106 protein-coding genes (1 of these 106 cut by a window edge) are annotated in these 112,945 nt (G+C 61.3%); 56 read left to right on the top strand and 50 right to left on the bottom strand.

Translation table 11 applies throughout. The features are described 5' to 3' along the window. Positions 1-1,573: OmpA family protein (locus tag EGN72_RS08735; RefSeq protein ID WP_148114248.1), on the top strand; the 1,573-nt coding region annotated here is incomplete at its 5' end. Between the two features lie 231 nt (positions 1,574-1,804). Then, positions 1,805-5,125 carry a DUF2126 domain-containing protein gene (locus tag EGN72_RS08740; protein ID WP_127046637.1) on the top strand — a complete coding sequence of 1,107 codons (3,321 nt, stop codon included), beginning with the start codon at positions 1,805-1,807 and terminating at the stop codon, positions 5,123-5,125. Between the two features lie 9 nt (positions 5,126-5,134). On the opposite strand, the gene EGN72_RS08745 is transcribed toward EGN72_RS08740, so the two are convergent. Then, entirely contained in the window at positions 5,135-6,214 is a 1,080-nt protein-coding gene (locus tag EGN72_RS08745) for a putative zinc-binding metallopeptidase (protein ID WP_127046639.1), read from the bottom strand. After that, positions 6,214-6,936: a ribonuclease activity regulator RraA gene (locus EGN72_RS08750; RefSeq protein WP_127046641.1), complete on the bottom strand. Its 723-nt coding sequence runs from the start codon at positions 6,934-6,936 to the stop codon at positions 6,214-6,216. Before EGN72_RS08750 ends, EGN72_RS08745 begins: the two co-directional genes overlap by 1 nt. Before the next feature lie 115 nt (positions 6,937-7,051). Here EGN72_RS08750 and EGN72_RS08755 point away from each other — a divergent pair, with 115 nt between their 5' ends. The 14 genes from EGN72_RS08755 to EGN72_RS08820 all read left to right on the top strand — a co-directional run bounded on the left by EGN72_RS08755 (position 7,052) and on the right by EGN72_RS08820 (position 22,509). Next, complete coding sequence (locus EGN72_RS08755) at positions 7,052-7,957, top strand: LysR family transcriptional regulator (RefSeq protein WP_127046643.1); 906 nt, start codon at positions 7,052-7,054, stop codon at positions 7,955-7,957. Positions 7,958-8,084: 127 nt separating this feature from the next. Further along, a complete protein-coding gene (locus EGN72_RS08760) occupies positions 8,085-10,169 on the top strand; it encodes a hydantoinase/oxoprolinase family protein (RefSeq protein ID WP_127046645.1) in 2,085 nt (694 codons plus the stop codon). Positions 10,170-10,172: 3 nt separating this feature from the next. Then, positions 10,173-11,882 carry a hydantoinase B/oxoprolinase family protein gene (locus tag EGN72_RS08765; protein WP_127046647.1) on the top strand — a complete coding sequence of 570 codons (1,710 nt, stop codon included), beginning with the start codon at positions 10,173-10,175 and terminating at the stop codon, positions 11,880-11,882. Then, positions 11,882-13,099, top strand: a complete 1,218-nt coding sequence (locus EGN72_RS08770) for an FAD-binding oxidoreductase (protein ID WP_127046651.1) — start codon at positions 11,882-11,884, stop codon at positions 13,097-13,099. Before EGN72_RS08765 ends, EGN72_RS08770 begins: the two co-directional genes overlap by 1 nt. Then, positions 13,099-13,872 carry an HpcH/HpaI aldolase/citrate lyase family protein gene (locus EGN72_RS08775; RefSeq protein ID WP_127046652.1) on the top strand — a complete coding sequence of 258 codons (774 nt, stop codon included), beginning with the start codon at positions 13,099-13,101 and terminating at the stop codon, positions 13,870-13,872. The genes EGN72_RS08770 and EGN72_RS08775 overlap by 1 nt, the downstream gene beginning before the upstream one ends. Next, complete coding sequence (locus tag EGN72_RS08780; protein WP_127046654.1) at positions 13,869-15,083, top strand: pyridoxal phosphate-dependent aminotransferase; 1,215 nt, start codon at positions 13,869-13,871, stop codon at positions 15,081-15,083. Before EGN72_RS08775 ends, EGN72_RS08780 begins: the two co-directional genes overlap by 4 nt. 43 nt (positions 15,084-15,126) lie before the next feature. Beyond that, entirely contained in the window at positions 15,127-15,966 is an 840-nt protein-coding gene (locus tag EGN72_RS08785) for an NAD(P)-dependent oxidoreductase (RefSeq protein WP_127046656.1), read from the top strand. Between the two features lie 3 nt (positions 15,967-15,969). Beyond that, on the top strand, positions 15,970-16,671 hold the full coding sequence (locus tag EGN72_RS08790) for an SDR family oxidoreductase (RefSeq protein ID WP_127046658.1): 702 nt from the start codon (positions 15,970-15,972) through the stop codon (positions 16,669-16,671). 45 nt (positions 16,672-16,716) lie between these two features. Beyond that, positions 16,717-17,700, top strand: a complete 984-nt coding sequence (locus tag EGN72_RS08795) for a TRAP transporter substrate-binding protein (RefSeq protein WP_127046660.1) — start codon at positions 16,717-16,719, stop codon at positions 17,698-17,700. 60 nt (positions 17,701-17,760) lie between these two features. Continuing rightward, the gene (locus EGN72_RS08800; RefSeq protein ID WP_127046662.1) at positions 17,761-18,270 is read left to right on the top strand and encodes a TRAP transporter small permease; all 510 of its coding nucleotides are present in this window, start codon (positions 17,761-17,763) and stop codon (positions 18,268-18,270) included. Positions 18,271-18,273: 3 nt separating this feature from the next. Beyond that, positions 18,274-19,578 carry a TRAP transporter large permease gene (locus EGN72_RS08805; RefSeq protein ID WP_127046664.1) on the top strand — a complete coding sequence of 435 codons (1,305 nt, stop codon included), beginning with the start codon at positions 18,274-18,276 and terminating at the stop codon, positions 19,576-19,578. Positions 19,579-19,629: 51 nt separating this feature from the next. Further along, positions 19,630-20,682 carry a peptide chain release factor 1 gene (prfA, locus tag EGN72_RS08810; protein ID WP_127046666.1) on the top strand — a complete coding sequence of 351 codons (1,053 nt, stop codon included), beginning with the start codon at positions 19,630-19,632 and terminating at the stop codon, positions 20,680-20,682. Then, positions 20,679-21,512 carry a peptide chain release factor N(5)-glutamine methyltransferase gene (prmC, locus tag EGN72_RS08815; RefSeq protein WP_127046668.1) on the top strand — a complete coding sequence of 278 codons (834 nt, stop codon included), beginning with the start codon at positions 20,679-20,681 and terminating at the stop codon, positions 21,510-21,512. The genes prfA and prmC overlap by 4 nt, the downstream gene beginning before the upstream one ends. Before the next feature lie 250 nt (positions 21,513-21,762). Next, complete coding sequence (locus EGN72_RS08820; protein WP_127046670.1) at positions 21,763-22,509, top strand: DUF4167 domain-containing protein; 747 nt, start codon at positions 21,763-21,765, stop codon at positions 22,507-22,509. A 54-nt stretch (positions 22,510-22,563) separates the two neighbouring features. On the opposite strand, the gene rsmA is transcribed toward EGN72_RS08820, so the two are convergent. From rsmA to lptF, 6 genes are all read right to left on the bottom strand, one after another. Beyond that, the gene (gene rsmA / locus EGN72_RS08825) at positions 22,564-23,400 is read right to left on the bottom strand and encodes a 16S rRNA (adenine(1518)-N(6)/adenine(1519)-N(6))-dimethyltransferase RsmA (RefSeq protein ID WP_127046672.1); all 837 of its coding nucleotides are present in this window, start codon (positions 23,398-23,400) and stop codon (positions 22,564-22,566) included. Continuing rightward, positions 23,387-24,442, bottom strand: coding sequence for a 4-hydroxythreonine-4-phosphate dehydrogenase PdxA (gene pdxA / locus EGN72_RS08830; protein WP_127046674.1), 1,056 nt, complete (start codon positions 24,440-24,442; stop codon positions 23,387-23,389). The genes rsmA and pdxA overlap by 14 nt, the downstream gene beginning before the upstream one ends. A gap of 15 nt (positions 24,443-24,457) precedes the next feature. Further along, on the bottom strand, positions 24,458-25,669 hold the full coding sequence (locus tag EGN72_RS08835) for a peptidylprolyl isomerase (protein WP_127046995.1): 1,212 nt from the start codon (positions 25,667-25,669) through the stop codon (positions 24,458-24,460). Positions 25,670-25,759: 90 nt separating this feature from the next. Continuing rightward, a complete protein-coding gene (locus EGN72_RS08840; protein WP_127046676.1) occupies positions 25,760-27,901 on the bottom strand; it encodes an LPS-assembly protein LptD in 2,142 nt (713 codons plus the stop codon). Continuing rightward, positions 27,898-28,992 (bottom strand): LPS export ABC transporter permease LptG, encoded by a 1,095-nt coding sequence (gene lptG / locus EGN72_RS08845; RefSeq protein WP_127046678.1) that lies wholly within the window; start codon positions 28,990-28,992, stop codon positions 27,898-27,900. Before lptG ends, EGN72_RS08840 begins: the two co-directional genes overlap by 4 nt. Continuing rightward, positions 28,989-30,134, bottom strand: coding sequence for an LPS export ABC transporter permease LptF (lptF, locus tag EGN72_RS08850; protein ID WP_127046680.1), 1,146 nt, complete (start codon positions 30,132-30,134; stop codon positions 28,989-28,991). Before lptF ends, lptG begins: the two co-directional genes overlap by 4 nt. 214 nt (positions 30,135-30,348) lie before the next feature. Here lptF and EGN72_RS08855 point away from each other — a divergent pair, with 214 nt between their 5' ends. Further along, positions 30,349-31,821 carry a leucyl aminopeptidase gene (locus EGN72_RS08855; RefSeq protein WP_127046682.1) on the top strand — a complete coding sequence of 491 codons (1,473 nt, stop codon included), beginning with the start codon at positions 30,349-30,351 and terminating at the stop codon, positions 31,819-31,821. A 4-nt stretch (positions 31,822-31,825) separates the two neighbouring features. Continuing rightward, positions 31,826-32,278 carry a DNA polymerase III subunit chi gene (locus tag EGN72_RS08860; RefSeq protein WP_127046684.1) on the top strand — a complete coding sequence of 151 codons (453 nt, stop codon included), beginning with the start codon at positions 31,826-31,828 and terminating at the stop codon, positions 32,276-32,278. A gap of 38 nt (positions 32,279-32,316) precedes the next feature. On the opposite strand, the gene EGN72_RS08865 is transcribed toward EGN72_RS08860, so the two are convergent. From EGN72_RS08865 to EGN72_RS08885, 5 genes are all read right to left on the bottom strand, one after another. Then, complete coding sequence (locus EGN72_RS08865; protein WP_127046686.1) at positions 32,317-32,820, bottom strand: urease accessory protein UreE; 504 nt, start codon at positions 32,818-32,820, stop codon at positions 32,317-32,319. Between the two features lie 69 nt (positions 32,821-32,889). Next, the gene (locus tag EGN72_RS08870; RefSeq protein WP_127046688.1) at positions 32,890-33,123 is read right to left on the bottom strand and encodes a hypothetical protein; all 234 of its coding nucleotides are present in this window, start codon (positions 33,121-33,123) and stop codon (positions 32,890-32,892) included. A gap of 222 nt (positions 33,124-33,345) precedes the next feature. Beyond that, on the bottom strand, positions 33,346-34,977 hold the full coding sequence (locus EGN72_RS08875) for a capsule biosynthesis protein (protein WP_127046690.1): 1,632 nt from the start codon (positions 34,975-34,977) through the stop codon (positions 33,346-33,348). Next, on the bottom strand, positions 34,955-35,614 hold the full coding sequence (locus tag EGN72_RS08880; RefSeq protein WP_127046692.1) for an ABC transporter ATP-binding protein: 660 nt from the start codon (positions 35,612-35,614) through the stop codon (positions 34,955-34,957). The genes EGN72_RS08875 and EGN72_RS08880 overlap by 23 nt, the downstream gene beginning before the upstream one ends. Before the next feature lie 156 nt (positions 35,615-35,770). Beyond that, complete coding sequence (locus tag EGN72_RS08885) at positions 35,771-37,018, bottom strand: Na+/H+ antiporter NhaA (RefSeq protein ID WP_158623163.1); 1,248 nt, start codon at positions 37,016-37,018, stop codon at positions 35,771-35,773. A gap of 173 nt (positions 37,019-37,191) precedes the next feature. Between EGN72_RS08885 and EGN72_RS08890 the strand changes: the two genes are divergently transcribed. The 3 genes from EGN72_RS08890 to rpsI all read left to right on the top strand — a co-directional run bounded on the left by EGN72_RS08890 (position 37,192) and on the right by rpsI (position 39,108). Continuing rightward, the gene (locus EGN72_RS08890; protein WP_127046696.1) at positions 37,192-37,998 is read left to right on the top strand and encodes an SseB family protein; all 807 of its coding nucleotides are present in this window, start codon (positions 37,192-37,194) and stop codon (positions 37,996-37,998) included. A 151-nt stretch (positions 37,999-38,149) separates the two neighbouring features. Continuing rightward, entirely contained in the window at positions 38,150-38,614 is a 465-nt protein-coding gene (gene rplM / locus EGN72_RS08895; protein ID WP_127046697.1) for a 50S ribosomal protein L13, read from the top strand. A 2-nt stretch (positions 38,615-38,616) separates the two neighbouring features. Then, positions 38,617-39,108, top strand: coding sequence for a 30S ribosomal protein S9 (rpsI, locus tag EGN72_RS08900; RefSeq protein WP_127046699.1), 492 nt, complete (start codon positions 38,617-38,619; stop codon positions 39,106-39,108). Positions 39,109-39,208: 100 nt separating this feature from the next. Here rpsI and EGN72_RS08905 read toward each other — a convergent pair whose 3' ends face one another. Next, positions 39,209-39,424, bottom strand: a complete 216-nt coding sequence (locus EGN72_RS08905; protein WP_127046701.1) for a DUF1127 domain-containing protein — start codon at positions 39,422-39,424, stop codon at positions 39,209-39,211. 87 nt (positions 39,425-39,511) lie between these two features. On the opposite strand from EGN72_RS08905, the gene EGN72_RS08910 reads away from it, so the two are divergent. The 6 genes from EGN72_RS08910 (at position 39,512) to EGN72_RS08935 (ending at position 44,896) form a co-directional block, all read left to right on the top strand. Further along, positions 39,512-40,915 carry a PLP-dependent aminotransferase family protein gene (locus EGN72_RS08910; RefSeq protein ID WP_127046703.1) on the top strand — a complete coding sequence of 468 codons (1,404 nt, stop codon included), beginning with the start codon at positions 39,512-39,514 and terminating at the stop codon, positions 40,913-40,915. Between the two features lie 131 nt (positions 40,916-41,046). Continuing rightward, positions 41,047-41,307, top strand: a complete 261-nt coding sequence (locus tag EGN72_RS08915) for a hypothetical protein (RefSeq protein ID WP_127046705.1) — start codon at positions 41,047-41,049, stop codon at positions 41,305-41,307. A 106-nt stretch (positions 41,308-41,413) separates the two neighbouring features. Further along, positions 41,414-42,301: an ABC transporter permease gene (locus EGN72_RS08920; protein ID WP_127046707.1), complete on the top strand. Its 888-nt coding sequence runs from the start codon at positions 41,414-41,416 to the stop codon at positions 42,299-42,301. Continuing rightward, the gene (locus EGN72_RS08925) at positions 42,301-43,107 is read left to right on the top strand and encodes an ABC transporter permease (RefSeq protein ID WP_127046999.1); all 807 of its coding nucleotides are present in this window, start codon (positions 42,301-42,303) and stop codon (positions 43,105-43,107) included. Before EGN72_RS08920 ends, EGN72_RS08925 begins: the two co-directional genes overlap by 1 nt. A 14-nt stretch (positions 43,108-43,121) precedes the next feature. Continuing rightward, the gene (locus EGN72_RS08930; protein WP_127046997.1) at positions 43,122-44,198 is read left to right on the top strand and encodes an ABC transporter ATP-binding protein; all 1,077 of its coding nucleotides are present in this window, start codon (positions 43,122-43,124) and stop codon (positions 44,196-44,198) included. Positions 44,199-44,494: 296 nt separating this feature from the next. Then, on the top strand, positions 44,495-44,896 hold the full coding sequence (locus EGN72_RS08935; protein ID WP_127046709.1) for a Rap1a/Tai family immunity protein: 402 nt from the start codon (positions 44,495-44,497) through the stop codon (positions 44,894-44,896). 77 nt (positions 44,897-44,973) lie between these two features. On the opposite strand, the gene EGN72_RS08940 is transcribed toward EGN72_RS08935, so the two are convergent. The 10 genes from EGN72_RS08940 to EGN72_RS08985 form a co-directional block, all read right to left on the bottom strand. After that, positions 44,974-45,591, bottom strand: coding sequence for a TetR/AcrR family transcriptional regulator (locus tag EGN72_RS08940; protein ID WP_127046711.1), 618 nt, complete (start codon positions 45,589-45,591; stop codon positions 44,974-44,976). After that, entirely contained in the window at positions 45,584-46,453 is an 870-nt protein-coding gene (gene ppk2, locus EGN72_RS08945; protein ID WP_127046713.1) for a polyphosphate kinase 2, read from the bottom strand. The genes EGN72_RS08940 and ppk2 overlap by 8 nt, the downstream gene beginning before the upstream one ends. Before the next feature lie 57 nt (positions 46,454-46,510). Beyond that, entirely contained in the window at positions 46,511-47,458 is a 948-nt protein-coding gene (locus EGN72_RS08950; protein ID WP_127046714.1) for an alpha/beta fold hydrolase, read from the bottom strand. Next, the gene (gene metA / locus EGN72_RS08955; RefSeq protein WP_127046716.1) at positions 47,433-48,350 is read right to left on the bottom strand and encodes a homoserine O-succinyltransferase; all 918 of its coding nucleotides are present in this window, start codon (positions 48,348-48,350) and stop codon (positions 47,433-47,435) included. Before metA ends, EGN72_RS08950 begins: the two co-directional genes overlap by 26 nt. Before the next feature lie 29 nt (positions 48,351-48,379). Beyond that, on the bottom strand, positions 48,380-49,249 hold the full coding sequence (locus EGN72_RS08960; protein ID WP_127046718.1) for an ATPase: 870 nt from the start codon (positions 49,247-49,249) through the stop codon (positions 48,380-48,382). A gap of 127 nt (positions 49,250-49,376) precedes the next feature. Further along, positions 49,377-50,456, bottom strand: coding sequence for an OmpP1/FadL family transporter (locus tag EGN72_RS08965; RefSeq protein ID WP_127046720.1), 1,080 nt, complete (start codon positions 50,454-50,456; stop codon positions 49,377-49,379). 96 nt (positions 50,457-50,552) lie between these two features. Next, on the bottom strand, positions 50,553-51,476 hold the full coding sequence (locus tag EGN72_RS08970; protein ID WP_127046721.1) for a DMT family transporter: 924 nt from the start codon (positions 51,474-51,476) through the stop codon (positions 50,553-50,555). A gap of 105 nt (positions 51,477-51,581) precedes the next feature. Continuing rightward, on the bottom strand, positions 51,582-52,562 hold the full coding sequence (locus EGN72_RS08975; protein ID WP_127046723.1) for a methyltetrahydrofolate cobalamin methyltransferase: 981 nt from the start codon (positions 52,560-52,562) through the stop codon (positions 51,582-51,584). Positions 52,563-52,577: 15 nt separating this feature from the next. Beyond that, a complete protein-coding gene (locus EGN72_RS08980) occupies positions 52,578-53,504 on the bottom strand; it encodes a methylenetetrahydrofolate reductase (protein WP_127047001.1) in 927 nt (308 codons plus the stop codon). 48 nt (positions 53,505-53,552) lie between these two features. Further along, positions 53,553-53,849, bottom strand: a complete 297-nt coding sequence (locus tag EGN72_RS08985) for a virulence factor (RefSeq protein WP_127046725.1) — start codon at positions 53,847-53,849, stop codon at positions 53,553-53,555. 270 nt (positions 53,850-54,119) lie between these two features. Between EGN72_RS08985 and EGN72_RS08990 the strand changes: the two genes are divergently transcribed. After that, complete coding sequence (locus tag EGN72_RS08990; protein ID WP_127046727.1) at positions 54,120-55,262, top strand: Ppx/GppA phosphatase family protein; 1,143 nt, start codon at positions 54,120-54,122, stop codon at positions 55,260-55,262. A 12-nt stretch (positions 55,263-55,274) separates the two neighbouring features. After that, positions 55,275-56,021: an RlmE family RNA methyltransferase gene (locus tag EGN72_RS08995; RefSeq protein ID WP_127046729.1), complete on the top strand. Its 747-nt coding sequence runs from the start codon at positions 55,275-55,277 to the stop codon at positions 56,019-56,021. 71 nt (positions 56,022-56,092) lie between these two features. Here the strand turns inward: EGN72_RS08995 and EGN72_RS09000 are convergent, their stop codons facing one another. Then, complete coding sequence (locus EGN72_RS09000; protein ID WP_127046731.1) at positions 56,093-56,659, bottom strand: DUF882 domain-containing protein; 567 nt, start codon at positions 56,657-56,659, stop codon at positions 56,093-56,095. 307 nt (positions 56,660-56,966) lie between these two features. Here EGN72_RS09000 and EGN72_RS09005 point away from each other — a divergent pair, with 307 nt between their 5' ends. Genes EGN72_RS09005 through EGN72_RS09020 form a run of 4 tightly spaced genes read left to right on the top strand, consistent with a single transcriptional unit; the run spans position 56,967 to position 61,225 of the window. Continuing rightward, positions 56,967-58,610: a murein L,D-transpeptidase gene (locus EGN72_RS09005; RefSeq protein WP_127046733.1), complete on the top strand. Its 1,644-nt coding sequence runs from the start codon at positions 56,967-56,969 to the stop codon at positions 58,608-58,610. A gap of 45 nt (positions 58,611-58,655) precedes the next feature. Next, positions 58,656-59,726 carry a UDP-3-O-(3-hydroxymyristoyl)glucosamine N-acyltransferase gene (locus tag EGN72_RS09010; RefSeq protein WP_127046735.1) on the top strand — a complete coding sequence of 357 codons (1,071 nt, stop codon included), beginning with the start codon at positions 58,656-58,658 and terminating at the stop codon, positions 59,724-59,726. 27 nt (positions 59,727-59,753) lie between these two features. Further along, positions 59,754-60,020, top strand: a complete 267-nt coding sequence (locus EGN72_RS09015; protein ID WP_127046737.1) for an acyl carrier protein — start codon at positions 59,754-59,756, stop codon at positions 60,018-60,020. Further along, positions 60,017-61,225, top strand: coding sequence for a beta-ketoacyl synthase (locus EGN72_RS09020; RefSeq protein ID WP_127046739.1), 1,209 nt, complete (start codon positions 60,017-60,019; stop codon positions 61,223-61,225). The genes EGN72_RS09015 and EGN72_RS09020 overlap by 4 nt, the downstream gene beginning before the upstream one ends. A gap of 133 nt (positions 61,226-61,358) precedes the next feature. On the opposite strand, the gene EGN72_RS09025 is transcribed toward EGN72_RS09020, so the two are convergent. Then, positions 61,359-61,997 carry an invasion associated locus B family protein gene (locus EGN72_RS09025; protein ID WP_127046741.1) on the bottom strand — a complete coding sequence of 213 codons (639 nt, stop codon included), beginning with the start codon at positions 61,995-61,997 and terminating at the stop codon, positions 61,359-61,361. Positions 61,998-62,461: 464 nt separating this feature from the next. Here EGN72_RS09025 and EGN72_RS09030 point away from each other — a divergent pair, with 464 nt between their 5' ends. Next, entirely contained in the window at positions 62,462-64,027 is a 1,566-nt protein-coding gene (locus tag EGN72_RS09030; protein WP_127046743.1) for a helicase HerA-like domain-containing protein, read from the top strand. Between the two features lie 90 nt (positions 64,028-64,117). Here EGN72_RS09030 and guaA read toward each other — a convergent pair whose 3' ends face one another. Then, positions 64,118-65,674, bottom strand: coding sequence for a glutamine-hydrolyzing GMP synthase (gene guaA / locus EGN72_RS09035; protein WP_127046745.1), 1,557 nt, complete (start codon positions 65,672-65,674; stop codon positions 64,118-64,120). Positions 65,675-65,952: 278 nt separating this feature from the next. On the opposite strand from guaA, the gene EGN72_RS09040 reads away from it, so the two are divergent. Further along, complete coding sequence (locus EGN72_RS09040) at positions 65,953-67,494, top strand: trimethylamine methyltransferase family protein (protein WP_127046747.1); 1,542 nt, start codon at positions 65,953-65,955, stop codon at positions 67,492-67,494. A gap of 60 nt (positions 67,495-67,554) precedes the next feature. Here EGN72_RS09040 and EGN72_RS09045 read toward each other — a convergent pair whose 3' ends face one another. Then, positions 67,555-67,845 (bottom strand): DUF6477 family protein, encoded by a 291-nt coding sequence (locus EGN72_RS09045; protein WP_127046749.1) that lies wholly within the window; start codon positions 67,843-67,845, stop codon positions 67,555-67,557. 219 nt (positions 67,846-68,064) lie between these two features. Here EGN72_RS09045 and EGN72_RS09050 point away from each other — a divergent pair, with 219 nt between their 5' ends. Together EGN72_RS09050 and lipA are read left to right on the top strand one after the other, a co-directional pair. Continuing rightward, the gene (locus tag EGN72_RS09050) at positions 68,065-69,177 is read left to right on the top strand and encodes a DUF6456 domain-containing protein (protein WP_127046751.1); all 1,113 of its coding nucleotides are present in this window, start codon (positions 68,065-68,067) and stop codon (positions 69,175-69,177) included. Positions 69,178-69,457: 280 nt separating this feature from the next. Further along, positions 69,458-70,408: a lipoyl synthase gene (gene lipA, locus EGN72_RS09055; RefSeq protein ID WP_127046753.1), complete on the top strand. Its 951-nt coding sequence runs from the start codon at positions 69,458-69,460 to the stop codon at positions 70,406-70,408. Positions 70,409-70,542: 134 nt separating this feature from the next. Here the strand turns inward: lipA and EGN72_RS09060 are convergent, their stop codons facing one another. The 4 genes from EGN72_RS09060 to hpt all read right to left on the bottom strand — a co-directional run bounded on the left by EGN72_RS09060 (position 70,543) and on the right by hpt (position 72,764). Then, positions 70,543-71,436, bottom strand: coding sequence for a cytochrome c (locus EGN72_RS09060; protein WP_127046755.1), 894 nt, complete (start codon positions 71,434-71,436; stop codon positions 70,543-70,545). 106 nt (positions 71,437-71,542) lie between these two features. Further along, positions 71,543-71,731, bottom strand: a complete 189-nt coding sequence (locus EGN72_RS09065) for a hypothetical protein (protein ID WP_127046757.1) — start codon at positions 71,729-71,731, stop codon at positions 71,543-71,545. Then, entirely contained in the window at positions 71,728-72,219 is a 492-nt protein-coding gene (locus EGN72_RS09070) for a mismatch-specific DNA-glycosylase (RefSeq protein WP_127046759.1), read from the bottom strand. The genes EGN72_RS09065 and EGN72_RS09070 overlap by 4 nt, the downstream gene beginning before the upstream one ends. After that, positions 72,219-72,764 carry a hypoxanthine phosphoribosyltransferase gene (gene hpt, locus EGN72_RS09075; RefSeq protein WP_127046761.1) on the bottom strand — a complete coding sequence of 182 codons (546 nt, stop codon included), beginning with the start codon at positions 72,762-72,764 and terminating at the stop codon, positions 72,219-72,221. Before hpt ends, EGN72_RS09070 begins: the two co-directional genes overlap by 1 nt. Positions 72,765-72,843: 79 nt before the next feature. Here hpt and EGN72_RS09080 point away from each other — a divergent pair, with 79 nt between their 5' ends. Beyond that, on the top strand, positions 72,844-73,296 hold the full coding sequence (locus EGN72_RS09080) for a type II toxin-antitoxin system RatA family toxin (protein ID WP_127046763.1): 453 nt from the start codon (positions 72,844-72,846) through the stop codon (positions 73,294-73,296). Positions 73,297-73,341: 45 nt separating this feature from the next. On the opposite strand, the gene EGN72_RS09085 is transcribed toward EGN72_RS09080, so the two are convergent. The 4 genes from EGN72_RS09085 to EGN72_RS09100 form a co-directional block, all read right to left on the bottom strand. Beyond that, positions 73,342-74,520: an ammonium transporter gene (locus EGN72_RS09085; RefSeq protein ID WP_127046765.1), complete on the bottom strand. Its 1,179-nt coding sequence runs from the start codon at positions 74,518-74,520 to the stop codon at positions 73,342-73,344. 167 nt (positions 74,521-74,687) lie between these two features. After that, entirely contained in the window at positions 74,688-75,155 is a 468-nt protein-coding gene (locus EGN72_RS09090) for a CinA family protein (RefSeq protein WP_127046767.1), read from the bottom strand. A 9-nt stretch (positions 75,156-75,164) separates the two neighbouring features. Beyond that, positions 75,165-75,662, bottom strand: coding sequence for a phosphatidylglycerophosphatase A (locus EGN72_RS09095; RefSeq protein ID WP_127046769.1), 498 nt, complete (start codon positions 75,660-75,662; stop codon positions 75,165-75,167). Beyond that, a complete protein-coding gene (locus tag EGN72_RS09100; protein WP_127046771.1) occupies positions 75,659-76,810 on the bottom strand; it encodes a bifunctional 2-C-methyl-D-erythritol 4-phosphate cytidylyltransferase/2-C-methyl-D-erythritol 2,4-cyclodiphosphate synthase in 1,152 nt (383 codons plus the stop codon). Before EGN72_RS09100 ends, EGN72_RS09095 begins: the two co-directional genes overlap by 4 nt. A gap of 175 nt (positions 76,811-76,985) precedes the next feature. Here EGN72_RS09100 and dusB point away from each other — a divergent pair, with 175 nt between their 5' ends. The 9 genes from dusB to hflX all read left to right on the top strand — a co-directional run bounded on the left by dusB (position 76,986) and on the right by hflX (position 88,925). Continuing rightward, complete coding sequence (gene dusB, locus EGN72_RS09105; RefSeq protein WP_233587093.1) at positions 76,986-77,984, top strand: tRNA dihydrouridine synthase DusB; 999 nt, start codon at positions 76,986-76,988, stop codon at positions 77,982-77,984. Further along, entirely contained in the window at positions 77,981-79,078 is a 1,098-nt protein-coding gene (locus EGN72_RS09110) for a nitrogen regulation protein NR(II) (RefSeq protein ID WP_127046773.1), read from the top strand. Before dusB ends, EGN72_RS09110 begins: the two co-directional genes overlap by 4 nt. Positions 79,079-79,081: 3 nt before the next feature. Continuing rightward, positions 79,082-80,449, top strand: coding sequence for a response regulator (locus tag EGN72_RS09115; RefSeq protein WP_127046774.1), 1,368 nt, complete (start codon positions 79,082-79,084; stop codon positions 80,447-80,449). Positions 80,450-80,561: 112 nt separating this feature from the next. Beyond that, a complete protein-coding gene (locus EGN72_RS09120) occupies positions 80,562-82,805 on the top strand; it encodes a PAS domain-containing sensor histidine kinase (protein WP_199743728.1) in 2,244 nt (747 codons plus the stop codon). Next, on the top strand, positions 82,802-84,220 hold the full coding sequence (locus EGN72_RS09125) for a sigma-54 dependent transcriptional regulator (RefSeq protein ID WP_127046778.1): 1,419 nt from the start codon (positions 82,802-82,804) through the stop codon (positions 84,218-84,220). The genes EGN72_RS09120 and EGN72_RS09125 overlap by 4 nt, the downstream gene beginning before the upstream one ends. 88 nt (positions 84,221-84,308) lie before the next feature. After that, positions 84,309-85,685: a Trk system potassium transporter TrkA gene (trkA, locus tag EGN72_RS09130; RefSeq protein ID WP_127046780.1), complete on the top strand. Its 1,377-nt coding sequence runs from the start codon at positions 84,309-84,311 to the stop codon at positions 85,683-85,685. Positions 85,686-85,696: 11 nt separating this feature from the next. Next, a complete protein-coding gene (locus EGN72_RS09135) occupies positions 85,697-87,214 on the top strand; it encodes a TrkH family potassium uptake protein (protein ID WP_127046782.1) in 1,518 nt (505 codons plus the stop codon). Between the two features lie 140 nt (positions 87,215-87,354). Further along, positions 87,355-87,588 (top strand): RNA chaperone Hfq, encoded by a 234-nt coding sequence (gene hfq / locus EGN72_RS09140; protein ID WP_022704857.1) that lies wholly within the window; start codon positions 87,355-87,357, stop codon positions 87,586-87,588. Positions 87,589-87,641: 53 nt separating this feature from the next. Continuing rightward, the gene (gene hflX / locus EGN72_RS09145) at positions 87,642-88,925 is read left to right on the top strand and encodes a GTPase HflX (protein WP_233587098.1); all 1,284 of its coding nucleotides are present in this window, start codon (positions 87,642-87,644) and stop codon (positions 88,923-88,925) included. Positions 88,926-89,036: 111 nt separating this feature from the next. Here the strand turns inward: hflX and EGN72_RS09150 are convergent, their stop codons facing one another. Continuing rightward, the gene (locus EGN72_RS09150; RefSeq protein WP_127046784.1) at positions 89,037-90,485 is read right to left on the bottom strand and encodes a peptidoglycan-binding domain-containing protein; all 1,449 of its coding nucleotides are present in this window, start codon (positions 90,483-90,485) and stop codon (positions 89,037-89,039) included. Between the two features lie 105 nt (positions 90,486-90,590). After that, a complete protein-coding gene (locus EGN72_RS09155) occupies positions 90,591-93,050 on the bottom strand; it encodes a penicillin acylase family protein (RefSeq protein ID WP_127046786.1) in 2,460 nt (819 codons plus the stop codon). Positions 93,051-93,131: 81 nt separating this feature from the next. Between EGN72_RS09155 and EGN72_RS09160 the strand changes: the two genes are divergently transcribed. Then, a complete protein-coding gene (locus tag EGN72_RS09160; protein ID WP_127046788.1) occupies positions 93,132-93,995 on the top strand; it encodes an NAD(P)-dependent oxidoreductase in 864 nt (287 codons plus the stop codon). A 51-nt stretch (positions 93,996-94,046) separates the two neighbouring features. Here the strand turns inward: EGN72_RS09160 and EGN72_RS09165 are convergent, their stop codons facing one another. Continuing rightward, positions 94,047-94,601, bottom strand: coding sequence for a YSC84-related protein (locus tag EGN72_RS09165; RefSeq protein ID WP_127046790.1), 555 nt, complete (start codon positions 94,599-94,601; stop codon positions 94,047-94,049). A gap of 136 nt (positions 94,602-94,737) precedes the next feature. Further along, on the bottom strand, positions 94,738-95,742 hold the full coding sequence (hemB, locus tag EGN72_RS09170) for a porphobilinogen synthase (protein WP_127046792.1): 1,005 nt from the start codon (positions 95,740-95,742) through the stop codon (positions 94,738-94,740). 155 nt (positions 95,743-95,897) lie between these two features. Between hemB and EGN72_RS09175 the strand changes: the two genes are divergently transcribed. Then, on the top strand, positions 95,898-96,428 hold the full coding sequence (locus tag EGN72_RS09175; RefSeq protein WP_127047007.1) for a component of SufBCD complex: 531 nt from the start codon (positions 95,898-95,900) through the stop codon (positions 96,426-96,428). 4 nt (positions 96,429-96,432) lie between these two features. Then, on the top strand, positions 96,433-99,879 hold the full coding sequence (mfd, locus tag EGN72_RS09180) for a transcription-repair coupling factor (protein ID WP_127046794.1): 3,447 nt from the start codon (positions 96,433-96,435) through the stop codon (positions 99,877-99,879). A gap of 31 nt (positions 99,880-99,910) precedes the next feature. On the opposite strand, the gene EGN72_RS09185 is transcribed toward mfd, so the two are convergent. Then, a complete protein-coding gene (locus EGN72_RS09185) occupies positions 99,911-100,447 on the bottom strand; it encodes a peroxiredoxin-like family protein (RefSeq protein WP_127046796.1) in 537 nt (178 codons plus the stop codon). A 111-nt stretch (positions 100,448-100,558) separates the two neighbouring features. On the opposite strand from EGN72_RS09185, the gene EGN72_RS09190 reads away from it, so the two are divergent. Beyond that, complete coding sequence (locus EGN72_RS09190) at positions 100,559-101,269, top strand: helix-turn-helix transcriptional regulator (protein ID WP_127046798.1); 711 nt, start codon at positions 100,559-100,561, stop codon at positions 101,267-101,269. Between the two features lie 16 nt (positions 101,270-101,285). On the opposite strand, the gene EGN72_RS09195 is transcribed toward EGN72_RS09190, so the two are convergent. Genes EGN72_RS09195 through EGN72_RS09210 form a run of 4 tightly spaced genes read right to left on the bottom strand, consistent with a single transcriptional unit; the run spans position 101,286 to position 105,233 of the window. After that, positions 101,286-102,494 carry an MFS transporter gene (locus tag EGN72_RS09195; protein ID WP_127046800.1) on the bottom strand — a complete coding sequence of 403 codons (1,209 nt, stop codon included), beginning with the start codon at positions 102,492-102,494 and terminating at the stop codon, positions 101,286-101,288. Continuing rightward, positions 102,491-102,985, bottom strand: a complete 495-nt coding sequence (locus tag EGN72_RS09200) for a metal-dependent hydrolase (protein WP_127046803.1) — start codon at positions 102,983-102,985, stop codon at positions 102,491-102,493. Before EGN72_RS09200 ends, EGN72_RS09195 begins: the two co-directional genes overlap by 4 nt. After that, positions 102,982-103,653, bottom strand: a complete 672-nt coding sequence (locus tag EGN72_RS09205; RefSeq protein WP_127046805.1) for a DsbA family oxidoreductase — start codon at positions 103,651-103,653, stop codon at positions 102,982-102,984. Before EGN72_RS09205 ends, EGN72_RS09200 begins: the two co-directional genes overlap by 4 nt. Positions 103,654-103,694: 41 nt before the next feature. Next, complete coding sequence (locus EGN72_RS09210) at positions 103,695-105,233, bottom strand: class I adenylate-forming enzyme family protein (protein ID WP_127046806.1); 1,539 nt, start codon at positions 105,231-105,233, stop codon at positions 103,695-103,697. A gap of 105 nt (positions 105,234-105,338) precedes the next feature. Here EGN72_RS09210 and EGN72_RS09215 point away from each other — a divergent pair, with 105 nt between their 5' ends. Next, positions 105,339-105,959: a helix-turn-helix domain-containing protein gene (locus tag EGN72_RS09215; protein ID WP_127046809.1), complete on the top strand. Its 621-nt coding sequence runs from the start codon at positions 105,339-105,341 to the stop codon at positions 105,957-105,959. 81 nt (positions 105,960-106,040) lie between these two features. Here the strand turns inward: EGN72_RS09215 and EGN72_RS09220 are convergent, their stop codons facing one another. Next, a complete protein-coding gene (locus tag EGN72_RS09220; protein ID WP_127046811.1) occupies positions 106,041-106,679 on the bottom strand; it encodes a cation transporter in 639 nt (212 codons plus the stop codon). Between the two features lie 81 nt (positions 106,680-106,760). Here EGN72_RS09220 and EGN72_RS09225 point away from each other — a divergent pair, with 81 nt between their 5' ends. Beyond that, on the top strand, positions 106,761-107,213 hold the full coding sequence (locus EGN72_RS09225) for a helix-turn-helix domain-containing protein (protein ID WP_127046813.1): 453 nt from the start codon (positions 106,761-106,763) through the stop codon (positions 107,211-107,213). Here EGN72_RS09225 and EGN72_RS09230 read toward each other — a convergent pair. From EGN72_RS09230 to EGN72_RS09245, 4 genes are all read right to left on the bottom strand, one after another. Next, positions 107,190-107,606 carry a diacylglycerol kinase gene (locus tag EGN72_RS09230; RefSeq protein WP_127046815.1) on the bottom strand — a complete coding sequence of 139 codons (417 nt, stop codon included), beginning with the start codon at positions 107,604-107,606 and terminating at the stop codon, positions 107,190-107,192. The genes EGN72_RS09225 and EGN72_RS09230 overlap by 24 nt on opposite strands. After that, complete coding sequence (locus EGN72_RS09235) at positions 107,596-109,239, bottom strand: phosphoethanolamine transferase (protein ID WP_233587094.1); 1,644 nt, start codon at positions 109,237-109,239, stop codon at positions 107,596-107,598. The genes EGN72_RS09230 and EGN72_RS09235 overlap by 11 nt, the downstream gene beginning before the upstream one ends. Before the next feature lie 97 nt (positions 109,240-109,336). Next, on the bottom strand, positions 109,337-109,471 hold the full coding sequence (locus tag EGN72_RS09240) for an entericidin EcnA/B family protein (protein ID WP_127046818.1): 135 nt from the start codon (positions 109,469-109,471) through the stop codon (positions 109,337-109,339). 44 nt (positions 109,472-109,515) lie between these two features. Continuing rightward, the gene (locus EGN72_RS09245) at positions 109,516-111,330 is read right to left on the bottom strand and encodes an extracellular solute-binding protein (RefSeq protein ID WP_127046820.1); all 1,815 of its coding nucleotides are present in this window, start codon (positions 111,328-111,330) and stop codon (positions 109,516-109,518) included. Between the two features lie 300 nt (positions 111,331-111,630). Between EGN72_RS09245 and EGN72_RS09250 the strand changes: the two genes are divergently transcribed. The 3 genes in view from EGN72_RS09250 to EGN72_RS09260 are tightly spaced (each overlapping or abutting the next) and all read left to right on the top strand, a layout consistent with a single transcriptional unit that may run on beyond the window. After that, positions 111,631-112,404 (top strand): 3-hydroxybutyrate dehydrogenase, encoded by a 774-nt coding sequence (locus tag EGN72_RS09250; protein ID WP_127046822.1) that lies wholly within the window; start codon positions 111,631-111,633, stop codon positions 112,402-112,404. Then, entirely contained in the window at positions 112,401-112,736 is a 336-nt protein-coding gene (locus EGN72_RS09255; protein WP_127046824.1) for a pentapeptide repeat-containing protein, read from the top strand. The genes EGN72_RS09250 and EGN72_RS09255 overlap by 4 nt, the downstream gene beginning before the upstream one ends. Beyond that, a protein-coding gene (locus tag EGN72_RS09260) for a patatin-like phospholipase family protein (protein ID WP_127046826.1) crosses the window boundary here: on the top strand, positions 112,733-112,945 show its 5' end (the start). 825 nt of this gene lie beyond the right edge of the window; the window shows 213 of its 1,038 coding nt (coding positions 1-213); its start codon is at positions 112,733-112,735; its stop codon lies beyond the right edge, outside the window. The genes EGN72_RS09255 and EGN72_RS09260 overlap by 4 nt, the downstream gene beginning before the upstream one ends.

Consider the following 112,945-nt stretch of genomic DNA (forward strand, 5'->3'; position numbering starts at 1 on the left):
AGCGGCGGAGGCCGAAGCGGCAGCGAAGGCGGATGCGGAAGCGGCGGCAGCGGCGGAGGCTGACGCGCAAGCCAAGGCAGATGCAGAAGCAGCGGCAGCGGCGGAGGCCGACGCGCAGGCAAAGGCAGATGCGGAAGCCGCAGCGGCGGCGGAAGCCGAAGCGGCAGCGAAGGCCGCGACAGAAGCCACCCCTGAAACCGCGCCCGCGGCTAATCCCGAAGCCGAAGCCGCGTTAGCGGCGGCAGAGGCCGAGGCGGAAGCCGAGGCTCGCGCCAAGGCCGAGGCAGAGCTTGGCCTCAAACCTGATGGCAGCATTCAGGACCCGACCGCCGGGCTGAAAACCGCTGAAGAGGTGATCGACCCCAACGCCACCCCGGTGGAGGCCCCAGTCGTCGCCGAGGAGGCGATGGAGGCGCTCTCGACCCTTCTGACGGCTGCGCAAAGCGATGACCCTGCCGCCGCAGAGGCCGCCCAGCCGCTTGCTGCCGCCGAGACCGCGACTGCGGCCCCAGATGCTGCCCCTTCGGCGGATGCGGTTGCCACCACCACCGAAACCGTAACCGAAGACAGCACCCGCCGTGCGACCGAGGAATTTGCCGCCGCCCCGCAAGTCGTGGCCCCCGGCAAGAAGAACAAGCTGTCGGATCTGGAAAAGGCCGGGCTGATCGGGCTGGGCGCTTTGGTGGTCGGGGCGATCATCAGCCAGAACAACCGCGCCGCCCAGACCGATACGGCGCAGGGCAATGTGCAAGGCACTCTCCCGCAGCAACAACAGGTCGTGTCCAACACCGGCGACCGGGTCGTGGTGCTGAAACCCGATGGCAGCTATCAGGTTTACAAGGATGATGATGCGCTGCTGCGCCGCCCCGGCAACACGCTGCGCACCGAAACCTTCAAGGACGGCTCGACCCGCACGATCGTGGAACGGGCTGATGGCTCTCAGGTGGTGACGATCCGCAATGCCACAGGCCGGGTCTTGCGCCGGGCGCATTATGATGCGCAGGGGCAGGAACGGGTGTTGATCAACGACCTGCAACCAGAGCAGGCGATCACCGTCTCGGCCTTGCCAAAGCCGCGCAGCCGCCCCGTGGTGATTGCCGCGCGCGATCAGGATGCCGCGCTGAAGGCAGCCCTTGCCGCGCGCCAGATCGAACAGCTTGGCCGCACGTTCAGCCTGCGTCAGGTGCGCGACATTCCGCAGGTGCGCCGTCTGGCCGCTGTGATCGGGGTGGACAGCATCACCTTCGCCTCCGGCTCCTCGGCGCTGTCGACCAGCGAGGTGAATGCCCTGTCGGATCTGGGCACCACGATGCAGCAATTGCTGGACACCAACCCTGATGAGATCTTTTTGGTCGAAGGCCATACGGATGCCACGGGCAAGGCTGCGATGAACCTCGCGTTGTCGGATCGGCGGGCGGAAACCGTGGCGCTGGCCCTGACCGAATATTTCGGCATCCCGCCGGAAAACATGGTCGTGCAGGGCTATGGCGAGGACGAGTTGCTGATCGATACGCAGGCCGATGAAAAGCGCAATCGGCGCGTTGCGGTGCGCATCATCACGCCTTTGCTGTAGGGTGGTGTTTTTGCGTAAAGTTTAGGCAGTTGCGGCAGGGGCGGGCCTAGGTCTGCCTCTGTTCTGCGCTTTCTGACGTATCGGGCCGGGTGGCGGTTGCGCCGTTGCGCCTTCGACCGGATAGTGACTCCATGATCCTCTCGGGGTGGGGGGTGTTGGCAAAGCGGGCGCGCAGGGCAATGCGCGGCGGCTTTCCTGACTGCGCCACAGCCCGGCACCAGAAAGAACCACATGTCCATCAAGGCCGCTGTCTATCACCTGACCCATTACAAATACGATCGCCCGGTCACGCTGGGCCCGCAGATCATCCGCTTGCGGCCCGCGCCGCATAGCCGCACGGCGGTGCTGTCGCATAGTTTGCGGGTGACGCCGACGGATCATTTCGTGAACTACCAGCAAGACCCCTATGGCAACTGGCTGGCGCGGTTTGTCTTTCCCAACCCGGTGCAGGAATTCAAGATCGAGGTCGATCTGACCGCCGATATGACGGTCTATAACCCATTCGATTTCTTTGTCGAAGAAAGCGCCGAGCAATGGCCCTTTGACTACCCCGAAGATCTGGCCCCCGATCTGGTGATCTATCGCACGCCCGAACCGGTCGGGCCGCTGTTGGCCTCGTTTCTGGCCAGTATCGACCGCAGCCCCAAAGGCACGGTGGATTTTGTGGTCGGGTTGAATGCGCGGATTGCAGCACATTTGCAATATCTGATCCGCATGGAACCCGGTGTGCAAACCGCGGAGGAAACCTTGCAAGCAGGCAGCGGGTCTTGCCGCGATTCCAGTTGGCTGCTGGTGCAGGTGTTGCGCAACCTTGGCTTTGCCGCGCGGTTTGTCTCGGGCTATCTGATCCAGTTGAAACCCGATCTGGTGGCGATTGACGGGCCTGCGGGAACCGAAGTCGATTTCACCGATTTGCATGCCTGGTGTGAGGTGTATCTGCCCGGCGCGGGTTGGATCGGCCTTGACCCGACAAGCGGTTTGCTGACCGGCGAAAGCCATATCCCGCTGTCGGCCACCCCGCATTACCGCAACGCGGCCCCGGTGTCGGGCCTTGCCAGTTTCGCCAATGTCACCTTTGATTTTGACATGAAGGTGACACGGGTGGCCGAACATCCGCGCATCACCAAACCCTTTTCCGATGAGTCGTGGTCCGCGCTGGACGCGCTGGGGCGCAAGGTGGATACGGCGCTGGCCGAGGGCGATGTGCGCCTGACCATGGGCGGAGAGCCGACCTTCGTGTCGATTGATGATTTCGAGGCGGAGGAATGGAACACCTCGGCTGTCGGTCCCACCAAGCGCGATCTGGCCGATAAGCTGATCCGCCGCTTGCGCGATCAATTCGCGCCGCAGGGGTTTTTGCACTTTGGGCAAGGCAAATGGTATCCGGGGGAATCGCTGCCGCGCTGGACCTTTTCGCTGTATTGGCGGCGTGACGGGCAGCCGATCTGGTCGGACGCAGCGCTGATCGCCCGCGAGGGCGAGAAAAGCGGTGCCACGCCTGCGCAGGCCGAAACCTTGCTGCATCACATGGCCGAGGCGCTGGGGATTGCGCGCGACTATGTGGTGCCCGCCTATGAAGACCCCGCGGTCTGGATCACCAAAGAGGGCAACCTGCCCGAAAATGTGACGCCGCAAAACTCCAAACTGGACGACCCGGAGGAACGCTATCGCATCGCGCGGGTGTTTGACCGGGGGCTGACGAAACCCTCGGGCTATGTGCTGCCGGTTCAGTCGTGGCAAAGCAAGGCCAGCGGTGTGAAATGGCGGTCGGAAAAGTGGAAAACCCGGCGCGGCAATATCTATCTGGTGCCGGGCGATAGCCCGGTGGGATATCGCCTGCCCTTGGGCACATTGCCCTATGTGCCGCCGTCGCAATATCCCTATATCCATCCGCAGGATCCGACGATCCCGCGCGGGCCATTGCCCGATGTGGCAGACCCTAAACCCGAGCCGCGCGCGCAGGCTGTCGCCTCTTTTGCCGCCGCCGCACCAGGGCAAGAGCGGGTGGAACAGGTGATCCACGATCTGGACGGGGCCGTGCGTTCGGCCCTGTCGGTGGAATTGCGCGATGGGCGACTATGCGTCTTCATGCCCCCGGTGGAGGAACTGGAGCATTACCTCGACCTGATCGCCGCCGCCGAGCGCAGCGCGAAGGCGCTCAACCTGCCGATCCATATCGAAGGCTATACCCCGCCCAATGATCCCCGGATGAATGTGATCCGCGTGGCCCCCGACCCCGGCGTGATCGAGGTGAATATTCACCCCGCCGCCCGTTGGGAGGAGTGTGTGCATATCACCGAAACGGTCTATGAGGCGGCGCGGCAAACCCGGCTGGGCACCGACAAGTTCATGATTGATGGCAAGCATACCGGCACGGGGGGCGGCAACCATGTGGTTGTGGGCGGCGCAACCCCGCTGGACAGCCCGTTCATCCGGCGGCCTGACCTGCTCAAAAGCATCATCCTGTTCTGGCAGCGCCATCCCAGCCTGTCCTATCTGTTCTCCGGCCTGTTCATCGGCCCCACCAGTCAGGCCCCGCGTATTGATGAGGCGCGGCACGACAGTTTGTATGAGTTGGAGATCGCGCTGGGGCAGATCCCCAAAGCCGGGCAGGCAGACCCGTCAACGCCGTGGCTGCCCGACCGGTTGCTGCGCAACATGCTGACCGATGTGACCGGAAACACCCACCGGGCCGAGATTTGCATCGACAAGATGTTTTCCCCCGATGGGCCGACAGGCCGCTTGGGGTTGGTGGAGTTTCGCGGCTTTGAAATGCCGCCCAACCCCCGGATGAGCCTTGCGCAGCAGCTTTTGATCCGGGCGATCATCGCGCGGCTCTGGGCCTCGCCCTTGGAAGGCAATCTGACCCGCTGGGGCACCAGCCTGCATGACCGCTTCATGCTGCCGCATTTCGTCTGGCAGGATTTCCGCGATGTGCTGCGCGATCTGGGCGATCATGGCTTTGCCTTCCGCCCCGAATGGTTTGAGGCGCAGGCCGAGTTCCGCTTTCCCTTCTGCGGCGAAGTCACCTATGAAGATGTGCATCTGGAGGTGCGTCAGGCGTTGGAGCCTTGGCATGTGCTGGGCGAAACCGGCGCGATTGGTGGCACCGTGCGCTATACCGACAGTTCCACCGAACGCTTGCAGGTCAAGCTGAGCGCTGCCGATCCGGGCCGCTATGCCGTTGTCTGCAACGGTCGCCGCGTCCCGCTTCAGACGGTGCAGACGGGTGTGGGTGTCGGGGGTTTGCGGTTCAAGGCATGGCAGGCGGCGAATGCGCTGCACCCCTATGTCCCCGTCGACAGCCCGCTGGTCTTTGACATTTTCGACAGTTGGACGGGCCGGGCCGTGGGGGGCTGCACCTATCATGTCGCCCATCCCGGTGGGCGCAGCTATGAAACCTTTCCCGTCAATGGCAATGAGGCCGAGGCCCGGCGGTTGGCGCGGTTTCAACCGCATGGCCATACCCCCGGCGGCTATGTGCCGCAATCGGACCCGCCGCACCCCGAATTTCCCTTCACCTTGGATTTGCGGCGCAAACCGGGGCTGTAAGGGCAGGCGTTACGACCCCGCGATCAGATCGTGAATGAAGCGCAGTTTGCGCGCGATCGCGGGGGTCAGCACGAAAGGGTAATAATCGCGGTTGCCCATGGAGCGGTTCATCGCATTCATGGCAATCGTCAGCGGCACCCATCGCGCGATCAACTCATCGCAATCCGTGGCGTGATAGGGGTTCGGCAGCCACGCCAAAGGCGTCTGCGAGGCCTGCGAGGCCTGCGCGGCAGGCTCGGTCAGGGATTTCGGATCAAGCCCGTAAGCCTGCGCGGTTTCAAGGCCGCCCACCATATGGAAATAATGCGCCCAGGTTTCGGCGAAATCCTCCCAAGGATGGGCGCTGGCATAGGCGCTGACGAAAGATTGCGGCCAGTCGGGGGCGGGGCCATTGGCATAATGGGCGGCGAGTGACTGCGCATAATCCTGCTGCTCATCCCCGAAACAGGCGCGGCAGGCCGCAAGCCGGTCTGTCCCCGCGATCAGCTTGTCCCAATAGTAATGCGCGACCTCATGCCGGAAATGTCCGATCAGCGTGCGATAGGGTTCGCCCAAGGCGGCGCGATTGCGTTCGCGCGTCACGTCATCGGCCTCGTCGATATTGATGGTGATGCGGCCATTGTCATGCCCGGTCATCACCCGCTTTTGCGCGCCATCGGGGCGGGTTTCATCGCCCAGCAGTTCAAACTGCAAGCTGCCCGCCGTGCCATCCGGGCTGTCAGACAGCGGCAGGTTGAATTTCAGCAAGGAATAGAACAAGCGCCGCTTGGCCCGTTCCAGCCGCGCCCATTGGTTCTGGCGTTCGGTATCGGCGGTGTTGGGAATTTTCATCGTGTGGCGGCAGCTCAGGCACAGGGACGCACCGCCATTGCCATCGCCATCACCGCCGCCATCACCACCGCTGTCGCACAGCCAGTTGCAGCCGATCACCTCTCGATTGGCGCAAGGCGTGGGGCTGCCTCCGCCAAGCGGCAAAGCCTGCATTTGGTCGTGCCTTGGCAGATAGCCAAGCCCCGCGCCGCAATGGCCGCAATGGCTGTTGCCAAAGTGAACCTCGGTCGTGCAAACGGGGCATTGAAACCGGCGCATCAGCGGCCAGCTTTGGCGCGCCAGTCCTTGAACGCCTCTTTCGTGGCGGGGTCGGTGGGCGGGTAAAGCCCAAAGATCGACTGTCCGGCCTGCACGCGTTCCAGCACGAAATCTTCAAACACGGTCATTTCATGGGCGTCATTGGCGATCTGATCGGCCAGATGCGCCGGGATGCAGACCACGCCTTCGGCATCGCCCACCAGAATATCGCCGGGAAACACCGCAACCCCGCCGCAGGCAATCGGGTCATTCAATGCAACGGCATGATGTTTGGTCAGGTTGGTCGGCGCGCTGGGGCGGGTGTGATAGGCTGGCATCGCGAGCGCCGCAATCTCGGGCGAGTCGCGAAAGCCGCCATCGGTGACGATCCCGGCACAGCCGCGCATCTGCAAGCGGGTCGCCAAAATTCCCCCCGCCGAAGCCGCCGAGGCATCACCGCGTGAGTCGATCACAAAGACGCTGCCTGCGGGGCATTCCTCTACCCCTTTGCGCTGCGGGTTTTCGCGATTGGCAAAGGAGTCCAGCACATCCAGATCTTCGCGCGCGGGGATATAGCGAAGGGTATAGGCCGGGCCGACCATGTTCGGCCCATCCCCCAGCCGCTGCACCCCTTGCAAGAACACATTGCGCAAACCGATGCGGAACAGCGCCGTGGTCAAGGTGGCCGTGCTGACCTGCATCAGCTTGTCACGGGTTTGCTGGCTGAATTCCGATGCTGTCATGATATCCCCCAAAGTGTTGCCCCATCTTTGTGGCGCATGGTCGGGTGAATGACCAGCGCGAAGCAGGGGCAGGGTGCTTGACCTGTGATCAAATATACTTATCCATCAAGCCAGCATGATAAAAAGCCAGATCACCCTGAAACAGCTTGAAGCCTTGGTCGCCGTGGTCGATCTGGGGTCTTTTCGCAAGGCGGCGGCGCTGCTGGGCACCACACAGCCCAATATTTCCAACCGGATCGCGGGGTTAGAGGAAAGCCTCGGCACCATTTTGATGCACCGCGATGCGGGGTCGGTGCGGCTGTCGGAAAAGGGCAAAACCCTTGTCGCCGCCGCGCGCAAAGTGTTGTGGGAGGCAGAGGCCCTGCTGGAAGCCGCCAATCGCCAAGACCTGATCGAAGATCGGATGCGGCTGGGGGTGACGGAACTGGTGGCCTGCACATGGTTGCACCCGTTCCTGCGCCGGTTTCGCAGCGTCTATCCGGCGGTGTCGGTGGAACTGGAGGTGGGCCTGTCGTCCGAGATTGAGAAGAAGCTGGCCACCGGGCAGCTTGATCTGGCCTTGCAAACCGGACCGTTTGAGCATGAAACCGATGGGGCGCTGCCTTTGGGCACTTACCCCTATATTTGGGCCGCCACGCCCGAGATTGCTGCAAAGCTGGGCCCGACGACCTGTCTGGCGACCTTGGTGAAAACGCCGATACAGGTGCATGCGCGGCATTCGCTGGCGGCGCGCGCCTTGGCCAAACAGGCAGAGACGCAAAAGCTGGCGATGGATCAGATCGTCTATTCCAACAGCCTTGGCGCCTCGCTTCAGATGGCGATTGACGGGATGGGGGTTTCCTTGCTGCCCGCCGCCTTGCTGGCCGAGGCGCTGGCCGCCGGGCGCTTGGTGGCGCTGGCGGTGGATTGGCACCCCAACCCGTTGGAATTCTTTGCCCGCTATTCCAAAGCCAAGGCCCCGCGCTTTGTCGATCAGGCCGCGCGCTTTGCGGTGGAAACGGCGCAGGCGCATCTTGGATAGATCACAAAAATCTATCATCCATAGAAATTATTAGAATTTGTTTTGATCGAGGCGCCGTGCCAGTTTCAGGCAGGAAACGCGGCGCTGCGATCAGATCGGCGCCCGGACTGTGACGGAGACAAGCTGGATGAAAACAGGTTCTGTGCGCCTTGGTGTCGATATTGGCGGCACTTTTACCGATGTGGTGCTGGAAAAGGCGGGGGCGCAGTTTTCCACCAAGGTGCTGACCACCTATGCCGCGCCCGAAAACGCCATCATCGAGGGGATGCATCAGGTCTGCGCCAAGGCAGGCGTGTCACCGGGGCAGATTGACCAGATCATCCATGGCACCACCCTGGCCACAAATGCGCTGATCGAACGGCGCGGGGCCAAGACCGCGCTGATTACCACCCAAGGTTTTCGCGATGTGATCGAAATGCGCACCGAAAGCCGGTTTGAGCAATATGACCTGAACCTGACCCTGCCAGAGCCGCTGCTGCCGCGCCAGATGCGCTTTACCGTGGCAGAGCGCGTCAATGCCAAGGGCGAGGTGATGATCGCGCTGGACCGGGCCGAGGTGGACGCCGTGGTGGACCGCATCGCGCAGGCCGGGTTTGAAAGCGTGGCGGTGGGGTTGATCCATTCCTATCTGAACCCCGCGCATGAACGCCTGATCCGCGATGTGCTGGCCGAAAAGCTGCCGGCCGTGGCGGTGTCGCTGTCGTCCGAAGTCAGCCCGCAAATGCGGGAGTATGAGCGGTTCAACACCGTTGTCGCCAATGCCTATATCAAGCCCTTGATGGCCTCGTATCTGGGCCGGTTAGAAGATCGTTTGCGCAGCGAAGGCGTGGCCTGCCGGATTTTCCTGATGCATTCGGGGGGCGGGATCATTTCCATCCAGAACGCGGCTGATTTTCCGGTGCGGCTGGTGGAAAGCGGGCCTGCGGGGGGCGCGGTGTTCGCGGCCCATATCGCGGCGCGCTATGGTCTGGACAAGGTGCTGAGTTTCGACATGGGCGGCACCACAGCCAAAATCTGCCTGATCAAGAACCAGACCCCGAAAACCAGCCGCGTGTTCGAGGTGGCCCGGACCTATCGCTTCAAAAAAGGCTCGGGCATGCCGATTTCGATTCCGGTCATTGATATGGTGGAAATTGGGGCCGGGGGGGGCTCGCTTGCGCATGTTGACAGTCTGCGCCAGATCCGGGTGGGGCCGGAAAGTGCCGGGTCAGAACCGGGGCCTGCCTGCTATGGGCGCGGCGGCGACCGGCCTGCGGTGACAGATGCCGATCTGGTCCTTGGCAAGCTGGATGCCAAGAATTTCGCAGGCGGGGCCTTTACGCTGGATTACGGTGCATCGGTCTATGCCCTGACGGATGATATCGGCGACAGTCTGGATATGCACCCGTCCGAGGCCGCCTTTGGTGTGGCCGAGGTGGTGGATGAAAACATGGCCAATGCCGCCCGCGTGCATGCGGTGGAAAACGGCGAGGATCTGTCCGACTATACCATGATCGCCTTTGGCGGCGCGGCCCCGCTGCATGCAGGGCGTTTGTGCGAAAAGCTGGGGGTGAACCGGCTGATCGTGCCGCCGGGGGCGGGGGTGGGGTCGGCCATCGGGTTCTTGCGCGCGCCCTTCAGCTTTGAGGCAAACCGCTCCGTCTATATGAAGCTGTCGGATTTCAATGCTGGGTTGATCCGGGCATTGCTGACCGAATTGCGCGATGAGGCGACGGGATTTGTGCGCACCTGTGATGCGGTCAGCCCGATACAGGCGGAATTCAAGGTTTACATGCGCTATGTCGGGCAGGGCTGGGAAATCCCCATCCAACTGACCGAGGCGCAGGCGATGGCACCGGATGCGGCCACTTTCCTTGCCCGGTTCGAAGAAGATTACGCCAAGCTTTTCGCGCGGACGGTTGCGGGTTTGGATGTCGAGATCACGGTTTGGTCGGTCAATGCCACCACCCCGCCGGAACAGGTGGCGCGGGTGGCCCAGCACAGCGGCGGCAAACCGGCGGCGGCGCAAGGCCTGCAATCGGTGTTTGATGCCGCTATCGGGCGCTTTGTCGATTGCCAGAAAATCGCCCGCAGCGCCTTGCAGCCCGGCGACAGCCTGACCGGGCCGGGCGTGATTTTCGAAGATGAAACCACCATCATCCTGCCCAGCAGCCGCGACGCGATCTGCCAGCCGGATGGCTGCATTGACATTTCCGTAAAGCCGGGGGCCTGAACCATGACCAAAACGCCGTCATCCGTTGCCTATCAGGTGATGTGGAACCGTCTGATCTCGGTCGTCGAGGAACAGGCCCAAGCCCTTGTGCGCACAGCGTTTTCAACATCGGTGCGTGAGGCAGGCGATTTGTCTGCCGGGGTCTATGACACGCAGGGGCGCATGTTGGCGCAGGCGGTCACGGGCACGCCGGGCCATGTGAATGCGATGGCTGATGCCGTGGCGCATTTCATCCGCCGCATCGGGCGCGAAAATATGTTTGAAGGCGATATCTATATCACCAATGACCCTTGGGAGGGCACGGGCCATCTGCATGATATCACCATGGTCACGCCCTCCTTTCACAGAGGCGCGCTGGTCGGTTTTTTCGCCTGCACGGCGCATATCGTCGATATTGGCGGGCGTGGCTTTGGGGCCGATGCGGCCAGCGTTTATGAAGAAGGGCTGTATCTGCCCATCATGAAATTTGCCGAACGGGGCACCGTCGATGCAACCTTGCTGCGCATCGTGCGCGGCAATGTGCGCGAGCCGGACCAATTGGTCGGCGATATGTATGCACTGGCTACCTGCAACGATATCGGCCACCGCCGCCTGATCGAGATGATGGTGGAATTTGGCCTGACCGATCTGGACGGTATCGCGGATTTCATCCTTGAAAACTCGCGCCGGGCCACGCTGGAGCGCATCGCGGCCTTGCCGCGCATGTCGGCAGAGGGCGAGATGACGGTAGACGGGTTTGATGTGCCGATCACCCTGAAGGTCAAGGTGACGGTGCATGAAGACCGGATCGTTTCTGATTTCGCAGGCACCTCGGGGGTGGATAAAAAGGGCATCAACTGCCCGCTGGTCTATACCAAGGCCTATGCCTGCTATGCGCTGAAAGTGGCGATTGCGCCGGAAATTCCGAACAACCACGCCTCTTTGCTGCCGTTTGAGGTGACTGCCCCGGAAAATACCATCGTGCATGCGCTGCACCCGGCCCCGGTGGCGTTGCGCCATATCGTCGGGCATTTCGTGCCCGATACGGTGTTCAACGCCTTTGACCAGATCGTCCCCGGTCTGGTGCCGGCCGAGGGCGCGGGCTGTCTGTGCAATTTTCAGGTCAGCTTGCGGCCCCGGTCGGATGCGCCGGCCCCCAAAGGCGCGCGGCGGGTGGAAGTGTTGACCTTCAACTCTGGCGGGGCAGGGGCGCGGCCCGGATTGGACGGGCTGAACGCCACGGCTTTCCCGTCTGGCGTGATGACCATGCCGATCGAGGCGACGGAACATGCAGGCCCGGTGATCATCTGGCGCAAGGAATTGCGGCCCGACAGTGGCGGCGCAGGCAAGACGCGCGGCGGTTTGGGCCAGCATATGGAAGTGGGCGCGATGGAAGGGTATGAGTTTGATATTCAAGCCATGTTCGACCGGGGCGCGCATCCTGCACGCGGGCGGCGCGGGGGCGGCAATGGCGCGCCCACGCTGATCGCGCAGGATGATGGCACCGCGATGCGGGTGAAGGGCAAGCAATTCGTTCCGCATGGCCGCCGCGTTGTCATGGCCTTTCCGGGGGGTGCCGGTTACGGCCCGGTCGCCGATCGCGACCCGGCAAGCCTGCGCCGCGATCTGGCCCGCGGCTATATCAGCGCCCAAACCGCCGCCGAGGTTTACGGGCTGAGCGCCGACGAGATTGCCGCCGTCGAAGCCGCCGTTCTGCGGGGGGAGGATATCTGATGGCCCTGAAAACCCAAGCGCCACAGCACAGCGCCTATGATGTGGTGATCATCGGCGGCGCGATCATGGGGGCCTCTACCGCGTGGTTTCTGACCGATACCAAGGATTTTGACGGCAAGGTGTTGGTGGTGGAACGTGACAGCAGTTATGCCAATGCTTCCACCAGCCACACCAATAGCTGCATGCGACAGCAATTCTCGGCCGAATTGAATGTGCGGATCAGCCAGTTCGCGGCGGATTTCGTCAAGAATATCCGCAGCTACATGGGCGGCGACCCGCGCGTGCCGGATCTGTCCATCCGGTCCTTTGGCTATATGTATCTGGCCGATACGGATGGGTTTGCCGATGTGCTGCGCGCCAATCAGCAGGTGCAACGCGCGGCAGGGGCGGCCACGCAACTGATGACCGCCGCGCAGATCAAGGCGGCCTATCCCTTTTATTGCGTCGATGACATCATTCTCGGCTCTATCAACCTTGTAGACGAAGGGTTCTGGGATGGCGGCGCGGTGTTTGACTGGTGGCGCCGCCAATCGCGCGAACGCGGGGTGGAATATGTGGAAAATGAGGTGGTGGCGATCAACCGAAATGCTGCGGGAACGCGCGTTGACAGTGTGACGCTGAAATCGGGCGAGGTGATTGCCTGTGGCACGGTGGTCAATGCCTCTGGCCCGCGGGCGGCGGCCACGGCGCGGATGGCAGGGATCGAGGTGCCGGTAGAGCCGCGCAAACGCTATTCCTGGATTTTCAAAGCCGACAAGCCGCTGGACCGGGATTTGCCGCTGACGATTGATCCGTCCGGGGTGCATGTGCGCGAAAACGGGGGCGGCATCTATCAATGCGGCGGCCATGGCGATCTGGACCCGGCGGTGGATTACGATGATTTCACCATGGATCACGGGCTGTGGGAAAGCCATGTCTGGCCCATCCTTGCCACCCGTATCCCGCAGTTCGAGGCGATCAAGGTGCAATCGGAATGGGCCGGGCATTACGCCATGAACACCTTTGATCACAATGCGATCATGGGGCCGCATAGCAGGCTTGCGAATTTCCTCTTTCTGAACGGGTTTTCCGGCCATGGTTTGCAGCAATCCCCGGCGATGGGGCGTGGCACGGCAGAGTGGATCACCTATGGCGGCTATCGCGCGCTGGACCTGACGCCGTTCAACTATGACCGGATTGCCGCGAACCGGCCCATCATCGAACGGGCGATCATCTGATGCAGCTTGCCGCCAACCCGTTCACCGCTGCGCTGAAGGCCCGGCACAAACAGATCGGCTTGTGGATCAGCCTGTCAAACAATTTCGCCGCCGAAGTGGTGGCGGGGGCGGGCTATGACTGGGCGCTGATTGATATGGAACACAGCCCCAATGATTATTTCAGCGTGCTGGGCCAGCTTCAGGCCTTTGCCGCCTATCCGACCACAGCCATCGTGCGGGTGGAATGGAATGATGCGGTTTCGGTGAAACGCTTGCTGGATCTGGGTGCGCCGGGGCTGTTGTTCCCGGTGATCCAATCGGTCGAGGAGGCACAGCGCGCCGTGGCCGCCACCCGCTATCCGCCGCAAGGGGTGCGGGGGGTGTCTGGGTCCACCCGTGCCACGCGGTTCGGGCGCGTGGTCGATTATACCGCGCGCATCGCCGACGAAACCGCCGTTCTGTTGCAATTGGAAACCCGCGCGGCGGTGGAACAGGCCGAAGCGATTGCTGCGGTTGACGGGGTCAGCGGCATTTTCTTTGGCCCTGCCGATATTGCCGCCGATATGGGCAAGCTGGGCCAGCCGATGGCCCCAGAGGTCTGGGCCTTGATCCGCCCTGCCGCGCAACGGCTGATCGCCAAAGGCGTGCCGGTGGGCACCTTGGTGCTGGACCCGGTGTTCGCGGCCCAACTGTTGAACGAAGGCTTCACCTTTGTCGCTTGTGGTGCGGATACGGCGATCTTGTCCAAAGGGTCGGATGCGCTGTTGGCGCAGGTGAAAGGGGCCTTGGCATGAGCTTTGCAGCCTCTCGGTTGGCCGCTGTCAAACCTTCGGCTTCGGCTTGGGTCAGCCAAGCGGCCAAGGCCGCCCGCGCGCGGGGCGAGGATGTGATTGATCTTGGTCTGGGCGAGCCGGATTTCGACACGCCCGACCACATCAAACTGGCCGCCCATGCTGCTGCCATGGCGGGTGAGACGAAATACACCGCCACCGATGGCACCGCGCGGCTGAAAGCGGCGGTGGTGGCCAAGCTGCGGCGCGACAACGGGCTGGATTATGCGCCGGGGCAGGTCATCATCTCGAACGGGGCCAAGCAGGTTATTTTCAACGCGATGATGGCCACGCTGGAACCGGGGGATGAGGTGATTTTGCCCGCGCCCTATTTCGGGTCTTACAAGGATATCGTGCTGATCCTTGGCGGGGTGCCGGTGGTGGTGGAATGCCCTGCGACCGAAGGCTTTGCCCTGACGCCCGCGCGGTTGGCGGCGGCGATGACCGCGCGCACGCGCTGGGTGATGCTGAACCTGCCCTCCAACCCGGCGGGGGCGGTTTATACGCGGGCCGATTTGCTGGCCTTGGGGCAGGTGGTGCGGACCCATCCGCGCCTGTTGGTGCTGTCGGACGAGATTTATGAGCATATCTTGTTTGACGGGCGGCAATTCACCTCTTTTGCGGCGGCCTGTCCTGATCTGCGCGACCGGGTGCTGACGGTGAATGGCGTGTCCAAAGCCTATGCCATGACGGGATGGCGCATTGGTTATGGTGCGGGGCCAGCCGACTTGATTGCCGCCATGACCAAGGTGCAAAGCCAGATCAGCTCTGGTCCCTGTTCGATTGCGCAGGCCGGGGCGGCGGCGGCGCTGGAGGGACCGCAAGACGATGTGCAGCGGTTTCGCGCGGCGTTTGAGGCGCGGCGCAATCTGGTGGTGGACCGTGTGGCGGCGATTGACGGGTTGGAACTGGCCCCACCGGGCGGGGCGTTTTACGCCTTCATCGGCTGTGCCGCGCTGATCGGGGCCCGCACGCCCGAAGGCGAGATTTTGCGATCCGATGCCGATGTGACGGCGTGGTTGTTAAAGGCGGGCGGCGTCGCGGCGGTGCCGGGAAGCGCCTATGATTTATCGCCGTTCTTCCGTATTTCTACGGCATCCTCCGAGGCGGTGCTGGCGCAGGCCATGGACCGGATCGCGGCAGCGGTGGCCCTGTTGCGCCGCGCAGACCTATAACCAAGCCCCTGAAAACAGGGCCGAAACGACAAGGAATGTGACAATGAAGAAACTGGTTTTGACAGGGGCGGCAGGGCGGCTTGGGTCTTATCTGCGCGCGCCATTGGCCAAGATGTGTGATGAATTTGTGTCCACCGATATTCTGGACGGGGTGAAAAACCTTGCCCCGAATGAACGCTATGTGAAGGCCGATCTGGCCGATCTTGCCGCGATGGAGGCGCTGCTGGAAGGGGCCGATATGGTGGTGCATTTCGGCGCGATTGGCGATGAGGCGCCGTTTGAAACCCTGCTTGGTCCGAATTTCATCGGGGCCTATAACATCTGGGAGGCGGCCTATCGCAACAAGGTGCGGCGGGTTGTCTATGCCTCGTCCATCCATGCGGTGGGGATGCATAAAAAGACCGAATTCATCGGCATCGACGCCCCGCATCGCCCCGATACCTTCTATGGGCTTGCCAAGTGCTTTGCCGAAGATCTGGCCAGCCTGTATTGGGACAAGCGCGGGGTGGAGGCGGTGTGCATGCGCATCCTGTCTTGTGCGCAGGTGTCAAACCCGCGCGCGGTGGGAAGCTGGCTCAGCTATGATGATCTGATCCATATGGTGACCCGCGCGATCGACACGCCGATCACCGGGTTTTCCATCGTTTACGGCGTGTCCAACAATGACCGCGCCCCGGTGGATAACAGCAAGGCCCAGCATCTGGGCTATCGGCCCAAGGATAATGCCGAACAATTCGCCAAGGAAATCTATGCGGCGTCCCCCCCGCTGGACCCGACAGACCCCGGCAATCTGTGCCATGGCGGGCCGTTTGCCTCGGTCGCCTTGGGCAATAGCGGGGTCGCCTTTCTGAACCTGAAATCCGACGATGTCGCAAAGGAATAAGCCATGACCAAAGTTGCATTGATAACGGCAGGTGGCAGCGGCATGGGGGCAGATAGCGCCCGCGCGCTGGCCGCCGATGGGTTCAAGGTTGGCATCCTGTCCTCCTCGGGCAAGGGCGAGGCTTTGGCGCAGGACTTGGGGGGCGTGGGGGTGACGGGCAGCAACCGGTCCAGCGATGATCTGCAAAAGCTGGTGGATGCGGCGATGGACAAATGGGGCCGGATTGATGCGCTGGTCAATTCCGCAGGCCATGGCCCGCGCGCCCCGGTGCTGGACCTGACCGATGCCGATTGGCACGAAGGCATGGAGGTGTATTTCCTGAATGCCGTGCGCGCCGCGCGTCTGGTGACGCCGATCATGCAGGCCCAAGGCGGCGGCGCGATCATCAACATCTCGACCTTCGCGGCGTTTGAGCCGAATCCGGTGTTCCCGACCAGCGGTGTGATGCGGGCCGGTTTGGCAGCATTCACCAAACTTTTTGCCGATAAATACGCCGCCGAGAATATCCGGATGAATAACGTCCTGCCCGGTTTCATCGACAGTTTGCCAGAGAAGGAAGAGTTCCGTAGCATGATCCCCATGGGGCGCTATGGCAGCTCGCTGGGTGAAATTGCCAGCGTGGTCGCGTTCCTCGCCTCGCCCGGCGGGGCCTATATCACCGGGCAAAACATTCGCGTGGATGGGGGGATCACTCGGTCAGTCTGACGAAACGAACGCAAAGACACTATAAATCAACACGGAGGGTTAAGAATGTCATTTCTGAAAAACATCAGCGCCGCTTTGGCCGCGGTCATCGCCTTTGGCGGGGCTGCCGCTGCGCAAACCAACTGGATCATGGCCTCTGGCTATCCTGATGACAGTTTTTTCACCAAGAACATCCGTATGTTCATCGAAGAGGTGGAGGCCGCCAGCAATGGCGCGCTGAAGATCGACCTGCGATCCAATGGCGAGTTGATCAAGCTGGATGCCACGCGGCGTGCGGTGCAAGCGGGGCAAATCCAGCTTGGGGAAATCCGCTTTGGTGTCTATGGCAATGAAAGCCCGATGTTCACCTTGGACAGCCTGCCCAATGTCGCCAGCAATTATGACGCAGGCTGGAAATTGATGGAGGCGCAAAAGCCGTGGTTTGACAAGGTCTTTGGCGATGCGGGCATGGAAATCCTGACCTATGCGCCTTGGCCGGGGCAGGGGTTCTATACCAGCTTTCCGGTGACGGACGGGTCACAATTCGAAGGCGTCAAGCTGCGCATCTATTCCCCCGCCACGCAGCGCATGGGCGAACTTCTGGGCTTTCAGGCCACCATCCTGCCCTTTGCCGAAGTGCCACAAGCCTTCTCCACCGGGCTGATCGAGGCGCTGTTCACCTCGGGGCAGACGGGCACCGATATTCAGGCTTGGGATTATGTGAAGCATTTCACCTATACCGGGTCGATGCATAACAAGAACGCGATCATCGTGAATTCGGCGGCTTTGGCGGCGCTGGATCCTGCCTTGCAAGACGCGATCCGCGCGGCGGGTGAAAAGGCTACCGCGCGGGCGTGGGAGTTGAGCAAGGAAGCCACGGACAGCACGCGGCAAAAGCTGGTGGATGCGGGCATGACCGTCACCGATGCCTCGCCCGAGTTGCAGGCCAAACTGGCCAAGATCGGCGAGGCGATGATCGAGGAGTGGAGCGCCTCTGCCTCGCCCGAGGAGCTTGAGGTGCTGAAAGCCTATCAGGCGTCCATGAACTAAGCCGGGCCAATCAGGGCGGCGCGGGGGTCGCGCCGCCCGTTTCACTTTTGGGGGTGCGATATGCTGCGACAGCTTGTTTCTGGGCTTGCGACCATCTGCGGCTATCTGGCGGCGGGTTTTCTGGCTGCAATCGCGGTGGCGACACTGGTGCAGATTATCGCGAGGCAATTCGGCCAACCGGTTGAGACGACAGAGCTTTCGGGCTTTTTCCTTGCGGCCTCTACCTTTCTGGGGCTGGCCTATACCTTTGTGAACGGCGTGCATGTGCGCATCGGTCTGGTATCGGAATTCGCGCCCAAGCGGTTGCGGCAGGCGCTGGAAATCTGGGCCTGCACCCTTGCCGCGCTGATCGTGGGCTATGCGGCCTGGCATATGACGGCGTTTACCTTGCAGACCTATCAATTCGGCGATCTTAGCCCCGGTATGCTGGCCGTGCCCTTGTGGATACCGCAATCGGCGGTGGCCTTTGGCCTGATCGTGATGCTGCTGTCCATACTGGAACAGGCCAGCTTGGTGCTGCGTGGGCAAAAGGCCGATTACGAAACCAATGTCGACAGCGCGGTGGAGTGAGTGATGGACCCCATTCTACTTGCGTCGCTTGTCATTGCGCTGTGCCTTTTGCTGCTGCTGGGCACGGGGGTCTGGATTGCGCTGTCGTTGCTGGCGACCGGGCTGGTGGTGTTTCACTTCTTTGTGCCGCTGGATGCGGGGTCGATCATGGCCTCGACCATGTGGGACGCAAGCTGGAACTGGGCGCTGACCGCGCTGCCGCTGTTCGTCTGGATGGGCGAGATTTTGATGCGGTCGGGCCTGTCCTCCAGCCTGTTTCGCGGCTTGTCGCCGTGGGTGGCGTGGCTGCCGGGTGGGTTGATGCATGTGAACGTGTTGGGCTGCGGGGTGATGGCGGCGGTGTCCGGGTCATCGGCGGTGACAGCCGCCACCGTGGGCCGGATGAGCCTGCCGGAACTGACCGCGCGCAACTATGACCGCAACATGATGGTCGGATCGCTGGCCGGGGCAGGGACGTTCGGTCTGCTGATCCCGCCCTCCATCATCATGATCGTTTACGGCGTGGTGGCGCAGCAATCGGTGGCGCGTCTGTTCATTGCAGGCATTGCGCCGGGGCTGATGCTGATCGTGCTGTTTTCCAGCTATATCGCGCTATGGTCCAAGCTGAACCCCGACAAGCGCGGCGACCTGCCAGAACGCCTGCGCTTTGTCGAGAAGCTGCGCGCCTCGCGGGAATTGCTGCCCGTGGTGGCGCTGATCGTGGCGATCATCGGGTCGATTTACGGTGGCATCGCCACCCCGACCGAGGCCGCAACCATCGGGATTTTCGGCGCGCTGCTGCTGGCCTTTCTGAACGGCACGCTCAGCCGCGAGATGGTGGTTGAAAGCCTGCTGTCGGCAACGCGAATTTCCTGCATGATCTCTTTCATCATCGCCTGTGCGGCCTGCCTGTCCATTGCGGTCGGCTTTGCCAATATCCCGCGCGCGGCGGCGGAATGGGTGCAAAGCATGGGGCTGAGCGCGGGCGCGCTGATCTTTGTGCTGACGATCTTTTTCCTGATCCTTGGCTGTTTTCTGGAAGGGATTTCGATTCTGGTGCTGTCCAGCGCTGTGGTCTTGCCGATGATCAAGGCGGCGGGGATAGACCCGATCTGGTTTGGTATCTATGCGGTAATTGTGATCGAATGTGCGCAGATCACGCCTCCGGTGGGGTTCAACCTGATCGTGCTGAAATCCATGACCGGGCGCGGGATCGGCGATATTGCCAAGGCGACCTTGCCGTTTCTGTGCATCCTGCTGCTGGCGATTGTGCTGATCTACCTGTTCCCGGCCATTGTCACCTTTCTGCCCGATCTGATGTTTGGCTGATGCAGCTTGCGCCCACTTGACCAACGCTGTGCCATAGGCCAAACCGCCCGCATGGTCCCGATGGAAACCCTTGCCCAAATCAGCCAACGCTTCGAGTTTCTTGAAGCGAAGCTTTCGGCTGGCGCAGCCCCGGCCGAGATTGCCAAGCTGAGCCGGGAATACGGTGACCTCAAGCCAGTCGTCACCCAGATCGACGCCTATCGCCGCGCGCTGGATGATCTGGCCGAAGCGCAGATCATGCTGGCCGACCCGGAAATGCGGGCGCTGGCCGAGGAAGAACTGCCCGGCCTGCGCGCGCGGATCGAGGAGATGGAGGCCGCGCTGCAACTGGCGCTGCTGCCCAAGGATGCCGCCGATGCCCGCCCCGCCATTCTGGAAATCCGCCCCGGCACCGGCGGGGATGAGGCGGCGCTGTTCGCAGGCGATCTGCTGTCGATGTATCGCCGCTATGCCGAGGCCAAAGGCTGGACCTTTGAGATTCTGGAACTTCAGGAAAGCGATCTGGGCGGTATCCGCGAACTGACCGCCCATGTGCAGGGCGAAGGCGTGTTTGCCCGGATGAAATACGAATCCGGGGTGCATCGCGTGCAGCGCGTGCCGGAAACCGAAAGCGGCGGGCGGGTGCATACCTCTGCCGCCACCGTGGCCGTGCTGCCCGAGGCCGAGGAGGTGGATATCGACATTCCCGCCTCCGACATCCGGATTGATACGATGCGGGCATCTGGCGCCGGGGGCCAGCACGTCAACACCACGGATTCCGCGGTGCGCATCACCCATATTCCCACCGGTATCATCGTGGTGTCGGCGATGAAATCGCAGCATCAGAACCGGGTCGCGGCGATGCAGGTGCTGCGCGCAAGGCTTTTTGAGGCAGAGCGCGCGCGGGTCGATGCCGAACGCTCTGCCAGCCGCAAAAGTCAGGTCGGGTCGGGGGATCGGTCTGAACGCATCCGCACCTATAACTTCCCGCAGGGCCGCATGACCGACCACCGCATCAACCTGACCCTGTATTCGCTGGGGCAGATCATGGCGGGCGATCTGGACCCGATTATCGACGCGCTGATTTCCGACGATCAGGCCCGCAAACTGGCCGAGATGGAATGACCACGCTGCTGGCCGCGAAACGGGCAGGGCTGGCGCAACTGGCGCAAGCGGGTATCGCTGAACCCGCGCAGGATGTGGCGATACTGCTCGCGCATGTGCTGGGGGTAGACCGGGGCGGGCTTGCGCTGCTGGGCCCGCAAACCGAACTGACCCCGGCACAAGCGGTGGCATTGGACGCCGCGCTGACGAAGCGCGCCGCGCGTCAGCCCATCGCCCAGATCACCGGGCAACGCCTGTTCTGGGGCCGCAGCTTTGCCGTGACCCGCGATGTGTTGGACCCGCGCCCCGAAACCGAAACCCTGATCGCCGCCGCACTGCAACAGCCCTTTGCCCGCTTGCTGGACCTTGGCACCGGCACTGGTTGCATCCTGCTGACCCTGCTGGCCGAAACCACGGCCACGGGCGTCGGCGTCGATCTGTCGCCGCAGGCTTTGACTGTGGCGCAGGGCAATGCGCAGCGCCTTGGGCTGGCCGCGCGGGCAGCGTTTCAGCACTCGGATTGGTTTGCGCAGGTGGCAGGGCAGTTTGACATCATCACCTCGAACCCGCCCTATATCGCCGCTGATGAAATGCCATCGCTCAGCCCTGATGTGCGGGAATGGGAGCCGCATCTGGCCCTGACCCCCGGCGGCGATGGGCTGGACCCTTACCGCATCATCGCCCGTGACGCTGGCCGCTTTTTGCGGCCGGGCGGGCGGGTGATGGTGGAAATCGGGCCGACACAGGCGGCAAGGGTGGCAGGGTTCTTTGCCGCGCAGGGCTTTACGGGAATCACCGTTTTGCAGGATTTGGATGGCCGCGACCGCGTTGTGGCCGCGCAAAAGCCCTGAAATCGGGCTTTTCCGCAGTTTTCGCACCGCAAACCCGCCTAAAATGCGCATTTGCCACATAATTCACTTGTGCAGTTCCCCCCTCCACGGCTAAACAAACGGCGTGCGAGACGTTTTACGCGTCGAGGAAACTCGGGCCTGGCCCTGCACAGAATGCCAAAAATACTCAGACCGCCGGACGACAGCAGCATGTGAATGCTCAATGTTCGTGCCTCTGGGCTTAGCCAGATAGATCTGGACAAAGGACAAGATGAGATCTTCCAAGTCCCGCTCGCGTTCGAAATCGAACCGCCCGCGCACCCTCGGCAATATCACGAACCGCGTCTTCGACAGCTCCGGCCCCGAAGGCAAGGTGCGCGGTACGCCGCAGCAAATCATTGATAAATACCTGATTTTGGCCCGCGACGCGCAGTTGTCGAATGACCGCGTGAATGCCGAAAACTTCTTGCAACATGCGGAACATTATACCCGCATGCTGGCCGAAGCGATGCGTGAGATGCAGGCCGAACAGGACCAGCGCCGCCAGCAGGACAATCAGAACCAGCAGCGCGACCAGAACCAGCAACGCGACCGCCAACAGGATCGAGGTGACAACCAGCAACCCGATTTGCGCGAGGACCGTGCAGATGACCGCCGCGACACCGCCGCGCGCGAAGATCGCCGGGATGACCGCCGGGATGATCGCCGTGAGCGTGGCTCTCAGCAGCCCGAAAATGCCGGTGCCAAAGCCGATGTGATCGAGATTGCCTCGGGCGATGATGACAGCAATCTGGTCGAAACACCCGAGGCCCGCCGCGCCCCGCGCCACCGTCCGGCCCGCAACAAACGGGTTGAGGATGGGGCAGACCAAGGCGCTGCCAAAGCCGATACGCCCGCTGCAACCGATGACGGCCCCAAGGCCGACCGCGGCCCCCGCAAACCGCGCGGCCCCCGCAAACCAAAGCCTGACAGCGATGCCCCGCGCAATGAGGCACCCGGCAACGAGGCCGCTGAATAACGAAAAAAGGCCGGCGCAGATGCGACCGGCCTTTTTCATGCGCCTGTTAAAACACTAGTCGTAAAGCCGTGACAAAGCGCAGAATTGCTCAAGTGAGATTTCTTCGGCCCGCGCGGTTGGTGCAATGCCCACTTGCGTCAGCTTGGCCTCAATATCCGGCCCCATCGCCTTCAGGCTCGATCGCAGCATCTTGCGGCGCTGGTTGAACCCCATCGCCGTGATCCGCGACAAGGCCGCCGCATTCGCCTCAAATCGCGGCTGCTCCAGCCGGGTCAGATGCACCACGGCGGAATGCACCTTGGGCGCGGGGCTGAAAGCCTCGGGCGGCAAGCTCATCACGATCTTCGGCTCTGCCCGCCACTGCGCCAACAGCGCCAATCGGCCATAGGCCTTGTCGCCGGGCTTTGCCACGATGCGCTGCGCGACTTCCTTCTGGAACATCAAGGTCAGGCTTTGCCAGAACGGCGGCCAATGCTCGGGCGATAGCCAGCGGATCAACAACTCGGTTCCCACATTATAGGGTAGGTTCGCCACCACCCGCACCGGCGGCGTCAGATGCGCGGAAATATCAAGACCCAAGGCATCGGCATTCACCACCTCCAGCCGCCCCGGATAGATCATTGCAATCTCGGCCAGTGCAGGCATGCAGCGCGCATCCTTTTCCACGGCAAGCACGCGCCGCGCGCCTTCGGCCAACAGCCCGCGCGTCAAGCCGCCGGGGCCGGGGCCCACCTCCAACACATCACATTGCGTCAGATCGCCCGCGCAACGTGCGATTTTGGAGGTCAGGTTCAAATCCAGCAGAAAATTCTGCCCCAACTGCTTTTTCGCCACCAGATCATGCGTGCGGATCACCTGCGCAAGGCTGGGCAGCCCGTCAATTGCCGCCATCGCCGCCTCCTGCTTCATCTTGGTGCAAATACCTCACGGGGGGTGCGGGGGGTGTGAAACCCCCCGCTGCTTTGCCACCCCGTGCCCGCGCCATGTCTTGCGCCATCCGCAGGGCTGCGATCAGGCTGGTCGGGTCCGCGATGCCACGCCCGGCAATATCAAAGGCGGTGCCATGATCGGGTGAGGTGCGGATGAAGGGCAGGCCCAGCGTCAGGTTGACCCCGCCCGCAAAATCTATGGTCTTGATCGGGATCAGCGCCTGATCATGATACATGCAGACCGCCACGTCATAGCGCGCGCGGGCCGCCGCATGGAACATCGTATCGGCGGGCAGGGGGCCTGCAAGCTGCATCCCTTCGGCGCGCAATCGGTCCAGCACGGGGGTGATCAGCTCGATCTCGGCCCGGCCCATGGCCCCGCCTTCGCCTGCATGGGGGTTCAGGCCCGCCACCGCGATACGCGGTGCCATGATGCCGAAATCCTGCTGCAAGCTCGCATGGGTGATGCGCAGCACTGCTTCCAGCGCCTGCGGGGTCAGCGCTTGCGGCACCTCTGACAGCGGAATGTGGATCGTCACCGGCACCACGCGCAACTGCGGGCAGGCCAGCATCATCACCACCCGGTCCACCCCGCCCAGATCGGCCAGATATTCGGTATGGCCCGGAAAGGCGAACCCGGCCCCATCTTTCAACGCTTTCTTATGGATCGGAGCGGTGCAAATGGCAGATGCCTCGCCTGCCATCACCAGTGCCACCGCCCGCGCGATCACCGCGATCACATCGGCGGCATGGTCGGGCTGTGCGGTGCCGGGGGTGTTGGGGCTGGCGAAAGGATGGGGCAGCACGGGCAGACGGCCCGGTGCCACGGCTTGCGCCTGCTGAGGGCTTTCAATCAGATCATAGGCGCAATCCATGGGCAGATGCCTTGGATCACCGATCCAGAAAAACGGCACCTCTGCCCCTAGCAGGGCCCGCGCCTTGGCGGCGATCTCGGGGCCAATGCCCGCAGGTTCGCCGCAGGTCAGGGCGATGGGCCGTTCCACCGGGCTTTGCATTGCTTATGGTTCGCGGATGATGGCGTTGAAGCGCAGTTCTTCCAGATAGGTCTGCGCCTCTGCCGCCAAGCGCTCATTCAGCAAACGCTCACGCACTTCGTCACGGCTGGGCGGCACTTCTTGCACCGGGGTGCGCGAACACAGCATCAGGAACACATGCGCGCCGCCGCTGGCAAAATCGGTGCTTTCATTGGGGTCAAGCGCCGCCAAGGCGCGCCCGATATTTGCGGGCAACTCTGCGGCGGGTTTGGTTTCACGCAGCAAGCGCTCTGCCGGTTGACCCTGTGCCACGGCGTAAAGGTCATTGCAGGTATCAACACTGGCGCGCAGGGTTGCGGCCTCGGACGGGCCATTGGCAGCGGGCAGCAGATATTGGGCGTAATCAATAGTAACGGCTTTGGTCGCGGCACCCTTATCCTCGCGCAGACCATTCAGGATGAACAGGCCCACGGCCCCACCCATGGAAACAGGCTGCGACACTTCGCCCGGCGCAAGGCCCAGAATGACAGGGGCAAGTGCTGCGGGTAGATTGGCCAGCGGCATCCAGTCCAGCCGCCCCCCGCGCCCGGCTGTCGCCGAGGCAGAGTTGCGCCGGGCCGCTGCGGCAAAGGCGGTTTCGGAATTGATCTGTGCGCGCAGACGTTCGGCGCGGGCCAATACCGCCTCTTCCTGACCGGGGGGGGCCGGGATCACCAGTTCGGAAATCAGCACCTGAACCGCTGCTGTCCCATCGCCTGCGGCAATCGCGCGATCCACTTCGGCATCCGAAATCACGGTCTTTGGGGCATAGCGCTGGCGGATCACCTCACGCCAGACCAGACCCGCTTCGACGAAATCGCGGAAGGTCTGGGGTGAAACGCCTTCTTGCCCAAGGGCTTGGATGAATTGCTCGGCCGTCAATTCCGCGCGGGATGCAAATTCTTCCATCCCGGCGGCAATCTGATCGGGCGTCGCGGCAATGCTCAACGCTTTGGCCGCAGCCATGCGCAACCGATCCTCGATCAGCGCCTTCAACGCTTCTTTCTCAAGGTCGCCGGGCGTGCGGAACAGGCGCAGCATCTGGATGCGCTGCTGCACTTCGAATTCGGTAATCGCGCGATCATTCACATAGACACGCGGCGCAAACAGGTTTTGCGCCTGCGCGGGCATGGCACCGGGGGCCACCGTCAGCAATACAGCGGAAAGGGCGATGGCAAGGGGGGCAAGGCGGATCATTCGACTTCTTCTCATAGCAAGGGTCTTTGGCCCATGGGCGGCGATCTGGTTCATTAGTGCTACTCTGTCCTGCTGGGTGATGGCAACCGTTTAACCACTGCAACTTTTGGCCGGGCCACGCCGACCGGAGCCGCCAAAGCCCAACAGATCGACCGAAAGACCGAAGTCGGTGGTCGCGCTCAGGCTGCTGGAGGAGGTGAAGCGCCGGTTCAAGGTCATATCCAGTTTCAGACATTCGTTGCGGAAGGCAAGGTTCAACCCTGCCGAGGCGGCGCGGTCGGCTTCGAAATCATAACGCGTGCTCAGATTGGCCTCCCAATTCGGGGTAAACTGATAGCGGCCATCCAGCGTCAGCTCTGACACATCGGTGGTGCGGCTTTCGGTGCTGTCGGCCAGCATGCGCACATAGGACGAGGTGAGCCCGTATTTCTCGCGCGTCAGGGCAAGCCGCATCTCGCCTTTGGTGATCTTGAAATCGGTGTTGAACACCAGCCGGTTCGTCATCTCGACGCCATTGGCAAAGGACAGGCGCAGCGCCCCCAACCAATCCGAACGCATGCCCTGCAAGCCCGAGGCCACGCCGAATTGCCCATAGTCCTTGTTGCGATAGATGCGGCCAAAGGTCAGCCCCATGGTCCAGCCCGTCGGATCGAGGCGCGTATAGCTCAATCCGATATTGGCGCGCGGCCCTTTTTCAATCGCATCGGCCCCGGCAAAGCGGCTCAGCGAAAACAGGTTGCTCTCGTCGAATTCGACCAGAACGCTGTCCTCATTCGGGATCACGGCTCCGTTGCGCTTGGTCGTGACCAGTTGCACCACCGGCTCGATGATATGGCTGACGCCGTTTTGCGAGGCGCGCACCCATGGCCAGCGCAGCTCTACCCCGGTGCCGATCTGGCCGCGAAAGCTGTCGCCGGCATATGTGCTGTCTTGCGTGATGGAATAGAAATCACCGTTCATTTCGGTGAAGGCCGCGCCAAGGATCCCCGCAGGCAAGACCCAGTTGCGCCGCCAGTCAGCCGTAAAGGACAGGCGCGCAAGGTCGCGCCCATCGCTGATGCCATCGCCATCGCTGTCGGTATCAATATCGGAACTGCGATAATGGCTATGAGATTGCACGCGGAAGCCCCCTTCACCGCCGATCGAGTTTGGCGAGAAGCGGCGCTGATAGGTCAGGTCGCCGACGATGGTGGGCAGCGTGCTGTTGCTGTCACCCGCGCGGATAGAGCGGTAATTGATCAGCCGGGCCGAGATATGTTCGTTGCGACGGGTGCGGAAAGCCTCCACCCGGCTGTCCAGACGGTCTGCCGAGGAGATGCCGTAATCCAGCAGATACGCCTCATCAGTCACGATGATCCCCGAAAAATCGAGCGTGAAGTCCTTGGGCAAGGTAAAGCGGCCTTCGGTGGTCAAATAGCCTCTCGCCTCACCGGGCAGGATCTGGTCGCGCGACAGGGCACCGTTCAACTCGATCGTTCCGGTGGCAAAGGCCTGCCTGTAGCGCAGCCCCAGCGTTTGCGCATCCTTGCTGGATATATATGGCGTGACGGTCAGGTCTTTGTCATCGCCGATCCGGATGAAATAGGGCACCTTGACCCCAAATCCCAATTCACTGGTCGTGCGGAACGAGGGGGCCAGAAACCCGGTCTGGCGTTTCAACGTCGGGTCCGGCATCCGCAGACGCGGCACCCAGAAAATGGGCACCCCGGCCAAGCGGAAGCTGGCATTTTCGAAATAGATCTGGCGTTCCAATTCATCATGGATGACGCGATTGGCCCGGATTTCCCACAGCGGGGTCGGGTTGTTGGCACAGACCTTGCACGACGACACCACCGAATTGTTCAGGCTGGTATAGCGCCCGCCGATGCGCATCATCTCGGAGGCGGCCATTTGCAATTGCTGGTCCAGCACCAGCCGCGCGCTTTGCAGCACACCTTCGGAAAAATCGCTCGACAGTTCTGCCTGACTGGCCAGAATGATGGTGCCGGAGTCATCGGTCAGCACGATCGGCCCCGAGATGGTCAGCCGGTCCGCGCCACGATCATAGGTGATCCGTGAGGCTTTCAGGCGCTTCCCCTTGTGGAACACCTCGACGTTGCCGGTTGCCAGCAGCGTATCATTGCCCGCAATCGCCACGCGATCCGCCACCAGCGAGGCCAAATCCTGCGCCCGGGCCAAGGGGGCGGCCAGCAGCGTGCAAAGGGTCAGGAGTATGGTAAAAAGACGCATCATCCATCCTCCAGATGCAGCAAAAGGCCCAGCGACAACAAGATCGCGGCAACGGGCGGGCTCCATGCGGCGAGGACAATCGGGATTTGGCCGTTTTCGCCCAACACCTGCGCGAAATTGCGCAAAAAGAAAATAGCAAAACCACCGCTAAGTGCAAAGAGCACCATTTGCCCGGTCTTGCCAAAACGGGCGTGACGCATGGTGAAACCAGCGGCAATCAGCACCATTGCAGCCAAAAGCAAGGGCAGGGCCATTTCCATCTGAAGCCAGACACGATGCGCACGGGCAGAAAAACCGGCCTGTTCCAGCTTGGCGATATAATCCGGCAAGGCCCAGATCGGAATGGCAGACGGATCGCCGAAACTGTCGCGGATGCGGTCAAGCGTCAGTTCCGAGGCCAGCCGCGCCTCTGCCTGCACAGTCGCGCCGCGTTCGGGGTTCGGTGCGGTCAGGTCCCAGTATTTTGCGTTGTGCAACACCCATGCGCCGGGGGTCAGCTCTGCCTCATCGGCCTCGATCCGTTGCAGGGGCAGGCCATCGGCATCATAAAGCAGGAAGGTGGCCGCATAAAGCCGCGTGCCTTCCAGATCGGCGCGCACGGCTTTGATCACGGCTTGCCCCTCGGGGCCGCCTTGCCGCAGCCAAAGCCCGTTCTCGCTGATCGACAAGACGCTTTCGGCCCCGCGCGCCTGATGGGCATAAAGCGCTTCGTATTGTTTGGTCGTTGCCGCCACCAGCGGGTTCAGCACGGCCACCACCAGACTGCCAAGCGCAAGGGCGGCCAGCACCGGGGCCAGCAGGAACCGCAGCCCGGACCGCCCCGCCGCGCGCACGATCACCAGCTCGCTGCTTTTGGCCAGCGACAAGAACAGCGTGATGGCGGCCAGAATGAAAATCAGCGGCAAGATGCGATACAAATTCGCCGGAACGTTCATCAGCGCCAGCGTGGCGGCATCGGTCAGGCTGATGTTCTGCCCGGAAAACCGGCGTAATTGTTCCACCATGTCGATCAGCATCAGGATACCGAAGAACACGAAAAACACCTGACCGATGGCCTTGAGGAAGCGGTTGACGAAATACAGGCTCAGGATCATGCATGCGCCCTTTCCGCACTGGTGGGGCCGGGGCCTGCGCTGTGGCGGCGTCGCGGGCGTTGCGCGATCCACAGAATACCAACCGCCATAACGATGCCCAGCACGGGCGCCACATAAACCAAGGCCCATCCCCCCGCCATCTTGACCGAGGCTGAGGTGGCCGCGTTATTGACCATCTGCAACACGATCAGAACCACCACAGCCCCGACGATTTGCCGCCACAGGCCAAAGCGGCTGAACGCCCCCAAAAGCAAGGTGGCAAAGCCGATTAATGCCGTGGCCAAGGCCAGAAACGGCTGACCAAGCCGCGCATGTCCTTCCGACAGCAGGGCCTCAGGGGTTGCGCCGGTTTCTTTTGTCAGCGCCGCGGTCGGGTTCAGCAATTCCAGCGTCGACAATTCGTCCAAAGATCGCGCATCGGGCGCATTCGCCACCAAAAGCCCGCCAAGATCATAGGTGAAATCGCTGAACAGCGTGACCGCGAGGCGCTTTTTCGCGGTGTCATAGCTTTGGCTCATGCCGTCGAACATGATCAGCTTGGGGTCCACATCGCCGCGCACCAGCAGCGCCTTGCGGGCGGTATAGGTCGTGCGCGTGCTTTGCTCTCGGTCATCGGCCATGAACACATCCAGCAACTCGCCATTGTCCGAGATGTCGCGGATGTAGAAAGTAATGCCATTCGCCGGATGCATGAACTGCCCTTCGACCAGAAACCGCGCGGTCAGATTGGCGCTGATTTCGGCGGTGCGGTCGGCCAGCACGGCGCGGCTGGCAGGCACGATCACGTTATACAGCAAGATCAGCATGACCGAGACGCACAGCCCGAAATACATCACAGGCCGTGCCAGCCGAAAGGCCGAAAACCCGGTGGCCTGCATCACCACCAACTCTCCATCCTGTGTGAGCCGGTTGGTGGTATACACCGCCGCCACAAAGGCCGAAACGGGCAGCACCACCCTGATCACATTGGGCAGCGTCAAAAGCGAGATTTCCAGAAACACCAGCGCCGACTGGCCATCACCGATAATGCGGTCAAACAGGCCAACAGCGCGGTTGATCCAATAGATCAATACCAGAATTAGTGAGAAAAACCCAAACAACGCAAGAAATTGCGACAGTAGATATCTGTCGAATCTGGCCACGCGCTTCATTCTCCCACCACTGACTAGGGGGCACAGTAGCGGAAATCCCTGGCAGGGAAAACTCATATCTCGGAAAAAACCGGGTAGCGCCCGGCAAAAAACCGCCCCCGGCGGCGGGGCGCGCGGGGTCTGGTCAAGCCGGGTGTCAGGGGATAGGCTTTGCCCCAAGTGCCGCGCCCTGCGGCGCAAACATGCCCAACTGGAAAGAGTTCAGATGACCCACCCTTTGCCGATTCAGTTTCAGGAAACCGATCTTGAGGCGCTGGCCCGTTTTGAAGGCCGCCTTGCCTTGCTGGTGGCCCCCGATGATACCACCGCGCGCAGCCCTGCGGCCCGGCGGCTGAACCGGTTGACCAAAGGCGCGCTGAACCGCTTTCTGGGGGCAGAGGCCTGGACCAAGGTGAAACCGGGAGAGGGCGTTGATCTGGCTTGGCCCGCCGGGCTGGCTGCCGAAGCGTTGCAGATCGTCAAGGCAGGCCCGCGCGCCGATGCCGCCACCGCCCGCAAAGCCGGGGCCGCGATTGGCCGTGCGGTTGGCAAATCCGGGGTTTTGGTTCTGGCGGGGTCCATGCAGCGCGCAGCCGAGGTTTCCTTCGGGCTGGCCCTGCGCGCCTATGATTTCGAACCCCATAAAACCGGCACACCCACGGCGCGGGGGGCGGTCACGATGATGGTCACCAAACCCGAAGAGGTCGCCGCCGCCGCCAAGCCCATGGCCGCTGTAGCCGAAGGCGTGTTCTTTACCCGCGATCTGGTGAATGAGCCTGCGAATGTGCTGACCACCTATGATTTCGCCGCCCGTCTGGCTGCGATGCAGGAACTTGGTCTGGAAGTCGAAATTCTGGCAGAGGAAGAGCTGACCAAGCTGGGCATGGGTGCGCTGCTGGGGGTTGGGCAGGGGTCGGAAAGCCCGTCCAAAGTGGTTGTGATGCAGTGGAACGGCGGCGGGGATGAGGCCCCCTTTGCGCTGGTCGGCAAAGGCGTTGTCTTTGATACTGGCGGCATTTCCATCAAACCGGCGGGCGGCATGGAAGATATGACCATGGATATGGGCGGCGCGGGCGTGGTGGCGGGCGTGATGCGCACGCTGGCGCTGCGGCGGGCGAAGGCCAATGTGGTCGGGCTTGTGGGATTGGTGGAAAACATGCCGGACGGGCGCGCGCAACGCCCCGGCGATGTGGTCAAATCCATGAAAGGCGACACGATTGAGGTCATCAACACCGATGCCGAGGGTCGTTTGGTGCTGGCCGATGTGCTGTGGTATGCGCAAGAGCGGTTCAAACCGTCGGGCATCATCAACCTCGCCACGCTGACCGGGGCCATCATTGTGGCCTTGGGCCATGAAAACACCGGTGTTTTCAGCAATGACGACGGGCTGTGCGATGCGTTGCTGAAGGCCTGCCGCGCCGAAGGCGAAGGCGCGTGGCGGATGCCGATGGGCGATGCCTATGACGCCAAGCTGAAAAGCCGGATCGCTGATATGATGAATGTCGGCGGGCGGGATGGCGGCGCAATCACCGCCGCGCAATTCCTCAAACGGTTTATCAAGGATGATATGCCGTGGTGCCACCTCGACATCGCAGGCACGGCTTTGGTCAAGGCCGATACCACACTGGCCCCCAAAGGCGCGACAGGCTGGGGTGTCATGGCGCTGGACCGTTTGATCCGCGACAAGTTCGAGGCCTGATGCCATGGGGGTGGTGATGTTCTATCACCTCACCGCCTCCTCAACCGAGGATACGGTGCGGAGCTTGCTGACCCGGTCGATGCAGGCCGGGTGGCGGGTCATGCTGCGCGGCACCGATGCCAAGCGTCTGCAACGGCTGGACGGTATTTTGTGGGACGGGCCAGAGGACAGCTTTCTGCCGCATGGGCTGGAAGGTGGCCCGCATGATGCCGATCAGCCGGTTTTGCTGGGGCTGGGGGGCATAGCCAATGCCGCGCAGGCGCTGATGGCCGTTGACGGTGCCGAAGTGGACCCAGAGGAAGCGAAAGGGCTGGAACGGGTGTTCATCCTGTTCGACGGGCGGGATGAGGCGGCCGTTTCGGCAGCACGCGTGCAATGGAAGGCGCTGACAGGGGCCGGACTTGCGGCGCAATACTGGTCCGAAGAATCTGGGCGCTGGGAAAAGAAAGCCGGGTGATCTGGTTTAAGATCGCCGCATAACACCTTGAAATATGTCTAAAATGGATCGCCTGAATGCGGGGCGGCATCCGGCGGTGCGGGCGCGGTTGCTGCCGGGTGATCGTGGTGATGATGGTGGTCAATCTGCACCGGGGCTTCGGGGGCGAAAGGCTCTGTCGTCAGGTGATAGGCGGCGCCCAGATGGTGTAACAGGATTTCGGCGGTTTCGCTGCGCTGCACCAACAGCCGAGACTCCTCAACCTGCACCAAAAGATTCAACGCACCGAAATGCCAAGCGATGCGTGTCAGATTGCCGCGCACCTCCAGCAACTCCTCCTCGGCATGGATCAATTCGATGACCCGGCCATCTTCCAGTTCAAAACCGAAATAGCCATCAAGCTGGGTGCGTTCGGGCAGGTCAACAATGAAACTTTCATCATGCACCGTGGTCAAAGCGCGGACACGCAGCGCGCGGTCCTGATGCGGCAGAACGACCAGATCATAGCACGGGGCCGCAGGGGCATCGCGCCGAAGGCGGCGGCAGGGGGGCAGGTTGGACATAGGCACAACTCACGCAATGAATGTGCCCAGTCTAACGCTGTCAGTCCGCCCTGTCGCGCAAAGTTTTTCTCAGAGCACCATCCGGCCTGCAAAAATGCGGCGGATTTCCTGTTCGCGCGAGGTGCCGCGAGCGGCCAATTCGGCGTCCGGCGTGTCATTCAGTTTCTGGATGGTGGCGTTGATCGGGTGGTTTTCACCGATGGCAACCAGCAGGTTCCAGAAAGAAGTGAAAGGCGCTGCGATGCTGTGAAACAGGCTGCCTGCAGGTTTCGCATCGGATTTTACAGCTGTCATATAAGCCATGGGAGACTCCTATCTAATGGGTCAGTTTTTCTTCCCTACCGGCAATATGTGTTGTTTGGTGAAGGGGTTAAACAGACAATGCCGCAATGCCGCGTTGCAGCAAGTGCATGGCTGCTGGTGCAGCATGGTGCAAAGCGACAGAAATCAGACGTCCCGCGCGATCGCAAAGCAAAACGGCCACCCCGTCGCGGGATGGCCGATCTTGTGTCTTGTCGGTATCCGTTACGCGGTGATCTGTTCGCGCAGGATTGCAGCGGTCATCGAGATCATCAGATAGATGCCCGAAAAAATCAGCATCGCAACCAAAGTCGATTCAAAGGCGCGGGGATAGGTGGCCTCGTCCGGCGGAATCGGCTTTACCGACAGCGACAGATAGCGGGTCTGGCGGTTGGCATCGGCGCGGGCAGCCTCCATCGACTGAATGGACTGTGCCAGCATCAACTGCCGCGTCTGCACATCCGCTTGCGCCACCAGCAATTCACTTTGCACCTGCGCAAGGGATTCACCGCCCGCGCTGCCTTCCGTCAGCTTGGCACGCAGCGCGGCAATCTCATCCTCCAGCGCGATGATCCGGCGTTCCAGCGGTTCCATCCGCGCGGCATTGGGGCGCGCGTTGGATTTCATCTGCTGCAAGGACAGCCGGTCCTGGCTGAGCAAGGTTTCAAGCTGCCCGATCTGCGAGGTGATCAGCGTCACTTCCACCTCGGATGACAGGACCTTGAACTTTTCCTGCAACTCCACCACGCGGCGCTGGGACACCAGCATCTTGGCTTCGGCATCCTCAAACCCTTCGCGCGCGCCGCGCATCTGGTCTTCACGCAGGCGCTGGGTCAACTGGTCGACCTGTCCTTCGGCATAGCGGATCAGCGCATTGGCAAATTCCACCGATTTTTCCGGGCTGGTCGCGATGACCTCCATCTTGATCAGACCTTCGGTCGGGTCATAGGAAATCTGGAAATTCCGCTTATACAGCTTATAGGCCGCCTCCAGCGAGGCATCATGTTCCAGCCGTTGAATCGGGTCGATGGCGGCGTCGCTGTAGTGGGCGCGGAAGCCGTGTTCCTCATCCAGCCGCAGCATCGCTTCGCGTGATTGCAGATAGCCTTGCACGGCAATACTGTCTTGGGACGTGGCAAGCGGAGAACCTTGCAGCAAACCGCCCAGCCCACCTGCCGCAGCAGCGGGGTTTTGCGCCTGCTGGATCACGAATTCGGATTTGGTCGCATAAAGCGGGGTGGCGACCATGTAATAATACCAGCCCGTCAACAGCGTGGGCAGCATGACAAAAAACGCCAGCCGCATCATCAGCAGCAAGGATTTGCGCCGCCGCCGCCGCGCCAGATCCTTTTGGATCTTCATGATATCGGCGACATGGTTCTGCTCGGCCCGCGTCTCGGTCGAGGGGACCTGAATCGGCTTGATGGTTTGCGGCAGCTTCACGCCGTCACCCGCCGGAACCTGCGTCAATGCCCGCGAACCTTCGGTCTGGATCGGTTTGCCATCGGGGGCGACCAGATCGAGCATGCTGGTGCGCTGGAACGGATCAACCCCGGCGGCGCGCAACAGGCGCACGGCATCAAAATCCGATGTGGCGGGCAGCCCGTGCTTTTGCGCCAGTTTGCGCGCCATGCGCAACTGCCGCCCCGTCAGCCCTTCTTGGCGGATCTTGTCCAGCGCTTCCTCCGCGGCGACCTCGGTCGGGGTGGACAGATTGGCGGGGTTTGCCGTCGGGAATTTGCCGGGGCCAAACCCGTCATCGGCATTGTCGAACATGCCTGCATCGCCCTCGGCGGGCACAGGCGGAAATTCGGGGCGGCGGGTGCGAAACCGCTTAGCTGTGAGCTTCGTAGTCATAAAGACGTTTCGCTTCTTCCAGGGTTTCAAACATGTAAAGCTGGCCGTTTTTCAGCACGGCGGCCGAGCGGCAGAATTTTTCCAACGTGGCGGCTTGGTGCGACACCACGATGATCGTTGCATTTTCCAGCCGCTGCCGCAGGATCGCGCCGGCCTTCTGATTGAACTCCACATCCCCGGTCGAGGGCATGCCTTCGTCAATCAGGTAAAAGTCGAATTCCAGCGCCAGCATCAGCGCAAAGGAAAACCGCGAGCGCATCCCCGAGGAATAGGTGCCCACCGGCATATCGAAATATTCCTTGATCCCGGCCAGCCAGCGGCAAAAGCTTTCCATATAATCGGGGTCAAGCCCGTAAAGCCGGGCGATATAGCGGGCGTTTTCGGTGCCGGTGTGTTTGTTCATCACCCCGCCCATGAACCCCAGCGGGAAAGAAATGCGCGAGGTGCGGATGATCTTGCCTTCGTCCGGTTTTTCCAGCCCGGCCATCATGTTGATGATCGTGGTCTTGCCCGCGCCATTGGGGGCCAGAATACCAAGCGAATTGCCGCGTTCCACTGTGAAAGAGGCCCGGTCAAGGATCACCTTGCGGGTTTTGCCGGTCCAGAAGGACTTGCTCACATTTTCAAACGCGATCATCGGACTGCTTTCAAAATTCGCCTCTCGTTCCCGGTTTGATCTGGGATACGCGTTTATCGTTAACTTTGTCTCACCAAGTCTGGCGCGGCAGGTTTGGCCTATCGCTACACCGGGATTTGGGCAGCATTATGTCGCTTTCCCCTTGGCGCGGCAAGGTTAATGGCGTGCGGCTTTTCCCCCCTTTGCCGTGTGGGGCGTGACCTTGCGGGCCAGCAGCACCAAAGCCGGGCCCAGCAGCAGGCTGATGCCCAGCCCCAGACGCGCGGCCTCTTGCATGGCGCCACCCGGCAGCGCGGTTTCCAGTGCCAGCAGCGGCACGGTAAAGCCGATGCCCATCAGCCCCGCGATATAGGCGATTTCGCGCAGGCCCAGCCGGTTGGGCAAAGGGCGGCCCATGCGTTTCAGGATCAGCGCAGCCCCGAACACGCCCAAAGGTTTGCCCAGCCACAGCGCGCCCAGCATGATCCATGTGGTCGGGCCAAAGGCGGCAAGGTCCAGCGCGCCACGGGTCAGGCCGAACAGGAACAGGATCACGATCACGGGGGCGCTGATGGCATGGCTCAGCCGGTTCAGCGGGTCGGTCAGAAAGCCTTCGGCCTCGGCGAACAGGCCAAAGCTGTGATGGCCATGGGGCAGGGCGGGCAGCAGGGGCAACAGCGCCAAGGCGGGCGGCAGGCCCGAAGCCGACATGCCGATCCACGAAAACACCGCAAGGATAACCCAAGGCCACAGCCGCCCGGCGCGCTGGCGTTCCAATTCGGTCAAGGATTGTTTCTGGTAGGGCCGCGTCAGGCGGACATAGCCAAAGGCCGCCGCCCCGGCAGGCAAGATCAGCCACAAGGCACGCAGGTTATATTCCAGTGGGGCGGTGAAGCCGCCGACGACAAGCCCGATCAACCCGTCCAGAATGCACAGGAACAACAGCACCTGAAGCGCCGGATGCCCGCGCCCAAAGATCATGCGCCCAAAGAAGAATGCCAGCACCATATCGCTGCCAAAGGGCATGACCCAACCGCGCGCGTCCACCGCTTCCTCGGCTGTTTCCAACCCAAGCGTCAGCAACACCCAGATCAAAGAGCTGACAAACATGCCCCCCAGCACCATGCCTACCGGGACCAGCGCCAGCTTGCCGCGCAACCCGCCATGTTCTAGCACCAATGCCTCCCACAGCTCCTTGCCGATCAGCAGAAAGAACAGCGGCATCAGCAGGCAGGACACCACAGTCGCAAGGGTGAAGCCGGGAAAGAACAGCCGCAGACGATACAGCGGGTCGGTGTTGAACGGATGCCATTCCACCGTATCATAATACAGACCGGGCGCGATATTGACCGCAAGGGTCGCCAGCAGGGTGCCAAGCAAAAGCGCCTTGGCATAGCGTTGCAGATAGGGGGAAGCGGGGGTCACGGGGCGGCAGCCTTGTGAAAGAGGGGTTTGTCGTCGGGTATTCTGTTTACCCCCGCGGGCAAATGGCCGCAATGAACTGCGACGGAAAGACTGACACTGTGCTGTGCTTGCATCTTGTCCCTTGGGCCGGGGATGCGTAAGGCAAGGGGCAGGCGCAAGCGAAGGGGGACGGTATGGCGGATCAGGGCAAGCAGGCGGCAGGCAATCTGGATGCGGCCCATGCCGCGATGATGGCCGCGCCAGAGGATGACGCCGCCCGCATGCGCTATTACGCGCGGCTGGCCGATGGCATGCTCTATCTGATGCTGGAGCAAGAGGCCGACGAGGGGGCCGTGCGGCCGGTTCTGGTCACGCTGGAGGCTACGCAGGTCGTGCTGGCCTATGACAGCGAGGAACGGCTGGCCGCCACCACGGATGCGCCCGTGCCCTATGCCGAACTGCCGGGCCGGGTGATCGCGTCACAGCTTGCCGGACAGAATGTGGCGCTTGGCATCAATCTGGGGGTGGGCGAGGGCGAATTTCTCGTCTCGCCCGAGGCGCTGATCTGGCTGGCCGAAACCCTGAACCACGCGCCCGCCAATGTCTCCGCCCGGCCCGTAGCCTTTGAGCCGCCCAAGGGCCTGCCCGAAACTCTGATGCAGGCGCTGGATGCCAAACTGGCGCGGGCCGGGGGCTTGGCGCAGGCGGCGCTGTTGGCGGCGGTGCGCTATGACGATGGCCGCCACGGCCATATGCTTGCCTATATCGGGGCGGTGCCGGGGGCCGAGGCGGCGCTGACCCGTGCCGCAAGCGAGGCGCTGACCTTTTCGGGTGTTGAGGCCGGGGAAATGGATGTGACCTTCCTTGCCGCCGATATGCCTGCGGTGGACCGTTTGGCCCGCGTGGCGCTGCGCTTTGATCTGCCCGAACCGGCGGCCAGCGCGCCCGCTGCCCCCGCCGCACCGGGGATGGACCCCGCAAAGCCACCAAAATTGCGCTGAGATTTGGGGTATTATAATACCTATTTTGTAACGCGTTGTTTTTGCGTGTAAAATTATGACGTGCGCCGCTTGACTGCGCAGCGCATCTGAAAGATACAGCGCCATCCGAGATACCGGGGGCCTTTCCCCGCCACACTTCAAAGGGTGTCACATGAAGACCTTTACCGCAACGCCTGCGGATATTCAGAAGAAGTGGATCCTGATCGACGCCGAAGGCATCGTTCTGGGCCGTCTTGCTACGATCGTAGCGAATATCCTGCGCGGCAAGAACAAGCCGACCTTTACCCCGCATATGGACATGGGCGACAATGTCATCGTGATCAACGCTGACAAAGTGCAAATGACCGGCAACAAGCGCGCTGACAAGCGTTACTACTGGCACACGGGCCACCCGGGCGGCATCAAGTTCCGCACCGCAGCCCAAGTGCTGGATGGCGCGCATCCTGAGCGTGTTGTCACCAAAGCGGTTGAGCGTATGATCACCCGCAACAGCCTTGGCGCTCAGCAGATGACCAACCTGCGCGTTTACGCAGGGGCCGAGCATCCGCATGAAGCCCAGCAGCCCACCGTTCTTGACGTTGCGTCGATGAACCCGAAGAACACGCGGAGCGCATAATCATGGCTGATATCAAATCTCTTGACGATCTGAAGTCGGCTGTGGCCGATACGCCCGCCGCCGCAGCAGCCCCGGCTGCCATCGTGCGTGAGCCGATGCGCGACAAGCTGGGCCGCGCCTATGCAACCGGCAAGCGCAAAGATGCGGTTGCCCGCGTCTGGATCAAGCCGGGTTCCGGCAAGGTCACTGTAAACGGCAAGGATATGCCGGTTTACTTCGCTCGCCCGGTGTTGCAGATGATTCTGCGTCAGCCTTTCACCGTTGCTGGCGTTGAAGGCCAGTTTGACGTGATGGCCACGGTTGCTGGTGGTGGCCTGTCCGGTCAGGCTGGTGCTGTGAAGCATGGTGTGTCGAAAGCCTTGCAGCTTTACGATCCCACCCTGCGCGCCGCTTTGAAAGCCGCAGGCTTCCTGACCCGCGACAGCCGTGTGGTTGAGCGTAAGAAATACGGCAAGGCCAAAGCCCGCAAGAGCTTCCAGTTCTCCAAGCGCTGATCTGCTTGCACTCCAATCGAAAAGGCCCGCGAAACTCGCGGGCCTTTTTGCTTTTCTTCCAATTCGTTGACGCGCGGGCCCGGTCGTTACGGCGCGCGGCTTAATCCTGCCAAAAGGCTTTGTTTGCTTCAACGCGGGCGGCCACATCGGTCAGCCCGATATCATGCAGCATATGCGGCTCAAGCCGGTTTAGCGCGCGTCGGGTGCTTTGGCGCTGTTCCCATTTCAGAACGGTGACGGCCAGCGCAAATACGGCGGCGGCCACGGGGGGCAGCGGGCGATTGGCGATCAACGTCTCTACATTCTGGTAAGCCATGGGATCCTCACTTTGTAATGATACAATCAGCATTGACTGTATGCATACAATATCGCAAACTCGCGGAAACAAAGCCAGAGGAACATTGTGACCAGCACAAATTGGCAGCCAGACCTGACACAATATCCCGGACCGAAGTATCTGGCCCTTGTCCGCGCCCTGCGCGAGGCGATCCGCAGCGGGGCCTTGCCAGCCGACAGCCAGTTGCCAACGGTGCGGGAACTGGCCTGGCAGATCAAGGTCACGCCCGGCACCGTCTCGCGCGCCTATCAACTGGCCACGCAAGAGGGGTTGCTGGCCGCGACCGTGGGGCGGGGCACCTTTGTCGCCTCGGCCACGCCGCGCTTTGGCCCGACCCAAAGCTTTTATGCCGAACGCGATCCGGCCTCGCTGGCCGGGCGTATCGACATGCGCTCCCCCCGGATGCCGGATGTCGGGCAGGGTGCGGCCTTCAACGCCGCTCTGGCCGAGATGTCGGGGCAGATTGATGGCAACTGGCTTGATTACCCTTCGCAGCGCGATGAGCTGGCCCTGCGCAGCGCGGTTCTGACATGGCTGGAAGGGCGCGTGCTGGGCAGCGTGACGCCGGATGACATCGCGCTGAGCTATGGGGGGCAAAGTGCGATCAACCTGATTTTTCAATGCTGCCTGCGCGGGGATCGCCCGATGGTCTTGATCGAGGATCTTGCCTATGCGGGCTTTCGCCATGCCGCGCGCCTGTCGCGGGCCGAGTTGTTGGCGATCGAGGTGGATGCCGAAGGTCTGCGCCCCGACGCGTTGGAAGCCGCCTGCCGCCGCCATAGCCCGCAGGTGCTCTGCGTGACGTCAGAGGCGCAAAACCCCACCACAGTGCGGATGCCAGAGGCCCGCAGGCATGAGATTGCAGAAATCGCAAAAGCCTATGAAATTCAAATCATTGAGGATGATTGTTATTCCATCGCGCGAAGTAATTTCCCCTCTCTGCGCGCCTTGGCACCAGAGCGCACGTGGTATGTCGGCAGCTTTTCCAAAAGCATCTCGGCGGCGGTGCGGCTGGGCTATGTGGTTTGCCCCAGCGGCATGGGGCAAGCCGGGCGCTTGACTGCGCAGCACAGCTTTTTTGGCCTTGCCCGCCCGGTGTCTGACCTGTGCCTGACCTTGCTGGAATCCGGGGTCGCGGCAGAGTTGCGAACAGCGGTGCAAGACGCATTTTCGGATCGGCTGGAAGGCGTGGTCAATGTGCTGGGGGCCTATGATCTGTCGTGGCAACCGGGGCTGCCTTTTGTCTGGCTGCGGCTGCCGTCGGGCTGGCGTGCCTCGATCTTTGCGCGCATGGCCGAGGCAGAGGGCGTTTTGCTGCGTTCGGCGGATGAATTTGCGCTGATTCATGGTCGCGCGCCCAATGCGGTGCGGCTGGCCTTGCCGGGCAATCACAACCGCGCCCAGATCGAGGAAGCCTGCCACCGCCTTGCCCGCCTGCTTGACAGCCCGCCCGCCGAACTTTCGGTGTGAAACGGCTGAGGTGTTGCAAGCTGGACTCGCGGGCGGAATATCGCCTGCACCCCGGCAGAGGCCCCTTGACGTAAGCCACGCCGCTGCGCATCTAACGGGCAACGAAGCAGTAAACAAAAAAGAGACCCAAAATGGGAATTCAGACAGGCTTTCACGCGCCCGACGGGGCCGCGCATTTTCTTGGCTTTCGCAAGGCCCGCAACGGCAGCACCGAGGTGATCTATGACGATGGCGTCAGCCGTCGCATGATCTGGCGTGTCGCAAACCCGCGGGTGAATGAGGCGCATCTGTCAGATGCCCTGCGCCATGCGGTGTCTGCGATCAAGGTGGTGCCCGCGCTGATCTCAGAGATGGGCAAGCGCGCGATCTCGCTGGAACGCGTCGGGGCCTGAGCCACCGCTCTGCCATGCCTGCTGCCCCGACCGCTTCATCTCGGCCCTTTTCATGGCGTGAAAGCTGTGCAACTAATCGAGAAAAGAAGTTGGGACGGGGTGGATGATGAACGCGTCTTCGCGATGGGCCAAGCTGCGCCAGACAGAGGCCGCCAATGGCCTTTTGATGATAAGCCCAACGGCGCTCTATGCCATATTGATGCTGGCAGCGCCCTTGGGCACCATCGTCCTTTATAGCTTTCTGACCGATGGCTATCTGGAAATCATCCGCGACTTCACGCTTGCCAATTATATCGAGGCCTGGACGAATGAGCTTTACCGCTCGGTCATGATCCGGTCTCTGGCTGTGGCGATGGTGGTGACGCTGGTCACGGTGTTGCTGGCCTTTCCCATCGCATATTTCGTCAGTTTCTATGTCGCGCCTTCGAAAAAGTCGCTCTGGCTGTTCCTGATTACCATCCCGTTCTGGACCAGCTATCTGATCCGGGTGTTTTTGTGGAAGGTGATCCTTGGTTATAATGGCGTGGTCAATTCCGGCCTGCTGGGGCTGGGCCTGATTGATGAGCCGCTGACCTTCATCCTCTATAACGTCAACTCGGTCGTCATCACGCTGGCCCATGCTTATGCGCCCTTTGCGATTCTGCCGATTTTCGTGGCGCTGGAAAAGATTGACCGCAGCTTGCTGGAGGCGGGGCAAGACCTTGGCGAAAGCAAGTTCATGACCTTCCGGCGGGTAACGCTGCCGCTGGCCATGCCGGGGGTGATTGCATCGGTGCTGATCGTGTTCATTCCCACCATCGGCGATTATGTGACCCCGCAACTTGTCGGCGGGCCCGAGGGGCGGATGGTCGCGAACCTGATCCAGTTGCAATATCTGAAGCTGGATAACTACCCGCTTGGGTCTGCCATTGCGGTATCGGCCATGGGGATTGTGACGCTGGTCAGCCTGATCTTCATCGGGTTGAACCGCCGCTATTTGAAAGGGCCGAAATGATGAAAGGTGGTTGGTTCAAGGTCTATGCCATCGGCTATCTGGTGTTTCTCTATGCGCCGATCATCATTCTGCCGATGTTTGCCTTTAATGATGCAACGGTCATCGCCTTTCCGCTGACCGGGTTTTCCACCCGCTGGTTCAGCGCGATGCTGGAGCAGCCGACGCTAAGCCTTGCGGTGAAAAACTCACTGTTCATCGCGGTCACATCGGCGGTTCTGGCCACCACGCTGGGGGTGTTTGCGGCGCGTGCCTCGACCCGCTATCGCTTTCCGATGAAGGCGGGCTTGATGGGGTTAATCATGCTGCCCTTGGTGCTGCCGGAAATCATCGTGGCGGTGTCCTTGCTGGTGGTGTTGCTGGGGCTGGGGGTCAGCCTGTCGCTTTGGACGGTCATTCTGGGCCATGTGCTGATCTGCACGCCGTTTACCATCGCGATCCTGTCCTCGGCCTTCCAATCGCTTGATCAAAGCCTTGAGGAAGCCGCTTATGATCTGGGCGAATCCGCCGCCTCCACCTTTCGGCTGATCATCCTGCCTCTGGTGATGCCGGGCATCATCTCCAGCTTGTTGATCTCTTTCACCATCAGTCTGGATGAGTTCATCATCGCCTTCTTCCTTGCAGGCACCGAGCCGACGCTGCCGGTGTTCATCTTCTCGCAGTTCCGCTTTCCGTCTGCCGTGCCTGTCATCATGGCGCTGGGGACGGTGCTGGTGTGTCTGTCCATCATCTTGTTGACCATTGCTGAATATTTCCGCCGCCGTGGCATTGCGAAATCGGGCGGAAAAGATACCGGAGGCTTCCTGTGACCGAGAAACCCACCATGATCGCGTTTCAGGACGTGCATAAATATTACGGCGATTATCATGCGCTGCGGGGCATCACCGCGACGATCAAAGCGGGGGAGTTTTTCTCGCTGCTGGGGCCGTCGGGCTGCGGCAAGACCACGCTTTTGCGCACCATAGCGGGGTTTGAGGGGATATCCTCGGGTGCGGTGATGATCGACGGGCGCAATATGGCCGGGGTGCCTGCCAACCAGCGGCCGACGAATATGGTGTTCCAATCCTACGCGATTTTTCCGCATCTGACGGTGGGGGAGAATGTGGGCTTTGGCCTGCGTCGCGCGGGCCTGACCAAGGATGCGCTGGCGGCCCGTGTGGGCGAGGCCTTGGATATGGTGGGCCTGAAGGGATATGGCGCGCGGGCGGCACATGCGCTTTCGGGCGGGCAGCGGCAACGCGTGGCCCTTGCGCGCGCGCTGATTTTGAAGCCGAAAGTGCTGCTGCTGGATGAACCCCTGTCGGCGCTGGATAAAAAGATGCGCGAGCAGATGCAGGTGGAATTGATCCGGCTTCAGCGGCAGGTCGGCATCACCTTCATTCTGGTGACGCATGACCAAGAGGAAGCGCTGGTCATGTCGGACCGGATCGCGGTGATGTTTGAAGGCGAGATCGCGCAGCTTGCCGACCCTGAAACGCTGTATCGCCGCCCCAACAGCCGCAAGGTGGCGGATTTTATCGGGACGATGAACTTTCTGCCCGCCAGTATCCTCAGTGAGACCGGCGGCAAGCTGGAGGTCGAGGCGCAGGGCTTTGGCAAGGTCACGCTGGAGGCCGAGCAAGCCCCCGGTGCTGCCTCGGGCGAGGGGGCGGCGGTGGGTTTCCGCCCCGAAACGCTGACCATCCTGTTTGAAGGGCAGACCGCGACCGACCGCGAGTCAATGGCGACCATCGAGGAGGTCGTTTATTACGGCGATATGACCTATTATGACGTGCGGCTGGATGGCACCGAAAAGCCGATCCGGATTTCGATGCGCAACGTCTTTGGCCGCCCCGTTCTGGATATCGGCGCGCGGACACGAGTGGCGTGGTCGCCGGGGGCTTTGGTGCTGTTCCGCTAAGGTGAATCGCGCGCGGAATGCCGGCTAAGCGGTTGTATACGCAATGATTTCCATTTTTTGTTAGGGAAATCTTAAGGGATGAGCTGTGAATAGCGCCCGGAATTAAAGTGAGGAACCTTTATGAGAATAAAGGGAGTAATCTGGTTCTGTCGACTGGGGGAATTGCAGACGTGGCAACTGTGGATCGCGCGTAATGACAGGGCGTAAGATCCAGTCCTAGTGGGAAAACTTGCTTGTCTCTCCGACTCCTACGCCCCTAAATGGCGCTGAGATCTTTGTCGTTTGAGGATATCCAAATGAAACCAGCAAAAAAGAGTGTTTCTATTGTTGCTATATGCGCAATTGTTGCCTTCACTTCGAACCTCTCTGCCGCAGAGATAGGATTCAAAACGATTGGTGACTTGCGGGCAAATTGCCAGCTTGTTGACCAAAAGTTGGAAGCACTTGACGTGGAGGAAATGATACAGATCACCGACTGTCGCAGTTTCCTGAAAGGCGTAGCCGAACTGATGATGACCCTTTGCCGTTCCGATGACATTACTGTTCCCTCATTTCTCAAGGCGGCCCCAAACCATACCCTGAGAGCTCTTGCGCAAGGCTTTTTGAACTGGGCTGATGAACATCCCAACCGTTGGTCCGAAGCAAGGGGGCTCGGTATATACGAAGCCATAAGCACCCAATTTCCATGTGAGAGTTAGAATTAATGTCAAACGACAATACCTCCCTTGGAGCGTATAGATTGCGTGTATCTCCGCCCATTCCTGTCAAAACGGCATTACCGATCCGGTGGCAGTAACCCCAGCCCGCGTAAATAGATGCCGATGCCGGTTTCCAGCAGATCCTCGGGCGGGTAGGGGCTTTTGGCGCCGGGGGAGCCGCGGGCAAACAGTTCCACGACCCCGTGGCTCAGCGCCCAGATATGGGCGGAGAACATCGAGGCGGGGGGCCGCTTTTCGGGCGGCAGCTTTTCCGAGAGTTTGAGTGCGGCGCGTTCCATCACGCTGCGCGCCTTGGCGGCGGCGGTGGCAAGTTCGGGATGGGCGTTCAAGGACAGCCCACTTTCAAACATCGCCTGATAATGGCCCGGATACTTGCGGGCAAAGGCCAGATAGGCGCGGCCTGTCGCCTCAAACGCCTGCAAGGCGCTGGGTTTGCCTTCGCTATAGGCAAATTCCATCAGCGCGCCGAACACCTCATAGCCTTGGCGCGCACCTTCTGCGATCAGCTCATCCCGGCCCGCGAAATGGCGGTAGACAGCGGCAGGGGTGACGCCTGCCTCTTTGGCCGCTTCGGACAGGGTAAAGCCTTGCGGGCCTTTTTCGGTAATCAGCTCCAGCGCGGCCTCAACCAGTGCCTGCCGCAGATTGCCGTGATGATAGCCCTTCTTAGACATCCCAGATCGCAGGGGTGCCGCAGATGGCGGGGTCGGGTTGGCCGATCAGTTTTGCGTCTTTGCCCGCATAATCCACCGCATGCAGCACGGTCTGAATCGCCGCAATCCGCGCGCGCTTCTTGTCATCGGAGCGCACGACCGTCCAAGGCGCATGGGGGGTATGGCTGCGGGTCAGGGTTTCGGAAATGGCGGCGGAATAGGCATCCCATTTCTTGAGCCCTTCGACATCAATCCATGACAGTTTCCACTGTTTCAGCGGGTCATTCTCGCGGGCCAGAAAGCGGCGGAGTTGTTCGGCCTGGCCAACATTGAGCCAGAGTTTGACCAATACAATCCCTTCATCCACCAGCATTTGTTCAAAGCTGGGAAGCTGGGCAAAGAAATGCTCGCGCTGTTCGGGGGTGCAAAAGCCGAACACATGTTCCACAACGCCGCGATTGTACCAAGACCGGTCAAACATCACCATTTCGCCGGCGGCGGGCATCCAATCGACATAGCGCTGAAAATACCATTGTGTCGCCTCGCGGTCGGACGGCTTGGACAGCGCCACCACCGAAGCGACACGCGGGTTCAGGTTTTCACGGGTGGCGGCGATTGTGCCGCCTTTGCCAGCGGCATCGCGGCCTTCATAGACCACAACCACGCGTTTGCCGGTGTCCTTGATATCGGCCTGCATCCGCACCAACTGGCGCTGCAATCCTTCCATCGCGGAGTCGTAATCCTTGCGCTTCATTTCGCGCTTGTAGGGGTAACTGGGCGACAGGATGTCATCCTTATCGGCTTTTTCCAGTGTTTTGCGGATGGGTTTGGGGGCCTCTTCGGCCAGAAATTTGCTGATCGCACCGTCGAAAGGCAAGTCCATGGCAGGCTCCGCTTCAGGGATTTGCGCCAGTATGGCGGGTTGCGCGGGCGGGTGCAATCAGCGCCGCGCGGCCCGATGGATGGCCGCGACGATTTCGTCGGGGTTGGTGTGATGCGGCATATGGCCAACGCCGTCCAGCACCGTCAGGTGGGCGTTCGGCAGCCGCTGCGACAGGGGGACCGCGTGGATTTTCATCGGCACGGTGGTATCGGCGGTGCCATGGATGATTTCAACCGGCAGGGTCAGGCGGGGGTAATGCGGTTCCATCAGCAACAGATGCGGCTTGAGGTTGTTGACCTGCCGCCCGTTCACCCGCAAGGCCCGCCGCCGCAGTGTCAGCCCCGCGCCGATATAGGCGTCATAGCCTTCGGGTGCGGCTTGCGGAGCGAAGATATTTTCCAGCGCGGTTTCCACCCGGTTTTCCGGCGCAAAAGCTGTTATCAGCGGCACCACGGTCGCGCCACCCAGCGCCGAGGAGGTGAGCGAATACCACAGCCCCAAATCACCGGGAAAGGGCATGGTGGCGCCCGACACGATCACCAGCGCCTTGGGCTGCGCACGCAAGGCCCAAGACATCGCGACCGCCCCACCGTAGGAATGGCCCAGCACGATCGGGTCTTGCACGCCAAGGGCCAGCGCTGCTTGGATCAGCGCATCGGCTTGGGCCAGTGGGCTGATATCGGTGCCGGGCAGGCTGTCAGACCAGCCCATGCCGGGGCGATCAAAACTGATGACGCGGAAATCCCCTTTCAACCGCTCCACCAGATCAAAGGTGAAGTCGCGGCTGTTGCCGGACGCGCCGTGGATCAGCACCAGATCGGGGCCTGCGCCTTGCACATCGGCATGGATGCGTGCGCCTTTGACGGTGACAAACTGGCCCGTCGGCGGGTAGGCGGCTTCGGCCTGCGCCTCGCGCTTTTCGGCGCGCTGGTCCACGAACACAGCACAGCCGCCAAGCGCGAAGCTGGCGATCAAAAGACTAGTGGCCAATTTTTTCAATGTCATATGGCGTGGCCTGGTAAATTTCATTTATCCAGTTGCCATATAGAAGATGGGCGTGACTTCTCCAGCGATTCAGCGGCTTTCTCGCGGGATCGTCATCGGGATAGTAGTTTTGCGGCACATTGATGGGCGTGCCATTGGCGATATCGCGGTCATATTCCTGTTTCAGCGTGTCGCTGTCATATTCGAAATGGTTGAAGATATAGAGCGCGCGATGCGCCGGATCTTCGACCAGACAGGGGCCGGATTGATCTGATCCCAGCAAGGTGCGCAGGCCGGGGGCAGCGTCAATCTCGGCTTGGCGCATTTCGGTCCAGCGCGACACGGGGATCACGCAATCATCGGAAAAGCCGCGCAGGAAGGGCGAGGTTGGATCAAGGTTCTGATGGCGGAAACAGCCGAAGGCCTTGGCGGGCAGGATATGCTTTTGCACGCCGTGGAAATGGTTGATCATCGCCATTCCGCCCCAGCAAACGCCAAAGGTGGATTGCACATTGGTCTGCGTCCAGTCCATCACCTCGCGCAATTCCTGCCAATAGGTCACTTCGTCAAAAGGCATGTGTTCAATCGGGGCGCCGGTGATGATCAGCCCGTCAAACTTTTCATGCTTCACCTCTTGGAAGGGGCGGTAAAACGCTTCCATATGCTCGGCGGCGGTGTTCTTTGTCTGATGTTCCGACATGCGGATCAGCGACAGTTCAATCTGCAAGGGCGTGGCCCCGATCAGCCGGGCGAATTGGTTTTCGGTCTGGATCTTCTTTGGCATCAGGTTCAGCAGACCGATGCGCAGGGGCCGGATATCCTGATGGCTGGCGCGATCAGGGGAAATCACCATGACGCCTTCTTTTGACAAGACGTCAAAGGCGGGCAGGTCTTCGGGCAGGGTGATGGGCATAAGGGGCTCTCTGGTTCGAAGCTTTGGATTTAGGCGGCACTGCTGCGGCGATCAAGGGCGGTGCCGATCAGGTCGATCAGGTCTGACGGGGATGTGACCCGGCCCACCTCATCCGCGGTGATGCTGACGCCCCATCGCGCCATGGCGGCATAGCGCGGTTGGCGGTGATCCAGCAGGCGGGCATAGCCATAGCGCAGGAAGGCATCGGGGTTCACCTCGGCCTCGGTCAGGCCTTGTTCGGACAGATAGTCGGTCCAGACCCGCAGCAGGAATTCCGGCTGGTAATACATGGGCTTGGGTGCGCGGTCAAAGCGGCGCACCAAAGCATCGCGATGCGCCTCGGACCCTTCGATCCAGACCAGCAGCAGATTGCGCGACAAGGCGGTCAGGATGGGGTCGGCGGGGTTGGACGGGTCCACCACCTCGCAGATAGAGCCGCCGCTGTCGCAGACGAAATTGTCGTAGCCATACAGATCGGCGGCGCGTTTGATGAAACGCTCGGTATCCAGCAGCGCCGATTTCTCGGCATCGCGGTGCTGTTCCTGCCGCGCGCAATATTCGGCAAAAGGCACGCCGCCCAGATCGGGGTTGCCGGGTTTGCCCAGATAGGTCGACAAGGGCGCGAGGTTTTCAAAGGTGATGTTAGAGGCGATATAAACGCTGTCCGTCATCAACAACTCGCGCAGCAGCGGCACTTTCATCGCCTCGCGTTTAAAGTTGTCGGCAATGAATTCGCCCATGTAGCGGGTGCCGATGCGGTAGTCGATGGAATAGTGAAACCACTGAGCTTCGTCGCGCAACATATTGGAAAGATGGGTTTTCCCAAGGCCCGACATGCCAAAGAGCAGCAGTTTTTTGGCCGGATCGTCCAACCATTCGCGGGCAGAAGTATAGATCAAGGTGGCCTCCGGTTCTTGTATGGGCTGTTGATAGCGCGGGCGCGGGCTGAGTTCACGCGAAAACATGCAGATAAGCAAAAGGCCCCGCGGGTTGCGCGGGGCCTTGTGGTGTTTCGGTTGCGTCAGATCAGAAGGAGTAGCCGACCTTCACGCCAACACCGACAGCTTTGTTCTTGGTGAAGACGCCCTGTGCGGTTCCTGTGGCGTTCAAAGCTGTGTTCGTATCGCCCAATTTCACATAAGACACACCGCCGGTGATCTTCATGTTGCCTTGGGTATAAACCGCGCCCAGCGTCAGGCTTTTCTTGCCATCGGTCGGGCCGAGGTTGGACGAAAATCCGCCGCCTGCCTTTTCATAGCCCACGGAGGCAGACACCGACCAGTTGTCGTTCAGCTTGCGGCCGACGCCAAGATTGAAGGTAACGGTGTTTTTGGCATAAGACACCAGCGGGCCGCGTGCTGCGTTGTAAGCCCGCGGGCTGATATCAAACTTCGACCATTCGACCCAACGGACCGAGCCGAAAACCAAGGTGTTTGCGGCAACGCCCGACTGGAATTCGAGGTTTACCGATTGCGGGGTGTTCACGGTGGTGGTTGATGGCAGAACGCCGTTTTCCAGTGTATCAACCTTGTGCTTGATCTTGGAGTTATAGGTCAGGGCCACGCGCAAGGCGATTTCCGGCTTTTCATAGGCAACGCCCAGAACATAGCCAACGCCGCCATCTTTCTTGCCGACAACTGTATAGCCTGCTGCGGGCAGGGTCGCCGTTGCTTCAAGCGTCTGATAGCGCAGACCGCCGTAGACGGAGATGTTAGACGCTGTCTTATACTTCAACAGACCGGTCAAGGAGAAGGAGTTCAACTCGGCCAGAGAACCGGCAAGCGGATAGCCGGTGCCGACAGGGTAGGAAACATCCGCGCCGAACGGCTGATCGACGATCAGCGCCGCGTCAAGATTGTCGTTGATGCTGTATTTCAGCGCGCCACCCAGTTGCAGATAGCTTTTGGCCATGTTGCCGGTTTTTGCGGCGGGGTTTAGGTTCAGGCTTCCCGAAACGTCGGGCGAAACATTGCCGAGCGAGAACTCGACGTAATTTCCCTTTTCGAACAGGACCGATGCAGATTGGCTGGAGCGTTCGACGCCGCCTGCCTGTGCTGCGGTTGCGGTCAGTGCGATTGCACCCAGTGTTGATACGATTTTCTTCATGGAAGTTCCTCCCCGAACTTGTCCCCTAACCGCGCGAGAGTGACATTCTGACGCGTTGAATATCCAAGCGATAGGCAGGCAAGGCCAACCGGTCAATCAGTTACGCGGCGTCATAGTTTCAGCGTGTGGCGATTGTTGCCGCGCTGCACGTTTTGACGCGGCATTGCTGGCGGTCAGGTTGATCGTGATGCCCGCCAGAATGAACCCGGCGCCCAGCAGCAGCCAAAGATTAACGCCCTCGCCATAAAGCACCCAGCCGATTGCGAAGGCCAGCGGCAGGCGCAGGAAGTCCACCGGCACCACAACCGAGGCCGGGGCGAGGGAAAGCGCTGTGGTCAGGCAGAAATGCGCGGTCAAGCCACACAGCCCGATCAGCACCAGCCAGGGCAGGGTTTGCGCGGTCGGCAGCGCCAGATCACCATCGTGCCCCGCCATCACCAGCCCCATGACCAGTTGCATCGCGGTCAGCCAGAACATGATCGACAAGATGCTTTCATGCCGGGTCAGGGATTTGGTGGCGATATTGGTGGCGGCAAAGCAGACCGCGGCAAGGGCGGCGGCCGCGATTCCGGGATCAAAGGCCGCGAAATCGGGTTGGGCGACCAGCAAGGTGCCCAGCAGGCCAAATCCGGCGGCGATCAGCTTGGGCCGCGTCAGCTTTTCGCCCAGAAACACCGGCGCAAGCAGGATGACCCAGATCGGAGAGGTGAATTCCAGCGCAAACACCTGCCCGAAAGGGATCATCGTCAAGGCCCAGAACCACAGGTTTTGCCCGCTGAAATGCGCGATATTGCGCAGAAGATGCCGGTGCAGGCGGTTGGTGCGGATCAGATGCAGGCGGCGGGTGCCCAAGGTGACGGCTGCCACGATGGTAAACCCCACGAGCGAGCGCCATGTCATGATCTCAAACGTGTCATGCACGCTGGAAACTGCCCGCCCCGCAATCGCCATCAGCGAAAAGGCGGTGATCGAGCCGATCATCCAGACAGCGGCGGCAAGGGGGCGATTGGTTTCCGTCATCCCGCCTTGATGACGTGGGCGCGGTGCTTTGTCCAGCGCTTGATCCAGCGTTTGATCCACGGGCCCAGACGCGTGGGCCCATGGGAGTTTTTTCGCAGAAATGCCTTAGCCCCGGCGACCGCCGCGGCGGCCACCACGGCCACCCGCAGCCCCGATAGAGGCAGAGGCTTCGGCAAAGCTCATGCCGCCTTCGACGGCTTCGATCACCTTGGCAAAGCGAATCCATTCGCCGCCATTGGCATCATGGTTCATCAGGAAGTTGGCGGCGCGGATCGCTTCCATTTCCTGCATGCGCACCGGGTTCATGATGGCGCTGGTCATGCCTGCGCCAATCGCCATGGGCAAAAACGCCCCGTTGATCCCGTGCCGCTGTGGCAGACCGAAAGAGATGTTGGACGCGCCGCAGGTGGTGTTGACGCCCAATTCCTCGCGCAGGCGGCGCACAAGGGTAAAGACCTGCTGCCCCGCCGAGCCCATCGCGCCCACCGGCATCACCAGCGGGTCGACCACGATATCATGCGCGGGGATGCCGAAATCGGCGGCACGTTCCACGATCTTTTTGGCCACGGCAAAGCGGACATCCGGGTCTTCGGAAATGCCGGTATCATCGTTGGAGATGGCCACAACCGGGACGTTGTATTTCTTGACCAAGGGCAGCACCAGTTCCAGCCGGTCTTCCTCACCCGTGACGGAGTTCAGCAGCGGGCGGCCTTCGGCGGCTTTCAAGCCAGCTTCCAGCGCGCCGGGAACCGAGCTGTCGATGCACAAAGGCGCATCGGTCACGGCCTGAATGCGGGTGATGAGTTCGTGCATCAAGGGTGGCTCGACAAAGTTATTGTCGGCATAGCGCGGATCTTCGGCCATTTTATTGGTAAACACCGCGCCGGAGTTCACATCCAGCACCGTGGCCCCGCAGGCAACCTGTTCCAAGGCATCCCGCAGCACGGTTTCGAAATTGCCGGCTTCCAGTTCCGCTGCCAGTTTCTTGCGGCCTGTCGGGTTGATGCGTTCCCCGATCACGCAGAAGGGTTCGTCAAAACCGATGATGACCGTTTTGCTTTTGGATTCAATGACTGTACGGGTCATAGTTCAACTACTTTCTTAAGCTTGAGACGCAGGGGTTGCGGCGTTTCCGCCGTTTTCGATGGCCCAGGTGGCGTTGGTCTTGATACCGCCCAGCGGGAAGAAATGCACGGACTGAATGCCAAAATCGGGGTGACGCGCCTTATGGGCGGCCAGTTCGGTGACAAATTCGGTCGGCTCATAGGGCAGCAGCAGTTTGGTCACATCCATCGCCCGCTTTTGCAACACTTTCAGCGAAGGGCCAACACCACAGGCAATGGCGAATTTGATCAAGGTTTGCAGCTTTGCGGGGCCCGCGACACCGATATGGATCGGAATGTTGATGCCTTCGGCGGCCAGACGGTCGGCCCATTTGATCACCGGGCCTGCCTCAAAACAGAATTGGGTGGCGATTGCCATCTTGGCGTCGGTGCGCTCGGAAAACGCCTGTTTCCATTTCAGCGCCTCCATCACCAGCTTGTCGCCGCCGTCACGGTCAATGTCGCGGTTGCCTTCGGGGTGGCCTGCGATATGCAGACGGTCAAACCCGTCAAACAGCCCGCTTTCCATCAATTGCATGGAACTGTCGTAATCGCCCGCAGGCGTTGCCACACCGCCGCCCAGCAGCAGCGCCTGTTTCACATCCGCCTCGCCCTGATAGCGCGCGATCCAATCGGCCAGCGTGGCACGATCCGGGATGATACGGGCCGGGAAATGCGGCATCACGTCAAAGCCTTCGGATTTCAGGCGCTTGGCGGTGGCGACCATGTCTTCAATCGGGGTGCCTTCGATATGGGCGATATAGACGCGGGTGTGCTGGGGCAGCAGGTCGCGGAAATTTTCCACCTTTTCGGCGGTGCGCGGCATCACCTCGATCGAATAATTCTGCAAGAAGGCTTCGACCTGCGGGGCCGTGGTATGGGCAGCAGGGGCGGCGGTTTCGCGCTTGAAATTAAAAAGGGCCACGACATTCTCCCAGAGTTTGTTGGTCACGGGTTTCTCATCCAAAGGGCGTCAGGCCCAGCCAGAATTTTCGATCAATTGCTTGATGCGCGCGGTGTCATATTCGGCTTCCAGCCGCGCGGCCTCGGCGCGGGCCACCTCGGCCGGTTCGCCGTCGACGGGGTAGGGATCGGCCTTGCGCCATTCAGCAAGGTAAAGATCGGCATCTTTCGCGCCGATTTTCATCGCGCAACGGTCAATCGCCTGTTCAAACCGTTCGGGCAATTGCACCTTGGAGCCAGAGCGCCCCTTGCCCACAATCACCTGCGCCGGAATATCCCGCCAGTATACAACCGTTACCTCTGGCATCCTGCGATTCCCCCTTGTTCCTCTTGGCCCCTTTTAGCGCGTGGCGGGGCGTCGCATTGACGTTTTTCGACATAGAAGCAGCATTGAGCGACCCCGTGGCGTTTCATAGCAGGGCCGTGCGCGGGGCGCGATGGGGGCGGGCTGTCATTCTGTTCAACTTCATTATGAACCAAAGCGAAACCCGACCCCGGCGCCATGCTTTGCGATCGGTGCTTGCGCGGGGCTGTGGCCGGGGGTAGCATGAGGGCAACCATGAATGGAGGGCGTAACATGACGCCCGAGCGTCCCCGGGAGGAGGGCGCGATCCCAGAGAGCCAAAGCGAGACCCTGAGCGAGGCGTCTCTGGTCGAACCGTCTGACTCCCCCGAAGCCGCCGGGTCAGCCCAGCTATATGCTGCGTTGGACCTTGGCACGAACAGTTGCCGGATGCTGATTGCCCGCCCGCGTGGCAGTCAGTTTCAGGTCGTGGACAGTTTTTCAAAGACTGTTCAGCTTGGCGTGGGGCTTGAAGCCTCGGGTCGGTTGTCGCGTGGGTCGATGGGGCGCACGATACAGGCTTTGCGGATTTGCCAGAAAAAGCTGGAAAAGCATAAAGTTAAGCGGATGCGTCTGGTCGCGACAGAGGCCTGTCGGCGGGCGCGGAATGCGCGGGATTTCATCCGGCAGGTGCGGCGCGAAAGCGGCTTGCAGCTTGAAATCATCTCACCCGAGGAGGAGGCGCGGCTTGCGGTGATTTCCTGCGCGCCGCTGGTTGGGGCCAATACCGAGCAATTGCTGGTGGTGGATATCGGCGGCGGGTCGACCGAACTGGTCTGGATTGACCTGACAGAGGTGGACCCGGCGGACCGACCGCGCGCGATCATGCGGCTGCATGCGGGGTTCAAGCCGCATGGGGCCGGGCAGGCGCGGGTGGTGGATTGGATTTCGGTGCCGCTGGGGGTGGCCACGCTGAAAGACCAGTTTGGCGATGTCGAAGATGATGCCGCGCGCTTTGCCCTGATGAGTTGGTATTTTGAGGAAAACCTGTCCAGCTTTTCGCCCTATAACCATGAAAACGCGCGGGACGGGTTTCAGATCATCGGCACCAGCGGCACGGTGACAACGGTTGCGGCGTCTTTCCTTGGGCTGAAACGCTATGACCGGGCCAAGGTGGACGGGTTGCGCATGTCGTCGGATCAGATAGATACGGTCATCCGCGATTATCTGGCCTTGGGGCCAGAGGGGCGGCGCACGGACCCGCGGATCGGGCGTGACAGGCATAGTCTGATCATGTCGGGGGCCGCGATCTTGCAAGCCTTGATGCGGGTCTGGCCGACGGACCGCTTGTCGGTGGCGGATCGGGGCCTGCGCGAAGGATTGCTTTACGCCCAGATGAGCGCGGATGGCGTTCTGGAAGAGGGGCCTTATGAATAACGGTGACAGGCGATGACCGAGAAAAAGACATCAGGCCGGGGCCAGCGCGATTTGCGGGTGCGGGTGAAAACGGCAAAGGGGCGCAAGCTGTCGTCAACCCTGTGGTTGGAACGGCAGTTGAACGACCCCTATGTGCAGCGCGCCAAGAAAGAGGGGTTTCGCGGTCGCGCCGCCTATAAGATTGCCGAGTTGGATGAGAAATACGGCTTTCTGGTGCCCGGCGCGCGGGTGGTGGACCTTGGCTGCGCCCCCGGTGGTTGGTGCCAGATCGCGGTAGAGCGGGTGAATGCGCTTGGCCAGAACCCGAAAAAGCCGGTTGGCACCGTGTTGGGCGTGGATTTGCAAGCGATTGAGCCGATCCCCGGCGCGCAGATCCATCAGCTTGATTTCCTGTCCGAGGAAGCGGATGGGCTGGTCAAGGGCTGGTTGGGCGGCAATGCCGATGTGGTGATGTCGGATATGGCGGCGGCCTCGTCGGGGCATAAGGGCACGGACCATTTGCGCATCATCGCGCTGGTCGAGGCGGCGCTGGAATTTGCCTTTGACGTGCTGGATGAAGGCGGCACCTTTGTCGCCAAGGTTCTGGCAGGCGGGGCGGAAATTGGGATGCAGACCGAGTTGAAGAAGAATTTCAAGAAGGTTGCCAATGTGAAACCACCCGCCAGCCGCGCCGATAGTTCCGAGAAGTTCGTGGTGGCGATGGGGTTCCGGGGGCGTGCGGCCAAGGCCGCCGATGACAGCGCCGGAGAGGATGGCTAAGGCCAACCGCTGCCAAGCATGAAAAAAGGCGCCCGATGCGGCGCCTTTTTTCTATCTTGGGTTTGGGGGAATTACCCGCGCCAGGTGCGGACCGGGCCGCAATCCATATGCACGAAATTCGACCGGCTATAGCTGCCAACACCGCCCGAGGCACAGGCCGCAGCCGCCTTGGACATCTGGCCGATAGAACGCGACTTCAACCGCAGGTCAGCCGCCTGGCCGCGCATGTGCAGCGAATTCTTGGCAACGCCGCGCGACTTGGACCGCAGCATGGCGTTGGTTTGCGGGCTGCGATAGCCCGACAGCATCATATAGGGTTCGGATACATCCATCATGCGATGGGCGGCAGCCATGATATCCACGGTGCGCGGGTCCATGCTGGTTGATGTGCCCGTGCGCCAGTCGCGCATGAAATGATTGATCTCTTTCAAGGCGTCTTTGATGTAATCACCATCCACCCAATAGATCGTGTCGATGCTTTCCCCGGTTCGGCCCGAATACATGCGGATACGTCGAATATCGCCTGCACCACGCAAGAAGCCAAAAGCGTTGCTGTATGTCGGTGCTGCAATCAAGGCCGTAGCCGCAAAAGCACCAAGCAGCCCACGCCGCGAGATCATCGGTGTTTGTTTCGTCATTCTGAGCGCCTGTCCCGTCGCTGGTATTCTACCGCCTTTAGGCGGTCTTCACTGCTACTTTCCCCAAGTGCACCGTCCTTATGGCACAGCTCGAATCACAACCCAAGCAGAGATTGACCGCTTCGGACAGTGTCACCCGAAATCGGCAAAAATTTGCTGAAAATGGGGGGAGGTCGTTAAAACTGTGGCAAAAAAAAGCCATGTGTCCAGAATGCGACAGTTTGTGGCCTTGCTGACGTCGATGTGAGTGGACTCACACAGGATATAGAATAGTTTTGAACGAGTTACGCTGCTGCTTGAGGATGTCATGGTAAATTCATTAGCGCTCCGGCCAGGTTTGGCCCGTGGGGCGAACGCAATTTTACTCTCATTGTTACTAACTGGTGCTGCTGCGGTTCCGGTTTTTTCGCAGACGAAAGTCTCTTTCTCGGTCTCGTCTGAAATCGGGGCCTTCAGCCAATCGGTGGCGGCAGCGGCGTCGGATGACAAAGCAATCGCCGATTTTTACCGCGAGTCGGGCTATGCCCCGATCTGGACCGGGCAGGGGCATGAATTGCGCCGATCCGCTTTGTTGAATGCTTTGGCGGGGGCGGGGGCCCATGCTTTGCCGGTGAACCGCTATGATCCTGCGGCGATCATCGCGGCGTCACGCGCGGCGCGCACCGAAGGCGACCGTGGACGGCTGGACGTGATGATGACCAAGGCGCTGCTGGATTATGCGCATGATGTGCAAACCGGCGCGTTGGAGCCGGGCAAAGTGCTGGGCCTGATCAAGCGCGAGGTGCCGTTGCGCGACCGCCGCGCCAATCTGGAAGCCTTTGTCGCGGGCGAGCCGGTGGCCTTTTTGAAAAGCCTGCCGCCGCGCACCCAAGCCTATGCGCAACTGATGCGCGCCAAGTTTGAGCTGGAACAGCGGCTGAACGCAGGCGGCTGGGGCGAGAAGGTGGCGGCGCAATCGCTGAAACCGGGGGCAACCGGCCCGGCGGTGTTGCAATTGCGCGACCGTCTGGTCGCGATGAATTACATGCCCCGCAGCGTGACCGCCACCTATGACGCCGCGATGCAAAAAGCGGTGCAGGCGTTTCAGATTGATATGGGGCTGGAAGCCGATGGCGTGGCCGGGGCTGGCACGATCGAACAGATCAATATCGGCCCGCAAGAGCGTCTGGAAGCCGTTGTCGTGGCGATGGAACGCGAACGCTGGATGAATATTGACCGCGGCAGCCGGCATATCTGGGTCAATCTGACCGATTTTACCGCCAAGATCGTCGATCATGGCCGGGTGACATTTTCAACCCGTTCGGTCATCGGCAAATCCACCGCTGATCAGCAGACGCCCGAATTTTCCGACCTGATGGAATATATGGTGATCAACCCGACGTGGAATGTGCCGCGTTCGATCACCACCAAGGAATATCTGCCGATGATGAAGCGAAACGCCAATGCGGCGGGGCATCTGAAGATTTATGACAGCCGGGGCCGGGTTGTGCCGCGTTCTGCCATCAATTTCGCGGCTTATACCGAACGGACCTTCCCCTATTCGATGAAGCAGCCGCCCTCGGACGGGAATGCGCTTGGGTTGGTGAAGTTCATGTTCCCGAACCCCTATAATATCTATCTGCATGACACGCCGTCCAAATCGCTGTTTGCGCGTGAGGTGCGGGCCTTCAGCCATGGCTGCATTCGTCTGGGCGACCCTTTTGATTTCGCCTATGCGCTGCTGGCGGCACAGACAGAGGACCCGGTGGGCCTGTTTCAGAAACATCTGAAAACCGGTCAGGAAACCAGCGTGAAGCTGGAGGTGCCGCTGCCGGTGCATCTGGTTTATTTCACCGCTTATCCTTCTGCCAAAGGCCGGATTGAATATCGGCGTGATGTTTATGGGCGTGACGCGACGATTTTCCGCGCGCTGCAAGAGGCCGGGGTGGTGCTGGGGCCGTATCAGGGCTAAATCCTTCGACAAGGGCCGCGTGGCCCACGGAAGAAGGAGCCAGAGATGGGCTATACAATAGCAGAAATCGCGACAGCCCTTGGCGCGGAGGCGGCGGGGGATTTGTCGCTGGTGATTGATGGCGCGGCAGAGCCTGCCTCGGCGGCGGCGCATCATCTGGCCTTGGCGATGGACCCGAAATATGCGGGCGGTATTGCCAAGGGGGGGGCGCTGGCGGGGCTGGTCTGGCAAGGCGCGGATTGGCAGGCGCTGGGGCTGAAGGCTGCGATTTTCGCGCCGCGCGGTCGACTGGCGATGGCGGGTTTGTCGCGGATGCTGGACGCGGGGCCACACATTGCACCGGGCGTGCATCCGATGGCCGTGGTGGACCCAAGTGCCGTGATCGGTGCGGGGGCGGCAATCGGCCCCTTTGTGGTGATCGAGGCCGGGGTGACGATTGGCCCGAACGCGCGGATTGCCAGCCATGTCTCTATCGCGGCGGGGGCGCGGATCGGGGCAGAAGCGCTGATTTTGCAAGGGGCCAAAATTGGTGCGCGGGTCACGATCGGGGATCGCTTTATCTGCCAACCCGGCGCGGTGATTGGCGCGGATGGGTTTTCCTTTGTGACGCCAGAGAAATCCGGGGTAGAGGAAATTCGCGAAACCTTGGGCCAGCGCGAAGGAATTTCGGCGCAAAGCTGGACGCGGATACATTCACTTGGCGCTGTAACCATCGGGAATGATGTGGAAATCGGTGCGAATGCCTGTATTGACCGTGGCACCATCCGGGACACGATCATCGGGGATGGCACCAAGCTCGATAATCTTGTGCATATTGGCCATAATGTGCAGGTGGGGCAGGATTGCCTGCTGTGCGGGCAAGTGGGCATTGCCGGGTCCAGCCGGATCGGCAATCGCGTGGTTCTGGCCGGGCAATGCGGCGTGAATGACAATATCTTTGTCGGCGATGATGTGATCGCGGGCGGGGCCACCAAGATCTTTACCAACGCGCCCGCCGGGCGGGTGCTGCTGGGCTATCCGGCCGTCAAGATGGAGACACATCTGGAAATGCAAAAGGCCTTGCGCCGTTTGCCCCGGATGATGAAAAATATGTCACAATCGGCTGATAAAGACTGAGCTGTGCGGGAGGCGAAAGGGCAAGGCATGACGGTTTCGGTTGCAGAGCGGATACGGGCGATTCTGGCAGAGCAGGCGGTGCTGGATCTGGCCGATGTGACGCCTGAAAGCACGCTGGAAAGCCTTGGGATTGATAGTCTGGGGCTGGTTGAGGCGATTTTCGCGATTGAAGAAGCCTTTGATATTTCGGTTCCGTTCAATGCCAATGCGCCCGAGGACAGTGCGTTTGATATTTCAAGCGTTGCGGCGATTATCCGCGCGGTCGAGGGGCTGATCGCAGCGCAGGCCGCATGAAACGGGTGGTGATTACCGGGGCGGGCACGGTCAACGCGCTGGCGCAGGATGTGCCGGGCACTTTGAAAGCCTTTGCCGAAGGGCGCTGCGGCATCACCGAGCTGGATATCCGCGACAAGGACAGGCTGTCGATCAAGATCGGGGGCCAAGTGCATGGCTGGGACCCGGAGGTGCATTTCAACCGCCAACAGATTGTGTTGTTTGACAAATTTACCCAGTTCACGCTGCTGGCCGCGCGTCAGGCGGTGGCGCAATCGGGGCTGAATTTCGATGGCCGTCTGGGCAATGAGGCGGGTGTGGTGTTGGGCACGGCCGGGGGCGGTGTGAACACGTGGGATGAGAATTACCGCGCCGTTTATGAAGAGGGAAAGAACCGCGTGCATCCTTTTGTGGTGCCCAAGCTGATGAACAATGCCGCGGCGAGTCATGTCTCGATGGAATTCAACCTGCGCGGCCCCAGTTTCAGCGTGGCCACCGCCTGTGCCAGTTCCAACCATGCGATGGGGCAAGCCTTTCACATGGTGCGATCAGGGATGAGCCGGGTGATGCTGGCAGGTGGGTCGGAATCAATGCTGTGTTTCGGCGGGATCAAGGCGTGGGAAGGCTTGCGCGTGATGTCGAAAGAGGCCTGCCGCCCGTTCAGTCTGAACCGGAACGGGATGGTGCAGGGCGAGGGGGCTGCGGTGTTCGTGTTTGAGGATTATGACCATGCCCGCAAACGCCGCGCCGAGATTCTGGCGGAGGTGGTGGGGTTTGCCATGACCTCGGATGCCGCCGATATTGTGATGCCATCGCGCCAAGGGGCGGCGCGGGCGATTGCGGGGGCGTTGCGGGATGCGCGGATTGACGCGTCAGAGGTGGGCTATATCAATGCGCATGGCACCGGGACCACGGCCAATGACAAGACCGAATGCGCGGCGGTGGCAGATGTGTTTGGCCCGCAGGCGGATCATCTGATGATCTCGTCGACAAAATCCATGCATGGGCATCTGATTGGCGGCACCGGCGCGGTGGAGCTTTTGGCCTGTATCATGGCGCTGCGCGACGGGATCATTGCGCCGACGATTGGATATGAGGAGCCAGACCCCGAATGTGCGTTGGATGTGGTGCCGAATGTCGCGCGTGAGGCGCGGGTGGAGGTGGCGATTTCCAATGCCTTTGCCTTTGGCGGGTTGAACGCGGTTCTGGCCTTGCGCCGGGCGTGACAGGGGGCGGGGGCGCTGCCCCCCTGCGCCTTATGGCGCATTCACCCCGGGATATTTTTACCGAAAAGAAAGCAGACAGAAAAACGCCGCGCTGTTGAAGGCGCGGCGTTTTGATTGGTGTGGTTGGCGCGGCTTAGTTGCCGTTGGCTTTGTTCACAGCTTCATAGCCTGCGGTGAAGCCAGAGAGAGAGACGGTCAGTTCGACCTTTTGGTCCGGGGCCACGACCGGAACGATGGTCAGCTTCGCCTCATTGCCCTTTTTGAAACCGTCCACCTCTGCCTGGGTGAAGCCCACGCGCGCGATGCAGCCGATGTTGGAGCACCATGAAAACGGGTATTTGCGGGCTTTGCCGGTATCGACCACCATGGTCAGATCGGCTGTCAGCAAGGTTTCCAGCGGCACGATGACCGTGGCACCTGCGGCGGCCTCCTGACCTGCGGGCAGGCCGAAGATCGAGATTTCAGCGACAGCGTTGTCGTCGCTGTCTTTCAGCAATTGGTAAAGCTGGCAAGGATCGGCGCCATCTTCGGTTTTGACGCAGCGCTGTTCCCAGCTTCCGAAGCTTTCGGCGAGATAGGTGGTGCCGACGCCATCTGCCGGTGCTTCTTCGCCTTCGGTCTTGCCCATGGACAGGCCGTTGGTGGTTGGCGCATCGCCTTCAACCGGAGCGGCGGGCGGAGCGGCGGGCGTGGTGTCTTGTGCAAAGGCGGCGGTGCCGATCAGCAGGCAAAGGGCCGTTGCGAGAAAAGGGGCAGTTTTTGTCACAGACATTCGGATCGTCCTTCATTGGTCTGCCCCCGACTATCATGGGTTTAGCGGAAAGTCAGGCCCGAAATGCAGGGAGGTGCCGCAAAACCCGGCAGGACTTCGCCCATGAACGCAATGACTTGAAACAGGCTGGGGCAAGGCGGAGTAAAAGAAAAAGGGCCAGCGAACCAGCCCTTTCCCATGAATTTTTTTGCTCCCTGTCGGACTGGCCGACTTCATTGAGACGAACGCTACGGCGTAATGAACGGGGCGTCAACAGGGAATTTGTGGCGGCGCGCGCCATGGCGGGTGAAAAAAACCGCGCCTTTTCAAGGGCGCGGCCAGTCTAACAGGGAGGAAGTCACACCAAAGGCGGCAAGCTGGCCGCTTTGGTAAGAACGACTCTGGCACAGAACGGTTAACAATGTATTTTGATCGCGTTGGGCAAAGTGCGAGGGCTTTGCATCCATAGGTTGAAAGGGCGTTCAGTGTCAGAAGCGGGCAAGATTTTCGTTGGGGGCGGCGGTGAGGGGTATGGCATCCCGCAGACCCTGTTGTTGGGATATGGCAACCGGCATGGTCTGATTGCCGGGGCGACCGGGACGGGCAAGACCGTGACGCTTCAGATTCTGGCCGAGGGGTTTTCGGCGGCGGGTGTGCCGGTGTTCATGTCGGATGTGAAGGGGGATTTGTCAGGGATTGCGCTGCCGGGATCGGAGCAGCACAAGCTGCATGGCGCTTTCCTGAAACGGGCGGAAACCATTGGGCTTGACCTAAAATATGGCGCCTCTCCGGTGACGTTCTGGGACCTTTACGGCAAGCAGGGGCATCCGATCCGCACGACGGTGGCCGAGATGGGGCCTTTGTTGCTGTCGCGCCTGCTGGAGCTGACGGAGCCGCAGGAAGGCGTGATGAACGTGGCCTTCCGGCTGGCCGATGAAGAAGGGCTGCCGATGTATGATCTGAAAGATCTGCGGGCCATGCTGACCTTCATTGCGGAAAACGCGGCCGAGATCAGCACAACCTATGGTTTGGTGTCGGTCAGCTCTATCGGTGCGATTCAGCGGCGTTTGCTGGTGTTGGAGAATCAGGGCGGTGAGAACCTGTTCGGGGAACCCGCGCTGGACTTGGCCGATATGATGCGGGTGGACCCGGATGGGCGCGGGCGGGTGAATATTCTGGCGGCCGATCAGTTGATGGGGGCGCCGCGGTTGTATTCGACGTTCCTTTTGTGGCTTTTGTCGGAACTGTTTGAGGAATTGCCCGAGGTGGGCAACCCGGACAAGCCCAAGCTGGTGTTCTTTTTCGACGAGGCGCATTTGTTGTTTGACGGTGCGCCCAAGGCGTTGGTCGATAAGGTGGAACAGGTGGTGCGGCTGATCCGGTCCAAGGGGGTGGGGATTTATTTCATCACGCAGAAACCGGCGGATGTGCCGGATGATGTGTTGGCCCAGCTTGGCAACCGGGTGCAGCATGCGCTGCGGGTGTTCACGCCGCGTGACCAAAAGGATTTGAAGCTGGCCGCGCAGACCTATCGGGAGAACCCGCGCTTTTCGACAGAAGCCGCGATCAAAGAGGTGGGCACGGGCGAGGCCGTGACCTCATTCCTGGAGGATAAGGGGATACCGGGCGTGGTGGAGCGCACGCTGATCCGCCCGCCCAGCAGCCAGTTGGGGCCGATTGATGCGGGTGTGCGGGCGATGCTGATGGCGGGATCGCCGGTCGCGGGGAAATATGAGGCCGAGATTGACCGCGATTCGGCTTATGAGCGGTTGAAGGCGCGGGCCGAGGCGGCGGCGAAAGAGGCCGCAGAGGCCGAGGCCGCAGAGGCCAAAGCCGCGCAAGAGGCCAAGGAATTCCAGATCGACGCGCGCGAGTTCAATTCGGCGCGGCGGTATGACGGGGGCCGGGCCGAGCCGAAAAAGACCAGTCGCAGAAGCAGTTCGGATTCGGTGGGGGAGGCCTTTGCCAAATCCTTTGCGCGGCAATTGGGGACCAAGAGCGGCCAGGCGATTGTGCGCGGGATTCTGGGGTCTTTGTTCAAGCGGCGCTGAGGGGCCACTCGTTGCTCGCTGCGCAGCGCGCCTCGTTTGGGGCGCGCTGGCGGGATTTGGGTTTCGGCGGGGGCTACGCCCCGCCGAGGCTTATTCCCATTCGATTGTGCCCGGCGGTTTGGACGTGATGTCATAGGTGACGCGGTTGATGCCTTGCACCTCATTGATGATCCGCGTCGCGGTTTCGCCCAGAAACTCATGGGTGAAAGGGTAGTAATCGGCGGTCATGCCATCCACCGAGGTCACCGCGCGCAGGGCGCAGGCGAAATCATAGGTGCGACCGTCGCCCATCACGCCCACGGTGCGGACCGGAAGGATGGCGACGAAGGCTTGCCAAATCTCATCATAGAGCCCGTGTTTGCGGATCTGGTCGATATAGACCGCATCGGCCTTTTTCAAAATCTCCAGCTTTTCGCGGGTGATCTCGCCGGGGCAGCGGATGGCCAGACCGGGGCCGGGGAAGGGGTGGCGCCCGATGAAGGAGGGGGGCAGGCCAAGTTCGCGGCCCAAGGCGCGCACTTCGTCCTTGAAGAGTTCGCGCAGCGGTTCGACCAGTTTCAGCCCCATCTTTTCCGGCAGTCCGCCGACATTATGGTGGCTTTTGATGGTTACTGAGGGGCCGCCCGAGAAGCTGACGCTTTCGATGACATCGGGGTAGAGTGTGCCTTGGGCGAGGAATTCCGCGCCTTCGATCTGGTTGGCATATTTCTGGAACACGTCGATGAACAGCCCGCCGATGATCTTGCGCTTGGTTTCGGGGTCGGACACCCCGTCCAGCTTGCCCAGGAACAGCTCGGATTCGTCAGCATGGATCAGCGGGATGTTGTAATTGTCGCGGAACATTTTCACGACTTCTTCGGCCTCGTTCTGCCGCAGCAGCCCGTGATCGACGAAAACGCAGGTGAGTTGGTCGCCGATGGCCTCGTGGATGAGCACAGCGGCGACCGAACTGTCGACGCCGCCGGACAGGCCGCAGATGACGCGTTTGTCGCCAACCTGAGCGCGGATCGCCGCGATGGCCTGTTCGCGGTAGGCACCCATCGTCCAGTCACCGGTAAAGCCTGCGATGCGGACGAAGTTTTCGTAGAATTTCGCGCCGTTCGGGGTGTGATGCACCTCGGGGTGGAATTGCACGGCGTAGAAATGGCGCTTGGTATCGGCGGTGATGGCAAAGGGCGCGTTGGGGGAGGTGCCATACACCTCAAACCCCGGGGCGATTTTGCTGACATGGTCGCCGTGGCTCATCCAAACTTGTTCGCGGTCGGTGGCGAACCAGCCGTCCAGCAGTTTGGTTTTGGCGGCAGTGGGGGTGACGAAGGCGCGGCCGAATTCGGCGGTGCCGTGGCCGCGTTCGACCTTGCCACCCAAGCAATGCATCATGACTTGCTGGCCATAGCAGATGCCGAGGATCGGCACGCCCAGATCAAAGACCGAAGCAGGGGGCATCGGTGCGCCTTCGGCAAAGACGGAGGAGGGGCCGCCCGAGAAGATCACCGCTTTGGGGGCGAAGTCTTGCAGGAAGGCGTCATCCACTTTGTTGAAAGGATGGATTTCGCAATAGACGTTCAATTCCCGCAGGCGGCGCGCGATGAGCTGCGTGACCTGAGAGCCGAAGTCGATGATGAGGAGGCGTTCATGCTGTGTCATGGCTGGGGAATAAGCGGGGAAAGGTCGAATCGCAAGGGGCCAAACGCGGGGTTTTGTCTGGGCCGGGGCGGGGGGCTGTCTGCCCCCCCACGGGTCGGATTTCATCCGCCCCTCCCCCCCGAAGGTATTTTCGCCAAGATGAAATGCGGCAGGCTTGGGATTTGGAATGTCGGTTTTGAGTGGCAAGTGACGGAAATGAGGAGTGATCGCGCGCAGGGCTGCGGCATAAGGGCGGCAAATATCGCTGCCAGTTGGCAGGTAAGGAGAGGGGTTTCGCGATGAATGAGGTTGCAGGGCGCAGAGCGCGGGGCGGTGGTGGTTCGGCGCGGCGGGCGGAACGGACCGCGGTCAGCTTTGGCGTGGCGAAATATATCAGCCGCAACATTCCGAATTTCGAAATTCTGAATGAGGAAGCGCTGCAAATCATCGAATATAACGCCGAAACGGTGTTGGAAGAGATTGGCGTCAATTTCGTGGATAACCCGGCGGCGCTGGACCGCTGGCGTGCGGCAGGGGCGGATGTAAAGGGCGAGCGGGTGCATATTCCGCGCGGTCTGGCGCGTCAGCTGTGTGCCACGGCGCCGTCCAGCTTTACCCAACATGCGCGCAACGCGGAACGGGCGGTGGAGATTGGTGGGCGCAATCTGGTGCTGGCCCCGGTTTACGGCCCCCCCTTCGTGCGTGACCGGGTTGGTGGGCGTCGTTATGCCACCATGGCGGATTTCGAGACATTCGTGAAGCTGGGCTATATGTCGAAATGGTTGCACCATTCGGGCGGCACGGTGTGTGAGCCGACCGATATTCCGGTGAACAAGCGGCATCTGGACATGCTGCGCGCGCATATGGTGCTGTCGGACAAGCCGTTCATGGGGTCGGTGACGGAACCGGAGCGCGCGGCGGATTCGGTTGAAATGTCGAAGCTGCTGTTTGGTGCGGATTTCGTGGATCAGAACGTGGTGATGACCAGTCTGATCAACATCAACAGCCCCTTGACCTTTGATTCGACCATGATGGGCGCGTTGGAGGTTTATGCGAAGGCCGGGCAGGCGGCGATTATCTCTCCGTTTATCGTGGGGGGGGCGATGGCGCCGGTGACGGTGGCAGGCACGCTGACGCAGGTCTTGGCCGAGGTGTTGGCCGGGGTGGCCTATAGCCAGTTGGTGCGCCCCGGTGCGCCGGTGATCTTTGGCGCTTTCGTGACCTCGATCGACATGAACTCGGGCGCGCCGACCTTTGGGACGCCGGAGGCTGCGCATATCACCTATGGTGCGGGGCAATTGGCGCGGCGGCTGAACCTGCCTTATCGGTCGGGCGGGTCGTTCTGCGGCTCCAAGCTGCCGGATGCGCAGGCGGCTTATGAAACGGCGAACAGTTTGAACATGGCGCTGCTGTCCGGCGTCAACTTCATGCTGCATGCTTGCGGCTGGTTGGAAGGCGGGTTGGTGTCAAGCTTTGAGAAGTTTGTCATGGATGCCGACCAGTTGGGCACGCTGCATCATCTGGCGCAGGGTGTGATGATGGATGACAATGGTCAGGCCATGGACGCGCTGCGCGAAGTGGGGCCGGGCGGGCATTTTCTGGGCTGTGAGCATACGCAGAAGAACTTCAAATCGGCGTTCTGGCGGTCGGAGTTGCTTGACTACAAGCCCTTTGAAACCTGGTATGAGGAAGGCGCGCGTGATACCGAAACGCTGGCCAGCCTGCGGGTGGAAAAGATGCTGGGCGATTATCAGGCCCCGGCGCTGGATGAGGGCATTCGCGAGTCGATTGATGATTATGTGGCGCGCAAGAAAGCCTCGATGCCGGATGCGTTCATCTGATCTTTGGCCGTTGGTTTTGCGGTTCATGGCCCTTCCCCTGCGGGAAGGGCCTTTTGCATTTCAGGCCTGCGCGCGAGATTGAAAGAGGCGAGCTTCGGCCATCAGGGCGATCAACAATTCCACATGGCGGGCGATGGAATAGCCGGCATCCCCGGCGCGGCGGGTTTCTTCCAATTGTTCCTCGGCCGAGAACAGCTTGACCAGCGCGGATTCCGGGCTGGGTGGCGCATTGGCCTTGATCAGACGGCGCAGATCCCGCTCGCGCTGGTAATCCTGCACCCCGTGCCGGGCGGCGCGGATCAGCAGGCGGGGGCGGCGCAGATTGGCGAGAAGTGTGGCGATTTCTGACATGGACAGCTCCTGTGTTGGTCTGCGGCCATGTTGCATCAGTGCAACCCTGCGTTGCGTCCGCTTTGTTTGCACCGCACGGTGCTTTCGCATTTGTTTATGATTTCGAAACAATTATCGACAAAAGCGAAGATATTAACGGACATGTAACCAATGCCACTCAAGGTTGAATTCGTCCAAGGCTGGACAAAAAAAGCCGGAAGAGCGGCACAGGACATTGAGATGGGATCAAACCTGAGTTCGGAATTCTCGCTGCCTGCATGGCTGCCCGATGCGGTGCGCCTGTATCTGGATCACACGGAACAGGGCGTTTCGTTGCGCCAATTGGCGCGGCGCGAAGGCTGCCACGCCTCGACGGTGATGCGCCAGGTGCGCCGTTTTGAAAGCTTGCGCGACGATCCTTTGGTGGATGAAGCGCTTTGTGCTTTGGGGCGGGTGCAAGGCAAGAGCCAAGGAACAACCAGCCGGAAGGACGCCAAGGATATGACTGCGCCAATCAGACCCGATAGTATGACGATGGATGAAAGCATGATTTTGCGGGAAGGCCGCAGGATTTTGCGGCGGTTGGCAGAGCCGGAAACGGTTTTGGCCATTGCTGCGGATATGGAAAAGGCAGCAGTGCTGCGCAGCTTTGAGGATGGGCGCACGCAGCGGCTTGCGGTGATGGACCGGGCGATAGCGCAGGCTTTTGCATTGAAAGACTGGATCAGCTGCGACAAGCCGGGGCGGATTTCCACCTATCAGATCACGCAGGCGGGACGGGCGGCGTGGAAGCGGATGGCGACCACGGCGGAAGGCGCGGGCATGGCCGAGGCAACAGCGGTGTTCGGCGCCCAGCACCGGGAGTGGGAGGACCGCACGGTCACAGAGGAGGGTGACGAACGCCGCATGCGCTATAATGCCGCCGAAAGTCCTGTGGCGGTGCTGGCACGGCGGCGCGATCGCGATGGCAACCCGTTCCTGACCCCGGATCTGGTGTCCGCTGCCGAGCAATTGCGCGAAGATTTCGAACTGGCCCAGATGGGTCCGCGCGTGACTCAGAACTGGGAACGGTTCCTGACGGGCGGCGACCGCGGCAGCTTTCAGCCCGATGGCAAAACCGGTGGCGGCGCGCGCGATGCCCGTGACCGGGTGTCTGCTGCGCTGCGCGATCTGGGGCCGGGGCTGGGCGATTGTGTCTTGCGTTGCTGCTGTTTTCTGGAAGGGCTGGAGGTGGCCGAAAAGCGCATGGGCTGGTCGGCGCGGTCTGGCAAGATCGTGCTGCGCATCGCTTTGCAACGGCTGCGGCGGCATTACGAGGACACATATGGCAAGCATGGGCCGCTGATCGGGTAATCGGGCAAAAGGGGGCGCGGGCCCCCTTTTTCTTTGCTCTGGCAGGGGCTTGGCATGGCCCTTCCTTTTGCGCAGCCACCTTTCCCGCCGGGGCGGGAATAAAGCGGGTATCCCCACTCGACGATGCTTTTCTACGGCATATGCTTATGGTTTGAGGTATCATTGCGCATGGCGCATAGCGGCTTGCCGCGACCGGGGCTGCGGTTTAGGGCCGCACTGGTTGTCTCAGGCTATAAAAAGGCGTAACTGAATGTCAGATTGGTTGTGAGGGGAAAAGAACTTGCGTGATCTCAAATTGCCGGACCAGCGCCACCCCGAAAAGGCGCATCGCGTCGACAATGCGCAGCCCAAAAAGCCGGATTGGATTCGGGTGAAGGCCCCCACCTCTGCGGGCTACAAGAAAACCCGCGAGATTTTGAAAGAGCAAAAGCTGGTCACGGTCTGCGAAGAAGCAGGCTGCCCCAATGTCGGCGAATGCTGGGGGCAGGGCCATGCGACCATGATGATCATGGGCGAGATTTGCACGCGCGGCTGCACCTTTTGCAATGTGGCGACCGGCAAGCCGCAAACCCTTGACGCGTTTGAGCCGGGGCGCGTGGCGCATGCGGTGCAGCAATTGGGGCTGAACCATGTGGTGATTACCTCGGTCGACCGGGATGATCTGGAGGATGGCGGGGCAGAGCATTTTGCCCAGACCATCCGCGCCATCCGTCACCGCAGCCCAGAGACGACAATTGAGATTCTGACGCCGGATTTCCTGAAATGTGCCCCTGAGGTGCTGGAAAAGGTAGTGGAGGCGCGGCCTGATGTGTTCAACCACAATCTGGAAACCGTGCCCGGCCTTTATCCCGAAGTGCGGCCCGGCGCGCGCTATTTCCACTCTTTGCGCCTGTTGCAGCGGGTGAAAGAACTGGACCCCGCGATGTTCACCAAATCCGGCATCATGGTGGGTTTGGGCGAAGAGGCGATGGGGGTGCGGCAGGTCATGGATGACATGCGCGCGGCGGATGTGGATTTTCTGACCATCGGCCAATATTTGCAGCCCACGCCAAAGCATCACCGGGTGGATCGGTTCGTGACGCCGGATGAATTCAAGGCCTATGAAACCGCCGCCTATGGCAAGGGGTTTTTGATGGTGTCGGCAACGCCTTTGACGCGGTCCAGCTATCACGCGGGCGATGATTTCGCGCGGTTGCGGGCGGCGCGTCTGGCCAAGCTGGGGCGCGGCTGAGGCTGATCGGGCAGGGGGGCTGTCTGCCCCCCAGACCCCGTTTGCCACAGGCAAACGGGCCCCCCCCGAGGATATTTTTGAATAGATGAAAGAGCGGCTGGCTTTTGGGGCCATGGCCCTTTGCCTGAGTGGTATCAGCCGCCGCTGCTCGGCACCCGTTTGAGGTAGGCTGCGATGGCGGCGCGGTCGCTTTCGGGCAGGCGTGCCATGTTTTCCACCACATGCGCCATATGGCCGCCTACGGAATCGTATTCCGGGGTGAAGCCGGTGGTCAGATAGGCGATGATATCGTCCTCGGACCAGTCAAGGGCGGCGGGGGTGATATTGGGGATGCGGCCTTTGCCGGAAGGGTCGGCGGCCCCGGCGAGCCAGTCACCGCGTTTCAGCCCGCCCAAGGGATTGCGCGGGGTGTGGCATTCACCGCAATGGGCCAGCGCCTCGACCAGATAGCGGCCCCGGGTTTCGGCCTCGGTCAGATCGGCGGTGATGACCCAATCGGTGTTTTCAAACAGGAATTTCCAGCCCCCCAGCGTGCGGCGGATGTTGAAGGGAAAGCCCACCTCATGCGGTTGGCTTGGGGTGGCATCGGCGGGCAGGTTGTCCATGAAAGCCTTGAGGTCGGCCACGTCTTGCAGCGCCAGTTTGTTATAGGCGTTATAGGGGAAGGCCGGGAAGTAATGCGTGCCATCCGGCGAGACGCCGCGCGTGACGGCGCTGGCGAAATCGGCCAGCGACCAGCCGCCGATGCCATGGGTCGGATCGGTGGAGATATTGGGCGCGACGAAGGTGCCGAAAGGCGAAGCAAAGCGTTGCCCACCCGAGAGCACCAGTTGCTCCGCGTCTTTGGCGCCGTCGGCCATGTGGCAGGAGGCGCAGCCCGCCGCCCAGAACACCGCCTCGCCCGCCACGGCATCGCCCCTCAGCCCGGCCGTGGCCGCAGCCTCCAGCGGTTTGGGCATGGTGACGACCCAGAACACGGCACCCCCGAGGGCGGCAAGAACGGCAGCGGTGGTCAGCAGGCGGCGCATGGCGGGCTCTCCTTTTGGGTCGGGTAAGTTTGCGCGCGTTGGGGCGCGCTTGCAAGCCTGCCATAGATGAGTGGGGCGCGCTGTTCCCTGGGGATCAGCGCAGGGGTTACAGACGCGGCAGGCGGTGCGCGCGGCCGCCGTTTTCCAATGTCAGCCAGTCGGGCCAGCCAAAGACATATTCATAGCCGAACAGCAACAGACAGGCGAGGATGACCCCCAGCACCAGCTTGACGCGGGCGGGGGATGGCGGATTGCGGGCCCATTTCGCCATGCGCAAAAACCAGGTGTAATTCATGCCGGGGTCCTTATCGCTTGTGCCAGATCGTGCCAGGGCGCGGCGCTGAAAGTGGCGCGGGCCGCCCCGGAAGGCGAGGGTAGCACCCACAGCGGCAGGTCTGCAAACAGAGGCGATTGCGCGCGCCCTGCCGGATACCGCGCACCGAGCGCGATTCTCGCGGCGGTCAGGCTGGTGAAGGCAAGCCGTTTGGGCCGCAGGGCGGCGACCAGTTCGGCCAGCCGTGCAGGGGCATAGGCGGTGGCGGGGATATCACGGTCCATACCTGCGGCGGTTTTGGCAAGATCGGTCAGGCCCAGCCCCAGCGCGGGCAGATGATGATCCTCATCCGGGGTGAAAAGATGCGGGGTCAGCCCGGTTTCATGCAGCAGCGGCCAAAAGCGGTTGCCCGGCCCGGCATAGTAATGCCCGCGCGCTGCCGATGCGCGGCTTGCTGCTGTGCCGCAAAACACCACTTCCAGCCGTGGTGCCAGAAGGTCGGGCAGCATCAGCCCTGATCCGTGAAGCGGACCTTGCCGATAAAGGGGAGATTGCGGTTGCGCTGTGCAAAATCAATGCCATAGCCGACGACAAATTCATCGGGGATGGTGAAGCCCGTCCATGTGGCCTTGATATCCACCTCGCGCCTTGTGGGTTTATCGAGCAAGGCGCACACCTCCATCCGGGCGGGGTTGCGCGATTCCAGCAGGTGCAACACATGATGCAGCGTAAAGCCTGTGTCGACGATATCCTCGACCACCAGCACATCGCGGCCCGCAATCTCGCCGCGCAGATCCTTGAGGATGCGCACCTCGCGGCTGCTTTCCATCTCATTGCCGTAGCTGGAGGCTTCGAGGAAATCCACCTCTACCGGCAGGTCCAATTCACGCACCAGATCGGCGATGAACACGAATGACCCGCGCAGCAGCCCCACGACGACCAGCTTGTCGGTGCCGGCGAAATGGCTGCGGATATCGCTTGCCAGTTCCTCGATTCGGGCCGCGATGGACTTGGCCGAGATCAACTGGTCTATGACATATGGTCTCGTTGGCATGCTGGCCCCTTGATTTCCCCGGCCTGTTTATCCAATACCGAAGCCCAAGTCACGCCAAACCCGGGACAAAGATCGCGATATGCCACGCCATTCAGAAACCAAATTCCTGCCCTATACGGCAGAGCAGATGTTCGGGCTTGTCGCCGATGTCGAGGCCTATCCGAAATTCCTGCCGTGGAATTCCGCAGCGCGGATCCGGTCGCGCAAAGCCATCGCAGGCGGAGAGGTGATGGAGGCCGATCTGGTCATCAGCTTCAAGGTATTTCGCGAGCGGTTCGGCAGCCGGGTGACGCTCTGGCCCGAGGCCCGCAAGATCGACACCGAATATCTGGACGGCCCGTTCAAATACATGCGCTCCACCTGGGGCTTTCGCGATGCGCCGGGGGGCTGCGAGGTGGATTTTATGGTGGATTTCGAATTCAAGAACGCCATCTTACAAGGCATCATCGGGGTCGTGTTCAATGAGGCGATGCTGCGCGTGGTGCGGGCCTTTGAACGCCGCGCGGCAGAGCTTTATGGCAGGCGGCCATGACAAAGGGGGCCGAAGCCCCCTTCCACTTTTCGGTGCGGTCAGCGCTTAGCTGTTGATGTCATAGGCGCGTTCGCCATGCGACGAGATGTCGAGCCCGTTATGTTCTGCCTCGGTATCCACCCGCATCGGCGTGACCATGCCCACCAGTTTGGCGATGGCATAGGTAGTGACCAACGTCCAGACGCCGACAATCGCCAAGCCGCCAAGCTGTGCCACCCAAGCGCCCGCGCCGAACACCGCGATCATGATGGTGCCGAAGATGCCGCCAATGCCATGCACGGCGAACACGTCCAGCGTGTCGTCGATGGCCAGCCGGTGCTTGATCAACAGCACCGCCTCTTGGCACAGCACACCTGCGATCAGGCCAATGGCCAGCGCCTCGACCGGGCCGACGAAACCGGACGCCGGGGTGATGGAGGCCAGACCCGCAATCGTGCCGGTAACCAGACCGACAAGCGAGGATTTGCCGAATTTCACCCGCTCCCACGCGGCCCAGGACAGCGAGGCGGCGGCGGCGGAAATATGGGTGACGGTGATCGCCATCGCGGCCCCACCATCGGCGGCCAGTTGCGAGCCACCGTTAAAGCCGAACCACCCGACCCACAGCATCCCGGCCCCGATCATCACCATGCCGGGGTTATGCGGCGGGGTGGTCTTGTGGCGGCGCGGGCCGATCATGATGGCAAGGATCAAGGCCGCAAGCCCCGCCGTTTCATGCACCACGATGCCGCCGGCAAAATCCTTGACGCCGACCGCGCCGAAAATCCCGCCATCGGCCATCATGCCGCCGCCCCAGATCCAATGGGCCACGGGGGCATAGCAGATCAGCATCCACAGCGCCGAAAACCCGATGACAAAGCCAAAGCCGACGCGTTCCACATAGGCGCCCACGATCAGCGCGGGGGTGATGATCGCAAAGGTCATCTGAAAGGCGAAAAACGCAATCTCGGGCAGGGTGCCGGACAGGCTGTCGGTGGTGACGCCGTTCAGGAACATTTTTCCAAGGCCCCCCCACAACGGGGCGTCACTGCCAAAAGCGATGGAATAGCCAAGCGCCAGCCATAGCACGCTCATCAAGGCGGCGATGGCAGCGCAATGCATGAATACGCTAAGCACGTTGCGCGCGCGCACAAGCCCGCCGTAAAACAAGGCAAGCCCCGGTAGGGTCATGAAAAGGACAAGGGCCGTGGCGGTCATTATCCAGGCGGTATCTGCGGCGTTCATGGGCGCTCCTGCTGGTATTTTGCAATTCCGCGCAAAAAAGCGGCAGCGGGGCGCAAACAAAAGCGGCAACTGCGGATTGGTTGCTTAATCCGGGGGCGTTTATTGAATTGCCTTAAATAAGGGCGGAAATATCGCGCAAAGCCTGATCTTTGGGCAATCCGTGAAGTCTAGCGCAGCGCCTGCGCCAGCAGGGCAAGCGCATGGTCGGTGGCCGCCTGGCGCACCTTGGCCCGACCCAGTGCCCCGAATTCCACGGTTTCGGCGCGGGTCGGCTGGCCCTTTTGCGCCAGACCAAAGCAGACGCGGCCTTCGGGCTTGAACTCGGACCCGCCGGGGCCTGCGATCCCGGTGATGGACACCGCCAGCCGCACGCCGCTTTCGCGCAAGGCCCCTGCGGCCATTTCCACCGCGACGGCCTCGGACACCGCGCCATCGGTGGCCAAAGTATCGCGCGAGACGCCGAGGCTCGCGATTTTGGCGGCGTTGGAATAGGTGACAAAGCCGCGATCAAACACATCGGATGCGCCCGCAACATCGGTCAGGGCAGCGGCGACCATGCCCCCGGTGCAGCTTTCTGCGGTGGCGATGGTGATGCCCTTGGCGCGGGCAGCGTCCAGTATCTGCGCCGGAGTCATCTTGGCCCCCTACATGATCACAAGATGGGCGAGGGCAGCGAAAACCATGGTGCCAACCCCAGCAAAAAGACCGGCCCAAAGGTCATCAATCATCACCCCATCGGCATCGCCGCGCGCATCGGCCCGGCCCACAAGCCAAGGCTTCCACACATCAAACAGCCGGAACAACAGAAAGGCCGCAACCCAGCCCGGATAGGGGAAGTTGTTGCTTTCCAAGCCGATATACCAAAAGCCGAAAGACGGGAACAGCAGCGCGATCCATTGGCCTGCCACTTCGTCGATCACGATTTCAGACGGGTCTTGCCCCGGTTTTCCGGCCAGTTCGCGGCGGCAGGCCCAAAATCCAATCGCGGTGATCGCCACCGTGGCCACAGCCAAAAGCGGGAAATGCCCGATGCGATGCAGGATCAACCCCACGCCCACCGCCGCCGCCGAGCCCCAGGTGCCCGGCGCAGGGCGCAGCAGGCCCGCGCCGAAAAAGATGGAAAGGATGCGGCTTGCGGTCATGTTTTCACCAAGGTTGCGGTGGCCAGGGCGGCGATGCCTTCTTCGCGGCCCGTAAAGCCCAATTTTTCACTTGTCGTGGCTTTAACCGATACGCGCCCCATGTCCACCCCCATGATCTGCGCCAAAGCGGCGCGCATGGCGGGCGCATGTGGCCCAATTTTTGGGCGTTCGCAGATCAGCGTCACATCGGCATTGCCCAGCGTGAAGCCCTGCGCGCGGGCCTGTTCCATCGCGTGGGCCAGAAAGATATGGCTTTCGGCCCCTTTCCATTGCGGGTCCGAGGGGGGGAAATGCTGGCCGATATCGCCCAGAGCCAAAGCACCATACAGCGCATCTGTCAGCGCATGCATCCCCACATCCGCATCAGAATGGCCCAGAAGCCCTTGGGAATGGGGGATTTTTACACCACACAGCCAGACATGATCCCCCGCGCAAAAGGCATGCACGTCAAAGCCGTTGCCCAGTCTGATATCCATCGCTTTGTCCCTTTGTGCCCGCATGGTCAGTATTTGCGCCGCCTGATCGAAATCCTGCGGCAAGGTAATCTTGATATTATCCGCCTCACCCGCGACGATTGCCACCTCTATCCCGGCGGCGCGCGCCACTTCGACATCATCGGCGGCATGGCCCGGATGGGCGCGATGGGCGGCAAGGATCGGGGCAAAGTGAAAGGCTTGCGGGGTCTGCGCGCGGTAAAGCCCCGCGCGGTCCTGCACGCCGGAAACGCGGCCCCGCTCGCCACGCCACAGCGCATCCGTGACCATCAAGGCGGGTGCCGCGGCGGCGCTTTGGTCAAGCGCTGCATGCAACTGATCCAGCAGCGCAGGCGTCACCAACGGGCGCGCGCCATCATGGATAAAAACGCGTGAAATTTGCATGGATTCAAGATGTTCCAGCGCGTTCTTCACAGATTCTGCCCGCGTCGCGCCACCTTCGACCAAAATCACATCCGGCCCCAGTTGCACGGCATCGGCGCGATCATCGGGGTGGATGGTGACGACCAGCGTGGAAAACCGCGCGCTGGCACGGAACACGTCCAGCGTGTGCTGCAACACCGGTTTGCCCGCAAGGGCCTGCCATTGCTTTGGCCTGTCGCCCCCGGCTCGGCTGCCCCGGCCTGCGGCGGTGATGATGGCGGCGTTGGTCATGCGGCGATCCCGGCGGTTTCTTTGCGTCACAGCGTTCTAGGCCAGATGCCGCAGCAGAGCAATTGCGCTGCCCCAAAAGACGTGCGCCTAAAAATTAGGCACTTTCTGTTTTTCGATGATTTTTGCGGCGGAAAGGTTTGTCTTTCCCACTTGGCCTCGCTAGGTGGAAAGAGGATTGGCATGGATTGGACAGGATTTCGTGAAGCTTGGCAGCTTGACCATCGACCCCCCGGTATTGCTCGCGCCTTTGGCGGGGATCACAGACTTGCCGTTTCGCCGCCTTGTGGCGGGGTTCGGGGCAGGGCTTGTGGTATCGGAGATGGTGGCCAGCCAAGAGGTCGTGCAAGCCCGTCCCTTGGCCCGGGCGCGTGCCGAACTGGGGTTTGACCAGCAGGCCACCTCGGTGCAGCTTGCCGGGCGCGAGGCTTACTGGATGGCCGAAGCCGCGCGCTATGTCGAGGCGCAAGGCGCGCAAATCATTGATATCAATATGGGATGCCCTGCCAAAAAGGTCACGACGGGCTATTCCGGTTCGGCCTTGATGAAAGACCCTGACCACGCGCTCAGCCTGATTGAGGCGGTGGTTGCGGCGGTCAAGGTGCCGGTGACGTTGAAAACCCGGCTGGGCTGGGATGATGCGCTGCTGAACGCGCCCGAGATTGCACGGCGGGCCGAAGCGGCAGGTGTCCAGATGATCACCATTCACGGCCGCACCCGCTGCCAGTTTTACAAAGGGGCTGCTGATTGGGCCGCCATTCGCGCGGTGAAAGAGGCGGTGCGCATCCCCGTGATCGCCAATGGCGATATTATTGACGCCGAGGCGGCAGCGGCGGCGCTGGCGGCCTCGGGTGCAGATGGGGTGATGGTGGGGCGCGGCGCGCAGGGGCGGCCTTGGGTGCTGGCCTCTATCGCGGCGGGGTTGTTTGGACGGCCCGCCCCGGTGATCCCGCAAGGCGATGATCTGGGTGCCATGGTGATTGGCCATTATGAGGCAATGCTGGCGTTTTACGGGCCGGAGCTTGGCCTGCGCACGGCGCGCAAACATCTGGGCTGGTATCTGGAAACCGCCGGGCTGGAGGCTGCGCGCGGCTTGATCCTGACGCTGACAGACCCCGCGCGCGTGATTGCCGAACTGCGCGCCGCTTTTGCCGATGCCCAAAAGGTGGCGGCATGACGGAACGCACGCCATTGCCGACACCGGGGGCGTTCTGGGCCTCGCTTCCCGTTCCGGCGCTGCTGGTAGAGGTGGGCGGCACCGTGGTCGAGGTGAACCCCGCAGCCGAAACCTTCCTGAACCTGTCCACCCGCAGCCTGAAGGGCCAATCGCTGTTTGAACGCGTGCATATCGACGCCCCGATGGAAGAGGCGATGGCGCGGGTGCAGGTGAACCAATCGCCCTTGGTCATCAATGACGTGGAAATCACCACGGGAGAGCGCGCGCCCGTGCATTGCCGCCTGCAAATCGCCCCGATGCAGGACCACCGCGATTTGCTGATGCTGCTGATCACCCCGCGAGAGATTGCCGACCGTCTGGGCCGTCAGGCAGCAGTGAAAACGGCGGCGAAATCAGCCATCGGCATGGCAGAAATGCTGGCGCATGAAATCAAGAACCCGCTGGCAGGTATTTCGGGGGCGGCACAGCTTTTGGCGATGAACCTGTCGCCCGAGGATCGCGAGCTTTCGGATCTGATCGTCGAGGAAACCCGCCGCATCGTGAAACTGCTGGAGCAGGTCGAGCAATTCGGCAATCTGCGCCCGCCAGATCGGCGCGTGGTCAATATTCATGACGCGCTGGACCGGGCGCGGCGGTCGGCCATTGTGGGCTTTGCCCGCGATATGACCATTGTCGAAGATTACGACCCCTCGCTGCCGGCCACTTTTGCCGACCCGGACCAGTTGATGCAGGTGTTTTTGAACCTGATCAAGAACGCGGCAGAGGCCTCTGGCCCCGATGGCGGCGTGATCCGGCTGCGCACGTTCTATGATCTGTCGCTGCGGCTGCGGCATAAGGATGGCTCTGGCAGCCCCTTGGCCTTGCAGGTTGAAATTATCGACGATGGCCCCGGCCTGCCGCCGGAAATCGCGGCCAATGTGTTCGAACCCTTTGTTTCGGGCCGCGAAAACGGCACCGGCTTGGGCCTTGCGCTGGTGTCCAAGATTATCTCGGACCATGACGGCTGGATTTCGGTCGATTCCGCGCCGGGCAAAACGGTGTTCCGGGTGTCTTTGCCCATGGCCCCCAAGCATTCACGACTGACAGGAGAATAAACCATGGACGGCACGGTTCTAGTCGCTGACGATGATCGCACGATCCGCACCGTTTTGACGCAGGCGCTGACGCGGGCGGGGTGCAAGGTGCATGCCACCTCCAGCCTGACCACGCTGATGCGCTGGGTCGAGGAAGGCAAAGGCGATCTGGTAATTTCGGATGTGATGATGCCCGACGGCAATGGGCTGGAGGCGCTGCCGCAAATCTCCAAGCTGCGCCCCGGTCTGCCGGTGATCGTGATTTCGGCGCAAAACACCATCATGACCGCGATTCAGGCCGCCGAGGCCGAGGCCTATGATTACCTGCCAAAGCCGTTCGATCTGCCCGACCTGATGAAACGCTCGGCCCGGGCGCTGGATATCAAGCGCCGTGCGCCGCAACGCCCGGCCAATGCCCCCCGCGATATGGGAGAGGATTTGCCGCTGGTCGGGCGCACGGCGGTCATGCAGGCGCTTTACCGTTTGGTCGCGCGGGTGATGAACACCGATCTGGCCGTGCTGATCACCGGCGAATCCGGCACCGGGAAATCGCTGATTGCCCGCGCCATACATGATTTCTCTGACCGTCGCAGCCAGCCATTCATCGTGGTGCAAGCGGCGGATCTGGGTGGGGTGGACGGGCCTGCCAATCTTTTGGCGCGGGCCAAGGGCGGCAGCCTGATTTTTGATGAGATTGCCGATTACGATGATGATGCGCAGGCGCGGATTGTGCGGATGCTGGATATGTTCGGCGATAATGCCCCGCGTGTCATGGCCACCTCGCAAAGCGATCTGACCGCCCGGATGGAGGCAGGCACCTTCCGGCAGGATTTGTATTACCGCTTGGGTGGCGTGAATATTCAGGTGCCCGCGCTGCGCGAACGGGTCGAAGACATCGAACTGCTGGCCGCGCATTTTCTGGCCCGTGGCGCGCGCGAACTGGGAACCGAGCGCAAGCTGTCTGCCGATGCGCGCGACCTTGTGCGCAATTACAGCTGGCCCGGCAATGTGCGCCAGTTGGAAAACGCCGTGCGCCGCCTGATGGTCACCTCGCCCGAGCCCGAGATCGCCCGGTCTGAAATTGAAGGCATGTTGAGCAATCAGCCCGCGATGGAACCCCTGCGCGGCGGGGGCGAGGGCGAAAAGCTGTCCGCCTCGGTTGCGCGGCATTTGCGCCGCTATTTCGATCTGCACGGCGGATCTTTGCCACCTCCCGGCGTTTATGCCCGGATTTTGCGTGAATTTGAGGCCCCGCTGATCGAAATTGCCTTGGATGCAACGGCTGGAAATCAGGCTAAATGTGCCGATTTGCTGGGCATCAACCGCAATACCTTGCGCAAGAAGATCACCGATCTGGAAATTCGCGTGACACGACGGCGTAAGTTGATGTAAAACTGCCACAGCAGCGTGGCATTCTGGAACCTTCCAGCCGATGCCGTGCAGATATGGGCCGTGGATATGCGCGGCCTGCAACCTGTGGGGGTTTAGCGATTTGTCGGCTGTGATGCGAAGCAACACTTGGCTAAAGCTGTCACGGCTGCGGCGCCAAAGGCGTTTTCAGAATATCATGACCTTTGTGCTGGTCACGCTGGGGCCCAGTTTGGCCTTGGCGACCTTCATGGCGCTTGGGCCATTCGATCAGGGCGCAACCTCGCTGTTCCTGCGGCTGATTCTGCTGGCCGATCTGGTTTATGTGCTGGTCGTGGCGGCCTTGGTGCTGGCGCGGGTGTCGCGGATGATCGCGGACCGGCGCAGCCAGTCGGCGGGGTCGCGCCTGCATTTGCGGTTGTCGGGCATTTTCGCGCTTCTGGCGCTGATACCCACGGTTCTGGTTGCGGTTTTTGCGGTGCTGACCTTCAATGTCGGGCTGGAGGGGTGGTTTTCCGAACGGGTGCGCGCCGTGGTCGGTAACTCTTTGGCGGCGGCGCAGGCCTATGATGGCGAACACCGCCGCGACCTGACCGAAGATGCCGAAAGCCTGTCGGCCTATCTGAATATTGCCAAGCAAAGCACGTTTTTTCTGGCCGATGACCAATTGCGCCCGATCCTGACCCAAGGGCAGGCCGCCATTCAGCGCGGGTTGAAGGAGGCCTATCTGATTGACGGGTCAGGCGCGTTGAAAACACGGGGCGAGCGTTCATACCTCTTTGATTTTGAAGAGCTTACGCTAGAACAGATCGCCCGCGCACGGGCCGGGGAAACCGTGCTGATCGAGGATTGGCCGAACAACGAACTGCGCGCGCTGGTGTTTCTGAACGCCTATGTGGATCGCTTCCTCTATGTCTCGCGCGAGGTGGATGGCAACATCCTGAGCCTGCTGGATGAGACACGCGAAACCGTGGCGCTGTATCAGCAATTGGAGGCAGAGCGCGGGCGGCTGCTGTTCGAATTCGGTCTGCTGTATCTTGGTTTCGCCGTGATCCTGATATTGGCCGCGATCTGGTTGGGGCTGTGGCTGGCCGAGCGTTTGTCGCGCCCGGTGGGGCGGCTTGCCGGGGCGGCGCAAAAGGTCGGCAGCGGCGATCTGGACGTGCAGATCCCCGAAGAAGAAGGCGATGACGAGATTGCCATGATGGGCCGTCTGTTCAACCAGATGACCCGGCAGTTGAAGGGGCAACGCGATGCGCTGGTGTCCAGCAACCGCGAAACCGAAGGGCGGCGGCGCTTGTTTGACTCTGTGCTGTCCTCGGTGACCGCGGGGGTGATTGGCCTTGATGCCGATGGCCGGGTGGATTTTGTGAACCGCGCGGCAGAACGTTTGCTGGATGTGAAAGGCAGCGCCGAAGGGCATGATCTGTCTTATCTTGTTCCGGAATTTGACAGCCTTTTCCGTAAGTTGCGCGAGAGTCTTGGGGCATCGGTTCAAGAGGAACTGCGCCTGACGCGCAAGGGCCGGATGGAAAGCCTGCTGGTGCGGATGAGCATCCGGCGCTCTGATACCGGCACATTGGAAGGCTATGTTGTGGCCTTTGATGATGTGACCGATCTTGTCTCGGCGCAGCGGATGGCGGCTTGGGGCGATGTCGCCCGGCGCATCGCGCATGAGATCAAGAACCCGCTGACGCCGATCCAGCTTTCTGCGGAACGCATCAAGCGCAAATTCCGGCCTTTGGTCGGGGATCAGGCGGCTGACCTGGACCAATACGCCGATGTTATTGTGCGCCAAACCAATGACTTGCGCCGCATTGTTGATGAGTTTTCCAAATTCGCGCGAATGCCCGAACCGGTGCGGCGCGAGGAAGATTTGTGCAAGCTGTTGCGCGACGCGGTGCTGTTGCAAGAGGCAGGGCAGCCCGATGTGCGCTTTGTCATGGATGTGCCGGACATGGTTTTGCCGATGGAACTTGACGCGACCATGATCTCTCAGGCCTTGACAAATCTTGTGAAGAATGGCGGTGAAGCCATTGAAAGCTTTATGGAAAAGAACAAGGGTGTGGAGATTGCGCCGGAAATCCGCGTCTCGCTTGTGGTGGATGCCGATGCCGCCACGATCCGGATTGCCGATAACGGGATCGGCCTGCCGCCTGACCGCGCGCGGCTGTTTGAACCCTATGTAACCACACGCGAAAAGGGCACCGGCCTTGGCCTGCCCATCGTCAAGAAGATCATCGAAGAGCATGGCGGCACGCTGGCGCTGCTGGATGCCGATATATTTGAAGGAAACACCCATGCCGGGGCGATGGCCGAGATCATCTTGCCACGGGCAAAGGGCAGAAACGCAGGCCGAAAAGCCGAGGGGGAACAATGAGTAGCATTTTGATTGTCGACGACGAACGCGATATCCGCGAATTGATCGGGGATATTCTGAAGGATGAAGGCTATGCCGTTCGTTTGGCTGGAAATTCCGACGAATGCATGGCCCAGATCGGGGCCGAGGCACCCGCGCTGATGATCCTCGATATCTGGTTGAAAGACAGCCAGATGGATGGGATCGACATTCTGAAAACCGTGAAACGCGATAACCCGGATGTGCCGGTGGTCATCATTTCGGGCCATGGCAATATCGAAATAGCGGTCGCGGCGATCAAGCAAGGGGCCTATGATTTCATTGAAAAGCCGTTCAACATTGATCAGTTGATGGTGGTGGTCAGCCGCGCGATGGAAACCAGCCGTCTGCGCCGTGAAAACACCGATTTGCGGCGCCGCGATGTCACCTCCTCGGAAATGCTGGGATCAAGCACGGCGTTCAAGACCTTGAAATCACAGCTTGAAAAGGTCACGAAGTCGAATGGCCGCGTGATGCTGACCGGGCCTGCCGGGGCGGGCAAGGAATTGGCGGCGCGCTTTATTCACAGCAATTCCAACCGGGCCTCGGCCCCGTTTGTCACCGTCACCTCAGCCACGATAGAGCCGGAGCGCATGGAAGAGGTGCTGTTTGGCCGCGAAACCGGAGAGCGCGGGGTGGAGCAAGGCCTGCTGGAGCAGGCGCATGGCGGCGTGATCTATTTCGACGAGGTGGCCGAAATGCCGCTGGGCACGCAAAGCAAGATTTTGCGCGTGCTGGTCGATCAGCAATTCACCCGTGTCGGTGGCGTGGACAAGGTGCGGGTTGATCTGCGGGTCATCTCCTCGACCACGCGCGATTTGCGGGCCGAGATTGCGGGCGGTCGCTTCCGGCAAGAGCTGTATGACCGGCTGAACGTGGTGCCGATTGCGGTGCCCAGCCTTGAAGAGCGGCGCGAGGATATACCAGAACTGACGGCTTATTTCATTGATATGTTCCACCGCACCCAAGGCCTGCCTGCGCGCAAGCTGACCTCAGAGGCCGAAGCGATGCTGCAAACCATGCAATGGCCGGGCAATGTGCGGCAGTTGCGCAATGTGATCGAACGCGTGCTGATTCTTGGCGATGGCACGGGGCCGGTGGATGTAAAGGAGCTGCCGGGGCAAGAGCCTTCGGGCCGCGATGACGGGCGGCTTGTCTTGGGCGGGGCCTTGGCCACCTTGCCGCTGCGCGAGGCGCGGGAGCTGTTTGAAAAGGAATATCTGCTGACCCAGATCAACCGCTTTGGTGGCAATATCAGCCGCACGGCCAGCTTTGTCGGCATGGAACGCAGCGCGTTGCACCGCAAGCTGAAGTCGCTGGGGGTGGTGACGACCAGCAAATCCGGCGCGCGCACCGCCCGGCTGGAAGAGGCCGATGACGGCGATGATGATGAATAGTCCTTGCGCCGCAGATTGACCCTGACGGGCGCTTCTGCCAATGAAAGGGCAGACGGTTTAAGCTGCCGCGACCACGGAGTAAACGACTATGAAAGTGATCATCTGCGGTGCGGGGCAGGTGGGGTGGCAAATCGCGCGCCACCTGTCAGGCGAAAACAACGATGTCACCGTCGTTGATTTCAACGCCGATCTGGTGCGCCGGGCCACCGATACGCTGGATGTGCAGGGTATCGTTGGCTTTGCCAGCTATCCGGATGTTCTGGCGCGGGCAGGTGCGCGCGATGCCGATATGATCATCGCCGCCACCCATTCTGACGAGGTGAACATGGTCACCTGCCAGGTCGCGCATTCGGTGTTTTCGGTCCCGCGCAAGATCGCGCGCTTGCGGTCGCAAAGCTATCTTGATGCGATTTACGCCGATCTGTATCGCCGCGATCACATGCCGATTGACGTGGTGATCAGCCCGGAAAAGGAAGTGGCCGAAGCGGCGCTACAACGGCTGGCCGCCCCCGCGACCTTTGACACCGAAAGCTTCATGGGCGGCAAGGCGCAATTGCTGGGCATCGTGCTGGATGAGGATTGCCCGGTGCTTAACACGCCGTTACGGCAATTGACGGAACTGTTTTCCACCCTGCGGGCGATTGTGGTCGGTGTGCGACGCGAAGAACGTCTGTTTGCACCGGATGCGGGTGATCAGCTTTTCGCGGGCGACCGGATCTATGTGTTCGCCCATACCGAGGATCTGAACCGCACGCTGGAAATCTTTGGCAAGACCACCCGCAAGCAAGAGCGGGTGGTGATCGTGGGCGGGGGCAATGTCGGTTTGGGCGTGGCCCGCGCGTTGGAGGCCCGGACCGAACGCATGCGCGCCAAAGTGATCGAAAAGAACCGCAGCCGCGCCGAAAAAGCCGCCGATGGGCTGGAACGCACGATCGTGCTGAACGGCGATGGCATGGATATGGATATCCTGCTGGAAGCCGGGATTGACCGGGCCGATGCGGTTCTGGCCGTGACGGATGACGATAAGACCAACCTGCTGGTGGCGGTGCGCGCCAAACAGGCGGGCTGCCCGATGGCGATTGCGCTGGTCAACGATCCGACCTTGGTGCCGTTGATGGGCGCTTTGGATATTGACGCTTTCATCAACCCGCGTGCGACCACGGTATCCTCGATCCTGCGGCATATCCGCCACGGGCGCGTGCGGTCGATCTATTCCATCGGTGACGCCGAAGCCGAGATGATCGAGGCGCAGGTGTTGTCCACCTCGCCCCTTGCGGGCAAGCTGATCAAGGAAACCGAATTCCCCGAAGGCGTGCTGGTGGGCGCGGTGATGAAAGGCGACAAGGTCCTGAAACCGACCGGCGATCTGCGCATGGAAGAAGGCGATGTGATCGCGCTGTTTGCCATGTCAAAAGACGTGCCAGAGGTGGAGCGGCTGCTGCAAGTCTCCATCGACTTTTTCTAAGCGGTCCGGGGATGGGGCGTATTCTGCAATTGCCATTGCTGGTGGTCCTGACCGGGGCGGGAGCCTTGGCCATGCTGCTGCCGGCGGCCCATGCGGTTGTGTTTGCTGATTTCACGGTGGCGCGCCCCTTCTTTTACGGCAGTGTGATGTTTTGCCTGCTGGCGGCTGTGGTGGGGATTGCCACATCGAACTATCGGCCGCGCTCGGTCGCGCGCAGCCAGCTTGCGGCTTTGCTGGGGGCTTACCTGTGGTTGCCCTTTCTGTTTGCGGTGCCGTTCAATGAGGCGGTCCCCGATACCAGTTTTGCCAATTCTTGGTTTGAAATGGTGTCATCCTTTACCACCACCGGGGCCACGCAATATGACACGCCGGGGCGGCTTGCGCCGTCATTGCATCTGTGGCGGGCATTGGTGGGCTGGATGGGTGGCTTTTTCGTGCTGCTGTCAGCAGTGGCGGTGCTGGCCCCCCTGAACCTTGGCGGGGTTGAGGTGCTGTCTGGCCGGGTGCCGGGGCGCGGGGCGCAGGGCGCGGAACAGATAACCCATGGCGCAAACCCGTCGGAACGGCTGATCCGCCATGCCTCTGCGCTGTTTCCGGTGTATTTCGGGCTGACCCTGCTGCTATGGGTGATGCTGTTGATCGCGGGAGAGCGGGGGCTGACCGCGCTTTGCCTTGCGATGTCGACGCTTTCGACCAGCGGGATCACCAATGGACAAGGCGTCGCCAATGCCACATCGGGCTTTGTGACCGAGGTGATGATTTTCGTGTTCATGGCGCTGGCGCTCACCCGCCGCAGCTTTCCCGGTGCGGTGCTGACCGACCGCAACCGCAGCCTGCGCGACGATCACGAGGTGCAGCTTGCCACCTTTTTTCTGGTCGTGGTGCCAACGCTGCTGTTTTTCCGGCATTGGCTGGGGGCGCTGGCGGCGGATGATGTGCTGAATGCCAAGGCGGCCTTTGATGCGCTGTGGGGCGGGTTGTTCACCACCATGAGCTTTCTGACCACAACCGGATTTGAAAGCGCCGATTGGCAGGATGCGCGGTCTTGGTCTGGGTTGAACAGCCCCGGTCTGATCTTGCTGGGGCTTGCGATGATGGGGGGCGGCATTGCCACCACGGCGGGCGGGTTGAAGCTGCTGCGGGTCTATGCACTGGCCCGCCATGGCGAGCGCGAGATGGACCGCCTTGTCCACCCCAGTTCCATCGGCGGTGGCGGCGATGGCGAACGGCGTTTGCGCAAAAGCGGGGCCTATGTGGCGTGGATTTTCTTCATGCTTTACGCCATCACCTTTGCCATCGTGATTGCGGCCCTGTCCTTGCGCGGGTTGGAATTTGAACAAAGCCTAGTGCTGACCGTGGCGGCAGTCACGACAACCGGGCCACTGGCCGCCATGGCCAGCGATGTTCCGATCCGCATGCTGGAGCTGACAGTTTCGGAAAAGGCCATTCTGGGGGCGGCGATGATCGTGGGCCGTGTTGAAATTTTGGCCATTCTGGCGCTTTTCGCCCCCGGTGTGTGGCGCAGGTAAGACGATATCGGCCCAAGCTTGCACCCGGGCTTGCTTTTGGGCTGGAATGTCGCGGAATCCCGTTTCATAGTGCAAGCATATTCCTTCGGGGAGGGCCGAGGGCCAGGACGGTAACAACAAGAAAAAAAGGCAATGTAATAATGGCTTCCGATAAACAGAATCTCCAAGACGCATTTTTGAACCATGTCCGCAAGGCGAAGGTTCCGGTGACGATTTTTTTGATTAATGGTGTCAAGCTGCAAGGCGTTATCACTTGGTTTGACAATTTTTGTGTGTTGTTGCGCCGCGATGGGCAGTCTCAGCTTGTTTACAAGCATGCGATTTCGACCATCATGCCGGGTGCGCCCATCAGCCTTTATGAAGGCGAAGAGTAAACTTGCCTGATCTGGAGCACGACCCGGAAGATGGCTTTTCGGTCGAATTGCGCTTGGCCGGGCATGATACCCGTGCCGAAAGCACGCTGGCCTATGTGCTGCACCCTGATCTGAAATCGGCGCGGTCCCGCCGTTTGCCCGAACATGGGCTGGCCGAGGCGACATCACTGGCGGCAGCCCTGCCGGGGCTGGAGGTGGTGGGCGGCGAGATCGTGCGCCTGCCAAAGCTGCATCCGGGGATGCTGTTCGGGTCCGGCAAGGTGGCCGAGATTGCGGCGCGCATCAAGGACTTGCATATCGGGTTGGTGCTGATCGACGGGCCGGTGACGCCGGTGCAGCAGCGCAACCTTGAAAAGGAATGGGGCGTCAAGCTGCTGGACCGGACCGGGTTGATTCTGGAAATCTTTGCCGATCGTGCGCGCACGCGCGAAGGTGTGCTTCAGGTGGAACTGGCCGCGCTGTCTTATCAGCGCACGCGGTTGGTGCGGGCCTGGACCCACCTGGAACGTCAGCGCGGCGGCCTTGGCTTTGTCGGCGGGCCGGGGGAGACGCAGATCGAGGCGGACCGCCGCGCGATTGACGATCAGGTCGTGCGGATCAAGCGGCAATTGGACAAAGTGGTGAAAACCCGCGAATTACACCGCGCCGCGCGGCGCAAGGTGCCGTTTCCGGTGGTGGCGCTGGTGGGCTATACCAATGCCGGGAAATCGACGCTGTTCAACCGCATCACCGGGGCCGAGGTTTTGGCCAAGGATATGCTGTTTGCCACGCTGGACCCGACGATGCGCGGCTTGGAACTGCCCGATGGCCGCAAGGTGATCTTGTCGGATACGGTGGGCTTCATTTCTGACCTGCCGACGCAATTGGTCGCAGCCTTTCGCGCCACTTTGGAGGAGGTGCTGGAGGCCGATCTGATCTTGCATGTGCGCGATATCAGCCACCCGGAATCGGCGGAACAGGCAGCAGATGTGGCCGATATTCTGACCAGTCTGGGCGTGCGGGCCGAAACCCCGCAGTTCGAAATCTGGAACAAGCTGGATCTGGTCGATGATACCGCCCGCGCCGCATTGGAGGGGCAGGCGGAAAAGACAGAGCATGTCTTTGCCCTATCCGCGCTGACCGGGGCCGGGATTGACCGCTTGCTAGCTGCCGTTTCGGCTGCGTTTGAACTGGCAAGAACCGAGGCGCGGCTGGAACTGGATTTCGCCCAAGGTCGCGCGCATGCCTGGTTGCATGCCGAAGGCGTGATCGAGGATGAACAGCTTTCCGACAAGGGCTGGGTTTTGCGCGTTTTGTGGACCGAGCGGCAGGAAAAGGCGTTTCAGGCGCTGATCTGACCCTGTGGGTTTATCGAGCCGGGCGCGGGGGGGCGTTCACGCCCCCCCTTGGCCTTGCGGCCAATTCACCCCCTGAAGGTATTTTCGCCAAGATGAAAACGGGCGCGTGGCCTATTTCTTTTTCTTGGCGTTCTTTTCGGCTTCGGCCTTTACCGCGTCGATCAGTTTTTTATTGGTGGCATATTCGCCGAGGATTTTGGCTTCGATCTGTTCGGGACTTTCCTTGCCCGTGGCCGAGGAGAGCACTTTGTCATAGACCTTGCCGGCCAGTTCCTTGCCGGTTTCATCAAAGACTTTGGCGAAGATCGGGGTCAGGTCGGCCTCTTTGGCCTTGTCGCCCAAGGATTTCAGCAGGTCTTTTTTCACCGAGCTGGGCAATTTGGCCATCAGCGCCTTGGCGCTGACATCGCCAGCCTTGCCGAATTTGGCAAAGGCCCCGGCGGTCGCGACCTGTTTGGCAACGATGCCGCAGAATTTGTCAAAGGTCAGCCCGGTGGCGTTGGATTTGAATTCCTTGAGCACGTCCTGGATAACGCCTTCGAGGATATTGGCACCGTTGTTCTTGAAATAATTGATGACAAAGCTGGTGATGGCTTTTTCGCTGGCCTTCTCGAACAGTTTGCCACTGAGCTTTTTGGCGACAAGGGGGCCGACTTTGGCGATGATCTTTTCCCCGGCCTTGCCTTTGACCAGCGCGCCCACGGTGCCGCCGATGAAACTGTCTTTCAGCACGTTGAAGGCGGCGTCACCGATGCCTTTGCTATCGCCCGAGATGCCTTTGCCCACCTCATTGGCGATGGTTTCCACGGCACTGGTGCCCGCGCCCGCGACGACAGCCGCCGTCAGCGCGCCTGCGCCATAGCTGGCGGCGACCGGGGCTGCGATGATGCCCACGATCACGAAGCTGGTGCCAGAGACGATCTGAAGCCCTGTCACCATGCCTTCGCCGCCGTCGATGATCTTGGCGAGGTAGGTTTTCATCTTGCTGCGGGCGTCATTGGCCTGTTTTTCGGCTTTTGGAAAAATCCGCGAAAAATCGCGCAGATTGCCGGCTTTCAGCGCGGCATCGGCCGCCTTAACGCCCGCCTCGGCGGTCTTGATCAGGCTTTCGGGGGGCAGCGATGTGCCTGCGTAAACCTCGATACACCAAGCGACGATATATTGATCGTTGTTCAGGCGTTTTTGCGAATCCCAGATGCCGCGCGCCTCGGCGACGGCGCCGCGCAGCACGATCATCGCCTTTTCGAAATCCTTGGCGATGCGTTTGACCAGCAGTTTATATTCGGCATCGGTAAAGAGGTAGATCTTGCCGTTGATGGTGATCTGTTTGGTCGGATTGGGTTTGCCTGCGGCGGATCTGAGCACCTTCATCAAGGCGTCATCCAGCACGCCAGTGGGGCGCAGCCCGGATTCGGTTTGGAATTGTTTGATGGCGGCAAGGGTTGCCTTGTCAAAGGCGCCATTTTCGGGGGCGCGGGTTTGCAGGGCTGATTTGTTCAGCAGTTTCTGCGCCTCCATCATGATGGCGCTGGAGGTGTTGGGTTCTGCTAGGACAGCCATAAAAAGCTCCGCTTTTGTAAAAGGATCGAGTCAAATACCTATACGAAAGGTTAGGCGCGAAGCCGCACCCAAAGCAAGTGGCAAAACAGTGGCTTGCGCGAAATCCTAGCGCGGGCGCAGATGGGTGATGCCCACGGCTGCCGCACGGGCGAGTTCTGGATCAAGGCTCATCGGGATATATTCGCCGCGCCGCCACAAAACACCCAGATCATCGTAATGCCGCGACAGCGGGTGGCCCGATTGCCCTGTGGAGGTGATAAAGACCGAGCTGTCGGGATCAGCGAAATCATACACGCCGCGATAGCCCGCGCCATGCACGTTCAGGAAGGGGTCCGGGTCGGTGCCTTTGGTCAGGCCGCGCATCAAGGTGCTGTCGCCGCCGCTGGTGGATTGGCGCAGGTTCACGAAATAGCGCAGGAAGGGCACAGAGCCCATGACAGGGTGGTCATGCGTGGCCTGATGGGCATCGCCCCAGCGCCAGGTTTCGATCTGCGGGCCATATTGTTCGGACAGGCGCAAAAGCGTTTCATCCAGCGCGATCCGGGAAATATCGGTGCAGGTTTCAATCGCGGCCGATTGCAGGATGTCACACCAGCTTGCTGCCCCGTCGGTATTGCGGAACACGCGTTCCAGAAACACCGGATCGGCATGGGTATAGGCATCGGCCAAGGGGCCAAGCTCATCCCGGATCAGGCGGTCTTGCAGGGTGCGGACCCAAGCCGCATAGATCAGCGGTTCGGGCAGATGCTCGTTCATCTCGCCGTTCCATTCGGCCAGCAATTGAAGCGCGCGTTCGCGCAGATGTTCGGGCGTGCCTTCGGCGGAAGGTGTGCCGGTGAACCACAGATCCGCCCCGATCAGCGGCAGCACCGCGCGGGCGATGGGCGAAACGGTGTCCAGTTGTGCCTCGATGAAGCTTTCGCGGGTGTGGACCTCGCGGGTTTTCATCAGGGTCAGCCAGCGCTGGATGCGGTGGGTGTCGCCCCATGTGGCGCTGATATTGTCGGGGAAAGGCGCGTCGGTGGTTTTGTTATTGGTATTGCCAAGCAGGCCAGAGCTTGGGTTCATCACGCGCAGATTTCGGCTGTAATCCTGCATCCCGGCCCAGCGGTTTTGCAGCTTGTCGCCCGTGGCGGGCATGCGGCCTTGGGTTTCATGGGCGGGGTTGCGGTTGGGCACGACGCCGATCAGTTGAAGGGCGATGCCATCGCTATCGGCCAGCATCAGGTTCTGGGCCGGGGCGATATGCAAGCGGCCGGCCTCCAGCGCCTCGGGGATGGAGCGGGCCTTCATGATCCGCAAAGCGGCGGTCATCGAGGTGTCTTGCGCCGACAATGCCGTCCATGACAGGGCGGCGACATGGCCGGGGGGCGTAACGGTGGCAAGGTTGTAATGGCTGCCGGGCAGCACGGGGCCTGCATCCGACCAGCGCAGGGTGATGGTGACGGGGTCTTTATCCTTGACCGTGATGATGGAGCGGCGGGTTTCAAACTCTTTCCAGCCGGCACCGCTGGCATATTGCTGGTTGTTGTCAGGGTTGATGCGTTCCATCACCACATCCTGATCATCCAGATAGGCCGAGGTGACGCCCCAGCCCAAAGCCTCGGACCGACCGATCATCACAGCAGGGATGCCGGGGATGGTGGCCCCGATCACGCCCCCGGAGGCAAATTCCAGCCGCGCCAGATACCACAGCGTCGGGGCGGTAAAGCCCAGATGCGGATCATTGGCCAGCAAAGCCCCACCCGCGGCAGAGCGACCGGGGGCTGCGGCCCAAGCGTTCGAGGCGCCGGTAAAGGGGGCCTCGGGGAAGGGCGACAGCGGGTCTTGCGCCACGCGCTGCGGAAAGCCGCCGGGGGGCGGGCTGGGCATCAGGCTGGCATAATCGGGCAGGGCGGTGACGCTTGTGCCGGGGGCATCGGGCAGAATATCGCGCAGCCGCGCTTCGGGCAGCAAAAGCGAGGTGCGGGCGCGCAGCACCTCTGATTCCAGATGGCCCGACAGTTGCAGCGCCATCAGCTTGATCAGCGCCAGACTGTCGGCAGGTTGCCATGCCGCGATTTCGTTGGAAAAGAAAAAGAACTCGGGCGCGCCACGACCGCGCGCCTTGGCATTCACCTCACCGATCCAGGCGTTGACGCCACGGGCATAAGCCTCCAGTGCGGCGCGGGTTGCGTCATCCTGCGCGTCAAACGACTGGCTGGCCAGCGGATACAGATCATAGCGGCGCATCAGCTCGTCAATCTTCAGCGTGCGTTCGCCAAACACCTCGGACAGGCGGCCCTGCACGGTGCGGCGCAGCATGGTCATTTGCCACAGCCGGTCCTGCGCATGGGCAAAGCCAAGCGCGAAATACACATCGTCATCACTGGCCCCAAAGATATGCGGCACATTGGCATTGTTGCGCACGATTTCCACCTCGGCGCTGATCCCGTCCAAGGTGAAATCCTCGGCATAATCGGGAAGCGAGCGGGACAGGAAGAAATAGGCGATGATCAGCGCAAAGGCAGTCAGGGCCAGAAGCCCGACAAAAATCCGAGTGAGCCAGCGAAACGCGGTAAACATGGGCGGTCTTTTCTTGACGGCAGGGTTAGGGTGGTTACCTATGCGATCCTGTGACGCGAGGCAATTGGAAGGGAAGAGGCAATGGCAAGTGTAGCATTTTTGGGTTTGGGTGTGATGGGCTTTCCCATGGCCGGGCATCTGGCGACCTTGGGCCATCAGGTGACGGTGTATAATCGCACCCCCGCAAAAGCCGAGGCATGGGTGAAGAAACATGGCGGGCGGATGGCCGCAACCCCGCGTGAGGCGGCGATGGGCCAAGATTTCGTGATGGCCTGTGTCGGCAATGATGACGATCTGCGCAGCATTTGCACCGGGCCGGATGGTGCCTTTGCCGGGATGGTCAAGGATGCCGTTTTCATCGACCACACCACGGTTTCCGCCCAAGTCACCCGCGAAATGGCCGCCTTGGCGCGCGAGGCGAATGTCTGGTTCATCGACGCGCCGGTTTCGGGCGGGCAATCGGGGGCCGAGAATGGCGTCTTGTCGATCATGTGCGGCGGCGATGAGCGGCAGTTCGGCTTTGTCGAGGCGATCATGGGGGCCTATTCCAAATCACGGAAATATCTGGGCGAAAGCGGGTCCGGGCAGATCGCCAAGATGATGAACCAGATTTGCATCGCGGGGCTGGTGCAGGGCCTGTCCGAGGCGCTGGCCTTTGGCGAAAAAGCCGGGATGGATGGCAAAGCCGTGGTCGAGGCGATTTCCGGCGGGGCCGCAGGGTCTTGGCAGATGAACAACCGCCATGCGACCATGCTGGCGGATGAGTTCAACCATGGGTTCGCCGTGGATTGGATGCGCAAGGATCTGGGCATCTGCCTTGCCACCGCCAAAGAGATCGGCGCAAAGCTGCCCGTGACCGAGATCGTCGACCAGTATTACAAGGAAGTGCAAGAAATGGGCGGCGGGCGCTGGGATACGTCCAGCCTGATCAAACGGTTGCGCTAATCACGGCAATCCCCGAATTTTCAAGGGAAAATCGGGGATTGGGGCCGATGCTTACGGGATGATCCGCGTGTATTTGGTTCCGGCCAGCGTGGCCCCGGCGATCAGGCCGGATTGGCCGAACACAAGGGCGATCACCGGGTTGATCTCGGTGGTTTCCTTGCCAAGGCTCGCGCCCTGATCCGGGGTGGCATAGCGGATATCGGCCCCGGCGGCCCAACCGGGGGCGCGGCGGAAATCGCCCAAAGCGGCCTCTGTCAGGAAAAACAGCGCATGGGCATATTGCTGCGCGCCGATCTGAAAGCCCACGGTGGCCCGCGTGGTCGAATAGTAATCCACCGTCACGTCATTGATGCGCAATGCGCCTTGGCCGTAAGCGCCGCCGATGCCAAAGCCCGCTTCGGTGATCAGCGGCATATACAGCACGCCATAGCTTTTCGCGGCAAGTTCGCGGGTGCCGGGGTAACGACCGAACAGGAAATCCCGTGTTGCATCGACCCGCGCATCCAGCCGCGCGCCACCACCGCCGCCAATGCCGTTCGCACAGCCCCCAAGGGCAAAGCTTGCCACGGTTGCACCCAAAAAGTGCCGTCTGTTCAATGCATTCATGTTCTGCCGCCTCATATGATGCGCCGGGTTTTGCCGGTCGCCGATTGCTCAAATCATTGGGCCTGTGTCGGCCATCTGCCACAAGATAGCGTGGTTTTACGCCGCTGTCATCTACCAGCCTGCCTTGGCCCCGGCTTTAGGCATGATCTTGCAAGATGCGGGCCACGCGCGGCGCGAAATAGGTCAGCACCCCGTCACATCCGGCCCGCCGGAAGGCCAGCAGGCTTTCCAGCATCGCCTTTTCGCCATCAATCCAACCGTTCTGCGCCGCAGCCTGAATCATCGCATATTCGCCCGAAACCTGATAGGCATAGGTCGGCGCGCCAAAGGCATCTTTGACCCGGCGACAGATATCGAGATAGGGCATGCCGGGCTTGACCATCACCATATCGGCCCCTTCGCTCAGGTCGCGTTCGATCAGGCGCAGCGCCTCGTCGCTGTTGGCGGGGTTCATCTGATAGGTTTTCTTGTCGCCCACCAGTCGGCTGCCCGCGCCCACCGCCTCGCGGAAGGGGCCGTAAAAGGCCGACGCGTATTTCGCGGCGTAAGACATGATCGCAACATCTTGATATCCCGCCATTTCCAGCGCTTGCCGCATGGCACCGATACGGCCATCCATCATATCCGACGGGCCCAGAATATCGGCCCCGGCCTCAGCCTGCGCCAGCGACATCTTCACCAGCGCTTCCACGGTTTCATCGTTCAGAATGATGCCATCGCGCACCAGCCCGTCATGGCCATTGGCGTTATAGGGGTCCAGCGCCACATCTGTCATCACCACCATCTGCGGCACAGCGGCCTTGATGGCGCGGATCGCGGTATTGGCAAGGTTGTCCTGGCTCCACGCTTCTTCGCAGCTTTCGGTGCGCAGATCGGGGTCGGTATAGGGAAACAGGCACAGGGCCGGGATGCCCAAACTCGCCGCCTCCTCTGCCGCTTTCACGATCAGATCGACCGACAGCCGCGAAACGCCCGGCATCGCCGCCACAGGCGTGGTTTGGTTCACCCCGTCCTGCACGAACAGCGGCCAGATCAGATCATTGACCGACAGCGTGTTTTCCTGTGCCAGACGACGCAGCCCATCCGCGCGGCGCAAACGGCGGAACCGGGTCGCGGGAAAGGGGCCAATGGTGGGGCGCATGGGCAAATTCCTATGTGTTGTGGTCTATATGCCAAAGGGTGCGATTTTTTTCTTCTGCCTGCCATGGAAAAGCGCGCGTCTCAAGGGTAGGAATGACGCAACGCATTGCGGCCCCCTGACGCGGGCTTGCGGTCCACGAGATGAAGGTTGGCGCATTGGATTGGTATAAAACGGTTTTTGAGCTGATCGACCTTCGGTCTTTCTCGAATCTTTGGTATTGGATTGCCCTTGCGGTTCTGTGGTCCACCACAAGCCATTGGGTGCTGGGCGTGCCGTTTGATATGGTGGGGCGTGCGCGCCGTGCCGGGGGCGAAACGGCCGAGGATCTGCACGCGCTGGTTGGCATCAACGCGCGGCGGCTTTTGTTCATCGCGCGGGTGTCGGGCCTTTGGCTGATCGGGTTGATGGCGTTTTTCTTTACCATGCTTATCGTCTTGGGCTTCGTCTATTGGGTGGAATTTGCACAGGCGGTGTTTCTGCTTTTGGCCCCGATGGTCATTGTCGGCGCGCTCAGTCTGTCCACCGCGCAGGAGATCACCTTGCAAGAGCTGGAGGGCGAGGCGCTTTACCGTCGCCTTGGCCGTCACAGGATGACGGTGCAAGCCATTGGAATGGTGTCCATATTCATCACATCGCTTTGGGGCATGTGGCAGAATATGCAAGTGTTCAACCTGTGGCCTGATTGAGCTTATGACCAAAAATACCGGGCAGCGGATTATACTGGGCGGCGCACCCGAGGGGTTTGATGCCGCTTTGATCGCCAAGGAACTGGCACGCGGCGCGCCCGTGATCCATGTCGCACGCGACGACAAGCGGCTGGAGGCGATGCGCGAGGCGCTGGCCGTGATGGCACCCGATGTGGTGGTGCTGGAACTGCCCGCCTGGGATTGCTTGCCCTATGATCGGGTGTCGCCCAATCCCGATATCATCTCGCGCCGGATGGCAACTTTGGCGGCCTTGGCGCAAGGGGTGCCGGGGGCGTTCGTGCTGCTGACCACGCTGAATGCCGCAACCCAGCGTTTGCCCACGCGGGCGGTGCTGCGCGAGTCGTCCTTTTCCGCCACCGTCGGCCATCGCCTGAATGAGGAATCGCTGCGCAATTTCCTGACGCGCATGGGCTTTACCCCCAGCCCGACCGTGGCCGAACCCGGCGATTATGCCATTCGCGGCGGCATCATTGATATTTACCCGCCGGGGCCGGGTGGCCCGGTGCGGCTTGATCTGTTCGGTGATGTGCTGGACGGTGCGCGCCGCTTTGACCCGGAAACCCAGCGCACCACCGAAAAGCTGAAAGCGGTGGAATTTGCCCCGGTGTCCGAGGTCATTCTGGACGAGGCCGCGATTTCGCGCTTTCGGCAGAATTACCGGGTAGAGTTTGGCGCAGGCGGCTCGGATGATCCGCTGTATGAGGCGGTGAGTGCGGGCCGCAAGCATCAGGGGATGGAGCATTGGCTGCCGTTTTTCCATGCCGAACTGGAAACCCTGTTCGACTATATGCCGGGTGCTTCGGTGATGCTGGACGATCAGGTGACGCCCGCGCGACTGGCGCGCTGGGACAGCATCGACGACCAATATGACGCCCGGATGGAGGCGATGCGCGCCAAGGGCCGGATGGATACGGTGTATAAACCCGCCGCGCCGGGGCTTTTGTATCTGGATGATGCGGCATGGGAGGCCGCACTGGCCGAGACGCGGGTGATCCAGTTGTCGCCTTTGGCGCAATCGCCGGGGCCGGGGGTGCTGGATGCCGGCGGGCGGCTGGGGCGCAGTTTTGCGCCTGAACGTCAGCAGGAAAATATAAGTCTTTTCAATGCGCTTGCCGATCATGTTAAAGCATTGCGCAAAGGTGCGAATGTGGTCATCGCTTCATGGTCCGAAGGCGCGCGGGAACGGTTGCGCGGTTTGATCGTTGACCAAGGCATAGAAGGCGCGCGTGAGATTGCCGATATCCGGGAGGTGAAAGGCACGGGCGGGCTTTACCTGATGATCTGGCCGCTGGAGGCAGGGTTTACCGCGCCGGGGCTGGCGGTGATTTCCGAACAGGACGTGCTGGGCGACCGGCTTGTCGGCAAACCCAAGCGCAAGCGCAAGGCTGATAACTTCTTGCGCGATGTCGAAACCCTGTCGCCCGGCGATCTGGTCGTGCATGTCGAACATGGGGTCGGGCGCTATCACGGGTTGGAAACCATCACCGCGCTGGGGGCCCCGCATGAATGCCTGAGCATTGAATATGCCGAAAATGCCAAGCTTTACCTACCCGTTGAAAACATTGAACTTCTAAGCCGATATGGTCATGAAGAAGGGTTGCTGGACCGGCTTGGCGGCGGCGCATGGCAGGCCAAGAAAGCCAAGCTGAAGGCGCGTATCCGCGAGATTGCCGAACGCCTGATGCGCATTGCGGCCGAACGTCATCTGCGCAAGGCCCCGGTGTTGGAGGCCCCTCATTCCATGTGGGAGGCCTTTGCCGCCCGCTTTCCCTATACCGAAACCGAGGATCAACTCAGCGCGATTGCCGATGTGATCGCGGATCTGGAGGCGGGCAGCCCGATGGACCGTTTGATCGTGGGCGATGTCGGCTTTGGCAAAACCGAAGTCGCCATGCGCGCGGCCTTTGTGGCGGCGCTGTCGGGCATGCAGGTGGCCGTGATCGCGCCGACGACCTTGCTGGCGCGGCAGCACTACCGCAGCTTTGCCGAGCGTTTTCGCGGATTTCCTATAAATGTCAAACCCTTGTCGCGCTTTGTTAGTGCGAAAGAGGCCGCAGGCACCCGTGCGGGCCTTGCCGATGGCACGGTGGATATCGTGGTGGGCACCCATGCGGTGCTTGCCAAGGCGATCAAATTCAAGAACATCGGCCTGCTTGTCATTGATGAAGAACAACATTTCGGCGTGGGCCATAAGGAACGGCTGAAGGAAATGCGGTCGGATGTGCATGTGCTGACGCTGACGGCGACACCGATTCCGCGCACCTTGCAACTGTCTTTGACCGGGGTGCGGGACCTGTCGATCATCGCCACGCCACCGGTGGACCGCTTGGCCATCCGCACCTATGTCAGCGAATTTGATACCGTGACCATCCGTGAGGCCCTGCTGCGCGAACGTTATCGCGGCGGGCAGTCCTTCTTTGTGGTGCCGCGGATTTCCGACCTGCCTTTTGTCGAGGATTTTCTGAAAACCCATGTGCCGGAAGTGACCTATATGGTCGCCCATGGGCAATTGGCGGCGGGCGATCTGGACCAGCGGATGAATGATTTTTACGATGGAAAACAGGATGTTCTGGTCGCTACTTCTATCGTTGAATCCGGTCTGGATATTCCCACCGCCAATACGATGATCATCCACCGCGCCGATATGTTCGGCCTTAGCCAGCTCTATCAGATCCGGGGGCGCGTGGGCCGGGCCAAGACGCGGGCCTATTGCTATCTGACCACGAAACCCCGCGCGCCACTGACGCCGCAGGCGATGAAACGGCTGCGGCTGCTGGGGTCTTTGGACAGCCTTGGGGCAGGGTTCAACCTTGCCAGCCATGATCTTGATCTGCGCGGCGCGGGGAATTTGCTGGGCGAGGAGCAATCCGGCCATATCAAAGAGGTCGGGTATGAGCTGTATCAATCCATGCTGGAGGAAACGATTTCCAAGCTGCGCTCGGGTGAGATTGCGGGCCTGGCCGAGGTCGACGACCAATGGGCGCCAAATATCAATCTTGGCGTTCCTGTCTTGATTCCAGAGGCTTATGTGCCAGACCTCGATCTGCGTCTGGGGCTTTATCGGCGTTTGTCGGGGCTTGCGACCAAGGTGGAACTGGAAGGTTTTGCGGCGGAACTGATTGACCGCTTCGGCCCGCTGCCAAAGGACGTGAACACGCTGATGCTGGTGGTGCGCATCAAGGCGATGTGCAAGCGCGCGGGCATTGCGCGACTGGATGCAGGGCCAAAAGGTGCGACGATTCAGTTTCACAACGATAAATTTGCCAATCCGGCGGGCTTGGTGGATTTCATCAAAAGCCAAGCGGGTGCGCGGGTGAATGGCAACAAGATCGTGCTGGTGCAGGATTGGAAAACCGAGGCCGACCGGATCAAAGGCGCCTTCGCGATTGCCAAGGCGCTGGCAGAAAAGCTGATCGACGCCTCGAAATAGCGCGCCCCTTGGGGCGCGCTGGGTAAGGGCCTTAAACAGCCCCGGTATATTCGCCGCGTGCGGGATAGTTCTTGTCGATTGCGAAATCGAGTGCGGCCAGCAGTTCGCTGAAATGCGGGCGCACGAAGGGCATGGTTTGCACGCTCATGTAATACAGCGTCTGATCGGCATTCACCAAGAACAGCCCCGGTTCGGCAAACAGCGCCGGCTCCTCGATCCCGATAGAGGTTTTGCCGCGCGAGGTAGAGATATACAGCCCCCATTCCCGCGCCTTTTCCAGCGACAGCCCATGTGCAAGGCGCAGGGATTTCGCCTCGATCTTGTCGGCCATGGCCTGCGTGCGCTCTTCGGTATCGGTGGAAAGGGCAAGGGTGCCGACGCCGCGTTTGGCAAATTCGGGGGTCAGACGCTCCAGCTCTTTGAGATAGGTGGCGCAGACCGGGCAATGCAGGCCCCGGTAAAAGGTGATGACCGTGCCGCGTTCGGTGCCGGGGTTGGCCAGATCAAAACGGCCGCCGCCCAGCAGCGGCAGGTTCAGATCAGGGGTTTTGTGACGGGGAATAAGCATGGGTGTTCCTTGTGTTTGACTTGCTCTGCCGATGGTATAGCGTATTAAGTGTCGGCAATAGTCCAGTTTATCCGGCAATGCGTCCTGATATGCGGGCGAAAGGGGGCCAAGATGGACCGTTTGGGAACCTTGATCGGCGGGGTGATGGTGGGTGAGGTGCGCGCAGGCCCCAGTGTTGCGGCCAATGCGGGCCTGTGTTTGTGGATCGCGCCCGAAGGGGCGGGCCTGTGCCTGGGCTTGGGCAAGGGGTGCCCCGATGCGGCGCTGGTGTCTGCCGCGCTGCATTGGCCTTTGGGGCAGGCCTTGTTGCAGGGCGGTGCGGTGGCGTTGACGCTGGCCCCCGGCGATCCGCGCCTTGGTTTGGCCGCCTTGTTGCAGGCCGAGGTGGGCGCGCCGCGCTGTGGGGCGCAATCGCTTTTGGCGGCCTATGTCGAGGGGTTGATGGTGCATGTGCTGCGCCATGCTATCGAATCCGGTCAGCAAACCGTGGGGCTTTTGGCTGGCTTGGCAGAGCCGCGTCTGGCCCGCGCGCTGGTCGCCATTCACGATGCCCCCGCACAAGGCTGGAGCGCGCAAGCGCTGGCCGAGGAGGCCGGGATGTCCCGGTCCGCCTTCATGGGGCGGTTTCGCGATGTGGTAGGGCAAACGCCGATGGCCTATCTGCGCGGCTGGCGGTTGATGCGGGCGCAAGGCGATCTGGCGCGGGGCGGGCGGGTGGCCGAGGTGGCGCGGCGCTATGGCTATCGCAGCGCCGATGCCTTTGCCCGCGCCTATCAGGGGCATCACGGTGTGGTGCCTTCGGCTGCGCGCCCGCAGGGTTAAGCGTCTGTGTTGCGGGTCAGGTTTTGGCGTTGGGGATGGACAGCATCAGGGCCAAGGCCAGCATCGCCATCACCGCCACCCCCAGCGTGATCGGGATATAGGTGCCGTTAAAGGCCAGCCCCAAAGGTGCCGCCACCGCCACCGCCAGAACCGTGGAAATCGCCCCGGTGACAGAGGCCGCCATCCCCGCAATATGGCCCACCGGTTCCAGCGCCAGTGCGTTCAGATTGCCCAGCGTCAGCCCGGCCATGGCGAAAACCCCGATCATCCACAGCACGAAGGCGGCAAAGGCTGTATCGCCTTGCAGCGCCCCCGCCAGCGTCAGCGCGACCATGGTCGAGGACAGGATGATCTGTGCGATCAGCGTGCGGGTGATCATGACCCGCATGCCCAACCGCCCCACCAGCATCGCGTTGACCGGGCTTGCCACCCCGGCACAAAGCGCCACCAGCGCGAACCACAGCGGAAAGCTGGGGCCGCGGTCAAAGGTGGTGTCAAAGATTTGCTGGGTGCTGGACAGGGTGCCAAACAGTGCGCCAAAAATCAGGGTTTGCACGGCCATGGTGGTGACAATGGTGCGATGTGACAACACCTCGCGCAATGCTGCGAACAACGGGGCCGCGCGGAAGGGGCGGCGGCTTTCGGCGGGCAGCGTTTCGGGTTGGCGCAGCAACAGCCAAGCGCTTGAAATCGCGGCAAACAGCAGGAAGGCCGCAAAGATACTGCGCCAGCCAAAGGCCGAGATGACGCCACTGGCGGCCAAGGGGGCCACGGCTGGAACGAGGGTAAAGATCATCATGGCAAAGCTGACGATCCGCGCCATGTCGCGGCCTTTGTAAAGGTCACGCACCAGCGCCAGCGATACCACGCGCGGGGCCGCAGCCCCAAGGCCTTGCACCACACGGGCCATCAGCAGGGTTTCCAGTGTCGGCGCAAAATAGGCAGCCGCCGCCGCGATGCAGTAAAGGATGGCCCCCAGCACGATGATCCGCCGCCGCCCGAAACTATCCGACAGCGGCCCCGCGACAAAGGTGCCCAAGCCCATGCCCAGCACGAAACTGGTGATGATCAGTTGCGCGGTATTGGGGGCATCGGGGCTCAGCTCGGCTGCGATGACGGGCAGGGCGGGCAGCATGGAATCGATGGAAAAGGCAATCGTGGCAAACAGCATCGCGATCATGGCGATAAATTCGGTTTGCCCCATGCGGGTTTGGGTCTGTGTCATGCTTTCTGTGCCTTTGTGCGGGCTTGGACAAAGGTCCACAGCGCCGCCGCGATGATTGCAAGTTCCAGCAAGAACACCGGATGCAGGATGAAGTTCAGCAGCCAATGCGATTGTGCCGCCGGAACGGTGATAAGGTGAAAGAAGCGGTCTGACCATGGCCAAGCCAAGAGGATATCACCCGCAAACGTATCAAGCAGCAGGTGCAGCATGAGCCCCGCGAAAAAGCCAAGCACCGCGATAAGTGCGCGCGGCGTGAGGAACGCCACCAAGGGCAGGGTGATCGCGGCCACCGCAGCCCAGAACGCCGGGATATGCACCCAATAGCGATGGTGATGAAAGGCGCGGTCGTCGATGAGGTAAAACCAGAACAGGTCAAAATCCGGCAAAACCGCCCCAAGCATCGTGGCGGGCAGCACCCATGCCGCCGCAGGTCTGGCGCGGGCCAGCCCTTTGCCCAACAGATAGCCCGATGGCAGATGCGCAAGGATCAAAGGCGATCCTCTTGATCCGGTTCCGCCTCGGTATCCGTCAGCTTTTCCGTCAGTTCGTCAATCACTTGCAACCATGTGTCCACCGGTTGCGCGCCCGACAGCAGGTATTGCTGGGCCACCAGAAAGCCCGGCACCCCGGTCAGGCCTTTTTGCCGGGCATCGGCATCGCGGGCGATCAGATCATCGCGGTCGGCATCGGTGGCCAGCAGGCGCGCGGTGGCGGCGGCATCCATCCCCGCCTCGCCTGCGATTTCGGCAAGCGTCGCGGCATCACCGATATCGCGGCCATCGCGGAAATAGGCCCGAAAAAGCGCGCCCACCACCGCACCTTGCCGCCCCTCCAGCCCGGCCCAATGGATCAGGCGATGCGCGTCCAGCGTATTGGGCGTGCGGATGATCGCCTCGAAATTGATCTCCAGCCCGGCGGCGCGGGCAGCCTCTGCAATACGGGCATAGACCTCGACCGCTTGCAGCTTGCCGCCGAATTTCGTTTCCAGATATTCGCGGCGGTCCATCCCGCCTGTGGGCATGCCGGGGTTCAATTGAAACGGATGCCATTCCACGCTGAACGGGTGGCTGGCGCGGCTTTCCAGCGCCCGGTCCAGCAGGGTTTTCCCGATATAGCACCAAGGGCAAATGGGATCAGAGAAAATATCAAGGCGTATCATGGCATGGTCCGGCTGTTTGGGATGGGCAGACAGGGGCTACCCTATTGCGGCGGGCTTGGCGACCCTTTGACAAAGCTTTGACGCAAGCTTTTGCGGTTCAGCTTGCCATTGGCGTTGCGGGGCAGTTGCGCCATGTGGTGATAGGCGCGGGGTTGTTTGTAGCGCGCCAGTGATTGCGCGGCATGGGCGGCAAGGTCGGCCTCGGGCAGCGGGCCGGGGCTGGCGTAAAAGCAGGCGATGATGCTGGTGCCGGGTTTCACCTCTACTTCTACCGCGGCGCAATCGCTGATGCCGGGGCAACGGGCCATGGCGGCCTCTACCTCCATCGGTGAGACGCGGTAGCCGCCGGCGTTCATCATATCGTCATGGCGGCCCAGATAGGTGATGGCACCATCTTGCGCCATGCGGGCGCTGTCACCCGTCAGATACCATGGGCCCTGAAACCTGGCTTGTGTCGCGGCGGCATCACCGTAATAGCCCAGAAACAAGCCGGGGTCGCGCCGGTCCACCGCAATCACGCCTTCCGCGCCGCGCGGCACCGGGGCGCCATTTTCGCCCAGCAAGGCAATTCGGCGGCCGGGTTGGGCAAAACCGGTGCTGCCCGCCGGGGCAGGGCGCGCAGGGCTGCCAGAGATGAAGGTCGAAACCTCGGACATGCCAAAGGCTTCAAAAATCGGGGTGCCGGTCGCCTGATGCCACTGATCGCGGATCGCTTGCGGCAAGGCCTCTCCTGCCGAAAGCCCGTGGCGCAGATCGGGCAAAGCGGGCAAGGCGTGGCGCAGCATCTGGCGATAGACACCGGGGGCGGCGGCAAAGATCGTGGCGCGGGCTTCGGCCAGCCGCGCGCCCAGCGCTTGCGGCGGGGTGCCCGGCGCAGGGATCAGCGCGGTGGCCCCCATGGTCCAGGGGTCCATCAAGCCCGTGCCCAAAGTATAGGTCCAGTTGAAAGCCCCCGCATGCAGCACGCGGTCTTGCGCGGTCAGCCCATACCAGCCTTGCACCATCATCGCCCGGCCCAGAATGGCGCGATGGGCATGGGCCACCGGTTGTGGCCGCCCCGAGGTGCCCGAGGTGAAGATGATATAGGCCAGCCGGTTGGCATCGCCCAAGTCAAACGCGGCAGGCGGCAGATCATACATCGCGGCCATCGCAGCGGCCGGCAGCACCGGGCAGGGCGGGTTGGCGGGCAGCGCAATCCCCCCCGCATCCGCCACGATCAGCGCCGGGGCCACCAGATCACACAGCACCGCCACCTCGGGCGCGGTCAGCATGGCCGAAGTGGGCACCGGCACAAACCCCGCCGCGATCGCCGCCAGAAACAGCACTGGAAAAGCCACCGAATTGCCCAGCCGCATCAAGATCCTGTCACCGGGCTGCAAGCCTTGCGCCTGCAATCCGGTTGCCACACCGCCAATGGCCGCGATCAGCGTGCCATAGGTCCAATCCTCGCTGTGATCCGCCGACAGCAGCCGCAGCGCAAGCGCCTCCGGCCGCCTATTCCCCTCGGCCAGCACATGGGCGGCAAGGTTGAAAGCTTCGGGCAAGGCCGGAAAGGGCGGGGCTTCGACAAGGGACAGCATAGACCCAGTGCTAGCCCCAGCGCAGGGCAGTTGCAAGCCGCAGCGCTGCATCGTATGCCAGCCGCAGCCCAGTCCCCACCGCCCGCAGAAAAAAGGACCGACAGGATGAGCGAAGGCGAACATCTGATCCGCATCATGCGCGATGGCCAGCGGGTCGAAACCCCCGTCACCCAGCTTGACCTTGGCGCGCGGGTGCGCGAGTTGCGCAAGGCGCGGGGCTGGACGCTGGAACAAGCCGCGACCGAGGCGGGGCTGGCCCGCTCCACCCTGTCCAAAATCGAAAACGGCCAGATGTCACCCACCTATGAGGCGCTGAAAAAACTGGCCGGGGGGCTGGCGATTTCGGTGCCGCAGCTTTTTACCCCGCCCAGTCGCCATCAGGTGATGGGCCGCATGGCGGTGACAAAATCGGGCGAAGGGCAGGCCCATCCCACCACCACCTATGAACATGAACTGCTGGCCGCAGGGCTGGTGCAAAAGACCATGCTGCCCTACCGCGCCACCATCCGCGCCCGCAGCTTTGACGATTTTGATGGCTGGGTCCGCCATGACGGCGAGGAATTCCTCTATGTCCTCACCGGCATCGTCCGCCTCTATACCGAGTTTTACGAAGCTGTCGACCTGCGCCGCGGCGACAGCGCCTATTACGATGCCTCCATGGGGCATAACCTGATCAGCACATCGGATGATGATGCCACCGTGCTCTGGGTCACATCGCTGACCTGACCCCTTTCTTTTCGGCCCAAATATCCTGGGGGGTCAGGGGGGCTAGCCCCCCTGCCTTGCTTGCACCCCCGCGCTGCTGTCTCAATGCTGGTGCGGCGCGGTTTCCGCCTCGCTCTGCCCCCATTCAGACCAGGCCTGCCGCAGGATTTGCAGGCTGGAACTCAGGAACAGCCCCGCCATGATCCCCGCGACGATCAGATCCGGCCAAGCCGTCTGCGTGCCCCAAACCCCCATCGCGGCCAGCATCACCGAGACATTGCCAATCGCATCATTGCGCGAACAGAGCCAGACCGAACGGATATTGGCATCACCATCCTTATAGGCGACCAGCAGCAGAACCGAGGCAAGATTGGCCAACAGCGCCAGAAATCCAATCACCCCCATCACCGGGGCTTCGGGGCTGCCGGCCACAAACACCGCGAAAACCGTGCTGCCAAACACCCAAAGCCCCATCAACAGCAAGGAAACCCCTTTGGCCAAGGCGGCCAGACTGCGCGCAGCCATTGGCGCGCCGATCACCGCCAGTGAGATGCCATAGGTCAGCGCATCGGCAAAAAAATCCAGCGCATCGGCCTGCAATGCCTGCGACCGGGCCGCGCGGCCTGCGACCATTTCAAGGACAAACATGCTGGCGTTAATGGCGATCACCGCCCACAGGCGGCGCTTATAAGCGGCAGACATGCCGTCGAATTTGGCCCCATGACCACAGGAAGCTGACATTTCGGGGGAACCTTTCTTGCAATTGCGTTCAGATTCGCCATCTATAATCCCTCTAGTGACTAGAGCATCAAGGGGGGCGTGATGTTTTCCATCGGCCAGCTATCCAAGGACAGCGGCGTCAAGGTGCCGACCATCCGCTATTATGAAAGCATCGGCTTGCTGCCCGAACCGGGGCGCAATACAGGCAACCAGCGGCGCTATGACGGCGCTGCGCGCGACCGGCTGCGGTTTATTCACCACGCCCGCGCGCTTGGCTTTGCCGTCGATGACATCCGCGCCCTGATCAAGATGAGCGACCACCCCGAACGCCCCTGCATGGCGCTGGATCAGATTGCACGCGACCAGCTTGCCAAGACCCGGACGCGCATTGCCCGGCTGCAAGCGCTGGAGGCCGAACTGGCGCGGATCGTCGCGAATTGTGAAGGCGAGGTGGTGGGAAACTGCTCGGTGCTGGCCGCCTTGGGCGATCACAGCCAATGCGCGGGCCCGCATGGCCCGACGGCCTTGTCCCTATCCGATCAGGGATTGGCTTAGCACCACCGCCACAAACAGCGCATTCGCAATCAGCAGCGCCATCACCGACAGCGAGCCCAGATCCTTGGCATCGCGTGCCGCTTCGGACCAATGCGGGGAAACATGATCCACCAGCGCCTCAATCGCGGTGTTCAGCGCCTCTACGGCAATCAGCACGCACCACAGCAGGGCAAAGCCCAGAAAGCCCCAAAGCGGTGCCGAGATGGCCCAGAACAGCAGAAAGACCACGGGCAGGCCCAGCGCCTCATGCCGGAAGGCGGTCTCATGCCACAGTCTGCGCAGGCCCGCGATGGAATAGCTGGTGGCGGCAAACAGGTGCTTTACCCCCGTCACGCGTGGCGGACGGGGGCGCGGCGCCGGGTTCACCGGCGGGGCGTGCGGATCAGCTTTCATCGGGGTGGCACGGTGCTGTGATGTCCAGTTCGGGGACAACGGTATCTGTATGCACATCGGTCAGCCGCAACACGGTGCTGAACAGGTTATCATGGCTGAACGCCTCGTCGCGGCGTTTGGCAATGCAGGCTTTGTCGACCTCAAAGGTCTTGGCATAGTCATCAGCCATCCACATCAGCATCGGCACGCGGGTCTGGTATTCGGGGGCGACAAAATAGGGCGCGCCATGCAGGTAAAGCCCGTTTTCCCCCAGCGATTCACCATGGTCCGAGGCATAGAACAGCGCGGGCAGGGCGGCGGTTTGCTGGGCCAGAATATCAATCATGCTGGCAAGGATATGATCGGTATAAAGGATCGTGTTGTCATAGGTATTCACGATTTCTTCTGCGGAGCAGTTCTTGATCTCGGCGGTTTTGCAGGTCGGGGTAAAGCGTTCAAATTCCGGCGGATAGCGCAGGTAATAGGCCGGGCCATGGCTGCCGATCATATGCAGCACCAGCACGGTGTCTTGCGTGATGGTCTTGGCGTAATCGGCCAGCTTGTCGAGGAAAATCCCGTCCGTGCATTCCCCATCGGCGCAATAGCGCGGATCGGTGGAGGAGATCAGCGATTTCACCTCAAACCTTGCCCCGATCTGTTTGTCGCCGGTGTTATTGTCCCACCATTCAATGTGATAGCCCGCGCGCCCCAGCACATCGAGCAGGTTTTCCGAGCCAAGCCCCGCCTCATAGCTGTATTCGGAACGGCCCAGATGCGAAAACATGCAGGGCAGGGACACAGCAGTTGCCGTGCCGCAACTGGAGACATTCGAGAAATAGGCGATATCGCGTTTGGCCAGTTCGGGGTTGGTTTCGCGGGCATAGCCGCCAAGGCTCCAGTTTTGGGCGCGGGCGGTTTCGCCGGCCACGATCACCACAAGGATCGGCTTGGTAGCGCGGGCCACTTCCTCATCCGTGTGGGCATCGGTGGCATAGGGCTGCAAGGGCTGGCGCTGGGATTTCTGGATCATCCGCACATAGCGCAGCGTGGCCGAAAGCGGTGCGCCGGGCTGATAGGCCTTCATCAATTGCTTGTCGGCCCGCAGCGTCACCGAATAGGTCGCGAAATTGGTCATCAGCAGACCCACGCACAGCGCGGTTGCCCCTAGCACCGAGGCCCCCCAGATCAACGCCGCCCGCAACAGCGGCGCGCGGGTGATCCGCACCCAGAACACCAAAGCCGCAGGCAGCACCCCGGCCCAAAGCACATGGATCACAAAGCTGGCCGTGATCAGGTGTTTGGATTCCGTGACTGTCGTTGTCAGCGCGTTCTGCACCATCTCGCGGTCAATCGTAGCGCCGAGCGTGTCTTGGTAATAGGAGGTGACAGCCCCAAGGATCAGCAGAAAGGCCAGCACCGGCTTTTGCGCCCAGCGCAGCGCAAACAGCGAAGCGATCAGCCATGTCAGCGCGAAAACCGCGCCACCAAAAACAACAACAGTCAGCGTATCGCCAAAGGCTGCGGCGTTGCGCTGCCAGAAGGTGTTGTTATGCACCGCCATGATGAACAGGGCGACGAGGATATTCAGGGCAACCGGATGCAGGCTTGGCCGAAACCATGCCGTGCTGCGGGGGCGAAGGGATGTGGGAGACAACGGAGGCAGACCTTATATTGCCACGGGCCGAGAGGCGGCCTCTTGGGCGCTGATATACGCCCAAGCGGTCATTGCCTCAAGTCACATCTCGGTGGCCTCAGAACATATCCGACACCATGTTAGAGGCCGAAGACAGGTCGCGACCGATCCCGTCAACCGTGCCGCAAGCCGCCAGCGCCGCCAGCAGCAAAAGCGCCATCGCCGGGCGCAGGAATGCTGTTTTGCCTCTCATCACTGTCTCTTCCTCTTGGCTTACCGGGCTTTGCGCCGGTTTTATCATTTCTCATACCACCAGACATCCGGTTGAAAGCCCGGCCAATCCCCATAAACTGGGAGAGTTGCAGGGTATTTCAATTCCTTCACATGGGCCAGACGCGAATATTTTGAAAACCAGAACGGCACGACATAGCGCCCCGCGGTCAGCACCCGGTCCAGCGCGCGGGTCGCGGCGACAAAATCCTCTTGGCTGGTCGCGCTGAGCAAGGTGGCGATCAGCGCCTCGGCCGCGGGGGAGTTCATGCCCATCAGGTTGCGGCTGCCCGGTTCAGTCACACCTGCGGCCCCCCAGTAGAAGGTTTGCTCATTGCCCGGTGACAGCGACATGTTCCGGATCATATGGGTCATGTCGAAATCATAGGCATTGGTGCGTTCGGTCATTTGGGCGCTGTCGATGGTGGTCAGCGTGGCTGTGATGCCCAAGGGTTTCAGCGCCTCGATATACATATTGGCGATGGTGATCACCTCTGACGCGCCATTGGTCAGCAAAATCTCGAAGGTAAAGGGTTGGCCTTCGGCGTTTTTCAGCACGCCATCGCTATCGGCGGTCCAGCCTGCCTCCTCAAGCAGTTTCTTGGCGGCGCGGATGTTGCGGCGGTTGGTGGCCCCATCGGCCACGGGCAGGGCATAGCCTTCGATCGTGCCGGGGGGCAGACCTTCGGCGAAGGGTTGCAGCAGCTCCAGCTCACGCCCCGTAGCAGGTGCACCCGGTTCCATGCCCAGAACCGAGTTGTGGAAATAAGATTGAATGCGTGGTGCTGTGCCTCCGGTGATCGTGGTGTTGATCTGTTCAAAGTTGAACGCAAGGATCAGCGCCTCGCGCACGCGCCAGTCCTTGAACCTGTCGCGGCGGGTGTTCATCACAAAGCCGTCGATGCCCGAGGGGCGGCTGTGCGGAACCTCCGATTTCACGATGTCACCGGATTGCACGGCGGGGAAATTATACTGCTCCTCCCACTTGGCGGCATTGGTTTCGCGGTAGCTGGTGATCTCTCCGGCCTTGAAGGCTTCGAATACCACGCCGCCATCACCGAAATAATCGTAGCGCACCTCGTCCAAATTGTGACGGCCCTTGTTGAAGGCCAGATCCTTGCCCCACCAATCCGGGTTTTTGACAAAAGAGATGAAGCGCCCGGTTTCAAACGGCCCCACCATATAGGGACCAGAGCCGATAGGGGCCTCCAGCGTGGATTCGGTGAAATCCTTGCCTTCCCATTGCGCTTTTTTCAGCACCGGGCGCAGGCCAAGGATCAGCGGAAGCTCGCGATCCTCGGTGTTGAAGGTGAATTTGACCGAACGCGGGCCGGTGATTTCGGCGCTGGCGACCTTGGTCCAACTGTTGAGGTAACGCGGATGACCAATGGTGCCGAGGGTCTGAAAGGACCAAAGCACATCTTCGGCCGTCACCGGGCTGCCATCCGAGAATTTTGCCTCCTCGCGCAGGGTGAATTCCACGAAACTGCGGGCCGCATCCGTCTCCACCGATTCGGCCAGAAGCCCATAAAGCGTAAAGGGTTCGTCATAAGACCGGCCCAGCAGGGTTTCCGTCGTCAGCCCCGATTGGCCCCAAGGCGCGCGGCCCTTCAGGATGAAAGGGTTAAGCGAATCGAAACTGCCCGATTCGCCAAAAACGATGCGCCCGCCTGCCGGTGCATCGGGGTTTGCATAGGGGAGAGACACAAAATCAGGTGGAAGTGCGGGTTCGCCATACATAGCTATGGCATGTTTCGGCTCTGCCAGGGCGGGAATCGCTGCCGCGCAGAGCAAAATCCCCGCTGTTGCATGACGTAGATTTGCGAAAAATTGATGTTTCATTCCGGCAACAATCCCAATTACCCAAGGTTTCTTGGCCCAGACACTACGGTTGGTAATGTGGTTTTTCAAACTTTTAACTTGGCCCCGGGCAACTTACCGCGTATAAAGTAGAAACTGCTCGATAGGTTTCTTGCCTGTATGAAACCTGCCTCAATAACTTAACGCCAGCTTCGCGCTGGCGTTTTTTTTTGCCCGCTTCTCACTCGGCCCTCAGTCATCCTGGTGATTTGTTACGCCAAGCATTTCTTTCCGGCCCCGAGGGTGTATTGATTGTGCAACCGCAGAAATCAGGAGCTTATCATGTCGCTTGCAGGAAAAACCGCCATCGTCACCGGGTCCAACTCTGGCATTGGGCTGGGGGTGGCGCATGAACTGGCGCGCGCGGGCGCCGATGTGGTCATCAACTCTTTCACCGACCGGCCCGAAGATCATGCACTGGCCGCCGAGATTGCAGCGGAACATGGCGTCTCTGTGCGCTATATCGCTGCGGATATGTCGGATGCAGGTGCCTGCCGCGCGCTGATCACGAAAGCTGGGGCCTGCGATATTCTGGTGAACAATGCGGGCATCCAATATGTCGCGGGGATTGACGAATTTCCGGTCGACAAGTGGAACGCCATTCTGGCCATCAACCTGAGTTCGGCTTTTCACACCACAGCGGCAGCCTTGCCTTTGATGCGGGCCAATGGCTGGGGCCGGGTGATCAATGTGGCCTCGGCGCATGGGCTGACGGCCAGCCCCTATAAATCGGCCTATGTCGCGGCAAAACACGGGGTGGTGGGCCTGTCCAAGGTGACGGCGCTGGAAACGGCGGGCGAAGGCATCACCTGCAACGCGGTTTGCCCCGGCTATGTGCTGACACCGTTGGTCGAGGCGCAGATCCCCGATCAGATGAAAAAGCACAACATGGACCGCGACACGGTCATCAAGGAAGTGATGCTGGAACGCCAGCCCAGCCGCCAGTTCGCCACCACGGCGCAAATCGGTGGCACGGTGGCCTTTCTGTGTTCGGCGGCGGCGGATCAGATCACCGGGACGACGATTTCGGTGGATGGCGGCTGGACTGCGCTATGACCAAGGAAAACCAGACGGAGGCGGGCCGCGAGACGCTGAACATCGACAACATGTTCCTCTGCGGGTCCAGCTTCAGCCGGGTCAGCCTGTCGCGCGGCACCTTCCGCGATTCGGTGCTGACGGATGCGTTGTTTGATGATGCCAATATGACGGCGGCGCAGTTTGAAAATGTGAACCTTTCGGGGGCCAAGCTGCATAACGTGAACCTGTCGGGTGCTGCGATAGATTTCGCCAATCTGCGGGATCTGGCACTGACCAATGTTGATATCACCGGCATGACGATTGACGGCATCTTGCTGTCGGACCTGCTGGCGCATTGGGATAGCAAGTGACGCCGGTTCGGGTGAACCTTGCGCTGCAAGGCGGCGGCGCGCATGGGGCCTTTACCTGGGGCGTGCTGGACCGGCTGCTGGAGGAGGACTGGCTGGAGATTGCCGCGATTTCCGGCACCTCGGCCGGGGCGCTGAATGGGGCGGCGCTGAAATCCGGTTTGGTCAGTGGCGGGCGCGAAGGGGCGCGGGCCGCGCTGGCGACGCTTTGG

Origin of the sequence: Pseudorhodobacter sp. E13, from assembly GCF_003991405.1 — a bacterium.
In the GTDB taxonomy this organism is placed as follows: domain Bacteria; phylum Pseudomonadota; class Alphaproteobacteria; order Rhodobacterales; family Rhodobacteraceae; genus Pseudorhodobacter.

Bases quoted from the DNA above. Each gene is read 5' to 3' on its own strand.
- EGN72_RS08740 (WP_127046637.1), top strand. From the start codon at position 1,805: ATGTCCATCAAGGCCGCTGTCTATCACCTGACCCATTACAAATACGAT.
- EGN72_RS08745 (WP_127046639.1), bottom strand. From the start codon at position 6,214: ATGCGCCGGTTTCAATGCCCCGTTTGCACGACCGAGGTTCACTTTGGC.
- EGN72_RS08750 (WP_127046641.1), bottom strand. From the start codon at position 6,936: ATGACAGCATCGGAATTCAGCCAGCAAACCCGTGACAAGCTGATGCAG.
- EGN72_RS08755 (WP_127046643.1), top strand. From the start codon at position 7,052: ATGATAAAAAGCCAGATCACCCTGAAACAGCTTGAAGCCTTGGTCGCC.
- EGN72_RS08760 (WP_127046645.1), top strand. From the start codon at position 8,085: ATGAAAACAGGTTCTGTGCGCCTTGGTGTCGATATTGGCGGCACTTTT.
- EGN72_RS08765 (WP_127046647.1), top strand. From the start codon at position 10,173: ATGACCAAAACGCCGTCATCCGTTGCCTATCAGGTGATGTGGAACCGT.
- EGN72_RS08770 (WP_127046651.1), top strand. From the start codon at position 11,882: ATGGCCCTGAAAACCCAAGCGCCACAGCACAGCGCCTATGATGTGGTG.
- EGN72_RS08775 (WP_127046652.1), top strand. From the start codon at position 13,099: ATGCAGCTTGCCGCCAACCCGTTCACCGCTGCGCTGAAGGCCCGGCAC.
- EGN72_RS08780 (WP_127046654.1), top strand. From the start codon at position 13,869: ATGAGCTTTGCAGCCTCTCGGTTGGCCGCTGTCAAACCTTCGGCTTCG.
- EGN72_RS08785 (WP_127046656.1), top strand. From the start codon at position 15,127: ATGAAGAAACTGGTTTTGACAGGGGCGGCAGGGCGGCTTGGGTCTTAT.
- EGN72_RS08790 (WP_127046658.1), top strand. From the start codon at position 15,970: ATGACCAAAGTTGCATTGATAACGGCAGGTGGCAGCGGCATGGGGGCA.
- EGN72_RS08795 (WP_127046660.1), top strand. From the start codon at position 16,717: ATGTCATTTCTGAAAAACATCAGCGCCGCTTTGGCCGCGGTCATCGCC.
- EGN72_RS08800 (WP_127046662.1), top strand. From the start codon at position 17,761: ATGCTGCGACAGCTTGTTTCTGGGCTTGCGACCATCTGCGGCTATCTG.
- EGN72_RS08805 (WP_127046664.1), top strand. From the start codon at position 18,274: ATGGACCCCATTCTACTTGCGTCGCTTGTCATTGCGCTGTGCCTTTTG.
- prfA (WP_127046666.1), top strand. From the start codon at position 19,630: ATGGTCCCGATGGAAACCCTTGCCCAAATCAGCCAACGCTTCGAGTTT.
- prmC (WP_127046668.1), top strand. From the start codon at position 20,679: ATGACCACGCTGCTGGCCGCGAAACGGGCAGGGCTGGCGCAACTGGCG.
- EGN72_RS08820 (WP_127046670.1), top strand. From the start codon at position 21,763: ATGAGATCTTCCAAGTCCCGCTCGCGTTCGAAATCGAACCGCCCGCGC.
- rsmA (WP_127046672.1), bottom strand. From the start codon at position 23,400: ATGGCGGCAATTGACGGGCTGCCCAGCCTTGCGCAGGTGATCCGCACG.
- EGN72_RS08835 (WP_127046995.1), bottom strand. From the start codon at position 25,669: ATGATCCGCCTTGCCCCCCTTGCCATCGCCCTTTCCGCTGTATTGCTG.
- EGN72_RS08840 (WP_127046676.1), bottom strand. From the start codon at position 27,901: ATGATGCGTCTTTTTACCATACTCCTGACCCTTTGCACGCTGCTGGCC.
- lptG (WP_127046678.1), bottom strand. From the start codon at position 28,992: ATGATCCTGAGCCTGTATTTCGTCAACCGCTTCCTCAAGGCCATCGGT.
- EGN72_RS08855 (WP_127046682.1), top strand. From the start codon at position 30,349: ATGACCCACCCTTTGCCGATTCAGTTTCAGGAAACCGATCTTGAGGCG.
- EGN72_RS08860 (WP_127046684.1), top strand. From the start codon at position 31,826: ATGGGGGTGGTGATGTTCTATCACCTCACCGCCTCCTCAACCGAGGAT.
- EGN72_RS08865 (WP_127046686.1), bottom strand. From the start codon at position 32,820: ATGTCCAACCTGCCCCCCTGCCGCCGCCTTCGGCGCGATGCCCCTGCG.
- EGN72_RS08870 (WP_127046688.1), bottom strand. From the start codon at position 33,123: ATGGCTTATATGACAGCTGTAAAATCCGATGCGAAACCTGCAGGCAGC.
- EGN72_RS08875 (WP_127046690.1), bottom strand. From the start codon at position 34,977: ATGACTACGAAGCTCACAGCTAAGCGGTTTCGCACCCGCCGCCCCGAA.
- EGN72_RS08880 (WP_127046692.1), bottom strand. From the start codon at position 35,614: ATGATCGCGTTTGAAAATGTGAGCAAGTCCTTCTGGACCGGCAAAACC.
- EGN72_RS08890 (WP_127046696.1), top strand. From the start codon at position 37,192: ATGGCGGATCAGGGCAAGCAGGCGGCAGGCAATCTGGATGCGGCCCAT.
- rplM (WP_127046697.1), top strand. From the start codon at position 38,150: ATGAAGACCTTTACCGCAACGCCTGCGGATATTCAGAAGAAGTGGATC.
- rpsI (WP_127046699.1), top strand. From the start codon at position 38,617: ATGGCTGATATCAAATCTCTTGACGATCTGAAGTCGGCTGTGGCCGAT.
- EGN72_RS08905 (WP_127046701.1), bottom strand. From the start codon at position 39,424: ATGGCTTACCAGAATGTAGAGACGTTGATCGCCAATCGCCCGCTGCCC.
- EGN72_RS08915 (WP_127046705.1), top strand. From the start codon at position 41,047: ATGGGAATTCAGACAGGCTTTCACGCGCCCGACGGGGCCGCGCATTTT.
- EGN72_RS08920 (WP_127046707.1), top strand. From the start codon at position 41,414: ATGAACGCGTCTTCGCGATGGGCCAAGCTGCGCCAGACAGAGGCCGCC.
- EGN72_RS08925 (WP_127046999.1), top strand. From the start codon at position 42,301: ATGAAAGGTGGTTGGTTCAAGGTCTATGCCATCGGCTATCTGGTGTTT.
- EGN72_RS08930 (WP_127046997.1), top strand. From the start codon at position 43,122: ATGATCGCGTTTCAGGACGTGCATAAATATTACGGCGATTATCATGCG.
- EGN72_RS08935 (WP_127046709.1), top strand. From the start codon at position 44,495: ATGAAACCAGCAAAAAAGAGTGTTTCTATTGTTGCTATATGCGCAATT.
- EGN72_RS08940 (WP_127046711.1), bottom strand. From the start codon at position 45,591: ATGTCTAAGAAGGGCTATCATCACGGCAATCTGCGGCAGGCACTGGTT.
- ppk2 (WP_127046713.1), bottom strand. From the start codon at position 46,453: ATGGACTTGCCTTTCGACGGTGCGATCAGCAAATTTCTGGCCGAAGAG.
- EGN72_RS08950 (WP_127046714.1), bottom strand. From the start codon at position 47,458: ATGACATTGAAAAAATTGGCCACTAGTCTTTTGATCGCCAGCTTCGCG.
- metA (WP_127046716.1), bottom strand. From the start codon at position 48,350: ATGCCCATCACCCTGCCCGAAGACCTGCCCGCCTTTGACGTCTTGTCA.
- EGN72_RS08965 (WP_127046720.1), bottom strand. From the start codon at position 50,456: ATGAAGAAAATCGTATCAACACTGGGTGCAATCGCACTGACCGCAACC.
- EGN72_RS08970 (WP_127046721.1), bottom strand. From the start codon at position 51,476: ATGACGGAAACCAATCGCCCCCTTGCCGCCGCTGTCTGGATGATCGGC.
- EGN72_RS08975 (WP_127046723.1), bottom strand. From the start codon at position 52,562: ATGACCCGTACAGTCATTGAATCCAAAAGCAAAACGGTCATCATCGGT.
- EGN72_RS08985 (WP_127046725.1), bottom strand. From the start codon at position 53,849: ATGCCAGAGGTAACGGTTGTATACTGGCGGGATATTCCGGCGCAGGTG.
- EGN72_RS08990 (WP_127046727.1), top strand. From the start codon at position 54,120: ATGACGCCCGAGCGTCCCCGGGAGGAGGGCGCGATCCCAGAGAGCCAA.
- EGN72_RS08995 (WP_127046729.1), top strand. From the start codon at position 55,275: ATGACCGAGAAAAAGACATCAGGCCGGGGCCAGCGCGATTTGCGGGTG.
- EGN72_RS09000 (WP_127046731.1), bottom strand. From the start codon at position 56,659: ATGACGAAACAAACACCGATGATCTCGCGGCGTGGGCTGCTTGGTGCT.
- EGN72_RS09005 (WP_127046733.1), top strand. From the start codon at position 56,967: ATGGTAAATTCATTAGCGCTCCGGCCAGGTTTGGCCCGTGGGGCGAAC.
- EGN72_RS09010 (WP_127046735.1), top strand. From the start codon at position 58,656: ATGGGCTATACAATAGCAGAAATCGCGACAGCCCTTGGCGCGGAGGCG.
- EGN72_RS09015 (WP_127046737.1), top strand. From the start codon at position 59,754: ATGACGGTTTCGGTTGCAGAGCGGATACGGGCGATTCTGGCAGAGCAG.
- EGN72_RS09020 (WP_127046739.1), top strand. From the start codon at position 60,017: ATGAAACGGGTGGTGATTACCGGGGCGGGCACGGTCAACGCGCTGGCG.
- EGN72_RS09025 (WP_127046741.1), bottom strand. From the start codon at position 61,997: ATGTCTGTGACAAAAACTGCCCCTTTTCTCGCAACGGCCCTTTGCCTG.
- guaA (WP_127046745.1), bottom strand. From the start codon at position 65,674: ATGACACAGCATGAACGCCTCCTCATCATCGACTTCGGCTCTCAGGTC.
- EGN72_RS09040 (WP_127046747.1), top strand. From the start codon at position 65,953: ATGAATGAGGTTGCAGGGCGCAGAGCGCGGGGCGGTGGTGGTTCGGCG.
- EGN72_RS09045 (WP_127046749.1), bottom strand. From the start codon at position 67,845: ATGTCAGAAATCGCCACACTTCTCGCCAATCTGCGCCGCCCCCGCCTG.
- EGN72_RS09050 (WP_127046751.1), top strand. From the start codon at position 68,065: ATGGGATCAAACCTGAGTTCGGAATTCTCGCTGCCTGCATGGCTGCCC.
- EGN72_RS09060 (WP_127046755.1), bottom strand. From the start codon at position 71,436: ATGCGCCGCCTGCTGACCACCGCTGCCGTTCTTGCCGCCCTCGGGGGT.
- EGN72_RS09065 (WP_127046757.1), bottom strand. From the start codon at position 71,731: ATGAATTACACCTGGTTTTTGCGCATGGCGAAATGGGCCCGCAATCCG.
- EGN72_RS09070 (WP_127046759.1), bottom strand. From the start codon at position 72,219: ATGCTGCCCGACCTTCTGGCACCACGGCTGGAAGTGGTGTTTTGCGGC.
- hpt (WP_127046761.1), bottom strand. From the start codon at position 72,764: ATGCCAACGAGACCATATGTCATAGACCAGTTGATCTCGGCCAAGTCC.
- EGN72_RS09080 (WP_127046763.1), top strand. From the start codon at position 72,844: ATGCCACGCCATTCAGAAACCAAATTCCTGCCCTATACGGCAGAGCAG.
- EGN72_RS09085 (WP_127046765.1), bottom strand. From the start codon at position 74,520: ATGAACGCCGCAGATACCGCCTGGATAATGACCGCCACGGCCCTTGTC.
- EGN72_RS09090 (WP_127046767.1), bottom strand. From the start codon at position 75,155: ATGACTCCGGCGCAGATACTGGACGCTGCCCGCGCCAAGGGCATCACC.
- EGN72_RS09095 (WP_127046769.1), bottom strand. From the start codon at position 75,662: ATGACCGCAAGCCGCATCCTTTCCATCTTTTTCGGCGCGGGCCTGCTG.
- EGN72_RS09100 (WP_127046771.1), bottom strand. From the start codon at position 76,810: ATGACCAACGCCGCCATCATCACCGCCGCAGGCCGGGGCAGCCGAGCC.
- EGN72_RS09110 (WP_127046773.1), top strand. From the start codon at position 77,981: ATGACGGAACGCACGCCATTGCCGACACCGGGGGCGTTCTGGGCCTCG.
- EGN72_RS09115 (WP_127046774.1), top strand. From the start codon at position 79,082: ATGGACGGCACGGTTCTAGTCGCTGACGATGATCGCACGATCCGCACC.
- EGN72_RS09120 (WP_199743728.1), top strand. From the start codon at position 80,562: ATGCGAAGCAACACTTGGCTAAAGCTGTCACGGCTGCGGCGCCAAAGG.
- EGN72_RS09125 (WP_127046778.1), top strand. From the start codon at position 82,802: ATGAGTAGCATTTTGATTGTCGACGACGAACGCGATATCCGCGAATTG.
- trkA (WP_127046780.1), top strand. From the start codon at position 84,309: ATGAAAGTGATCATCTGCGGTGCGGGGCAGGTGGGGTGGCAAATCGCG.
- EGN72_RS09135 (WP_127046782.1), top strand. From the start codon at position 85,697: ATGGGGCGTATTCTGCAATTGCCATTGCTGGTGGTCCTGACCGGGGCG.
- hfq (WP_022704857.1), top strand. From the start codon at position 87,355: ATGGCTTCCGATAAACAGAATCTCCAAGACGCATTTTTGAACCATGTC.
- EGN72_RS09150 (WP_127046784.1), bottom strand. From the start codon at position 90,485: ATGGCTGTCCTAGCAGAACCCAACACCTCCAGCGCCATCATGATGGAG.
- EGN72_RS09155 (WP_127046786.1), bottom strand. From the start codon at position 93,050: ATGTTTACCGCGTTTCGCTGGCTCACTCGGATTTTTGTCGGGCTTCTG.
- EGN72_RS09160 (WP_127046788.1), top strand. From the start codon at position 93,132: ATGGCAAGTGTAGCATTTTTGGGTTTGGGTGTGATGGGCTTTCCCATG.
- EGN72_RS09165 (WP_127046790.1), bottom strand. From the start codon at position 94,601: ATGAATGCATTGAACAGACGGCACTTTTTGGGTGCAACCGTGGCAAGC.
- hemB (WP_127046792.1), bottom strand. From the start codon at position 95,742: ATGCGCCCCACCATTGGCCCCTTTCCCGCGACCCGGTTCCGCCGTTTG.
- mfd (WP_127046794.1), top strand. From the start codon at position 96,433: ATGACCAAAAATACCGGGCAGCGGATTATACTGGGCGGCGCACCCGAG.
- EGN72_RS09185 (WP_127046796.1), bottom strand. From the start codon at position 100,447: ATGCTTATTCCCCGTCACAAAACCCCTGATCTGAACCTGCCGCTGCTG.
- EGN72_RS09190 (WP_127046798.1), top strand. From the start codon at position 100,559: ATGGACCGTTTGGGAACCTTGATCGGCGGGGTGATGGTGGGTGAGGTG.
- EGN72_RS09195 (WP_127046800.1), bottom strand. From the start codon at position 102,494: ATGACACAGACCCAAACCCGCATGGGGCAAACCGAATTTATCGCCATG.
- EGN72_RS09205 (WP_127046805.1), bottom strand. From the start codon at position 103,653: ATGATACGCCTTGATATTTTCTCTGATCCCATTTGCCCTTGGTGCTAT.
- EGN72_RS09210 (WP_127046806.1), bottom strand. From the start codon at position 105,233: ATGCTGTCCCTTGTCGAAGCCCCGCCCTTTCCGGCCTTGCCCGAAGCT.
- EGN72_RS09215 (WP_127046809.1), top strand. From the start codon at position 105,339: ATGAGCGAAGGCGAACATCTGATCCGCATCATGCGCGATGGCCAGCGG.
- EGN72_RS09220 (WP_127046811.1), bottom strand. From the start codon at position 106,679: ATGTCAGCTTCCTGTGGTCATGGGGCCAAATTCGACGGCATGTCTGCC.
- EGN72_RS09225 (WP_127046813.1), top strand. From the start codon at position 106,761: ATGTTTTCCATCGGCCAGCTATCCAAGGACAGCGGCGTCAAGGTGCCG.
- EGN72_RS09230 (WP_127046815.1), bottom strand. From the start codon at position 107,606: ATGAAAGCTGATCCGCACGCCCCGCCGGTGAACCCGGCGCCGCGCCCC.
- EGN72_RS09240 (WP_127046818.1), bottom strand. From the start codon at position 109,471: ATGAGAGGCAAAACAGCATTCCTGCGCCCGGCGATGGCGCTTTTGCTG.
- EGN72_RS09245 (WP_127046820.1), bottom strand. From the start codon at position 111,330: ATGAAACATCAATTTTTCGCAAATCTACGTCATGCAACAGCGGGGATT.
- EGN72_RS09250 (WP_127046822.1), top strand. From the start codon at position 111,631: ATGTCGCTTGCAGGAAAAACCGCCATCGTCACCGGGTCCAACTCTGGC.
- EGN72_RS09255 (WP_127046824.1), top strand. From the start codon at position 112,401: ATGACCAAGGAAAACCAGACGGAGGCGGGCCGCGAGACGCTGAACATC.